Genomic DNA, 115343 nt, shown 5'->3' on the forward strand with positions numbered 1-115343 from the left:
AGGAATACCTTTGGATTTTATAAGAGAACATATGAATCATATTTATGAAGATATGACATGTCAATATATAAAAAATGAAAAAAAGATTAGTGAGATGGAAGAAAATATTGAGATATTGAATTCTATAACAGATGAAAAAGGTTATATAGATGAAAAATTAAAAAATAATTTGCTAGATAAGAACTTAGATGAAAAAATAAAGAAAATAAATAAGTTTTTAAAAAAGAGAAATATAAATATTAAAACAGATATAACAAAAATTTTGAAGATGTTAGAAAAAACAAATTCTAATATAGTTGAAAATGAGTTTGGAGCCTGTGTAAAAGCAGTAATCAGTGGAGTTTGTAAAAAAAGAAAGTATTTTAACTCAGAGGAAAAAAATTATTATATTGGATTACAACTAGAAACTTTTAAATTTATAGATTTAAATTATGAAAGGTTTTTACAGAAAAAATTAATGATAGAACACAATGAGAAAATAGTGAAAAAAAATAAAGAATTAGAGTTTGAGTTAAATAGGGAGATAAAAAACTTAAAATATTTTTTAAATAAAACATTAATAAAAGAGATAAAATTATTAGAAAATGAATTGAATATAAAAGGGATGAATAGAGTTATTGCAGAAAATAAAAAAATAGAAAATATAATTCGTAATATTGATAATATAAAAAAGGAGGTGCAAGAATGGACGAAATCCTAAGAGAATTATTCAGTGGTGAAGAAATTCCACAGAAAAGTCTTGATAGAATATTAAAGGCTGAAGAGATTATCAATAATGTTGAATTAGAAAATCAAAAATTAGTACAAAATATTGAAAAAAATGAAATTAATATAAGCTTTTTTGCAAATGATAAAAAGTTGGGGATTACTAGAAAGAGCATATATTTAGATAAGTATCTTTTAAAGTTTTTAAACTATAGAATAAAGAATAAAAAAGATTATCTGAATGTAAATAAGATTGAAAAGCTTGAAAAAAATATAGAAGATCTAAATGAAGAATATTATAAAGTTATAGATAATATCATTGATGTATTTGATCTTAGAATGCAGAGTGAAACATATCAAAAAACTATTGAAGAATTATTAGAAGAAAATAAAAAGCTAAGGAATGTTGTCAAAGAAAAGCAGATAACGATTAATAATTTGAATAATGAATTAAAATCATATAAAATAATAAAGTTAAGATAATTAATATTAAGGAGGGCTGATAATGAAAAAAGTTGTAATAGCTGAGAAACCCTCTGTTGCAAAAAATATAGCTGATGCATTTAAGATAAAAAATAGAAAAGATGGTTATTTTGAGGGAGAGGAATATATAATCACTTGGGCATTTGGACATCTTTTACAACTATATGATGCCAAGGATTATGATGAAAATATGAAGGGATGGAGAATGGAGAAATTCCCATTTATTCCTGAAGAATTTAAATATAAAGTAAAAAATGATGGAATCAATAAAAATATAGAAGATAAAGGTGCAGCAAAGCAATTAAAGATAATAAAATCATTAATGTATAGAGAAGATGTGGATGGTATTATATCAGCAACAGATTTCGATAGAGAAGGTCAAGTAATATCAGATGAAATTTTCATGCATTATAATATAAAGAAACCTATATATCGTATCCTATTAAATGAGTGGACAGAAGATGAGGTTAAAAAAGGAATGAGTAATTTAAAGCTTAATTCTGAAATGCAATCACTTCAGGACGCAGGAATAGGACGACAATGGGCTGATTGGATTATAGGAATAAATCTTACGTCAGTTGCAACGATAAGATATAATTTAAGTAAAAATGGAAAAATTTTAAATATAGGAAGAGTATTATTACCTACACTTAAAATTATTTATGACAGAGATTTAGAAATAGAAAACTTTAAATCAACAACATATTATAAGCTAATAGCTAATTTTAAAACTGAAGAAAATAAAGAATATGAAGGTATTTATTATCTAAATAATTCAGAGAAATTTGAAAATAGAAATGATTTAGCAGCTATAGGAAAGGCAATTGAAAATAAAAAGGGCAAAATAGTTTTAAAAGAAACAGAGAAGAAAAAAGATTATCCACCATTTTTATTCAATCTTTCAAATCTGCAAGGTCATGTAACTAGTAAATATAAGGGATGGACATCAGATAAAGTTTTAAAGGTTGCACAGAGTCTTTATGAAAAGAAGTTTATAACATATCCTAGAACAGGAAGTATGGCACTTGAGGAGAGTTTGGTAGATAGAACTAGGAAGGTATTAGAAAATATAAAAAAAGGACTTCCATATGGAGAACAGATAAAGTTTATTAAAAGCAAGAGAGTATTTGACAATAAGAAGGTTGAAAGCCATAGTGCTATAGTTCCAACATATATGAAGCCGAATGGATTAAGTGCAGATGAAAAGATAGTTTATGAGGCAGTTAAAAATAGATTTATAATGCAATTCATGCCTGTAGCTGAATATGAGGAAAGTAAAATAGTTACCAAAGTAGAATGTGAAGAAGTAAAAGGTGAGTTTGTGTCTAAAGGAAAAATTCAATTAGTTGAAGGATGGAGATTAGTTGAAAAAATAGAAAGTAAAGATACAATGCTTCCAAATGTACAAGAAAATGAAATCGTAGATGTAGCTAGTAGTAAAGTTTCATCAGTAACTAAAAAGCCCCCTAAAAAACATACAGAAAAAACGCTTTTAAGACTTATGGAGACTTGTGGTAAGAAACTTAAAAAAGATAGTAAAGATGAAAATGAAGATGAGTCTAAAGAAGAAAATAATAGTGAAGAGATGATGGCGTCAATATTAAGTGGATTTAGTATAGGAACTCCAGCAACAAGAGCAGAAACTATAAAAAAACTTAAAGATATAGGATATATAGAGACAAAAGGTAAAAGCCTAACATGTACTAAGCTTGGAAGAACAATGGTTGAAATATTTCCTGTTAAGGAACTTTTAGACCTTGAATATACAGGAAGACTTGAAAAGACACTTTCAGATATAGAAAAAGGAAAGTTTCAAAAAAGTGAGTTTTTAAATCTTATTAAAGAGTTTACTATAGATGGGGTAAATAAAATAAAGAATGATACATCAGCATTAAAAAATGTTAAAGTTAAGCTTGAGGAAGGTCAAGAGTCTATAGGAAAGTGTCCTGTTTGTGGAAATCCAGTTATAGAAGGAGAAAAGGGATTTGGATGTTCAAATTGGAAAAGTGGTTGTAGATATACAATTTGGAAAAATGATAAGTATATAACTTCATTTGGAAAGACTGTATCAAAAGAGATGGTAAGTTTACTTTTAAAGAATGGGAAAGTAGGATTTAGAAATTTAAAGAGCAAAAAAGGAAATACCTTTAGTGCATATTTTAGATATGAGTTAAATAAGGAAACAGGGTATTTTAATTGGAAGATTGAGTTTATATAAAAGATAGAAATTATATATTTTAGTAGATATCATGAGAAGAGCTTATGATATCTTTTTTTATATAAGGTTATTTAATAAGTTAATAGTACACCTTTCTAAAATTTAAAAAGTGTATCTATGGAGGTATTTAATGCTTTAGCAATAGCAAGAATTTCATAGTCAAATAGTGGACGTTTACAGTTCTCTATTCTTGACAGCATTGGTTCATCTAAGTGGATCTCTTGTAAGTTAAGTTTAGCAACAAGCTCTTTTTGAGATATATTTAATGATTTTCTTAATAATTTTATATTTAAACCTATTATATTTTTATTTTCCATAATTAATACTCCAATTCATTTATGTATTAATTTTAGTAAAAAGTACATAATAAAAGTTGTGTAACACACAAGTTTTTGAAAGAGGTGAAAATAATTATGGGAATATTTGTACCTGTAGTAAAAGATATATCTTTATATAGAGAAATAGTTAAAAATATGGTCAATCCTTTAGAAGTGCTACGTGAAGCTATAAGCAATTCTGTTGATGCTGAAGCTAAAAATATATTTATCAGAATATATAGAAATGAAAAGGGAAAATTCTCATTAGAAATAGAAGATGATGGAGGAGGAATGGATGAGAATGAGATTAAAACTTTCTTTAATTTAGGAGATTCTAAAAAGGGAGAAAAAAATATCGGGGAAAAAGGACTAGGAACAAAAATATTTTTTAGATGTGATAGTCTTAGTGTAGAAACTAATAAATTAAATTATAAAAGTATATTTGCATTTATGGAGAGTCCATGGAGGAGCTTAAAAGAGGAAAAATTACCTGAATATTCACTAGAATTCACAGAAGAAAAAGTTTATAAAAGTGGAACTAAAATAAAAATTGAAAATTATTTGATAAATAATCCTGAAAAACTATTTAATTTTTACGTAGTTAAAGATTATATTTTATGGTTTACTGCAGCAGGAAGTTTTAAAAATATATTTGCTAACTTTGTAGAGTTAAATAGTTATGTAAAAAATATGCAAATAGCACCAAGGATATTTATAAATGATGAGATATTAGGGATTAAAGAAGAATTAGCAGGAACACATCAATTTTTTCAACCACAAGAGAACCCAAAAGAAGATGAATCAGAAAAAGTTTATAAAAAGTCAGTTAATTACTGCAGACATTTTGGACCATATCACAGAAGCACGAATATAAATGGAGAATATGTTTCATTTCAACTGTATGGAACTATATCAGGAATAAATTGTAGAAAAGAAATATCAAGATTAAAGGCTGGAGAAAGATATAAAACTAGATTTGGTATATATTTAGCTAAAGACTTTATACCAGTTTTAAAATCAAATCTTATACAAAATAAAAATTTTCATCATTTTCATTTGTTATTGAACTCTCAAAATTTTGATTTAACAGCAGATAGAAATAATATATGTAATAGAGATAGTGAAAAAGTTAAATGGATATTTGATAATGCGAAAAAAATAATAAATGAAGATATAATTCCTTTAGCTGAAAATGGATATTTTAAGTTGAGGAAAGAGGAAGAAATACAATATTTAATAAACACCAAAACTGATAATTTAAATAAAAGACTTAAAACATATGATGAATTAGAAAATATAGATATAAATGATATAGCACTTAGAAAAATCCCAGATAATGAAGATCAAACGGCATTATTATTTGCAATATTACTTAGTAATTCAAAGTATAAGCAGAAGATTAGATACATAGATAGTATATTGCATTATGCAACAAACTCTACAACTGATTTAATATGTCTAGATAAGGAAGAAAATGTAGTTCTAGTAGAAATAGAATTTTTATTAAGTAATATATTTAAGCATGAACATCCATTTAAAACTTTTGATTACATAGTCTGTTGGAAGATAGATATTAAAGAGAAAAGTAGAAAATTCTTAATTGATGGTATTGAATTGGAACTTTGTACAGAGAATGGAGAGCATTATTTAAGGTATTTAAATAATAATAAAATTAAAATTATAGAAATTAGCAATATATTAAATAATATTTTAGAGGAAAATGGTGTGAATCACTAAAAGTATATTTAAATATAGTTATGATGAATGAATTAGTATGAAAATGTCTCAAAATGGAATTTTTAATTTCTTTGAGGCATTTTTAAAATTTATAAGGTATAATTTAAATAAGAGAAAATCATTTTAAATAATAAATTTTTATAGGGGGAATAAAGTGAATAAGAAGAGTTTGAGTGAGACAAGCATTATAACTAAATATATATTGCCAGCTATAATTGATTCGGGATGGAATCAAGAGCAAATAGCACAAGAAATAAGTTTCACAGATGGTAAAATAATTGTAAGAAAGAAAATGGTTAGTAGAGGAAGTAGAAAAAGAGCTGATATAATACTTTATTATAGAGATAATTTACCTTTAGCAATTATTGAAGCGAAAGACAATAAGCATTCTGTAAATGCTGGAATGCAACAAGGTCTAAACTATGGAAATATTTTAGATATACCATTTATTTATTCATCAAACGGAGATGGATTTATTGAACACGATAGAACTAAAACAGAAGGAACTATTGAAAGAGAGTTAACATTAGAAGAATTTCCATCACCAGAAGAGTTATGGAATCGATATAAAGAATATAAGGGCATCAATAAAGAGCAAGAAGAAATAGTAACTCATAATTATTACTATGATCAAGATACCTTTCCACCTAGATATTATCAACGTATTGCTGTAAATAGAACTGTTGAAGCGATTGCAAAGGGACAGGACAGAGTGTTACTTGTTATGGCTACTGGGACTGGAAAAACATATACTGCATTTCAAATAGTTTATAAGTTATTTAAGTCTAATAATAAGAGAAGAATATTATATTTAGCAGACAGAAATATATTAGTAGATCAAACTATAGTTGGAGATTTTAAACCATTAGTAAAAAATATAAATAAAATAAAGAATAGGACAGCAGATAAATCTAAAGAGATTCAATTTGCTCTTTATCAAAGTTTGACTGGGGATACAGAAGAAAAGAAGTTATATAAGCAATATAGTAGAGATTATTTTGATTTAATAATTATAGATGAGTGTCATAGAGGGAGTGCAAAAGAAGATTCAGCATGGAGAGAGATATTAGATTATTTTGAATCTGCAACTAAAGTAGGATTAACAGCAACGCCTAAAGAAACTAAGGATGTTTCTAATCTAGATTATTTTGGTGAACCAGTATTCACATATTCTTTAAAAGAAGGTATAGAAGATGGCTTTTTAGCTCCATATAAAGTTATAAGAGTTGCAATAGATAGGGATTTAGAAGGATATAGACCTGAAAAGGGAAAAATAGATAGGTATGGAAATGTTATTGAGGATAGGATTTATAATAGAAAAGATTATGATAGAAATCTTATCTTAACTAAGAGAACAGAAGTTGTAGCCAAATTTGTATCAGATTATTTAAAAGAAAATAATAAAAGAATGGCAAAAACAATATTCTTTTGTACAGATATAAATCATGCCGATAGAATGAGAACTGCATTGATTAATGAGAATGCAGATTTATACTCACAAAACAACAAGTATGTTATGAAAATTACTGGAGATGATGAAGAAGGAAAATCACAACTTCGAAATTTTATTACTCCAAAAGAAAAATATCCTACATTAGTTACTACAAGTAAATTATTAACAACTGGAGTAGATTGTAAAACTTGCGAGTTTATAGTTATAGATTCAGAAATAAGCTCAATGATAGAATTTAAACAAATACTCGGTAGAGGCACTAGAATAAGAGAAGATTATGGGAAAATGTATTTTACTTTGATAGATTTTAGAGATGTGTCTAGGTTATTTGTTGATAAAGACTTTGATGGGGAACCTGTAAAGATAAAAGAAACAGATACTAATACTATACCAAATGAAGATGATGAAGGGTTTGACGAGATATCAGGTAATAATGATATAGATTATCAAGAACAATATGATGATAATGGACGTGGTGGTGCAGATTTTATAAATGATCCATTTGGTAGAGATGATAAAGTAAATAAATATATTATAGATGATGTAGAAGTAAAGATAATAAATCGTAGGGCACATTATTATGGAGCAGATGGTAAACTAATAGTTGAATCTCTTGAAGATTATTCAAAAAAGAATATAAGAAAAGAGTTTAATACTCTAGATCAGTTTATAAGAACTTGGAGTGAAACTGATAAAAAGAATGAGTTGAAAAAGCATTTTGAAGATGAAGGTATATTCTTGGAAGATTTAATAGATGATGTAGGAAAAGATATGGATATATTTGATTTAGTATGTCATATCGCTTATGATATGCCCCCATTAACAAGAAGAGAAAGAGCCAACAATGTTAAAAAGAGAAATTATTTTGGGAAATATAATGAGAAGGCTAGAGTTATTTTAGATAAATTACTTGATAAGTACGCTAATGAGGGAATTGAAAATATAGAAGATATCAATGTATTAAAATTACCTGAATTTAGAGAGGTAGGAAGTCAATTAGAAATAGTCAAAAAAGTATTTGGTGGAAAAAAAGAATACGAAAAGGTGATAAAAGAATTAATTAGTGAGTTATACACTATCGCATAATAAAATAAGTTGAGGTAAATAAATGGAGTATTTAAGTTTTATACAATCTGAAGGAGTAAATGAATTAAAGCAATTAATTGAAAAGAGCTTATCAGAGATAAGTTCTTTTAAAGATGTTAGCACGTTACCAAAAGAGAAAGGGGGTATATTTTATATATGACTGTGAAAGTTTAGTGTATATTGGCGAAGCCGGTAGAGGGGAAAAGCAAACCATTAGGGAAAGATGTATGCAGTATTTGCAACAGGGAACGGGGCGAAAATTTAGAGAAAAATTAATGATGGATAAGGAATTAGACGTTCAGGAGTCAATTGAGTATATAAAAGAAAAATGTACAATAAGATATATTATTGAAAATAAACATAAAAAATTAGAGCATTTAGCAATAGGGATATTTAATACTAAATATAATGACTAAAGTTTTTTAACAAGGAGATTAGAAAATGGAAATTACAAGTGTAATAAAGAGTGTTCAAGATATAATGCGTCAGGATGCAGGAGTAGATGGAGATGCCCAAAGAATATCGCAATTAGTTTGGATGATATTTTTAAAGGTATTTGATGCTAAGGAAGAAGAATGGGAATTAGATAGTGATGATTATACATCTATTGTTCCAGAAGAGTTAAGATGGAGTAATTGGGCCGATGATGATGAAGGAATGACAGGAGATGAATTATTAGATTTTGTTAATAATAAATTATTTAAAGAATTAAAAGAAATTGAGTTAACTCAATATTCAGATTCAAAATCATTTTTAGTTAAGGCTATATTTGAGGATTCATATAACTATATGAAATCAGGAGCATTAATAAGGCAAGTAATAAATAAATTAAATGAAATAGATTTTACTGCTAGTGAGGATAGGCATTTATTTAATGATATATATGAAAATATATTAAAAGATTTACAAAGTGCAGGTAACTCAGGAGAGTTCTATACTCCTAGACCAGTTACAAAGTTCATTATAGATATGTTGAATCCTAAGTTAGGAGAAAAGGTTGCTGATTTTGCTTGTGGAACAGGTGGGTTCTTAACTTGCGCTATAGAATATATGAAAACTCAACAAACTACAGTTGAAGATATTAAGTTATTAGGTGAGTCAATTATAGGTATAGAGAAAAAACCATTGCCACACCTTTTAGCAACTACCAATTTAATACTTCATGATATAGATGTACCACAAATAAAACATGATAATTCACTTATGAAAAATATAAGTGATTTAAAACCAACAGAAATGATAGATGTTATAGCAATGAATCCTCCTTTTGGTGGAATTGAGGAAGATACAGTATTAAGTAATTTCCCACAACAATTTCAAACAAAAGAAACTGCAGATTTGTTTATGACACTTATAATGTATAGACTAAGTGATAAGGGTAGAGCAGGTGTAGTATTACCTGATGGATTCCTATTTGGTGAAGGGGTTAAAACTAAAATAAAAGAAAAACTATTAAGTGAATTTAATCTTCATACAATAGTTAGAATGCCTAATGGTGTATTTGCTCCATATACAGGAATAAATACAAACCTTTTATTCTTTGAAAAAGGAAAAGCAACAGAGGATGTATGGTACTTTGAGCATCCATTACCAGAAGGATATAAAAACTATACAAAAACAAAGCCAATAAGAAGTGAAGAATTTGAATTAGAAAAATCATGGTGGATTAATAGAGAAGAAAATGAATATGCCTGGAAGATATCTATTGAAGAAATCAAAAATAAAAATTATAACTTAGATTTTAAAAATCCAAATAAAGAAGAAGAAGATCTAGGAGATCCAGTTGCATTGATAGAGAAATATAATAATGCAAAGGCTGAAGTTGATGAAATACAAAATCAACTTATAGAAGAATTAACAAAGATTTTAGGTGGTAATTAATATGGATATGATGTTAGAACAATTTAAAACCATCTTTGATAGACCGGAAAAGGTTAAAAAGTTAAGAGAAATAATACTTGATTTGGCAGTAAGAGGAAAATTAGTGCGACAAAATTCTAATGATGAACCAGCGAGTATTTTACTGGATAGGATTAAGGAAGAGAGAGAAATATTAATCAAAGGGAAGAAAATAAAGAGAGAAAAGCCTCTATCGGATATAAGCGAAGAAGAGAAACCTTATAAATTACCAAGTGGGTGGGAATGGAGTAGATTTGCAAATTGTGTAAGAAACATTAAAGGAGTGACTTATAAAAAGCATGTTGCAATTAATGAGGAAAAGTATGGATATGAGTTAATTTTAAGAGGCGGTAATATTGATTCAAAGACAGGTAAATTAACTTGTTCAGATAATATATATATTCCTAAAGGTATAATAAAAGAAGAACAATATATTATTAAAGGTGATACGTTAATGGTTGCATCATCAGGAACAAAAAGTTCAATAGCGAAATCAACGTTTATTAGTAATAAGATTGAGGACACTAGTGTAGGAGCATTTTTATATATTATTAGACCATATCAAGGTATAAATAGTAGATATATAAATATGCTTGTACAAAAATTTAGGCAGGATATAATAGAAACTACTGAAGGTACTAATATTAGTAATGTTAACAAGTCTGTATTAGATAGGTTTATAATACCTATACCACCTATACAAGAACAAAACCGTATGGTGGAAAAAGTTGATTTAGTAATGAATTTTTGCGATAAGTTAGAAAAAGCATTAGAGAAAAAAGTTTATTATGGAGAGTTAAGTGCTAAATCCATATTTAACGCCGTAGGTAATGTTTCTACTTCTAAAGAATTAGAAGAAACCTTAAAATTTATATTATTAAACTTTAAGGATTTATCTTTAGGAGATAATGCGGTTAAAGAACTAAAAAATTGTATACTTCAATTAGCAGTACAAGGGAAATTAGTACCACAAGATTCAAATGATGAACCAGCAGAAGTTCTTTTAGCAAAGATAAGAGAAGAAAAGGAAAGATTAATTAAGGAAAAGAAAATAAAGAAAGAAAAGCCTTTAGGGGAGATAGGTGAAGAAGAAAAGCCTTTTAAATTGCCTAAAGGTTGGGCTTGGACTAGAGTGGGAAAATTGGGGATTACTCAAACAGGAACAACACCATCAACTAAAAATGAAGAGTACTTTAATGGTACAGTTCCATTTATAAAACCTGCTGATATTAGTGAAAAAGGTATTAATTATGAAAATGAAAGTTTAACAGAATTAGGATTGACAAAGGGAAGGTTGATTTTAAAAAATTCTGTAATGATGGTTTGCATTGGAGGATCTATAGGAAAAAATTATTATACTTCAATGGATTGTAGTTGTAATCAACAAATTAATGCTATTACTCCGTTGGCTAACATAGATTCTAAATTTGTACATTATTTATTATCTAATATTAACGTTTATAATAAAATATTAGAGTTATCAACTGGTTCTGCAACCCCAATAATAAATAAAAGCAAATGGGAGCAGATTATAATTCAACTTCCGCCATTAAAAGAACAAAAACGTATAGTGGAAAAAGTAGATTCATTAATGAAATTATGTGATGAATTAGAAACGAAAATTAAAAACCAAAAAGATTATAGTAATAGATTAATGGAATCAATAATAAAAGAAGTCTAACATAAGAAAAAAATAGTGAAGAGTTTAAATCTTCATTATTTTTTAAGTGAAATACAGATAATTAGTTGGAAAGAAGGTAGATTTATTAATGAAATTTAAAAGAGAAGTTTATGCTTTTATTGAAGATTATATAGAGCAATTAAAGCAAGGAAGTGCAGCAATCTTTGCAGGAGCAGGCTTATCTGCTGGTGTTGGTTTTGTAGATTGGAAGGGGCTATTAGAAAAGCCTGCCAGAAGAATAGGATTAGATGTACAAAAAGAAGATGATTTAGTAACTTTAGCACAATACATCTTTAATGAAGATGGTTCAAGGCAACCATTAACAGAGGTGATTAGAAATAATTTTATTTCAAGTAATAAGATAAATGAAAATCATAAAATATTAAGTTTATTACCTATAAAAACATATTGGACAACTAATTATGACTCTTTAATAGAAGATTCCTTAATTAAATATGGTAAGAATCCAGATGTTAAGAAGACATTAGCAGACTTATCAACAATAATTAGTATGAGAGATGCTGTTATCTATAAAATGCATGGTGATATTAATGATGCTAATAATGCTGTACTTATTAAAGATGACTATGAGGTTTATGAAACTAAAAATCACTTGTTTACATTGAACTTGAAAGCGGATCTAATATCAAAAACATTTTTATTTATAGGATTTAGTTTTGAAGATCCTAATTTAGAGTATATCTTAAGCAAAGTAAGAATTTTATTAGAGGGAAATGGGAGAAAACATTATTGTTTTCTAAAGAAGGTAAATATTAAGGATTTTGAAAAATGCCAAAATCCAGATGAAGAGTTTAAATATGCCGAATTAAAACAAAGGTTAAAGTGTGCAGATTTGAAAAGGTATTGTATTCACCCAGTATTGGTTGATGAATATGAGGATATAACAGAAATTTTAAGATATATAGATAGGATGTATAGAAGAAATAATGTATTAATATCAGGAAGTGCTGACGAATTTGAAAATTTCAATATAAAATTGAAAGGTAAAGATGAAATGATACAACCTTTAGATTTTATTCATGATTTATGTAGAGAAATTAGTAAAAGCGGATTTAAAATAGTAACTGGATATGGAAAAGGAATAGGAAGTGCTGTAATAAATGGTGTTCTAGAAAATGTATATCAAACTAATACAAGAAACTTAGATGATCATATGATAATCAGACCATTTCCTTTATATGCAACAAAGAATATTACTGATGAAGAATTTAATTTAGTTAGGGAATCGTATAGAAAAAGTCTAGTAGAGCAGGCTGGAATTACTATATTTGTATTAGGTAATAAGATTGTTAATGGTGAAGTTGTTGTAGCAGATGGAGTGTTAAAGGAATTTGAAGAATCATTATTAATTGGAAGTAAGGTTATACCAATAGGATTAACTGGATATGCAAGTAAGGAACTATGGGAAAAGGTTAATACTAACTTTGAGAAATATTATAGTGAACATAGAAATTTAAAAGCGTATTTTGAAGTATTAGGAGATGAAAATTCTAATAATGAAGATATTATAAATTCAGTTTGTAGTATTATAAAAGATTTAAGAGAGGTGTTTTAATTTATGAGGAAAGTATTTTTTAGCTTTCATTTTGGAAGAGATGCATGGAGAGCAGGACAAGTAAGAAATAGTGGAAGATTTACAGGTGATGATTCAGGGTTTATTGATAAGGCAGAATGGGAAAAAGTAAAACTAAAAGGAAAAGCACATATCTGTAATTGGATTGATGAGCAAATGAAAGGAACAAGTGTTACAGTTGTACTTATTGGAGCAGAGACATCGACTAGAGAGTATGTAGAGTATGAAATAAAGAAGAGCTTTGCAAAAGGAAATGGTGTTATAGGTATATATATACATAATGTCAAGAATCAATATGGACAAACTGACTACAAGGGGAAAAATCCTTTTGAAAATATTTATTATGAATACCAAGGTAGAAGAGTATATCTATCAGAAATATATAAAACCTATGATTGGGTTTGTGATAATGGAAGAGAAAATATGTCAAAATGGATAGAAGAAGCAGCACAAAGAGCAAGTAGATAGAAGGTGGTATAGTTATGTTTTTTAATATACAGGATTTAGAGAAGAGAGCGAATAGTAAAAGCCTTACAGAAAGTTTTGCAAGTTATGAGTTAAGTAGTTTAAATAAATCTTTTGATGCCTCAAAAACATATGATATATTTTTATCTCATAGTTATCTAGATGCCAAGCATATTAAATTGATTAGAGATGATTTAATTAGTTTAGGTTATTCGGTATATGTAGATTGGATAGAGGATAAGTCTTTAGACAGAACACAAGTTACATCAGAAACAGCAGAGCAGTTAAGAATAAGAATGAAACAGAGCAAGTGTCTATTTTATGCAACAACAGAAAATTATCAAAAGTCTAATTGGATGCCATGGGAGTTAGGGTATTTTGATGCCTTAAAAGATAAAGTTGCAATATTACCAGTAAAAAGTAGGCCGGATAGTTCAGAGCAGTATAATGGAACGGAGTATTTAGGATTGTATAGTTACATTACTCTAACAGAGGATACAAAACAAAATGAATGTTTATGGGTAAATAATAATAAAGATGAATATGTTAAATTTGATGAGTGGTTAGAGGGTAAAAAACCTTTTATTAGAAATAATTAAATAGAATCAAATGATAAAAATAAATATTTTATGATGAGTAATTTGATATATATAGAAAAAGATATCTTAAATGGAAAATTTATATGAATATCTAGGTGATTAATAAGGAAAATATAGATAATAAAATATAATAAAGGATGGATAGAGATATCTATCCTTTTTTAGATTCTAATTTAAAGAACGTGGATATAAGTAGTTATATTTTTAAAAATAATATATTTAAGTAAATGGAGGTAAAAATGAATTCTAAAAATAAAGAGCTATATCAAAATTATGAGGTTAAGTTTGATAGTAAAGAGGGAAATTATAAAGTTAAAGATAAAGAAACAGAAAAAAAGTATGTATTAAATAGTGAACAATTTAAAATATATAAAAAAATAACCAAAAAAAATAAAGAAAAACATGATAAGAAAAATGAGGAATTAGTATCATTTTATAATGATATGATTACGTTTCAACCATTTCAATATAAGCCTTATTTGAATTTAATAAGTGATGAAAACAAAGAGAAATGTATATATATTGCGGATGAGGTTGGAGTTGGAAAGACTTTTGAAACGGGTATTATTTTAAGTGAGTTACTTTATTCAGGAAGAATTGACTTAAGAAAAAGAATACTAATAATTTGCCCGAATATGTTATGTAAGAAATGGCAAGAAGTTTTAAATATGTTTTTTGGTTTAAGTTCAACGATTATTAAAGATATGAAAGAATCAAGCAATATATCAATTATTTCATTTGATAGTATATCAAATTGTAAAAATATAGAGGAGGTAGAGTTAGGGGTTTTAATTATAGATGAAGCCCATAATGTAAGTAATGCAAGACATGAGAAGATTATGAAGATTCGAGAGGAAAGTCAATATACAATATTACTTTCTGCAACACCTTTAAGTGGAAGAGATAAGGATTTAAATAAACAAATTGAATTGTTATTTGGAAAAAATAATATAAATGAAAATGATTTTACTTTTGAAATAGAAAGTTGTTATTTTAATAGGACTCTAAAAGAAGAGATGAGGAAAGAAAAAGTTAAATGGCATATTAATAATATACTTATTCAAAATGATAGATTAAAAGACTATATTAAAATTTGTGAGAAAATATTTAATGGTAGAAACACATTGCGAAAGTTTGTTGGGTTTAATATGATAGGAAGCTCAGTAGAAGCAGCAAAGAAATATTTTGACGGATTTTTAAACCTTGAACATAGCGATATCAAAAAATTAATCTTAGAATCTAAGTTAAATAAAGAAGATATTGACGAGTATGGTTTTGAAAATTGGGATGAATTTTTAGAAAATATATGTGATGAGAATATAGAGATAGAGGATATTATTAGTAATGAGGAAATTAATGATGTTTTGATAGATATTAAAAAACTAGTAAATGAAGATATATATGGGAAAGATTATAAATTTGAGGCGTTACAGAAGATAATTGAAGAAAATAAGTTGAAAAGTTTAAAAAATGAGGATAGTGAGCATGAATTTTATAAGAAAATAGTCGTATTTGTAAATTTTAATGAAACTGCACATTATCTAAATGATAATATTGATAATTCTATATTAATTAATGGAGAAATAGATATAAGTGAAAAATGGAAAAGGTTTAATGAATTTAAAAATCCTAAATCAGGAAAAGATGTATTAATAATTACTAATGTAGCTTGTGAAGGTCAAGATATGGATTTTTGCAATACTATTGTAAACTACGACTTAACATATAATCCTATTCAACTTGCTCAAAGAAAGGGGCGTATTGATAGATTCGAGGTTAAAAAGCCCGATTTATTTATTTATAACTTTTGCATAGAAAATGTAGATCCTAGTGATGAAGAAATTAAAGAATATATAGAAACTAATGATATAAATATACTAAAAAAATATAAGAATAGTATTTATTCAGTTTTGCTGAATAAATTACAAGAGATAAAAAAGAGTACAGGAATATATTATAACATCATAGATACTATTGGAAAAACAATAGAAAGTGATGAGGTGATAGCTAAAGATAAGGTTGTTGAGGTGTTTAAGAGTATGTACGGTGAGGAAATAAGTACATTTGAATCTATTGAGAAAATTTATATGGAACAAAATAAAAATAAATACAAAAGAGCGAATAAACTATTAGAAGAAAAAAAGATTTCAATAGAAGAAAAAGAGGATGGAATTTCTATCAATAGTGATAAAAACAATAGGGAATTTTTAAAGTATGTTTATGATGGTGGAACGTTAAACAGTCATTTAATATATAACAATAAGTAGGTGGATATTGTGGATAATGAAATATTAATTAATAGAGAAGAAATTAAAGGATCTTATGAAGATGCACGTAAAGATTTAGCAGAAGTACTAGATATAACTGAAATAGAATTAAATGAGATTTTAAAGGTATTAGGAGAATATGATAAAAAATTGATGAAAGATAATGAATTATCTGATGAGAAAAAAAGAGGGATATTAGAAGCTATTTGGAAATATAAGATATTATGTAACAAAAATGATGCGGAAAATCGTACTGCAAACACATTGAATCTATTTATAAAAGATATATACAAAGACTCACTTCATTTCTTTTTAGAGTTAATACAAAATGCTGATGATGCTTCTAAAGGAGGTAGTGAACATAGTTTAAAAATAACATTAGATAAAGAATCTAATATTATTTTTGAGTATGATGAAAGAGGATTTAATTTTTCAGATCTTTTTGCTATTACATCAGTAGGAAATAGCAGTAAAAAGGCTAAGGTTGAAGATAGGGATACTAGTATTGGTGAAAAAGGAATTGGATTTAAATCGATATTTGCAATAGCAAAAGAAATTAAAGTTAAAAGTAAGTATTTTTCATTTGAAATTCTAGCGGATCCTAATGATTTAATTAGTATATTGGAGCCATCAAAGGTAGGAATAGAAAACGGAAAAAATTCGAATACAAAATTAACATTAGTTTTAAAAGATGATTTAAAAGAAAAAAAAGAATTTTTAGAACAAATTAATGAGTGGTTAAAAGATAATATACTTTGTGAAGATTTTGCAAATCCATTTATATTCTTGAAAAATATAAAAAAGATTAGTTATGTAAATGAAAAAAATGGAGAAGAAGAAATAACAATAAACATACAGAAAGAAAAGATAAATGATAAATTTGCGTTAGCTAAAATTGATAAAAAAAAGTATATAATATATACAGAAAATATGGAATTTGGAAAAGAAGCAATTTTATCAAGATGGAAATATTTAGAAGGTGAGTTGGGGGAAATAGATACTATTAAAAGATCAACACAAATTGCTTTTCCACTTATTGAAGATGAAATAGAGTGTGGAAAGATATATTCATATTTGCCAACTACTATAGAAGTTAAATTTCCAGTTTTTATTAATTTAGATGTTCATTTAACAGCAAGTAGAGGAAACATTACAGCTAATGATTTTGAAAAAGACTCAAAATGGAATGAGCAGGTAAAAAATAATTTAGCGAAATTTCTATTGAATTCATATAAGGCTGTAATTGAAACACATATGAGTGAATTAAAAGATAATAACGAACTAAAACAATTAAGAGAACAGCTATATAAGTATATCCCGACAAAAGAGGAAGCAGAAAAAGAATTTTATAGTAATGAATTAAATGATTTTTATAATAAAATTCAAAATGAGGAAGTTATTTTAAGTAATAAAAATTCTTTTTTTAAAATGAAAGATATATACTTTGTTTCAGTAGAGAGCAATAATAATGATAAGATATGCCAAACAGAGTATGAAGAAAATAAATATGAAAGGATATATAAGTTTATTAATTTAGCTGGAACTGAATTTAACATACCTAAAAATACTGAATGGAATAAATTAATTTATGATTTGAAAAAAAATTCTGAGCAATTAAAATGTAATGTATATGATTTTGTAAAAGAACAAGGTGGAATAAAAAAATATTGGGAAGAAACGGAAGATAAAAATACACTAGAAATAATCATAAGTTTGTTAGATTCAAATAAAATAAAGGGAGATAATGAACATAATTTTATAGAAATTATACCTTGTGAGTGTATAAAAGATAGTAATGGATTTAAATTAGTGAGCTATTCTTATATAATAGATGAAATGAATAAAGAAGTATTTATTCATTCAAAGAAGAGAGAAATAGAGGATAAAGAGAATTCAATATATATATATGAAGGAGAGAATAAAATTGAAGGTTTAAAAGAGAAAGTGGAGGATATTTATGGGGTATCTGAATACAATTTACAAAAATATTTTAATAAATTAAGTGATGAGTTAATAGAGTGCGGGATAGATGAATCAACTATGAAAGACTTTATTGGAAGAACATTTAAATTTTATGAAAGAGATGCTACATGTTATGAATCTAAAAGTTGTCCAAAAGAGATTAAAGAATTTTTTAATAAGTATACTTTATCATTAAAAGGTTGGGAGAGTTATAAAGATAAAGATATAAATATTGAATATATTAGAAAAGTTATTAGTTTAGATACATTGAAATATTGGGAAATACCAAATGGAATAGAAAACCGAGATAAATATATAAAGTATTTATTATTTTTAGGATTAAAACATAAAATAGAGTTTAAAGATGGAAAGATAGATAAAATATCATTTGAAATTTTACAGTTAGAAGAGAAAAAATTTATAGAAATCAATAATGAGACTAGAGTAGTTGAGAATGAAAGTGAAATTAAAAGATATTTTTTAGAAGATATTAATAGTTTATTAGATGATCAAAAGATTGAAAAAGAGCATTTAGTAGAGTTATGTAGATTACTAGGTTTATTTAAAATTGTCAAAGAAAAAGAAAAAGAAATATTTGTATTAGAAAATAAAGAAATATTTGTATTAGAAAATAGTTATATTGAAAAATTAAATAACAAAATCAAAAATTATCAAAATCAAAAGCAAAATATTTATGAATTGAAAGATTGTAAGTTTTGCATAGTATCTAATAAAAAATATTCTAATATATGGGAAAATATTGAGAGCAAAAATAATAAAATAAAAAACACAACGATGTTTGAAAGTGAAAATAAAGAGATAGAAATAGAATTTATGAATTCTTTTTTAAATCAAGGGAAGGAGTTTATAAGTGCTTTACGAATGTCTAGAATTTTAAATGAATGCTTTGGAAAGTCCTATGCATGGGGAGTAAATGATAATGACAAAGCATTTGATTTAACACTTGAGAAATTTCTCTCATGCTATAAATACTTAACTGGTGACGAAAATCTTGGTAAGTTGATGAAAAAAGGGTATATAGTATTAAAGGATGGAATGAGAAATGTAAGTGAATTTTTTAAAGAGTTTGAAGATTTACAAGATTTTTTAAATAATACTATTACAGATAAAAAGGAAATAGATTTAAATCAGTTTGCTATTGTTAAAAGTAAAAATATGAAAGAAGAAATTATTAAATTTGATGAAAAAAATAATAAAACAGAAGAAATAAAATATTTACTTAAGTTTCAAGAAAATAAATCTGCTATGATAGTAAAAGCTTTAGAAGTGGAGTATGGTAAATTGGAAACTTATCAAAAGAAAGAAATACAAAACTATTTTAATGAATTAGAGGAAAAAGCAAAAAATCCAAAGGAATTAAATGAAAGTGGACATCCGAAATATTGTGAAGGAGTTTTCTTTGAATTTCATGAAGAGAATATAAAAAAAGGAGAAGGAGAATTAAAAAGTATTTGGGATAAAGAAATCTTAAAACAATTATGTGAAAAATTTGAGTTAACTGACTCAAGTTTAATGGAGGGATATGGATATAATTGCCCAGTTTGTGGAGAAAGGCATTTAACAGCATTATCAGGAATGGAATTTAATAGATTTAAAACAGATAGTGAAGAAACTCCATATATATATTTAGTATCTTGTTTAAACTGTGCAGCTATGTTTAGATATGCGAAAAAAAGAGAAATAATAAATTTTGAAAATATTATGAAAGAATTTGAAACGTGTTATTGTATTGATAGTAATCATATAAAAAGTAATTTGAAAATGAAAACAGTTAATGTTGAACTTGAGTTATATGATAATAAAGAGATAGTGATACCTATGAAGGTGTCTTATTTAAATATGATTTTATATAAAAAATTAGATAAAAAGAAATAGATAAGTTAGAATTTTAGAATAAATAGTGTGTAAAAAATAAAGGTATTTAAAATTAGAGACTTAATTTTAGTTGTGTAAATTTAACTTTTTATAAAAAATACGTGTAGGTGGCTAAAATACTTAGAAAATTTTAAAGTTACATCTTGACAAGTGAGTATAAATGAAGGACAGGTAATAGGTGATGAAATATTTCTTTATTTTAATGAAAAAAAACCTATTTATAGACTTCTTTTAAATGAGTGGACAGAAACTGAAGTTAAAAAAGGAATGAAAAATTTAAAGGATAATAGAGAAATGCAATCCCTTCAGGATGCAGGAATTGGGAGGCAATGGGCTGATTGGATAATAGGAATAAACTTAACATCTGTATCTACTATAAGATATAAATTAAATAAAGATAATAAAATTTTGAATATAGGTCGTGTCCTTCTTCCAACTTTAAAAATAATTTATGATAGAGATAAAGAAATAGAAAACTTCAAAGCAACAACTTATTATAAACTTGTAGCAAAATTTAAAACTAATGAAAATAAAGAATTTGAAGGGTTATATTATGAAAATAACTCTGAAAAATTTGAAAATAGAAATGATTTAGCAGCTATAGGAAAAAAGCTAGAAGGAAAAAGTGGAACTATAGTCTTAAAAGAAACAGAAAAGAAAAAAGATTATCCACCATTTCTTTTTAATTTATCAAATTTACAAGGGCATATAACTAGTAAATATAAAGGATGGACTTCAGATAAAGTTTTAAAAGTAGCTCAAAGTCTTTATGAAAAGAAATTTATAACATATCCTAGAACAGGAAGTATTGCGCTTGAGGAAAGTTTAGTAGATAGAACAAAAAAAGTATTAGAAAATATAAAAAAAGGATTACCTTATGAAGATCAAATAAAATTTACTAAAAGTAAAAGAGTATTTGATAATAAAAAGGTTGAAAGCCATAGTGCCATAGTTCCAACATATATGAAGCCAAATGGGTTAAGTGCAGATGAAAAAATAGTATATAATGCAGTAAAAAATAGATTCATAATGCAATTTATGCCTGTAGCTGAATATGAAGAAAGTAAAATAGTAACCAAAATAAATGATTCAGAATTAAAGGGTGAATTTATATCTAAAGGAAAAATTCAACTTGTTGAGGGTTGGAAGGTAGTAGAAAAAATAGAAAGCAAGGATACTATACTTCCTATGGTAAATGAAAAAGATATAATAGATGTAGTTTCTAGTAAAGTATCTTCAGTAACTAAAAAACCACCTAAAAAACATACTGAAAAAACCCTTCTTAGAGTTATGGAAACTTGCGGAAAAAATATTAAAAAAGATAAAGAAGAGCCAGAGGATGAAAATAAAGAAGAAAATAATAGTGATGAAATGATGGCTTCAATTTTAAGTGGATTTAGTATAGGAACTCCTGCAACTCGTGCAGAAACTATAAAAAAACTTAAAGATGTTGGATATATTACAACTAAAGGAAAAAGTCTTACATGTACAGAGCTTGGAAGGACTATGGTAGAAATATTTCCTGTTAAAGAGCTTTTAGACCTTGAATATACAGGAAGACTTGAAAAAACTCTTTCAGATATAGAAAAAGGAAAGTTTAAAAAAGAAGATTTCTTAAAACTTATAAAGGATTTTACAATAGAAGGAGTAAATAAAATAAAAAACGACAATTCTATGCTAAAACACTTTAAAGTAGATTTAGAGAAAGGTCAAGAAAGTATAGGGAATTGTCCTATATGTGGTAATCCAGTTATTGAAGGTGAAAAAGGATTTGGATGTTCAAATTGGAAAAATGGTTGTAAATATACAATTTGGAAAGATGATAAATATATTTCTTCTTTTGGAAAGACTGTTTCAAAAGAAATGGTAGCTCTTTTACTTAAAAACGGAAAAGTAGGTTTTAGAAATTTAAAAAGTAAAAAAGGAAATACTTTTTCAGCTTATTTTAGATATGAATTAAATAAAGAAACAGGGTACTTTAATTGGAAAATTGAATTTTTATAAAAAATATTAATAAAGTGAGAAAAAAGTTTTTTGTTTGATTCAAAATTAGTGGTTTTAAAAATAAATAGAATTATATAGAGAAAGAACTATAAAATCTTAAAACAATTAAAGAGTTTATAGTTCTTTTATTTTAGTATATATTTTTTATAAATTTATAGATAGTAAAAAATATAGAATTAAAAATGGACTTTTTAAGTATTATAGTGCTTAAAACCTGTGGTTTATTAATTTCTAGATAGTATAAATTTTATTTAATATAAATGTAATGGAAAGATATTCTAAAAGAAAAATATTAAAATTTGATTTAATATATAATTATAAATCAATATGTAGAGATAAAATCTAAAAAAGAGAATTAAAAAAATCTAGAGATGAATTTGAACATCTCTAGATTTTAGTTACATTTTGTTTATAAATCTTTTTTTATAAGTATCAAAGCTGGTAATCCAAGATAAGCAATAAACCAAGCTACAATACCAAGAATAAATAATGAAGTACTCATTTTTTTACCTCCTAAGTAATATTATAAAAGTCTGTTAAAACGTTTCATATAAATCTTTTTAGTAAATTGACATAACATACAGAATATTATCATTAATACAAAGATATAAACAAGATACCAAGGAGTTATATAAACCATACCCATTGCACGTCCTATAGGTAAATAAGGAAGAGCCCAACCAAATATAACTGTTACAATAATTGATAAGTTAAATATCCATGATGGATTGCTTTGGAAGAAAGGCACTTTCTCTGTTCTTAAAGCATATAGAACGAATACAGAGTTTGAGATTCCTTCTATGAACCAACCTGTTTGGAATAATGGAGCTGTAGCATTTGTTGTACAACCGAAGATAAACCACATTGTAAGGAATGTAATAAGGTCAAATAGAGAGTTGGTAGGACCAAAAACAATCATCATTTTTCCTATTTCTTTCGAATCCCATTTTCTAGGTTTAGCAATAAGTTCTTCATCAACATTATCCCAAGGGATAAAAATTTGAGTAATATCGTAAATTAAATTTTGAACTAGAAGCTCAATAGGAAGCATAGGAACAAATGGTAAGAAAATACTTGCCATAAGAACACTAAGAGAGTTTCCATAGTTTGAACTTGCAGTAAGTTTTAAGTATTTAGTTGTATTTGCAAAAACTTTTCTTCCTTCGATTATACCTTCTTTTAGAACCATAAGATCTTTTTCTAATAATATAATATCTGCAGATTCTTTAGCAATATCAACAGCAGTATCAACTGAAATTCCAATATCAGATTCTTTTAGAGCTATAGAGTCATTTATACCATCACCCATAAAAGCAACAACTTTATCAGCATTTTTTAATACTCGTACAATTCTTGCTTTTTGAATAGGATTTAATTTAGCAAAAACATTAGTTTTTAAAGCTGCATTTCTTAGTTCGTTATCAGTCATATTTTTAATATCATTACCAAGTAAAATTCCAGTGATTTCAAAACCAACTTGATTACATACTTTTTGTGTAACCACTTCATTATCACCAGTTAAAATTTTTACATCAACACCATAATTTTTTAAAGCTTCTAAAGCTTCTTTTGTACTTTCTTTAGGTGGATCTAAGAATCCTATAAATCCAATTAATGTCATTTCGGATTCATCTTTTAAAGTAAGAGATGTTTTATCTAAAGTTCTTTTAGCAACTCCAATAACTCTCATACCTTCAGAATTTAAATAATCAACTCTTTCTTTTAAATTACGTATAACCTTATTATCAATTTCTAAAATTTCACCATTGATTTCAACATATTTACAAGCTTGAAGCATTTCTTCAAAGGCACCTTTAGTAATTAGAGTATTATTATCGTTTTCATTTATAAGAACTGACATTCTTCTTCTATTAAAGTCAAAAGCAAGCTCATCTAATTTATTAATTTTATTTTTCACTGTATTATCAAAATTTCTTTCATTTGCAGCTTCTATTATTGCAAAATCTATAACATTTTGTAATCCATTTTGACTTACACTATTTATATAAGCATATTTAAGAACTCTATCTGAATGATTTCCAGAGATGTCCATACATTCTTCAACTTTAATATGATCTTCAGTTAATGTTCCTGTTTTATCTGTACAAAGTATCTCTAATGAACCAAAGTTTTGAATTGATCCAATTTTCTTTACAACAGTTTTTTTCTTTGCCATTCTAACAGCACCTTTTGCAAGGTTTTCAGAAACTATAGTAGGTAACATTTCTGGTGTTAAGCCTACTGCTAATGATGCAGCAAACATTAAAGAACTTGTAAAGCTTTTTGTTTGATACCAATCTATAACAAGAACTAAAGGAACCATTATTGCCATAAATTTTAAAAGCATTTTTGAAACTTTTTTTACGCTTTTATCGAAGTTTGTTTCAGGATCAGTTTCTTGTAGAGAATCCTGCATTGCACCAAAATATGTATTTTCGCCAGTACCAATAACAATTGCAGTTGCGGTACCACTAACAACATTAGTACCAAGGAGACAAATATTTGTGTATTCACCAATTTCAGAACTATTGCTGTGATTTAATATGTGTTTTTCTATTGGCTCAGCTTCACCAGTTAAAGTAGATTGACTAACAAAAAAGTCTTTACATTCTAGAATTTTTAAATCAGCTGGAATGATATCACCAGTTTGTAATTTTACAATATCACCTACAGCCAAATCTTTAGTATCTATCTTTGAGAAATTTTTATTATCTCTTTTAACAAAACATGTACTTTTAATGAGTTTCCTTAAAGATTCTGCTGCTTTTTCAGATCTGAACTCTTGAGTAAAAGTAATTATTCCACTAACTAAAATTAGGACAACTATAATATAGATTTGTGACCAACTTTGTTGAGATTTTGGAACAAAAGCAATGCTGGTCAAATATGTAATAATACCGATAATAACTAATACAAAAACAAATGCATTAAGAAATGACTTAAAAAATTGAATAATAACAGGTTCATTCTTATCATCTCTAGTATCATTTTTTCCGTAAGTAGAAATATTTTTATCTACTTGTTCTTTAGTTAATCCATTAGGAGAACTATTAAACTTTTTAAAAAGTTCCTCATTAGACAGCTCACTGTTACAATGAATCTCATTAGTTATTTTTTTGAAATACTCTTGATTGAACTCTTTTTTTCTCTGATTATTTTTACTAATCATTGAAATTTCACCTTCTTTTCTAACATATTAGTTAAAGTAGTTTAGCATATAATTAGTATTAAGGTGAGTTGTTACTTAAGTGCTAATTGATAAATTTATCTTTTTAAGTAATTTGTCACTTTGAGAATATTATAATAAAAAAATAAGTTCTCATGTAAAAATAATTTTTTAATATTAGTTATTTATGTGTATGTATTGATTTAACTAAGTTTAAAGCATTTTAGCATTATAAAAATCAAAGCGAATTTTACCAAATTATTAATCAAATGCCTAATATTCATATATGATTAACAAAATATATGTTAATAAAATATGTATTTTATAAAGAAAATAGCAAGAAAATTATAATATGTCAAAAATAAAAATAAAAGAAATAAAAAATAAACACACCATTAAGGTGTGTTTATTTTTGTTCAATAGTTAAATTATGAGTTAAAACTCTAACTTTTTTAATTCTATTCTTATCAACTTTTTCGACTATAAATTTTACTCCATTGATTATAATTTTATCATTTGGGCTAGGAATGCCACCAATAGTTTCTATTATTAACCCTCCTATTGAATCAAATTCATCTGATTCAATATTAATTCCTATAAATTTACTTAAATCATCTAATCGAGCACTACCATCAACTATGTATTCATTATCTTTTATAGCTGTCATCATATTATGTTCTTGATCATATTCATCTTCAATTTCTCCAACTATTTCTTCAATAAGGTCTTCTATAGTAGCAATACCAGCAGTGCCACCATATTCATCTAGTACCACTGCCATATGATTTCTAGTTTTTTTCATTTCAGAGAATAATTCAGCTATTTTTTTAAATTCAAATGTAAAAAGAACTTCTCTAATATAATTAGTAAGATTAAAATCTTTATCTATATCATCATTTATTATAAGATCTTTGACATTTAAAACTCCGATTATATTATCTATATTTTCATCATAAACTGGAATTCTTGAATACTGATCATTTTTTATAACTTTTAAAACTTCCTCATAGCTACTGTTTTTATTAATAGCAGTTATATCTAATCTTTGAATCATAACGTCTTTTACATGTAAATCAGCAAAATCAAAAACATTAAATATCATTTCTTTTTCTACATCTTCTAAAATACCTTCTTCTTCACTAACATCCATCATTGTTTTTAGTTCTTCTTGAGTTAAAAGAGATTCGGATGCTTTAGGATCAGCTCCACATAAACGAATAAAGATAGAAGAAATAAAGGTGAAGATAATAACAAAAGGCTTAAAAAGTAATACACACATATTTATAGGTTTTGAAACTCTTAAAGATATTTTTTCAGATTTTTGTTTTGCAATAGTTTTTGGTGTTATTTCACCAAAAATAAGTACTAATACAGTTGTAATAGCAGTTGATATAGCTACTGCTGTATCGCTACCGTGTAAAAGTTTCACTGATAATGATGTTGCTATAGAAGAAGTAGCAACATTTGAAATAGTATTTCCTATTAAGATAGCTCCAAGAAGTTTATTAGGATTTTCTATTAAACGTTCAACAAGCTTTGCTTTTTTTACTCCAGAATCAGCCATATGTCTAATTTTTATTTTGTTTAGAGACATTAATGATGTTTCTGCCATAGCAAAAAAAGCTGAAAGAATAAGAAATACGATTAGTAATATAATTTCTCCGGTATAACTAGAGTCCAAGTATCATCACACTCCTAAAATTTTCATTAGTATTATAAAAATTATAAGTAAATTCATCACAATATACAAGCTATAATAATTGAAATAATTTATAAGATATATCTAGATATTTATAAAATAAAATTAAATGTGTATAAGTAGTCATTAAATTTAAATACCATTTACAATAGGGGATTTAAAGATAAAAAAATAAGAAAACTTATAGAAATAAAAGATTAATATAGTGATGTATACATATATAGTAAAAATACAGTTGAGTTTTAAAATAAAAAAATGAAATTAGATTTATAAAAGTAAGTATTGAATAGAGAGTAAAATTGATCTGATAATAAATATCAAAAAAACTATATAGCTAAAATTGAAAATTATCATTATATATCATTTTTTTTGATAAATAGGTAAACCGGTTAACAATACAAAAAAATAATATGTAAGTCAAGCATTGAATACAATATCAAGTTGTTAAAAATAGCTTGGAATTTATGAATATTTTTATAGAACCTGCTAAAAAGAACTAAAAAAAAGTACAATATGTAAATAGTGTACAAAAAAAATAAAAAAAATATTAAGAAAATATCAAAAAAATGGAATAAAAATATATATGTTTTGATAAAAAATAGGATTTTATATTTATTTTAATTTTCTAAAAAATACTTTTAAAGTTAAAAAATACAATAAAAATTAAACGTAAAATTTTAAAATATAATAATTAATATTTTATTCATTATATACAAAGCTTTATATTACAACATGTTAGAAGTTTTATGGAAAAAAATGAAACTTAGAAAATTTAAAAAAATGACGAATCAGTAAAATGTGAACGTAAAATATAAAATGTTATAAATTTTATAAAAAATTTTTTGATAGTTAAATTTTAAATATTAGTGGTTTATAATCAAAGTTGTAATCAAACAATGTTAGGAGGAGATGTTCTTGAGAATTACAATGCGTGAACAAGAGAAGCTTATGATCGTTGTTGCAGCTGAAGTTGCAAGAAGAAGAATGAAAAAAGGTCTTAAGCTAAATTATCCAGAATCTGTTGCTTTAATAACAGATGAAATAATGGAAGGTGCTAGAGAAGGTAAAAGTGTTACTGATCTAATGGACGAAGGAAGAAAAATCTTAACAAGAGATCAAGTAATGGAAGGAATTCCAGAAATGATACATACAGTTCAAGTAGAAGTAACTTTCCCTGATGGAACTAAACTAGTAACAGTACATGATCCAATTCAATAATAGTAAGGAGGTTAAATTATGATACCAGGTGAAATAATTTTAGGTGAAGGAACTATAAAATATAACGAAGGTAGAGAAGCTATCAAGATAAAAGTTAAAAATGAAGCTGATAGACCGGTTCAAGTTGGTTCACATTTTCATTTTTATGAAGTTAATACAGGATTAAAATTTGATAGAGAAAAAGCTTACGGAAAGAGATTAGATATACCAGCTGGAACAGCAGTTAGATTTGAACCAGGTGATGAAAAAGAAATTAGTCTAATTGATATTGCCGGAGTTAGAAGAGTATACGGATTAAATAACCAAGTAGACGGATACTTAGATGAAGGGAGAAGAAAGTAATGAGTTTTGAAATAGATAGAAAACGCTATGCTGATTTATTTGGACCAACTAAAGGTGACAAAATAAGATTAGCAGATACTGATCTTTTTATAGAAATAGAAAAAGACTTAACTGTTTACGGAGATGAATGTAAGTTCGGTGGAGGAAAATCTCTAAGAGATGGAATGGGACAAAACTCTATTGAAACTAGAAAAAATCCTAAAGTAGTTGACTTAATAATTACAGGAGTAACAATTCTTGACTACACAGGAATTTATAAAGCTGATATCGGTATTAAAGATGGTAAAATAGCTGCTATAGGAAAAGGTGGAAACCCATTAGGAATGGATAATGTAGATTTCATAGTAGGTGTTAGTACTGAAGCTTTAGCAGGAGAAGGATTAATCTTAACTGCTGGTGGAATTGATACACACGTACACTATATTAGTCCAGATTTAGTTAGAGTTGCATTAGAAGGTGGAATAACTACTGTAATCGGTGGTGGAACTGGTCCAAATGATGGAACAAATGCTACAACTTGTACTCCAGGTGCTTGGAATATAGAAAGAATGATCCAATCAGCTGAAGCACTACCAATAAATATTGGATTCTTAGGAAAAGGTAGTGGAGCTAACGTAGAAGTTAATGGAGAACAAATCGAAGCTGGAGCTTGTGGATTAAAAATTCACGAAGACTGGGGAGCTACAAAATCAGCAATAGATTATTCACTTAGAGCTGCTGATAAATATGATGTTCAAGTTTCAATCCATACTGATACTTTAAATGAAGCTGGATTCGTTGAACATACTATAGATTCAATTGAAGGAAGAGTAATACATACATTCCATACAGAAGGAGCAGGTGGAGGACATGCGCCAGATATCTTAAAAATGGCATCATATCCAAATGTTTTACCAGCTTCAACAAATCCAACAAAACCATATACAAAAAATACTATAGCTGAGCACTTAGATATGTTAATGGTTTGTCACCATTTAGATGCTAAAGTACCAGAAGATATAGCATTTGCTGATTCAAGAATAAGAAAACAAACTATAGCTGCTGAAGATATTCTTCATGATATGGGAATATTCAGTATGATGAGTTCAGATACAATGGCTATGGGAAGAATTGGTGAAGTTGTAACTAGAACTTGGCAAACAGCTAGTAAAATGAAAGTTCAAAGAGGGGTTATGAAAGGTGACAAAGAAAATTCTGATAACAACAGAGTTAAGAGATATGTTGCTAAATATACAATAAACCCTGCTATAGCTCAAGGAATAAGTGAGTATGTAGGATCTGTTGAGGTTGGTAAAGTAGCTGACTTAGTTCTTTATGAACCAGCATTCTTCGGAGTTAAACCTAAAATGGTTATTAAAGGTGGAATGATTAACAACTCAATTATGGGAGAAGCAAATGCTTCAATTCCAACTTGTCAACCAGAACTTCCAAGATCAATGTTTGGAGCTTATGGAAAAGCAATGTCAAACACTTGTATAACATTCGTTTCTCAATATGCTTATGAACATGGAATCAAAGAAAAATTAGGATTACAAAAAGAAGTATTACCTGTTAAAGGAATAAGAAACTTAACTAAAGAGGATATGAAACTTAATGGGGAAATGCCTAAGTTAGAAGTTGATCCACAAACATATGACGTAAAAGTTGATGGTGAATTAATAACTTGTGAACCAGCAGATAAATTACCTTTAGCTCAAAGATACTTCTTATTCTAAGAGAGGAGAAGAAAAGCAATGATTTTTGAAAGAGTATTAGGAAATGTAGAAAATACTAATGTAGATGGATGCCACGTGGAAAAGGTATATCTAAATAATGAAGAAATGCTAAAAAGAATAATTAGAGTTACTTCAGATCACGGAAATGATTATGGAATTTCACTTTCACAAGGTGAAAAACTTAGAGATGGAGATATTCTAATGAATGATGGATACAATGTAGTTGTTGTAAAATTTAATTCAGAAGATGTTTTAGTAATAAAACCAAAAGATATGAATCAAATGGGAAAAATAGCTCACTATATTGGAAACAAACATTTACCTGCTCAATTTATTGATGGAGAAATGATAATCCAATATGACTATGTTGTTGAAGAAGATCTTAGATTAAGAGGAATAGATTTCTCAAGAGAAAATAAAGAATTAAAAGAGGCATTTAAGCATGTTGACTTCGCACACAAACACTAATTTAAAAGTGTTGCAGATAATGCAACTTTGTGATTCTAACTTCCCAATAGGATCATTCAATCATTCTTATGGAATGGAAACTTATCTTAGAGACAATAGAATTAAAAATACTGAAACTTTTAGATACTGGATAACAGCATTTTTTAAGAATCAGTTTATGTATAGTGATGGTCTTTCAATTAAGTTTTTATATGAATACTTAAAAAAGAAAGATACTAAAAAAATATTAGAATTAGATAGAAAAATAACAGTTCAATGTATGGCATATGAAACAAGAAACGGAAATAAACTTGTTGCTAAGAGAATGTTAAGTTTATTTTTAGATCTATATGATTCTAATTTATTAAAAAAATATTCTGAGAAAATCAATAAAGGAAAAGCTTTTGGTCATCCAGCATTAGTATTTGGAATGCTTATGTATGAGCTAGAAATAAAGTGTGAGGATGCTATACAGTACTATATGTATAGCACTGCCTCAACTTTAATACAAAATGCAGTTAGAACAATACCTTTAGGACAAAAGGATGGGCAAATACTTTTAAAAGAGTGCTCAGAAAGCTTTGATAATCTTACAAAAATTATTAATGAATTAGATGAAGACATGTTTGGAGCTAACGTACCAGGTATTGAATTAGCTCAAATACAACATGAAACATTAATATTTAGATTATTTATGTCATAAAAAAAGAAAGGTAGTGATTTTATGAAACCAGTTGTTATAGGTGTAGGAGGACCAGTTGGAAGTGGTAAAACACTTTTAATTGAGAGACTAACTAGACAAATGAGTAAAGAGTATGAATGTGCAGTAATAACTAATGACATTTATACAAAAGAAGATGCTAAATTCATGGTAAAAAATTCTGTATTACCAGAAGATAGAGTAATAGGAGTTGAAACAGGAGGATGTCCTCATACTGCTATTAGAGAAGATGCTTCAATGAACTTTGCTGCAATTGAAGAATTAAAAAATAAATTTAAAGATTTAGAAATAATATTCTTAGAAAGTGGTGGAGATAACTTAGCAGCTACTTTCAGCCCAGACTTAGTAGATTTTTCATTTTACATAATAGACGTAGCTCAAGGAGAAAAAATTCCTAGAAAAGCTGGTCAAGGAATGATAAAAAGTGACTTATTCATAATAAATAAAATAGATTTAGCACCATATGTTGGAGCAGATTTAGAAGTAATGAAACAAGATACATTACACTTCAGAAAAGAAAATACTTTCATGTTTACAAACTTAAAAACTGATGACGGATTAAATTCAGTTATTGATTGGATAAAAAGAAACTGCCTTTTAGAAGGAATGTAGTCTTATGAAGTCAATAAATACAAAACATGAAAATAAGGAAAATTATGATGCTTATATTGATTTAGTTTTAGCTAAGAGCGGAAATAAGACAATAACAACTACAAGAGCTTATGATGGAGTAATGAGAGTTTCACCAACACTTCATTTAGATAGAGAAGAAATATCAACTTATTTCTTAATTCAAATAGGTGGAGGATATGTTGAAGGTGAGAAATTCTTAAACAATATAGAAGTTAAAGAAAATGCTAGAGCTATAGTTACAACTCAAGCATCAGCTAAAATCTATAAATGTGAAAATAAGCTTGAAACATATCAAAAAACTAATATAAAACTAGATAAAAATAGTATATTAGAATTTGTAACTGATCCTGTTATTCTTTATAAAGATGCAAAATATAAGCAAGAAAATAATATATATATGGATGAAACTTCAACATTCATTTATACAGATGGTATAACTTCTGGATGGTCTCCAGATGGACAAGATTTTAAATATGATAGAGCAAAGTTACAGACTAATTTATATTACAATGGAGAACTTGTTTTATTAGATAATCTAGTTATGGAGCCAGCTAAATATGATATAAGTCATATTGGATATTTAGAAGGATATTTAAATTTTGGAACTCTATTAGTAGTAGACAAAAAGATTGATAAGAAATTCATAGAAGAAATGAGAAAAGAATTAGAAAATGTTGATCTTGATGTTAACTTTGGAGTTTCTTCATTAGAAGTTAATGGATTTATTCTTAGAGTTATTGGAAATATGACTCAGGATATAGAAAAAGTTATTAGTATTTGTCATGACTATGTGAGAAAAGAATTATTTAATTCAATTCCACTAGTTATAAGAAAATATTAGTTAAATTAAAGGTTATTATAATAACCTTTAATTTAGAAATTATATTTGGATTTTAAAATTTAATATTTAAGGAGGAATTATTATGTTAGGAGCAGTCCTTTTATACGTAGGATTCGTTTTAATGATAAATGGTATAGGTACTTTAACAAAAATACCACCAAAATCAACAGCAGTAATGAATATATTCACAGGAGCATTATCAATAGTTATGAACTTTGGTTCATTACTTATTGCACAAGCTCAAGGTGGAACTAATATGTCAGCATTTTATGCAGATGGAACAGGATTATTATTTGGATTTACATATTTATTTGTAGGAATTAATTCAATATTTGACCTTGATAATAGAACATTTGCATGGTATTCATTATTTGTTGCAATTACTACTATTCCAGCTGGTGTACTTCAATGGAGAGAAGGCGGAATTTGGAACATTCTTATGGCTATTATTTGGTGGGCATGGGGAGTCCTATGGGTTACAGCACCAATAGAAACACTTTGGGGTAAAAAGCTTGGTAAATTTACACCTTGGTTAAGTATCATTGAAGGTATATTTACTGCTTGGGTTCCAGGATTCTTAATCTTAATAAGCATTTGGAAATAAGATTTTAAAAATTAAATTACCATATCAACTGATATGGCAATTTAATTTTTACATATAGTATTAAATGCTTTTAAGCATTTAATACTAATTAACTATAGACATATAACAATGAACTTAAAAATTAGAAAATATAGAAGAAAGGATGATTTTTTTGTTTAACGAAATTATACATAGTAATGAAACATTTATGATTATTTCTACTATATTAGTATTTCTAATGACTCCTGGATTAGCATTTTTCTATGGAGGACTAGTAGAAAAGAAAAACTCACTTACAATAATGTTACAAATCTTCTTAGCTATAGGAGTTGTAGGACTTTTATGGATATTTGGAGGATTTAGTTTAGTATTTGGTAAAGATATACACGGAATTATAGGTAATCCACTTCAATATTTTGGATTTAAAAATATAACTTTTAATGTAAATGCACAATATGGTTCAACTATACCATTTTTATTATTCTTTATGTATCAATTAATGTTTGCTATAATAACTCTACCATTAATGACTGGAGCTATGGCAAACAGAATGAAAATTGGAGGATGGGTAATCTTCCTTATAGTATGGATGATATTAGTTTACTTCCCAGTTGCACACTGGGTATGGGGTGGCGGATTCTTAGCTAAAATGGGATTCGTAGATTTTGCTGGAGGAACAGTAATCCATGCTACAGCAGGATTCTCAGGACTTGCTGCAATTTTTATTCTTGGAAAAAGAAAAGTTATTTCAGGAAAAGCACCTTTTAATTTAGGACTAGTAGCAATTGGTACAGCTTTATTACTATTTGGTTGGTTTGGATTTAACTCAGGTGGAGTTTTAGCAGCTAATGGATTAGCTTCTATAGCATTCACAAATACTGGTGTTGCAGCAATAACTTCTATGATTGTTTGGACAATAATAGTTTATATAGAAACTAAAAAATTCTCTTTATTAGAATTATTTGTTGGAGCAGTAGCAGGATTAGCTACAATAACTCCTGCTTCAGGATATGTAACTCCTGATTCAGCAGTTATTATTGGAGCAGTAGCAGCTATATTCTGTTTTGCTTGTGTAAAATTTGCAAAGAAAATGAAATGGGATGACGCATTAGATGTATGGGGAACTCATGGTATGGGAGGAGTTCTAGGAACTCTTGCTGTTGGTGTATTTGCAAATAGCTTAGTTAATGGAGTACATGCAAGTGTACATCAATTCCTTATCCAATTATTTGGTGTAGTACTTGTTTCAGTTTATGCTTTTGTTGTAAGTTTCATAGTTATAAAAATAATGGACAAAGTATTAGACATAAGAACAACTGAAGAACAACAAAGAATAGGATTAGACAAAACTTTACTTGGTGAAGAGTATAGTATAGATGATTAATAAGAAACCTCAATGAATTTATATTCATTGAGGTTTCTTATTAATAAATAAATTAAATATATATTTTCATTATTTATGAATGTATTATTTATAATATAGCTTTAAATTTATCTGAACACTTTGATGGAGTAAATTGAATTATTTCAAATTCAGCTAAATCTTTCTTAAAGAACACATCTTCTTTTATTATTTCCATAACATCTTCTTTATTTTTTTTATTACAAAGTATAATTCCACCATTTCTAGGTGTTTTTCTTCCAGAGCATAAAAAATTATTTTCTTTAAAATTTTTATCTAAATATTTTATATGCTCTTCTAAATTTTTATCAATTATATCCAAATTTACTTTATAAGTTAAGTTTATAATAAACATACTTGTAAACCTCCTAAAAATATATTATCATTATATAGTGACCGCGGTCACTATATAATATACTTTTTATAAATAAATGTCAAGCAAGCTTATTAAAGGGAGAATTAAGATGGAATCTATATCTAGAAAAAGACAAGGTGAATTAACTAAAGAAAAGATTTTTAAAAATGCTGTTAGATTAATTAAACAAAAAGGATATAATGATGTAACTGTAAGTGAAATTTGTAAAGAATCTGGAGTTTCTAAAGGTGGGTTTTATGTTCATTATAAATCTAAAGAAGATATTGTAAGAGAAAGTTATTATATTAATATGAATGATTATATTAATGATAGATTTTCAAAATTAAATAAAAAAACTTTATCTATTAAAGATAAAATAAAAATATTTTTAAATTTAGAATTAGAATTTGCTGAATATATAGGATATGAATTAACATGTTTATCTTATATTATGAATTTAAATGAATGCACAAAAGGTGAAAGCAAACATTTTGAAAAAAGAGAGTTTTCATCTATATTAAAAGAGTGTATTTTAGAGGCTAAAGATCAAGATGTACTTAAAGAGGACTTAAGTATTGATGAAGCATTTTTATTTATTGAGAGCGGAATTAGAGGGTTTATGGCGTCTTGGTGTTTTTCTAATAATAAATTTAATATTTCTTTATTAGGTAAAAAATATATAGATACAATTATTGAAAGCATTTTAATATAAATTATAATTTCAAATAATATGGAAAAATTTATCTGATATTTGCAAATCTTCATTTAATATTATATAATAATTATTATTAAGAGAGATTAGGAGAGAAAATTATGGAAAACAAAATATTAGAAATTGGAAATATGGCACCCCAGTTTAAAGCTATGGGTTCAGATGAAAAAGAGCACAAATTAAGTGATTATAGAGGGAAAAGAGTTATACTTTATTTTTATCCAAAAGATAATACTCCAGGATGTTCTTTAGAGGCTCAAGATTTTAAAAAATATAATGAGCAATTTATAGATAAGAATACGGTTATAATAGGAGTAAGTAGAGACTCATTGAAATCACATAATAAATTTATAGAGAAATATGAATTACCTTTTCTTTTAATATCTGATGAAAGTGAAGAAGTATGTAATCTTTATGGAGTTATGAAAGAAAAAAATATGTTCGGAAAAAAAGTTTTTGGAATAGAAAGAAGTACTTTCATAATTGATGAAGAAGGAAAGATAGTGGATATTTATAGAAAAGTAAAAGTAAAAGGACACGTAGAAGAATTATTAAATAAATAAAACAAAAAGACTTATGAAAGGATAGTTTTTAATTAGCCTTTCATAGGTCTTTTTTATGTAATTTAAATTTTATATAATTGCAAAAATCGCCATTCCAATTGAGAAAATAATTGGAGCTAATATAACAGTTATTATACCATTAACACCAATGGCAAGGGAACTCATAGCACCTTCAGTTTCACCAATTTCTAATGCTTTTGTTGTACCAACAGCATGTGATGAAGTACCAAGGCAAAGTCCAACGGCAATTTTGTTTTTAATTCTAAATATTTTTGTGATAAAAGGTTGAATTATAGCACCTATAATACCAGTTGTAATAACAGCAAGAACAGTTACAGGAACTAAACCGTGAAGCTCTGCAGTTACTGATATTGCTATAGGAGTAGTTACTGATTTAGCCATTAATGAGGCAATCATTTTTTTATCTAATCCTACAAAGTGTGAAAGTAATAATATTGATATTATTCCTCCGCCGCTTCCACAAATAATTCCAACAAATATTGGAATAGCATTTTCCTTTAATCTATCAATTTGTTTATATAAAGGAACTGCTAATACTACAGTTGATGGTGCTAAAAATAGATTTATAAATCTTGCTCCATCATTATAAGTTTTAAAACTTATATGGAATACTAATAAAAATCCTATTACTAAAATTATGGCAATTAGCAAAGGATTGAATATTGGTAAATTTGTTTTTCTATATAATAAAACACCGATCTCATATGCTATAAGTGATATAACAATACCAAATAAAGCATTATTTATAATGATATTTGAGATAGTTGACATTTTTTACACTCCTTTTTAGTATGCCTATTTAATTTCTTTTAAATTCTTTTGTTTTTTCTTGTCCATTTTATTTGCAATAGCTTGAACTACCAATCCAGTGATTGTCATTGTTACAGCAGTAGTTACTAAACAAACTATTAGAATCTGAACAATATTAGCTTTTATTAAACCGAAAGAGTTCATTACGGCAACCCCAGCTGGTAAAAAGAAAAAAGCTAAATGGTCTAGGAAGAAATTACTTATTGTATTTATTTGCTCAAGTTTTATTATCTTTAAGCAAAGGGCTATAAATAATAAAATCATTGCAATTATATTCCCAGGGATAGGTACATGGGTTACAGCAGTAATTACTTCACCAATAATATATAATATTAAAATTATTAATGCTTCTCTAAATAGTTTCACTTGCTGTTCCTCCTTTACTATAATTTCATTAATACTGTATCACTTAAAGTTAACTAAGTAAATAAACTAAAAATGACAATAATAAAAGATTACATCATGAAAACGATGTAATCTTTTTATTGAAACTCTGAAAACCCCCATATCTAGAGGGTTATAGAGAAAAAGAGTTAAGAAAAATAATTTACTTTTTGTTCACAAAATATGCTTCTAAAATGCTAATTCCTTTATACATAAGAAAAGCGATAATTGACAAAATGACAATGCTCATCATTACCATGTCTAATTGTGATATTTGACCACCATAAACTATTAAGAAACCTAGTCCTTCTCTAGCTACTAAGAATTCTCCCATTATAACACCTACCCAAGATAATCCAAGGTTTATTTTTAATGTTGATATTATCACAGGAACAGAAGCAGGTAATATTAAATATCTTATTATCTGAAGTTTAGAAGCTTGGAATGTCTTCATTAAAAGAAGTTTTTCAGGGTCTATTTCATTAAATCCAGTTAATATACTTAAAATTGTAGTTACTATAGATATCAATAATGCCATAGCAATTATTGCTGAAGTTCCGTTACCAATCCAAAATAAAATAATAGGTGCTAGTGCAACTTTAGGCAATGCATTTAAAACAACTAAATATGGGTCTAATACTTTTGATACTTTAGGAAACCACCAAAGTAATATAGCTACTAAAGTTCCTATTAAAGTACCTAATAGAAAGCCTAAAATAGTCTCATATAAAGTGATTCCTATATGAGTTAATAATGTTCCATCTCTAAGAAATTCTAAGAATGAATTGACCATTCTAGTAGGTGAAGAGGTAAGGAAAGGATCTATGATATTTAGTCTAGCAAACAGTTCCCAAAATAAAATAATTATGACTAGAATTAAGCATCTAAAAAATGTTATTTTTCTTTTTCTTTTTTTAATATTTTGTAAATAAAGTGTATGCTCGTTGCTCATAATTTAATCCTCCATTTCAGTCCAAATATGATTGAAGTAATTCTTAAATTCAGATGAGCTTCTTCTTTGGAAAGGTGTAAGTGATTTATCAAAAGAAATATCTATAATTTCTTTAATATAAGCAGGCCTTTTACTTAGTAATATAATCTTGTCCGAAGTTGAAATGGCTTCACTTATATCATGAGTAACCATAACAGCTGTTTTTCCTTCAGATTTTATTATTTCGTGAATGTCATTACAAACATTTAGCCTAGTTTGATAATCAAGAGCTGAAAAAGGTTCATCTAAGAAAAGAATGCTAGGTTTTAAAGCTAGAGTTCTAATTAAAGCTACTCTTTGCCTCATACCTCCAGAAATTTCAGATGGTTTATGATCTTTAAATTTTTCTAAATCATATTTTTTTATTAAGCTCTCTACATAAGATATATTTTCATCATTTAATACTCCTTTAATTTTTAAACCTAAAGTAATATTATTAAATACTGATGTCCAAGGGAACAAATGATCCTTTTGAAACATATATCCTATCTTATCTAAATTATTTTTTAAAGGACTATCATTAAATAGTATAGAGCCTTCAGATGGGACTAAAAGTCCACTCATTATATTTAATAAAGTAGACTTTCCACATCCAGAAGGGCCTAATATGCATATATAATCTCCTTCATCTACAGTAAAACTAATATTTTTGATTGCCTCTATTTCGCCTTTTTCTGAATGATATCGCATTTTTATATTATCTATTTTTAATAAACTCATGTAAAACTCCGTTATTAATCAGTTTTTACATTTTCAGCAAAAGTATTATCAACGATATCAGAGAAAGCAGGTGTCTTTTTAATTAGGTTACTATCATAAGATTTTATTACATCTATAAGATTATTTAATCCTTCTTCACTTACTTTAGGATCTTTAGCTAAAGCATCAATTTTCTTATAGTTATCTATAACATTTATCATTATATCCATATCAGTACCAGGGAAAAATGAGATTATAGATTCAGCTATTTCTTTAGATGAATGAGAATGGAACCATTCTTGTCCTTTAGCTATAGCATTGGTAAATTTTTGAATTGTTTCTGGGTTATTTTCCATATAAGATTTAGAGGCAAAAAAGCAAGTATAAGTCATATTTCCTGCAGATTCACCAATTGAAGCCACTATTTTAGCATTTCCTTCTTTTTCAAGCATAGAAGCAGTTGGTTCAAAAAGTGCAACATAATCTCCAGTACCAGATTTAAAAGCACTTGCAGTAGCAGTAAAATCTAGATTTGTAAGTAACTTAACATCTGATTTAGGATTAATATTATTTTTTCTCATAACATATTCAAGAGCCATTTCAGGAACACCACCAGGTCTTCCACCAATTATTTCTTTTCCTTTTATATCAGACCATTTAAAATCTTTATCATTTCTTCCAACTAGAAATGACCCATCTTTTTGAGTAAGTTGTGCAAATAGAACAGGTAAATCTTCACGACCTTGATTATAAATATAAATTATTTGTTCAGGTCCGCAAAAACCAATATCAGCATTTTTAGAAAGGACATTTTGCATTACTTTATCAGCACCTTGTCCAGTAGAAAGATCTATATTTAATCCTTCTTCTTCAAAGAATCCTTCATTTATGGCTATATACATAGGTGAATAAAAAACAGAACGAACAACTTCATTTAATCTAACTGTTTCTTTAGAAGAAGTTTTATTATTAGAACAACCACCTATAAAAACTATAGACATTATTAAAACTAATAGAGTAGATAAAATTTTTATTTTCTTTTTCATATTACATATCCTTATTATAATAATTAATTTTAATTTATGATATGACATCAAATGACAAAATGTTAAAATAAAAAAATTAGATATGCATCAATTTATGCATATCTAATATATTATTTAGATAATTCTTTATTTTTTTCTTTTATAGTTTTACTTAAATGTTGAATTCCTATAGATATTATAATGCAAATTAATACTACTGTTACACAGGATAATATACAGCTAAATAAAGTATTAAAATTGAGATATGGTAACATAGTATTAGCTACAGTTCCATGAAATAAATACATATAAAGAGACATTTTCCCTAGTGAAGAAAGTGGTGTTCTTTTTTGTGGTATTATTGAAATTAAAAACCCACCTAGTAAAAAAGCACCAATATAGTGGAATGCTCTACAAAATAAAGGAAAAAGTCCTAAATCAATAAAATGCTCATAATTTGTATATTCAAATAGTAAATCTACAGGAATATAGTTTTGTAAGAAATAAAGTATAATTAATATGATAATAGATCCAGTTAATAAGTAATTTCTATATTTTTTTATAGTTTCTATATATTCACGCTTAAACATCATACCAGCGATAAAGAATGGAAGAAAGAAAAATGTTCTAGAAAAGCTTCCATTGCTTCCTACACTAGTATCAAAACCTATTACAAGTGAAAATATTATTGAACCTATAAGCCATAATTTTTCATTTTTTATATAATCCGAAATTATATACCAAGCGGTTAAAGATAATAAATACCAGAATGTCCATTGTGTTGCAAGTAAAGTAAAATCTAATTCTCCGTGAAGTATATAATTGTAATATGCAACATAAAGGATTTGGGCTAGTACATATATGGTAAATATGTGTTTAACTTTTTGAATTGTAGTTCGCTTACTTCTTTTTGAAAAATATCCCGAAACAAAAGTAAATACAGGCATATGAAACATATATAAAAATAATATAAAATAATGTACATTTACATTAGTAGGAGAGGCTAATTCTAAAGTGTTACCTATTATGACAGCTATAATAAGAAATCCTTTTAAAGTGTCAAAGAAATAGTCTCTTTTGTTAATAGAAATTTCCAATATAAACCCTCCTTGTTAAAAAAGTTCACAAAAACTTAATTTATTGTAAATTATATAATAAAAATAATTAATGTACAAACCTAATATTGGAAAATACATCGAAAGAAGTTTCCTATAAAATATGATATTATATATAAAAGAAAAATATTACGAGGTGATAAAATGATAAAAGCTGTTTTATTTGATTTAGATGGGACACTTTTAGATACAAATGAATTAGTGTATAGAAGTTTTAATTATATATTTAATGAGAAACTAAATTTAAATTTTGATAAAAATAAAATAGGAGAAAATTACGGAAGACCTTTAGAAGAGTCTTTTTCTAAAATAACAGAAAATAAAGAAGAAATAGAAAATCTTATTAAAGAATATCGTAAATATAATTTAGAAATTCATGATGATCTTTGCAGACCTTTTATTGGAACAGAAATACTTTTAAAATTTTTAAAAGAGAATGGAATGAAAATAGGTATAGTAACTTCTAAGAAAGAGGATGTAGCTAAAAGAGGATTAGAAATATCTAATCTTATGAAATATATAGATATTTTTGTAAGTACAGAGCACACTAAAAAGCATAAGCCAGATGGAGAACCTGTTATTTATGCTTTAGAGAAATTAGGAATAAAAAGAGAAGAGGCAATAATGGTAGGAGATAGTCCTTATGATTTATTAAGTGGTAAAAATGCTGGAGTTAAAACTTGTGGAGTAAATTATACAATGATAGATATAAATGAACTTAAAAAAGTAAATCCAGATTATTTTATTGATAATCCAACAGATTTAATAAAAATTATTGAAAAGGAAGGGTTTTAATGAACATTCAGATATTTGGAAGAAAAAAATGCTTTGATACAAAAAAGGTTGAAAGATATTTTAAAGAGAGAAGAATAAAATATTCATTAATTGATTTAGATGAAAAAGGAATATCAAAAGGTGAATTAAATAATATTAAAATATGCATAAAAATAAATGATTTAATTAATACAAATGCAAAGGACTATAAAAAATCTAATTTAGATAAAATAAGAGCAGCTGAGATGAAAGAAGAAATACTTCTTAAAAATCCAAAGCTTATAAAATCACCTATAGTTAGAAATGGGAAAGATGCAGTTTTAGGATATAATGTAGATAAGTTTAAAGAATGGGAGTCAAGTTATGAGCAAAAGAAAATTTAAGGGAAGCGTAGTTTTAAACCCAGTACCAGTTGTTATGATTTCAACTAAAAATAAAGAGGGAAAGGAAAATGTTTTTACAGTTGCTTGGACTGGAACAGTATGTACAAAGCCTCCAATGTTATCAATATCAGTAAGACCTAGTAGATTATCTTATGAATATATAAAAGAAACTATGAGTTTTGTTGTTAATATACCAAGTTCAGATATGGTTAAGAAAGTTGATTATTGTGGAGTTAGAAGTGGAAGAACAAATGATAAGATAAAAGAAATGGGATTTACTATGATACCTTGTGATGATATCGAAGGAAGTTACATAAATGAATGCCCTATATCAATTGAATGCAAAGTGAAAAGTATAGTTCCTTTAGGTACTCATGATATGATAATTGCTGATGTATTAAGTTCTCATATAGATGAGAGCCTTATGGATGAAAAAGGTAAAATACATTTTGAAAAAGGTGATTTAATTACATATTGTCATGGAGAATATTATAAAATGCCTCAAAATTCAATTGGGAAGTTTGGATATTCTGTTATGAAGAAAAAAACTCTAAAAATTAAAAATCAAGAAAAAAAATCTAAAGGTGAATTAAAAGAAAAAGATAATAAAAAAGATTCAAAGAAAAAATCTAAAGATGAAAAAAATAGTAAGAAAAAGATTAATAACTTAAAAAATAAAAGTAAAAGTTCTAGTATTTCAAAAAAGAATTCAAAGAAAAAAAGAAAAATAAAATAAGCAGCATTTTGCTGCTTATTTTAATATCTTCTTCTATAATTTGAATAAGAAGAATAACGGCTTCTTCTTGAACGTCTCTTATTTATTGTTCTAATAATAAATAAAATTATTAAAACTATTAAAGCTATACCCACAAGTACACCTAAGTAAACAAATATGTTAGCTTTAATTAAATCAAATTTAGATATACCAATTGACCCTTTAACTGTTGTTTTATATTGACCAGAAACAAGAGTTAAATCTAAACTATCCTTTGAAGATGCCTTCCAAGCACTGTCCCCGTTGCTATTGAAAGTTATGTCAGTATGGTTTTTGTTAAATTTATTATTGTACATCATAACATCTTGGTCTACAGTAACTGGTACAGTTATTTCTTTAGTAGGACCAAAGAATCCAAAAAGTTTATACTTTAAAGTTACATCTTTAATAGATTGTCCGGACTTAATAAATACTTCAGGCTTTGCAGAATAACTATAGTTCATCATAGCTTCCATATCTTTGTATCTATTATCTGGGGTATGCATATCATTAGAGAATAATATTATCCCTAAAATTTCTCTACCATCTCTATTGTAAACACTAGCTAAACAGTTTCCAGCATCATTAGTTGTACCAGTTTTTCCAGCAATATTCCCATCTTTTCCAAGAAGTTCATTTCTGTTAACTAAATCAACTCTTTTGCCATTAATCATTATGCTAGAATTTTTTGTTTCCATAGTTTCCTTTACCCATGGATTGGCAAATGCCGCTTTTAAAAGAATTGCTAAATCGTATGCTGTAGTATAATGGTCAGCATCTTGAAGACCATTAGCAGTTACGAAATGTGTATCTTTCATACCTAATTTCTTAGCTTCTTCATTCATCATATTAGCAAAGTTTTTAGAATTTCCCCCAACATAATCAGCTATCATATATGCTGCATCGTTTGCAGAAAACATAAGTAATGCTTTCATAACATCCTCACCAGACATTTTTTGACCAACAGTAATACTAACTCCAGGCCAATTTGAATGTAATGAGTAAGGTGGTTGAATTGAAGCTTCTTTAGTAAAAGTAATTTCATCTGTTTTATTAGCATGTTCTGCAAAAAGTAATGCAGTCATAAGCTTAGTTAAGCTTGCAGGATAAGCTTTTGCATCAGCATTTTTTGAATAAATAACTTCCCCTGTTTTTAAGTCCATGCTTATTGCATATTTAGCTGATAAATTTGGACCTACATCATTAGTTGTAGTTTCAGTTGATATTTTTGTAGGAGTATCAGCATTAGCAATATTAGAAAAAGGTAGGAAAAATGATAGCATAAAAATTAAAGCTATCGTTTTAATAAGCAAATTCTTTTTTGAAAAAAAATTTGTTTTCGTCAAAGCAATCTCTCCATCTCATTTAATTTTATTTGGGACATATATAAAATGAGTATAACATTTAAAAAGTACAATAACAATAACGAAAAAATAATATAATTATTACAATTTATTAATAAAATTTATCATTTTAGGCAAACTAAAGACAGAGAGGGTGGTATTTTGAAAAAATTATATAAGTTTTTATTCGTTTTGGCAATTTTGCCATTAATTTTAACATTATTTAATAATATAACTGCATTTGGAGGTGAAATAAAAAAGACAGTTTATTTAACATTTGATGATGGACCATCAAAAAATAATACAGCAAGTGTATTGAATATATTAAATAAAAATGGAGTAAAAGGAAGTTTCTTTGTTGTAGGGCAAAATGCAATTAAATATAAAGAGAATTTAAAGAATTTACAAAAGAGTGGTATGGGAATTTATCCTCATTGTAATGTTCATACTTATTCTCAAATTTATAAAAATAAAGATGCTTATTTTTATGATTTAAATTGTTGCAAAGATAATTTGAAAAATATATTAGGTAATGATTATGATTTTAAATTTGTAAGATTACCAGGTGGAGCAACAAATGAAGTTTCAAATTTTAATATTAAGAATTCCATTTTAAAAGAACTTGATTATAAAGGAATAAATTATATTGATTGGAATGTTGATTCAGGAGATGCAGAAGCTGTTAGTGTATCAACAAACAAATTAAAAAGTAATTTTAAAAAAAATTGTGGAAAATACAAAGTAGAAGTAGTACTTATGCATGATACAGATGCTAAAGATTCAACAGTTATGTCTCTTCAAGATTTAATAAATATATATAAGAGTAAAGGTTATGAATTCAAAACTTTAGACCAAATAACTGAAGATGAAATAGATTATTTAATACATACAAAAGTAGTAAATAGAGTTTATAAAGAAAAAAAGTAGATTAAAAATCTACTTTTTTTCTTTAAATCTATTTATTATATATTCTTTAGCTTTTAATTCTAAAGTATCATCAAGTTTTTCTAATTTTACTTCACCATATTTTTTTTCTAAAGCTAATGAAAGAATTTTATCTGCTAATTCAGGATTTTTTGAAAGTAATGATCCATGGAAATAAGTACAGAAAGTATTTTTATAAATACATCCTTCATACCCATCAGAACCATTATTACCATAACCTTCAACACATTTACCTAATGGTTTTAAATCATTTATATATGTTCTACCAGAATGATTTTCAAAACCTACATAAGTTTGATCAAATTCTTCGTTATATATAACTGTATTTCCAATAAATCTAGTGTCTCCACCTTCTGTGTAAATATTTAATATTCCAAGGCCTTCTAGCTTTTCACCATTAGGAGCTCTATAATAGTTTCCAAGTAATTGATATCCTCCACAAATAGCAAGAAGTACTTTTCCATTTTCAACATATCTTTTAAGCTCTTCTTTTTTTGAGGATTTTAAGTCATCAGAAACTATAGATTGTTCATAGTCTTGACCTCCTCCAAAGAACACAATATCAAAATTATCAGCGTTAAAATCATCATTGATAGAAGTGTTTATTATATTTACTTTTATTCCACGTCTTTCAGCTCTTTGTTTAAGAATAAGTATATTTCCTACATCTCCATAAACATTTAAAAGATCAGGATAAAGATGACAAATATTAATTTCCATATAATCTTCTCCTTACCAAAGTTTTTGAATGTATCCCTTTGAGTGAAGATACTTTCTATAATTTATCATAGCAGTATAAGTTGCAAGAATATAGAAGTTATTATCTTTAGAAGCTTTAATCATTTCAGTAAGTTTTTCATAATCAGCTTCAATTTTAAAGTTTTCTTCATTTAAACCAGCAATTTTAAGTCTTACTGCCATATCATACATTCTCATTCCAGAAATAAATACATCATTTATAGGTAGAGTATTAAGTTTTTCAAAGTCAACATCCCAAATCCAAGAAACATCTCTACCATCTGCATAGTTATCATTTAGCATGAAAAGACATGAGAAATCTTTTTTGTTTAAGCAAAGAGTATCAAGTGCTTGATTATATCCAGCAGGATTCTTAACAAGTATAATTTTAGCTTGTTTATCTTCAATATTTATAACTTCTTGTCTACCAAAGCTAGAATCTTGTTTACTTAAAGATTTTAGGATAGCTTCAGTTGGCATACCTAATTCTTTAGCCATAGAATATGCACAAAGCCCATTATAAATATTATAAACACCAGCTTGGCTTATTTTAACAATATCTTCGTTAATCATAACCTCTGAACTATCGGTTTCTAAGTTTAATATTTCTTTTACTGAATATTTAAGTGGACTACGTTTATATCCGCAACTAGGACAATAAAAATCTCCAAGATGGTTATAAGTTATGTAGTTATATTCATAAGGAGCTTTACAAAACTTACAGAACTTAGCATCTGCATTTACATCAAGTTTAACTCCCTCTTTTACAGGAACAGAAAATCCATAGAATGAAGTTTCGTTAGGAATATCTAAATTTCCTAAAAGAGATTCATCACCATTTAAAATAAGTTTTGTTTTTGGAGTTTTTACTATACCTTCCATTATTTTTGAAAGAGTTGTATAAACTTCACCATATCTATCTAATTGATCACGGAATAGGTTAGTGATAGTAAGAAGTTCTGGCTTTATATGTTCAGTTATGAATTTAACATTGGCTTCATCAACCTCAATTATTGCAAAAGCTCTTTTATTTGATTTACCAAATTTAAAATTGTCAACAAAACAAGCAACTATTCCGGCATACATATTAGCACCAGTATTATTAGTAATAACTCTACAACCACTTTCTTTTAATATGTTATAAATCATACTAGTTGTAGTAGTTTTTCCGTTAGTTCCTGTAATAAGTACAACTTTATAATCTTTAGCTACAGTTTTTAATATTTTTTTATCAAGTTTTAAAGCAACTCTTCCAGGAAAAGTACTTCCACCTTTTAAAAAGTTCTTTGATAGGAAAAGAACTAATTTACCTGCAAGTATGCTTATAATAGATTTTATATTAATAATATTCACCGTCCTTACTTTAATAAGTATTACCATTAATAATAAAAAAATATGTTTATTTTTTTAAAATCTAAATATATATTAACTCTTATGTATATAGATTTCAATTAAAATAAACATTAAAAACTTATTAAGTGTAGAATTATTAACAAAATTTTGATAATATGAATAATATAAGGAGAAAATAGGGGGAGTTATGAGTAATTTTATAGAGGGTTATAAAAATCTTATTAAGAAAAAGCCGTATTTAGAAAGTGTATTTACAATATCAGGAGTATGTATATTTGCATTTTTAACTGCTTATATATGTAAAGTTTATTCTACAGAGGATGTAAAGGATACAAATTTAGTATTAAATGAAGAAGAAAGAAATTATTATGAAGGAAATTACGATGAAGCAATAAAAGAATTAAAGAAGAAAGAAGAAAAAGAAGATTGGCCAATTTCACTTATGAAACAAAGTAAAATTCAAGCAGTGAAAGGAGATATATTAGAGTCTAATTCTTTAGCTGAAAAGGCGTATATTCAAAGTAGAATTTCATTAGATGAAAATAGAAAATTAAAAAACAAAGAGGAAGTAGCTAAACTGCTTAATGACATAAGCTTTACATATATTATGAATGGTGAAGTTTCAAGAGGAATAGAATTTGGAGAATTACTTTTAGATGAATATAGTGATAATGAAAATTTGAAAAAAACTCTTGCAACAGCTTATTTGGCTAATGGAGAGTATGAAAAAGCTATAGAAATTTTAAATTCAATAGATATAAATAAAAAAGATAGTTATGAATTAAGTGAACTTGGGGAATTATACTTAATTTCAGGAGATTATAAAAGGGCTATTGAATTATTAAAAATAGCATATAAAGAAGATAATACTAATGTAAATATTTTAGCTATATTAAAGGAACATAGTGAAAATAAAAATTTAAGAGATTTTTTAGAAGAAAATGAAAAGGATAGTATAAATAATATATTTTTAGCACAAATAAATTTATATGATGAAAAGCTACATGATGATTCAATAATTAGAATAAATAAAATAGAAGATGAATCTCTTTTAAAGAAAGTATTAGAGTTGCAAGTAAGTGAAAAAGATTCTGATGAAGGTAGAAGTAGTATCTTGCTAAAAGAGATAGAAGAAGAGTACAATGAAACTTATGGTGGTGCATATGTTCTTTCAAGAATGAATATAAAAAATGGAAATATAGAAGATGGAATTCATTATGGAAATAAGACAATAGAATTTAATGAAAATTTTGGAAAAGCATATGGTGTTTTATTTTCAGAGGCTCTTAAAAATAGTGATAATATAGCAGATTCTATAGGAACTTATTTAAGAGAAGGGCTAGAAAAAAGTCCGTATAGTGTTCAATTAATAAAAGAAATAGCTAATTATTATAAAGAAAAAGGAGAACTTTTAATTAGTTATAATTACTATAAAATTGCGAGTAAATTAGAACCTTATAATGCTAGTAATCACATAAATAAATCTATATTAGAAGCCAATCTTGAAGATGTTTCTGTAGCAAAAAATACAATAGAAGATGCAATAAATATAGATAAAGAAAATAGTGATTTATATAATTTCTTAGGAGTAATTTATTTAGAAACTGAAAATAGTGAGGAAGCTATAAAAAATATTAGAAAAGCATATGAATTAAATAATGATAATATAAAAGCATTAAATAATGCTGCTGTTTATTATACTAGATATGAAAAAAATATATTTAGAGCAAAAGAAAATATTGATTCAGCAAAAGATATGATAAATGACAATGTTGAATTAAAATTAAAAGAAACAATACTTAAAAATCAATCTCTTATAAATAAAACATATGAAGAAGTACAAAATTCAGATAGTGATAATTTTGAAATTGAAAATTTAGAACTATTAATATAATTTTAGCTTAAAAATAACAAAAAATATTCGAAAAAATAATATAGTTAATGGTAGAGATTGTTAAACAGTTAAAGAAGAGGAGTGTATAGTAATGTATCCAATAAGATTTGAAAACTTATACTATGATAAAATCTGGGGGGGAAGAGATTTTGAAAATTTTAGAGATAATGTTCCAGATGGACTTATAGGAGAAAGTTGGGATATTGCATGTCATAGAAACGGTACTGGTGTTATAGAAAATGGAAGACTTAAAGGAATGAAATTTGATGAGCTTATTTATAAATATGGCAAAGAAGTTTTAGGTGACAAATTAAATACAGGAAAATTTCCTTTATTAATAAAGCTTATAAATTCAAATGATAAGTTATCAGTACAAGTTCATCCAGATAATGAATACGCAGTGAAAGATAATGATTTAGGAAAAACTGAAGCATGGTATGTTGTAGATGCAAAAGAGGATGCAACATTAATTGTTGGTACTAAAGATTGTGATAAAAAAATTTTTGAACAAGCATTAAAAGATGGAAATTTAAGTCCATATCTAAATAAGATAAATGTAAAAAAAGGCGATATGTTTTATGTAAAAAGTGGATTAGTTCATGCTATATGTGAAGGTGTAGTAATAGCTGAAATTCAACAAAATAGTGATACTACTTATAGAGTATATGATTATAATAGAGGAAGAGAAATCCATGTAGAAAAAGCATTAGATGTTATAGACTTTAATTTAAAAAGTGAAAATATTAAAGGTATTACTATTCATAAAGAAGGATATGATAAAACTATTCTTTGTTTAGGAGAATTTTTCACAATTCAAAAATATGAAATAGATAAAGAAGTAATTGAAGAAAGTGATAGAAATAGATTCTTTTTATTTACATGTGTAGACGGTGCTGGAGTAGTAGAAGGAAATGGAGAAGTTTTAAATATTAAAAAAGGTGATAGTTTCTTGATACCTGCTTATTTAGGAGAGTATAAATTAAAAGGAAAATTTACTTTACTAAAAAGTTATGTACCAGATATAGAAGAAGAAAAAAATAAAATTTTAAATGAAGTTATAAAGTAAAAAATAGGGCTATTTAATAATAGCCCTATTTTTATAAAAACTTTATTGGGGGATGAGAAAATATGAGAAAAAAAATAAGGAAGATATGTTTAGTAGTAATCATTCTAGCATTAGGAGTTATATATTTTAATAGTTTTGAAGATAAGAAAGGAATTAAGGTTACTAAATTTGATAATTTATATAATGAAGAAAGCATAAAAATATTTTATGAGCATATAAGAGATAAAACAAAAATTAATGAGAAAATAACTAAATTAGAAGAAACTTATTCTGTAAAAGAGATTAGTAATAAGGAAGATGATGAATTAGATAAAATATTAAAAACAACAGATATATTAAAAAATATTGGTGATTGTGATGATATTGAGGAAACAAAATATTTAAATGGATATGATATTTTAACTAATAAGTCTGCAAATAAAAGAAAAATATCTAAAAGGGATTCAGCAATAATTCAAAGAGATTTGATTTTAGCATTAGGATATGAAAGTAGAATAGGAATATTTAAAAAAGAAAAACCTCAATTTGAAAAAAATCCAGAATATTATGTAGTCGAATATTGGAGTCCCGAGTTTAATAAATGGATACTTATTGATTTTGAGAAAAGAGGATATTTGAAAAAGGGTGATAAGCCTTTAGGAGCTATAGAGCTTTTAGAGGAAAAGGGAAAAGATTATCATTTTTATGGTAATTATAAAAGTAAAGATTATAAAAGAGATATAAAAGAATATCTTTCTTCTTATACTATTCCAATAGATAATACAGTAGAAAGAAAAGAGAGTAATTGTTTTATAACATATATTAAAAGTAATAAAGACATAGATTTACTTTCAAAAGGAGAATATTTACCACCTACAATATTTACTGAAAACGGATTTTTATATGAGAAATCACCATGGAATGAATATAAAAAAGATGACAAGAATACTTATATAATTCTTATGAAAAAAGCTTTGGATGAAGATGATAAAAATCTTACAAAAGAAGAATTAGATATAGAAAAAAATAAATTTATTCTTGGTTCATTTAAGAATGGAAAAGTGATTAAAAAATATAAATTAAAGTTAGATGATGGTGAATTTAAAGATATAAATGATTCATATACAGAAATAATTTTAAAAAAAGGATTAAATAAAATTCAAATTTCAGAAAATGGAAAAGATATAAATTCAACAATAGAAATAAATAGAGAAAAATAAATATTAAATTAATAAAAATAATTTGAAATTTTATTTAATATAGACAAGATTTTGTTCAAGAATTATAATTTAATAGTCAGATAAAAAATTAAGTAGGGGGAAAATAAGTGGGGATAAATTTTATATTAATACTTAAAGCTATTGTAATTGGGATAGTAGAGGGGATGACTGAGTTTGTTCCTGTATCATCTACTGGACATATGATATTAGCAGGAAGCCTTATAGATTTTAGAGGAGAATTTGCTGATATGTTTACAGTAGTAATACAATTAGGGGCAATACTTGCAGTTGTTGTTTTATACTGGAAAAAAATCAGTAGCAGTATAGTAGAATTCTTCAAATATATCTTTACAAAAGGTAGAGAAGGAAAAACAGGTTTTAGATTTGGAATAAATGTGATAGTTGGTTCAATACCAGCAGCATTTGTTGGATTTTTACTTCATGATGCAATAAAAGGACTTTTCAATCCACAGTCTGTTATAGTTGGATTTATAGTTGGTGGTATATTACTTTTAATAATTGAAAATATTTATAGAAAAAAGAAACCAGAAGCAAGAGATATAGATGAAATCACTCCAAAGCAAGCGCTTATAGTAGGAATAGCTCAATGTTTTGCAATGTGGCCAGGAATGTCAAGAAGTGCATCAACTATTATGGGTGGATGGATTGCAAAATTATCAACTCCAATTGCAGCAGAATTTTCATTTTTCTTAGCAATTCCAGCTATGGTTGGTTCAACAGGATTAGATTTATTTAAATTTGATTTTTCAATAATGAATACTTCTATGTGGATTGCTTTAGCAGTAGGATTTGTAGTAGCATTTATTGTTGCTTTAGTAGTTATGGATAAGTTTGTTTCTTATCTAAAGAAGAAACCAATGCAAGTATTTGCGATTTACAGAATAATAGTTGGTATATTACTTGCAGCTCTTGTATTTGCTAAGATTATAACTTTACCAGCACTTTAATTTATAAATCTAGTTAGTTTATCTAACTAGATTTATTTTTTTATAAAAAAATTAGTAATTAAAGCAATTTATATTTAAAATGAATATTTATAAAACATAAAACATATAATTTTCAAGAAAAAAAGTTATAAGTATTATTAAGAAAACTATTGGAAAATAGTTGTAAAAGTGTTTAGAAAAATAATATTTAAATATAAAGAGTAAAGTAAAAAATAACTTTTATAAAAAGGATAAATATGGTATTATAAAAAGAGAATAAAAATTAAAATTTTTCTAAAATTACCAAATTTTATATGTGGTGAATAGTTAAAATTTTTAAAAACAATTGTCAGAATATTTGAAAAACAGTTGGGTATAAGGGGGAATTGTAGAATGAATAACGGTGTAAAAAAAATTGCACTATTAACTGGAGGTGGAGATTGTCCTGGACTTAATGCGGTAATAAGGGCAGTTACTAGATCTGCTATCTTAAATCATGGATTAGAAGTAATCGGATATAAATTTGGTTATAGAGGTCTTTATAATAATGATTTTGTGAACCTTAATTTAGAAAATGTATCAGGAATACTTCATAGAGGTGGAACTATACTTTATAGTTCAAATAAAGATAATTTATTTGATTATCAAGTTGAAGAAAATGGAGTTAAAGTTAAAAAAGATGTTTCAGATGTCGCAGTTGAAAATCTTAAAAAAGAAGGTGTAGATGTATTAGTAGTAATAGGTGGAGATGGAACACTTACATCAGCTAGAGATTTTTCAAGAAAAGGAATAAAAGTTATAGGAGTTCCTAAAACTATTGATAACGATTTAGCATCAACTGATGTTACATTTGGATTTAATACTGCAATAGATGTTGCAACTGAAGCTTTAGATAGGCTACATACAACTGCAGAATCTCATCATAGAATAATGATATGTGAAGTTATGGGAAGAGGAGCAGGATGGATAGCATTAGAATCAGGTATAGCTGGTTCATCTGACGTAATATTACTTCCGGAAATACCATATGATATTAATAAAATTGTAGATAAAATAAATGAAAGAAAAGAAGAGGGAAAACCATTTACTATAATTACCGTAGCAGAAGGAGCAAAGCCTAAGGATGGAGAAGTAGTGGTATCTAAAATTGTAGAAGATAGCCCAGATCCAATAAGATTAGGTGGAATAGGAAATAAACTTGCAGAAGATTTAGAGAAAATAATAAAAGAAAATGAAGTTAGATGTACAGTTTTAGGACATGTCCAAAGAGGTGGAAATACTTCAACTTATGATAGAATACTTTCAACAAGATATGGAGTTGGAGCAGTAGAATTAATTGAAAAAGGGCTATTTGGAAATATGGTTTGCTTAAAAGGGGATAAATTATCTTATGATAGTTTAGAAAATGTAATTGGTCAAAAAACTAAAAATGTAGAAAAAGATTGTGAACTTGTAAAAACTGCAAAAGCAATAGGAATTTCTTTTGGAGATTAATATCATAATATATAAAAAAGGCAAGATTAAAACTCTTGCCTTTATATAACAAATTTTTTAAATAGTTCAAAATTTCTGAAAATATGTTATAATAAATATAGGACAGATAATTTTTAGAGCTGGAGGGTATTATGAAGGAGATAAAAAAATATTTAGAATCAAGAATTGGTATGTATTCATTCTATTTTGAAGATTTATCTAGTGGCTTCACATATGGATACAATGAAAACGTTCAAATGGTAAGTGCAGGTTGTATGAAATTACCTATTGCAGTTTCACTTATAAAAGATGTTGAAGATGGCAATGTAACTTTTTTAGATAAAGTAAATATAGATGTAGATGATAAAGTTTATGGTACTGGAATTATTCATGAATTTAATTCAAGAGATTATACTATATTTGAATTGTTAGTTGCAATGCTTATACAGAGTGATAATACAGCAGCTAATAAAATAATAGATATAGTAGGTATAGATAAAATAAATAAAGATATAAAAGAAATGGGATTAAAAAATACTGTCTTAAATAGAAAGACGGCTGATGAGCGTAGTAAAGTAGAAATTGAAAACTTTACGTCATCTAAAGATTTAGGAATCATTTGGAAACATCTTTATAATGGAACATTCTTAAATGAGAAAAATAGTACTATGCTTATAGATATATTAAGAAGACAACAAATAAAAAATAAACTTGCTTTATATATTCCAGATGATCTAAAATATGAAATTTCTAGTAAGACTGGAGATAAAAAAGGAGTCGAGAATGATACAGCTTTAATACAATTATCTAAAGGAAATTTTGTATTTACAGTATTGTCCCAAGATATTCCAAACAGCGTATATGGGACAGTTACCTTAGCTAAATGTGGAAAGATGGCTTGGGATAGTATAATGAATAATTGGAATTAAAATATATTTAATTTAAAATAGATACAGATAAAATTATCTGTATCTATTTTTTTTAATAAAAATGTTCTTTAAAAAATTATAATAATAGTTTAAAATAATTAACAGATAGGAGGTAACAAATGAGAAGTTTATTAAGAAAAATAGAAAACTATCCAATAGGTATGTGTGGAACAGCTTTAGGATTCATAACTTTAAGCAATTGTTATGATAATTTAGGATTTACATATATAAAATCAGTAGCATTAATTTTTGCTATAATAGCAATTTATTTAATGGTTTTAAGAGGAATATTTTATCCAAACAAAATTGTAGAAGAACTTAAAAATCCTATAGCAGGAAGCTTCTATCCAACTTTTGATATGACATTGTTTTTAATATCTGCATCTACATATAGTATTTCACCTTTATTAGGAAAAGTACTTTGGATTATATCTGTAGTAGTACATGCAGCCATTTTCCTAATATTCTTAGGTTTTAGAGCAAGAAATTTTAAATTAGAATATTTATTTCCAAGTTGGTTTATTATTTTAGTTGGAATGATAACAGGAACTATTGCAGGAAAAGATATGGGATATCCTACTGTATCAAAAATATTATTTTTAGTAGGACTAGTGCTGTATTTTGTGGCTTGGCCATTTGTACTTTATAGATTATTTAAAAGAAGAGATATTAAAGAAAATGACATGGCTACAATTGGAGTTTTAGCAGCTCCAGCAAGCCTTTGCATATTAGGATATTTTGCTTTAACAGATAATCCTAATATTTATTTATTAGGTGTATTATTTGTAACATCAATTTTTAATTTAATATGTGTATATGTAAAAATGCCACGATGTTTCAATAAAAAATTTGATGGTATATTAGCTGCATTTACTTTCCCTCTTGCAATAAGTAATTTAGCTATTTTAAGAGTAGCGAACTTTGCAGATTTTATGGGATATAGTACATGGGGTGTAATTCTTAGAGGAGCAGGAATTGCAGAATTAGTAATATCAACTGTTGTTATAGCTTATTTAATAATCAATTTTTTAATATTATTTATAAAAGCTATAATTAATAGTAAAAATAATAAAGAAAATTTAAAAACTGAAAATTAATATATAAACAAAATATTGACATATTATGTTTAACATGGTATCCTACAGAAAAGATAAAAAACCTTTAAGTTCATCCGAGAGATGAGTAAGGAAGTTAGATAGAATCTTTTAATGTGGAATTACTACGCCTTCCTTACAAAAGGAAGGCGTTTTTTAATAAAATAAATACCTTTAATTTTAACACTGAGAGGTTAAAAAGGAGTGATAGAAATGTTAATAAACAGACACTTAATTGATCCAATGGATTTTAAAGTGGAAGAACTAGATGAAATATTTAGTTTAGCAGAAAAAATAATAAAAAATCCTAAGAAATATTCTAAAATATGTGATGGCAAAATCTTAGCCACACTTTTCTATGAACCTAGTACAAGAACAAGATTTAGCTTTGAATCAGCTATGATGAGACTTGGAGGAAATGTATTAGGCTTTTCAGAACCAAATTCAAGTTCAGCATCAAAAGGAGAGACTTTAGCAGATACTATAAAGATGGTTTCAATTTACTCAGATGTTATCGCAATGAGACATCCAAAAGAAGGAGCTGCTAGAGTAGCAAGTCTTTATTCAAAAGTTCCAGTAATAAATGCAGGAGATGGAGGGCATCAACATCCCACTCAAACATTAACAGACCTTTTAACTATAAAAAATCTAAAAGGAAATTTAAAAAATAAAACTATAGGATTATGTGGAGATTTAAAATTTGGTAGAACTGTACATTCTCTTATAAAAGCAATGTCTAGATATGAAGGAAATGAATTTATTCTTATATCACCAAAAGAGCTTAAAGTTCCAGATTATATTAAAGAACAAGTTTTAGAAAAAAATAATATAAAATTTAGAGAAGTAGAAGCTTTAGAAGATGTTATAGAAGAATTGGACATACTTTATATGACTAGAATACAAAAAGAAAGATTTTTTAATGAGGAAGAATATTTAAGACTTAAAGATAGTTATATATTAAATATGGAAAAAATGGATAAAGCAAAAAATGACATGATAGTAATGCACCCACTTCCAAGAGTTAATGAAATAGATATGGAAGTAGATAATGATAGTAGAGCTTCATACTTTAAGCAAGCCGAGTTTGGAATGTATGTAAGAATGGCTCTTATATGTAAGCTTTTGGGGGTGGAAGAATGTTAAAAATAACAACTATAAAGAATGGAATTGTAATTGATCACATAAAAGCTGGATGTGGAATGAAAATATTTAATGAATTAGAACTTGAAAAAACAAATCTTAATGTAGCTTTAATAATGAATGTTGAAAGTCTTAGAATGGGTAAAAAAGATATTATAAAAATGGAATTAAAAGAAGGAATAGACTATGACATTCTAGCTATGATATCACCTAATATAACAATAAATGAAATAGAGAATGGAAAGATAAAAAATAAATTCAGACCAGAATTACCTACAAAAGTTATAAATAAAATGAAATGTACAAATATAAATTGCATAACTGTAGATGAGAGATATGTTCCTCAAAGCTTTATATTAGTAGATAAAGAAAAAGGAAATTACAGATGTGAATATTGTGACCATATAAATAGATTATAAGGGGGATTCTTAGGATGAATATATTAATAAAAAATGCTCACTTAATTGATTGCAATCAAAACTTTATTGGAGATTTATATATAGAGAATGGAAAAATAAAAGAGCTTGGAATAGATATAGAAAAAGAAGATGTAAAAACTATAGATGTAAATGGATTAGTTGTAATGCCAAGCTTTATAGATAGTCATGCACATTTTAGGGATCCAGGTTTTACTTATAAAGAAGATATAGAAACAGGATCATTAGCAGCCTTAAAAGGTGGATATACTGGAGTTTGTTTAATGGGAAATACAAAACCTATTTGTTCAAGCAAAGAAGTATTAGATTATGTAAATGAAAAAGCATCAGAATTAGGATTAGTAGATATTCATCAATGTGTAACTATAACTAAGAATTTTGATGGACAAACTATTGAGCATTTAGAATCTTTTGAAAATGATAAGAGAATAAAAGCAATTTCTGATGATGGAGTTGGTGTAGCGGATTCAAAAATAATGATGGATGCTATGAAAATTGCAAAGAAAAATGATTGGGTTGTAATGTCTCATGCGGAAACAAAAGAATTTTCAGGAGTTGATATGAGACTTGCAGAAAATATGATGACATGGAGAGATATAACTCTTGCAAAAGTTACAGGAGCAAAACTTCATATGTGTCATGTAAGTACAAAAGAAGCAATGAAATATATAATAGATGGAAAATGTGATGGGGTAAATGTAACTTGCGAAGTAACACCACATCACATAGCTTTAACAAAAGATATAAATGATTATAGAGTTAATCCACCTATAAGAGAGAGAGAAGATGTAGACTTTCTTTTAAAAGCAATTAAACATGGTGATGTTTATTGTATAGGAACAGATCATGCTCCTCATACAGAAGAAGATAAGAAAAAAGGTGCACCAGGCATGGTTGGACTAGAAACAGCTTTTCCTATATGTTATACAAAGTTAGTTAAAGACGGAGTTATAAGAATTAATAAGTTATCAGAATTAATGTCTAAGAATCCAGCAGAATTACTTAAAATGAATAAAGGAATGCTTAGCATAGGAATGGATGGAGATGTAGTTGTTCTAGATTTAAATAAAAAAGTGAAAATAAATTCAGAAAATTTTAAGTCAAAAGGAAAAAATACACCTTTTGAAGGTATGGAGTTTTTTGGTGAAGTAAAAATGACAATAAAAAATGGTGAAATTTTATATAAAGGATAGGGTTATATATGAGAAGTAGAATTATTGATAAATTATATAAAAGAGTAGAAGAAAGAGGAGTAGTATGTGTAGGACTTGATACTTCGCTAGATTATATTCCAAAATTTATAAAGAATAGTAAATCAGCTAGAGAAGCTATTTTTGAATTTAATAAAGGAATTATAGATGCAACTGAAGATGTTGCAAGCTGTTTTAAAGTGCAAATAGCTTATTATGAAGCATTAGGAATTGAAGGATTATTAGCTTATAGAGATACATTAAAATATCTTAAAGAAAAAGATTTAATAACAATAGCAGATATAAAAAGAGGAGATATTGCTGCAACAGCTAAAATGTATGCAAAAGCTCACTTTGAAGGAGATTTTGAAGCAGACTTTATAACATTAAATCCATATATGGGAATGGATAGTATAGAGCCTTATATATCATATATAGAAAAAGGTGATAAAGGAATATTCAGTCTTGTAAGAACATCTAATGAAGGTGCAAAAGATATTGAATATATAAAAGATAAAGATGGGAAAAATGTATATGATGTTGTAGGAAAAAAAGTTTTAGATTTAGGAATGAAATTTATAGGTGGATGCGGATATACACCAATGGGAGGAGTAATTGGATGTACTCATATAGAAGAAGGAGCAAAAATAAGAGAATATTTAAAAGAAATGTTTTTTTTAATACCTGGGTATGGAGCTCAAGGAGGAAAAGCAGAAGATGTAGCGATGTATCTTAATAATGGAAATGGAGGAGTAGTAAATTCTTCAAGAGGAATACTTCTTGCATATAGAAAAAATGGGGCTGATGAAAAAGACTATGCAAAATGTGCTAGGCAAGAGGCAATAAGAATGAGAGATGAAATAAAAATGGCTGTATTAAACAGGGGGAATTTATAATGAAATTCAAAGAAGTAGAAATATTAAGTAACGAAGAAATACAAAATGGAATATATAAAATGGTTGTAAAAGAAGAAGAAAATATAAAAGCAGGACAATTTTATATGCTTAAATGTAAAAATAAACTTCTTCAAAGACCAATAAGTATATGTGAAAAAGAAGGAGAAAACTTAATATTTTTATATGCAGTGGTAGGAGAAGGAACACGAGATTTCTCAATTATGAAAAAAGGAGAAAAAATTACTTTAACAGGACCTTTAGGAAATGGATTTGATTTAGAATTTAATTTAGATAAAGTTGCTTTAGTTGGAGGAGGAATTGGGATAGCTCCAATGCTTCAAGTTGCAAAAGAGATAAAAAATAAAAATGGTGCTAAACAATTAGATTTATATGCTGGATTTAGAGATGAAGTTTATCTTCTAGATGAATTTAAGGAATATGTAGATGAAATTAATATTTCAACAAATACAGGTAGTGTAGGACATAAAGGATTTGTGACAGATCTTTTAAAACCAGAAGAATATGATTTAGTTTTATGTTGTGGGCCAGAAATAATGATGAAAAAAGTAGTTGAAATATGCAAAGAAAAAGATACTAAAGTTTTTATTTCTATGGAAAAGCATATGGCATGTGGAGTGGGTGCATGTCTAGTATGTACATGTAAAACTAAAGAAGGATTTAAAAGGACTTGTAAAGATGGGCCAGTATTTGATGGAAATTATGTAGAATTTTAAAAGGAGTGGTTAAATGTTAAAGGTAAACATAAATGGAGTAGATTTTAAAAATCCATTAATAGGTGCATCAGGAACTTTTGGATTTGGACAAGAGTACAATAATTTCTATGATGTAAAAATACTTGGAGGAATTTCATCAAAAGGATTAACTATTAATCCTAAAGAAGGAAATGCAGGGATAAGAGTATATGAAACTCCAAGTGGAATGATGAACTCTGTTGGATTACAAAATCCAGGAATAGACCACTTTATAAAATATGAATTGCCAGAAATGAAGAAGTTAGGAACTAATATAATTGCAAATGTTGGTGGAGGAACTATAGAAGATTATGAAATGGCAATTGAAAAATTAAGAGGAACTGATATAGATATGATTGAATTAAACATATCATGTCCAAATGTAAAATCAGGTGGAATGGCTTTTGGAATAAAAAGTGAAGTAGCTTATGAAGTAGTAAGTAAAATAAAAAAAATAGCAGACAAGCCTCTTATGGTAAAACTTTCACCAAATGCAGAAGATATTGTACAAATGGCTATTAAATGTAGAGAAGCAGGAGCAGATTCTTTATCCCTTATAAATACATTAAAAGGAATGGCAATAGATATAAAAAATAGAAAGCCAGTATTTAATAATGTTTATGCAGGACTTTCAGGGCCAGCTATAAAGCCAATAGCATTAAGAATGGTACATGAAGTGTCTAAAGCAGTAGATATACCAGTAATAGGTCTAGGCGGAATTGAAAAATGGGAAGATGCAATAGAATTTATGATGGCTGGAGCTACTGGAATACAAATAGGGACAGTAAATTTTACTAATCCTATGGCTGGTAAAGAAATAATTGAAGGAATTGAAAACTTCTTAATAAAAGAAGGAATAAAAGATATAAATGAAATAATAGGAATTATTTAATAAATAAAATAATTGGAGGGAGCTAAGATGGAAAATTATAAAAAAGAGTTTATAGATTTTATGATTGAGTGTGGAGTATTAACATTTGGAGATTTTGTTACAAAAAGCGGAAGAAAAACTCCATTCTTTGTAAACACGGGAAATTATAAAAAAGGAAGTCAATTAAAAAGACTTGGAGAGTTTTATGCAAAAGCGATAAAAGAAAATTTTGGAGACCAATATGATTTACTTTTTGGACCAGCATATAAAGGAATTCCATTAACAGTAACAACAGCAATAGCTCTTTCAAATCTTTATGATATAGATGTTGATTATTGTTCAAATAGAAAAGAAATAAAAGATCATGGAGATAAAGGAATACTTTTAGGTGGAAAAATAAATGATGGAGATAAAGTTATTATTGTTGAAGATGTAACTACAGCAGGAACTTCAATATATGAGACGATGCCAATTTTAAAAGAACAAGGAGATGTATATGTTAAAGGTCTTATAATCTCTGTGGATAGAATGGAGAGAGGAAAAGGAGAAAAATCTGCTTTATCTGAAATAAGAGAAAAATTTGGATTTAAAACTTGTGCAATAGTTACAATGAAAGAAGTAATAAAGTATCTTTCAGAAAAAGAAATTGATGGTAAGAAAGTATTAGATGAAGAAATATTAAAAAGAATAGATGCCTATTATAAAGAATATGGATCAAAATAAATAGGAATGTTGAAAAAAAATAACAAATTGTAAAAATAAATTTACAATTTGTTATTTTTGTTTTAAAATTGATTTGTGGGACAAAGTGTTTGTTAATGAAAAAAGTTTATGGAAAATAATTCTTTGAATTGAAATTTTTATCAGACACGTTTACTCATAGACTTATTTGTAATATATGGGAGGCGACAATTAATGTTTAAACAATGGGATGGATTTAAGTCAGGTAGCTGGCAAGAAAAAATTGATGTAAGAAACTTTATTCAAAAGAACTATAAAGAATATAAAGGGGACTCAAGTTTCTTAGCACCTATATCAGAAAAAACTTCAAAGGTATGGAAAATTTCAAGCGATTTAATCGTTGAAGAAATAAAAAAAGGTATAATAGATGTTGCTACTGATAAAGTGTCAGGAATCAATAACTATGAACCAGGATACATTGATAAAGATAATGAAGTAATAGTTGGTTTACAAACAGATGCTCCATTAAAAAGAATAGTAAATCCATTTGGTGGAATGAGAATGGTTCATACTTCATTAAAAGAATATGGATATGAATTAGATGAAAATATAGATAAATATTTTAATGCTTATAGAAAAACTCATAACCAAGGAGTTTTTGATGCTTATACTAAAGAAACTAGAGCTGCAAGAAGCGCAGGTCTTTTAACAGGACTTCCAGACGCTTATGGTAGAGGAAGAATCATAGGAGATTATAGAAGAATAGCTCTTTATGGTATAGATTTCTTAGTAGAAGAAAAGAAAAAAGATTTAGATAACTTAACTGGGGATATGCTAGATGAGTTAATAAGATCAAGAGAAGAAGTTAGTGAGCAAATTAGAGCTTTAGCTGAAATTAAAGCCATGGCATTAACTTATGGAATAGATATATCAAAACCGGCTAAAGATGCAAGAGAAGCAGTACAATTTGTTTATTTAGGATATTTAGCAGCAGTAAAAGAAAATAATGGTGCTGCAATGTCATTTGGTAGAACAAGTACTTTCTTAGATATATTCATAGAAAGAGACTTAGAAGCTGGAACTTTAACTGAAAGTGAAGCACAAGAATTAATTGATCAATTAATAATTAAATTAAGACTTGTAAGACATTTAAGAACTCCAGAATATAATGATTTATTTGCAGGAGATCCAACTTGGGTAACTGAATCAATTGGAGGAATGGGGGTTAATGGTAAATCATTAGTTACTAAAAACTCATTTAGATATCTTCATACATTAATTAATTTAGGACCAGCTCCAGAACCAAATATGACAATTCTTTGGTCTCCAAATTTACCAGAAGGATTTAAAACATATTGTGCAGAAATTTCAATTAAGACAGATGCAATCCAATATGAAAATGATGAAGTTATGAGGCCAATATATGGAGATGATTATGCTATAGCTTGTTGTGTTTCAGCAATGCAAGTTGGTAAGCAAATGCAATTCTTTGGAGCTAGAGCAAATCTTGCTAAAGCATTATTATATGCTATAAATGGTGGAGTAGATGAAAAGAAAGGAACTCTTGTTGTTCCAGGAATTGAAAAAATTCAAGATGAAGTTTTAGACTTTGAATCAGTTAGAGCTAACTACAATAAAGTTTTAGAATATGTTGCTAAGCTATATGTAGATACAATGAATGTAATTCACTATATGCATGATAAATATGCTTACGAAGCAGGACAAATGGCTTTACATGATACTAATGTAGGTAGATTAATGGCATTTGGTATTGCTGGACTTTCAGTAGCAGCAGACTCTTTAAGTGCAATCAAGTATGCAAAAGTAACTCCTATAAGAAATGAAGAAGGAATAGCTGTTGATTTTAATATTGAAGGAGATTTCCCTAAATATGGAAATGATGATGATAGAGCAGATGATTTAGCAGTATATTTAACTGAAAAGTTCTCAACAGAGCTTAAAAAACATCCATTATATAGAAATGCTAAACACACATTATCAATATTAACTATAACTTCAAATGTTGTTTATGGTAAGAAAACAGGTTCAACTCCAGATGGTAGAAAAGCAGGAGAACCATTAGCACCAGGTGCTAACCCAATGCATGGAAGAGATGAAAATGGAGCTTTAGCATCATTAAACTCAGTTGCTAAAATTAGATACAATCCAACTTGTGAAGATGGAGTATCAAATACTTTCTCAATTGTTCCAGGAGCTTTAGGTAAAGAAGAAGAAGGAAGAAAAAATAACTTAGTTTCAATTTTAGATGGTTATTTTGTACAAGGTGCACATCACTTAAATGTTAATGTATTTGATAGAGAAACTTTAATTGATGCTATGGATCACCCAGAAAAATATCCACAATTAACTATTAGAGTTTCAGGATATGCAGTTAACTTTAATAGATTAACTAGAAATCAACAATTAGAAGTAATAAGCAGAACTTTCCACGAAAGCTTATAATTATATAAATATCCTCTACCATAAGGTAGAGGATATTTTTAAAATATAGAATTAGGAGGATTTTAAATGTTAAAAGGTAAAATACACTCAATTGAATCAATGGGACTTGTAGATGGACCAGGAATAAGAGTTATAGTGTTTATGCAAGGTTGTGCATTAAGATGTAAATATTGCCATAATCCAGATACATGGGTAACTGAAGGAGGAAAAGAATATACTCCAGAAGAAATAGTAAATAAGATAAAGAGATTTAAAACTTATTTTGAAAGATCTGGTGGAGGAGTTACTTTTTCAGGTGGAGATCCATTAAGACAACCAGAATTTTTAATAGAAGCTTTAAAAAGATGTAAAGAAGAAGGAATACATACATGTTTAGATACTTCAGGTGTTGGTCTTGGAGAGTATGATGAAATTTTAAAATATACAGATTTAGTTCTTTTTGATATAAAACATGTAACTAGAGAAGGATATAAAAATGTAACTTTAATGGAAATGGATGAATCATTGAAATTTATTGAAGCTTTAAATAGAAATAATACAAAAGTTTGGATAAGGCATGTTGTTGTACCTAATCTTACAGATGGAGAAGAACATATATTAGAACTTAAAGAATTTATTAAAAAAATAAATAATGTAGAAAAGATAGAGCTTTTACCATATCATTTACTTGGTGTAAATAAATATACTACTATGGGAATAAAATATCCATTAGAAGGTGTTAAAGGTATGGATAAAGAAAAGATAAAAGAATACGAAGAATTATTAAAATAGGGATTAAGAAAATAAACTTAATCCCTTTAAATTATACTAATATTATATTTCATTTGCTTCTTTTTCTCTTTTTTCTTTTATTTTCTTCGGATCATAGAAGAGAAATATAGAAACAAAAGTTGATATGACTAATCCAGCTAAAATACTATTAGTAAAGCAGTAAAAAACATATGTTAAACATATTATACTAATAATAAAAAACATTGCAGTTTTTTTTTGATAATTCATAAAATTACCTCCCTGTAAACCCTCTTTAATTTAATTATAATTTACTTAAGTGGATATTACAAGAAATAGAAAGTATGAATTACTACTTATAATTTAATTTTTTAGTAAAGTATCCATGAGGAATTATTTTTTTCTTTAACCCTTCTATAACCAAAAGATAAGTAGCAGCTGTATCGAATCTAGCATCATGATAATTTCCACTACCTTCAAATAGTTCATTTGCTTTTTTAGTTATTTGTTCATCAGTTATTCCTAAAAATTTAACTACTTCTTCAAGTTTAGGATTTTTAAAAGTTCCATTTGGTTTTAAAATCTTACATATATCTTTATAGTATCCCATTGTACAGAATGTATCTTTAGGAACATAATCAGCACCCATAGGAAGAAGTTCGCTTTGCATAAATTTTATATCAAAATTTACATTGTGGCCTATTACAAAATCAGCTTCAAAGAAGTCATCCACAAATTCTTGTACTAAATCATCAAAATACATTCCATTTGAAAGCTCATAAAGTTTTTCAAGAGAAAAGCCGTGAACTGCTTCAGCTCCTTCATCCATTTCATCAACTGTAAAAAAGAAATTTTTCCCTTTTGTAGTTTGTGGTTTAGTAGATGTATCTACAGTTATGTAGCTTAATTGACATATATGTCCTGGTCTAATACTAGTTGTTTCTGTATCGAAAAAAAGTAATTTCATTTTATGCCTCCAAAAAAATTTATATTATAATTATACATTAAAATCTACATAATAACAGTAAGAAGATTAATTCTTATTAAATCTGATTAAACTAATAAGAATTAAAGTTGAAAATTAACATTAGAGAGGGTATAATCTAAATACTACAAAAGATAGCAATTGAGGAGGAAAAATCATGTTAGTAGAAGGAAAAAGAAAAGTATCAATAATAGGAGCAGGATTCGTAGGAGCTACTACAGCTTTCGCACTTATGAATAGTGGAATAGCAACAGAAATTTGTATCTATGATATAAATATGGATAAAGCAATGGGAGAGGTAATGGACTTAGTTCATGGAACTTCATTTGTAAAACCAGTAAATGTATATGCCGGATCATTAGAAGAAACTAAAGATTCAGATATAGTTATAATAACAGCAGGAGCAGGACAAAAAGAAGGAGAAACTAGACTAGACTTAATAGAAAAAAATTACAATATATTTAAAGGGTTTGTTCCAGAAATAGCAAAACTTAGCCCAAATTCAATTCTTCTAGTAGTTTCAAATCCTGTAGATGTTTTAGCTCATATAACTTATAAATTATCAGGATTCCCAAAAGAAAGAGTTATAGGTTCAGGAACTGTTTTAGATACATCAAGACTTAAATATGTTCTAGGTAAATATCTAAATGTAAATAATGGTAATATACACTCATATGTTATAGGAGAACATGGAGATAGTGAAGTTGTAACTTGGAGTAATGCAAGAGTGGCAGGAGAGGAAATAGACCTTTATGCTGAGCATGCTGAAGTTGATTGGGATGACGAAATAAAGAGAGTTATTGAAAATGATGTTAAAAATGCAGCATATGAAATAATTAGTAGAAAGAAAGCAACTTATTTTGCAGTTGCACTTGCTGTAAATAATATAGTTGAAGCTATATTTAGAAATTCAAATAGTATATTAACTGTTTCAACACTTTTTGAAGGTCAATATGGAATAAGTGATATGTATTTAGCTATACCAACTGTTGTAAGTAGCAAAGGTGCAACTAGATTAATAGATATTCCATTATCAAAAGATGAAGAAGAAAAGTTAAGAAAATCAGCAGAAATTTTAAAAGGGCATTTAGATAAATGCAATATATAATTTGGAAAAACAAATATTTTTGTAGTGAAAAAACTTTCTCGTTTTGAGAAAGTTTTTTTATTAATATTTAAAATATAGTATTTATATTAATATTATATTTTTAAATAAATTATAAGTAGGAAAAATATCAAGAAAAGTTCATTGAAATGATATTTTATTAAAAGTAAATGTTTTAAATTAAAAATATGAAATATATTAAATATAGTGAATATAATTTTTGAAAAAAGTTTTAGAGTTATATATAATAATATAAAAGATTAAGGAGGCAATTTTATGATTATAGATGGAATAATAATACCAGAAGGATATAAAAGTACATCACTAATAGAAACAGAAAAAAATATAAAAGCAATAAAAGATTTTTTTGAAAGAAAGCTATCAGAAGAATTAAATCTTCTTCGTGTTTCAGCACCTCTTTTTGTTTATAAAGATTCAGGATTAAATGATGATTTAAATGGAATAGAAAGACCTGTTAGTTTCGATGTTTTAAGTACAGGAAAAGAAGTTGAAATAATTCATTCTCTTGCGAAATGGAAAAGAAATAGTCTTTCAAGATATGGATTTAAAGAAGGATATGGACTTTATACAGATATGAATGCAATAAGAAGAGACGAAGAACTTGATAATCTGCATTCTATTTATGTTGACCAATGGGATTGGGAAAGAATAATAAAAAAAGAAGATAGAAACATAGAAACTTTAAAAGATATAGTAAAAAAAATCTATAAAGTATTTAAAGAAACAGAAGCTTTTGTAAATGAAAATTTAATAAAGATAGAAAATCTTTTACCAGAGGAAATACATTTTGTAACATCACAAGAGCTTGAGGATATGTATAGTGAATTAACTCCAAAAGAAAGAGAAGATTCTATTTGTAAAAAGTATAAAGCTGTATTTATAATTGGAATTGGTGGAGAGCTTAAATCAGGAGAAAAACATGATGGAAGAGCACCAGACTATGATGATTGGTCATTAAACGGAGATATTTTATTTTGGAATGATATATTAGACAGAGCTGTTGAATTATCATCAATGGGAGTTAGAGTTGATGAAGAGGCTTTAGAGAGACAATTAAAAATTGCTGGAGCTGAAGAAAGAAAAAAATTAAAATTCCACAAAGATCTTTTAGAAGGAAAGCTTCCATATACAATTGGTGGAGGAATAGGTCAATCAAGAATTTGTATGTATTTCTTAAGAAAAGCGCATATAGGAGAAGTTCAATCATCTGTATGGGATGAAAAAAATATAAATGCATGTTGTGAAAATGGAATAGTTTTATTATAAAAAAATGTATATCTCAGTTTTTGAGATATACATTTTTTTATAAGTTTTTAAAAGTAACCTCACCGCTTAAAACAGGTCTAATTACTCCTTTTGAGTTTTTTATTATAAGTTCACCATTATCATTTATATCAATACAGGTTATTTCTTCACGAGAATTTAATGATACTAGAAAGCCTTTTTTATTTTTTATAATAGAATTATTTTTGCATATAGATACAACTTCTTTTAAATCATATGTTTTTTCAAAATTCTTATAATATTTTTCGAAAATATTATAGAAAGTTCCAATAATTTCACTTCTATTAAAGGTTTTGTTAAATTCAATTTTTAAAGAAGTTCCTGTTGTAAGAGTATTTTCTTCAAAATATGATTTATCTATATTAACGTTTAATCCTAAACCTATAATTAAATAATTTATTTTATCCATATCACAATTCATAGTTGAGAGGATTCCACAGATTTTTTTATTATTTAAATAAAGGTCATTAGGCCATTTTATTTGAGTATTTATATTAAATTTTTTTAGAGTTAAATACATAGATACTACAGCTATTAAAGTTATTTTGTGAGCATGAATAGGTTCAAGATTAGGTGAGAGTATAATTGAATTCCAAATCCCACCTTTAGGAGAAATCCAAACTCTATTAAATCTACCATGACCTGAATTTTGGGTTTCAGATATAACTACAGCTCCATTAATTACTTCGTTTTTACATAATTTTTTTGCATAAGTATTTGTTGAAGATATTTCATTGAAAGAATAAATAGTTTTTCCAATGAATTCAGTTTCTAAATAAGGGGTTATAGTAGTAGTATCTAATATATCAGGAGATGATATAAGCTTGTATCCTTTATTTCTTACACTATCTATTATATATCCACTAGACCTAAGTGAACTTATATGCTTCCAAACAGCATTTCTACTTATATTTAAATTTTTACTAATAGATTCACCAGAAATATAATTATCACTATTTTTTAAATAGGAAAGTACCTTATTTTTCATTTAATAATTTCCTCCAGCTTGTAAAATACTAATTTTATTATATGACAAAAAAAATATATTTTAAACAAAATGCGTAAATATATAATATAAAAAAACCATAAATAGAGGGTATAATAAATAAATTTTAAAAAATATACTGGTTTTATTAAAAATAATTTATTATAATTAAAATATGAATAATATGTATAAATTTTAAATAATATGTATAACTGAAGATTAGGAGGATGGGATGAGTAGGAAAGAAAAAAAAGAAAAAATAAAAAAGACTAAATTGAAAAAAATATTAATAATAGTAGGGATAGTAATAGGAATTATAATAACTTTAGTAGGGGGAGGATATTTATATATAAGAAATAAAATATATAGTAATGATAATATACCTAAAGGTAGTAATGTTGATTTTAAAGAGGTAAATGGAATAACTAATATATTATTAATAGGAACAGATGCTAGAAGTTTAGACGAGCCAGCAAGATCTGATTCAATAATGATATTAACTATTGATAATAATATAAAAAAGATAAAGTTAACTTCTATAATGAGAGATACATTTGTGGATATACCAGGTCACGGAGAAAATAAAATAAATGCAGCTTTATCAATTGGAGGAGTACCACTTTTAATAGATACAATAAATCAGAATTTTTCTATGAATTTAGATAAATATTTAATGGTTAATTTCTGGGGATTTGAATCAATTATAGATATTTTAGGTGGAATAGAAGTAGATATAAAAGATTACGAAATTGATCAATTAAATAAATATATAGGAGAACAGCATGATTCTAAAGAAAAATCTCCTAAAATAGTTCATCCAGGAGTTCAATTATTAGATGGGCAACAAGCATTATCTTATGCGAGAATAAGAAAAACTGGTAATGGAGATTATGAAAGAACAGATAGACAAAGAAGAGTATTAAGTATAATAGCAGAGAAGTTTAAAGATGTAAGTCCACTTAAATATCCTTCTTTTATGACAGAAATGTTACCTCATATAAAAACTAATATAGAACCATTTGCTTTATTAAATTATGCATATACAGCATCTAAATTCCCAAGCTTAGATTTTGAACAACTAAGATTACCTTTAGAAGATTTATCTAAATCTTCACCAAGTTATAAAAGTTTTGGTTGGGTACTTTTAATTGATAAAGAGCAAAATAGTAAAGTTTTAAATGATTTTATTTATAAAGATATAAAACCAAGTTCAGAAAATTATAGTATTCAAGAGTGGAAAGATAAAATTAATACAGAATATTATGGACATAATTTTGATAGTAATTCAGGAGGAGCAAATCAAGTTAATAGCCCTTATGAACCTATGGATGAATATAATAGTTATGGAAGTAGTACTGGAGGATCTACAGGAGGAAGTCATAATGGAACAGGAAGTACTGGGGGATCTACAGAAGGAAGTCATAATGGAACAGGAAATACTGGAGGATCTACAGGAGGAAGCCATACTGGCACAGGAAATACTGGAGAATCCTCAGGAGGAAGTCATGCTGGAACAGGAAGCAATGGAGGATCTACAGGAGGAAATCATACTGGAACAGAAAATACTGGAGGATCCTCAGGAGGAAATCATACTGGAACAGGAAATAATGGGGGATCTACGGGAGGAAGCCAAAATGGCACAGGAAATACTGGAGGATCCTCAGGAGGAAGCCAAAATGGAACAGGAAATACTGGAGGATCTACAGGAGGAAGTCAAAATGGAACAGGAAATACTGGGGGATCCTCAGGAGGAAGCCAAAATGGAACAGGAGGAAGTTCTAATGAAAATAATTCTGGGACATCAGCAAAACCTAGTTCAGGAAATTCTCAAAATCAAGAACATTTAAATGCAGCATAATAAAATTAAAGCACCTTAAAAGGTGCTTTATATTTTCTTACAAAGTAATTAATACTATATACAATGATATATTTATTATGATATAATAGTGAAAATAATATAAGATAAAAGGAGAATTTTGAATGATAAGAAGTATACAAGAAATAATATATTCAATACCAGCTATACTTTTAGCATTTACTTTCCATTCATATGCAAAAGCTAGAGTGGCGGATAAATTAGGAGATAGAACACCAAGGATGCAAGGACGATTAAATTTAAATCCTTTAACACATATAGATCCAATAGGAACATTATTAATATTAGTTTTTGGAATTGGATGGGCAAAACCTGTTGAAACAGATCCAAGAGCATATAAAAATTTTTATAAAGATGATTTAAAGGTAAGTTTATCAGGACCACTTGCAACTTTAGGGGTTGCATTTGTAGCATCTATTGTATTAGCTATTCTTAATATAATAGCTTTTAAATTTAATATAGTTGGAACAATAATGTTTGTTATTATGCAAATGACAAAATATGTTATAACTATAAATGTTAGTCTTTTTGTATTTTATTTATTACCTTTACCAGGATTAGATGGTTTTAATATTTTTAGAGATTTAAGTCCAAAAAACTTTTATAAATATGCAGAACCTATGCTTAGGAATCAATTTCTTATTTTAATAGCAATAATTCTTTTAGCAGGACCTATTATAAGAATACCAGCTAGTTTAATATTAGACTTATTAAATTGGTTTATACATTTAATATTAACTATAGTATTATAAAATAAAAGCTACCAATTAAATTTGGTAGCTTTTTATTTTAAAATTTTTGAATTACTAATTCTTTTTTATAAAGATTTTTAAAGTATTTTGCAGCTCTCATTGCCTGATTTATTTCAAATTCTAAATCAACTCTAGAGTTTAAGTAAATTAAAACTTTATCTGAATTAATTATTACAGAAAAGTCTTTTACTGCTCCTTCAAGGCTTCTATCTAAACCTTCAGCTATTTTTAAAATAGTTCCTATATAATCTATATGCTTAAGATCTGTTTTATTAAGAATTGAATTGTATTGAGATAAAGGAAGTTTAAATTGGTTATTTCTATGATATGCTGCAATAGCTGCACTCATAAGCATTTGTTTATGAGTTAATCCTTTTATTTCAGAGCTTAAAATTATATAAAAACTATGTCTATGATGGTTGTAATAGTCAATACTAGTACCACAATCATGTAAAAGAGCAGCAGTTTTTAAAATATCATCAAATTCATTTCCAAGTTTATGAATAGGCTTTAATTCCTTAAATAACTTTTTAGCAATAAAATAAACTTGATGAGCGTGGGATTTATTTAAATTAAGTTTATCCATTATTCCATTAATAGAATAATCAAGCATATTTTTTTCAGTAATATTAAAGTTATTAAGTATATAATCATACATTAATCCACCACTTAAACCATTTGAAGAAGCAATTACAGATTTTATATTTGATAGCTTTAATATATTTTTTAATATAAGAGTACCACCTACGATTATATTAGCTTCTCTTGTTTTTATTCCATCAATTGTTTTACGTGATTTTAAGTCTTTTCCTATTAAAAAATCAAAATGATTAAAAACATCTACATCATACATTTCGTAATTATGAGCTACATCAAGAGGATATTTCTTTTTAGGTCTATCTATTCTACCTAAAGAACGAACTATAATATCACTAGAGATTATAGAATCAAATGAATTTTCCTTAATCCAAGCACATTCTCTTAATGTTTGAAGAGTTTCTTCTTCAGCACGCTGAATATCTTCTAATGAAATTTCATCAGCTAAATTATAATTTGATGTTATATTTAAATAACCAATAGGAAGGGAAAGACTTTCTTTAATTTTTCCATCCTTTACCCAAGAGATATGTGTTGAGCAACCCTCAATATTTACCAAAAGAGAATTATCAAAATAAATACTATGTGATACTGCTAAGAAATTATAATTTATTTCTTCTTTAACAGTAAGAATCTTAATATCTATTGAAAGTAAATCTTTTATAAGGTCTGCTAAAAGATAGCTGTTAGTGGCTTCACGGAATGTTTCAGTTGCTACTGCAATTATTGTTTTAACACCAGATACTTGGCACATTGCTTTAAATGATTTAAGATTAGCAATGGTTACATTTAATTCTTCTTCAGATAATTTAGTATTATCTAATAAACTTGTGGTTAGTTTAGCAGAAGAATGAATTTCATTTAATATTTTAAAATAGCCATTATCATCAACTTCAGTAAGAGTTAAATTGAAAATGTCTACGCCTATTTCAATAATTCCTATTCTATTCATAACACTACTCCTTTTATTACATAAATTACTATAAATCTCAAAAGGTTTTTTTATTTCGATTTATATTATTATACACCTTTTAAGATAATAAACATTTAAATTAAAGAATATTTAAGGGTTTATTGACACTATGATAATAAATTGTGTATAATTAACAAAAGAAATTTAAATAAATCCTTTGACGAGAAGAGTAACTTTATTAAAATTCTTTTAGCGAATTGGGAATTTGGTGTAAGCCCATAAGAAAGATAAAGTGAAGAGAGCCTCTGAGGAGCACCTGAAATGAGTAAGGATAGCCGCAAAGCAAAGATCTTTGCGTTAACAAAAAGAGAGGCACAAATTTTGTGCAATTAGAGTGGTACCGCGGAACTTATCCGTCTCTTAATTAATTTTAAGAGGCGGTTTTTTTATTATAAAAATACAGGAGGATATAAAATGGATTATAAACAAAAAATAGCTGAGCTTATAAAAACTCAAGTTGATTTAGAATTAGAAGATATTAAAAAACTTATAGAAATTCCACCAAAATCAGATATGGGAGATTATGCATTTCCTTGTTTCCAATTAGCAAAGGTAATGAGAAAAGCTCCAAATATGATTTCAGCTGAATTAAGTGAAAAATTAAGCAAAGAAGGATTTGAAGAAATAAAAGCTTTAGGTCCATATTTAAATTTCTTTGTTGATAAAAGCTCTTTTGCTAAAACTACAATAGAAACAGTTTTAAATGAAGGAGATAAATATGGTTCTTCAAATATAGGTGAAGGTAAAACTGTTTGTGTTGAATATTCATCACCAAATATTGCAAAGCCTTTCCATGTAGGACACCTTTTCACAACTGCTATTGGAAATTCTCTTTATAAATTATTTAAAGAAGAAGGATATAATGTAGTTGGGATAAACCATTTAGGAGATTGGGGAACTCAATTTGGTAAGCTTATATCAGCATATAAAAGATGGGCTGATTTAGATGCTTTAGAAAAAAGTCCTATAGATGAGCTTTTAAGAATATATGTTAAATTCCATAAAGAAGCAGAAAAAGATGAAAGTCTTGTTGATGAAGGAAGAATGTATTTTAAAAAGCTTGAAGATGGAGATAAAGAAGCTACAGAATTATGGCAGAGATTCAGAGAACTTAGCTTAAAAGAGTTTAACAGAGTTTATGACCTTTTAGGAGTTAAATTTGACTCATTAGCTGGGGAAGCTTTTTATAATGATAAAATGGATAAAGTTGTAGAAGGTCTTAAAGAAAAAAATCTTCTTGTTGAAAGTAATGGGGCACAAGTTGTAATGCTTGATGATTATAATATGCCACCTTGTATAGTATTAAAAGGTGATGGAGCTACTATTTATGCTACAAGAGATCTTGCAGCAGCAAATTATAGAAAAGAAAATTATAATTTTGATAAGAGTATATATGTAGTTGGAACTCCTCAAGCACTTCATTTTAAACAAGTATTTAAAGTTTTAGAACTTGAAGGAAAAGAATGGGCTAAAGATTGTGTTCACGTTGGATTTGGATTAGTTAAATTCCCAGATGGAGGAATGTCAACTAGAAAAGGAAATGTAGTATTATTAGATGATCTTTTAAGAGAAGCTGTAGAAAAAACTCTTGAAGTTATAAATGAAAAGAATCCAGAGCTTGAAAATAAAGAAGAAGTTGCTAAGAAAATAGGAATAGGTGCTGTTGTATTCACATATCTTAAAAACTCAAGAGAAAAAGATATTATCTTTGATTGGAAAGAAATACTTTCATTTGAAGGAGAAACAGGACCATATGTTCAATATTCATATGCTAGAGCAAATTCAATTTTAACTAGAGCTGGAGAAATAGACTATTCAAAAGTTGATTATTCAAAATTAAATTCAAAAGAAGAATTTGAATTAATAAAAACATTAGAAAGCTTTAAAAAGAATATTCATAGTGCAATTGAAAAACTTGAACCATGTGTAGTAACTAGATATTCAATAGAAGTAGCTAAAGCATTTAATAAATTCTATAATGCACATTCAGTATTAAACTTAGAAGATGAAAGTTTAAAACAATCAAGACTTGCACTTGTTAAGGCTAGTTGCCAAGTAATTAAAAATGCACTAGCATTAATAGGAATAGAAGTAGTAGAAAAAATGTAATAAAAATATTCAAAAATCACACTATAAATTTATAGTGTGATTTTTTTTAATAAAGCATTTATGATATTAATTATTATAAATTAAAAAATAGATTAAATTATTTTTTTTACTATTTCAATATAGTCTTTTGCATATTTGGATAGGTAGAAACCTTTTCTATAAGCAACTACTAATTTAATTTTAGAATTTTTATTGCCTATAGAAAAATAGGAAGGTTTATTTTCTATTGACATATGTTTAAGGTGATTTTCTAAAACGAAACAAACTCCAAAATTAGAAGTTGCTAGCCTAACAGAAGCTTCTAAATTTCGTGTTTGAAAAATTTCGGAAGGTTTAAATTTATAATAACTAAATATTTTTTCTGATATTTGGCGTGTTCTTTGACCAGGAAATTGTAGAATAAATCTTTCATTAAAAAATTTTCTTATATCAATCCAAGGAAATTTAAAACCTTCAATTGCTTTGCCTTCTTTACATAATGGATGATTACAACTTGTTACTAAAACTATCTCCTCATCTCTTAAAATTTCATAATCTAAATCTTTACTATTAATAGGGGTGTTTAAAATAGCTATATCAGCTTCACCATTTAGCAATAGACTTTCTAAATCAGATGAATAATCTTCAATTAAATTTATTTCTACATTAGGATATTTTTCTTTAAATTTTGGTATAGTAGATGGAATCATATATGAACCTCTTGTGTATGGAAAAGCTATGTTAAGTCTTCCTTTTTGGAGATCATTAATATCTTGTATTTGAGAATCTAATTTATCTTTCAATATTAAAATTTCTTTAGCATTTTTTACATAACATTCTCCAGCATAAGTTAATACAAATCTATTACCCAATCTATTAAATAATTTTATATTTAAAGTATCTTCTAAATTTTTTATATATTTACTTAATGAGGGTTGAGATATGTATAAAGCTTGAGCTGCTTTAGTTATATTTTTATATTTACTTACTGCAATGACATAACGAAGTTCTTTAAAATCCATTAAGATCATCAACTCCTAAAATATTTATTTAAGATTATCATACATTAAAGAATAAAACTTAACAATACAATTAGATAATACATTATAGCTTTAATGAATGAAAAATATTCAAATAATGTATTGGACGAATATTTTTAGCTGTAATAGTATTAAATTAAATAAGAAAGTGGAAATGTTTGGAGTGATGAAATGGTTACTTTAATAAAAGATAAGGTTTGGATTTTAAATAATGAAATTATAGAATTTGATAAAAATAATATTAATTATGAAATTTCTGATGAAGAAGGAAAAAACAATACAATAGCATGGCAAATAATTAGTTCTCATAATACATCAGGAGATAATAAACATTTGAAATTAAAGTTTGATTCACTTACTTCACATGATATTACTTATGTTGGGGTAATTCAAACTGCAAAAGCAAGTGGACTTAAGAAATTTCCAATTCCATATGTTTTAACTAATTGTCATAATTCTTTATGTGCAGTTGGGGGAACTTTAAATGATGATGATCATTTATTTGGATTAACAGCAGCAAAAAAGTATGGAGGAATTTATGTGCCTCCAAATCAAGCAGTAATTCATCAATATATGAGAGAAGTAATGGCAGGCTGTGGGAAGATGATACTAGGAACAGATAGTCATACTAGATATGGAGCACTTGGGACAATGGGAATTGGAGAAGGTGGAGGAGAAATAGTAAAGCAACTTCTTCAAAATACTTATGATATATATAGACCAGAAGTAATAGCAATTTATTTACAAGGAAAACCTAAAAGAGGAATTGGGCCACAAGATATTGCTTTAGCTATAATAAGAGAGGTTTTTAGCTGTTCTTTTGTAAAAAATAAAATAGTTGAATTTATAGGACCGGGAATTAAAAATCTTTCAATGGATTTTAGAAATGGAATAGATGTAATGACAACTGAAACAGCTTGTTTAAGTTCAATTTGGTGTACTGATGAAAAGGTAAATGAATATTTTAAAATTCATAAAAGACCAGAAGATTATAAAGAATTAAGACCAAAGGATTTAGCTTTATATGATGGTTTAGTAAAGGTTGAACTTGATAAAATAGAATCTATGATAGCATTGCCTTTTCATCCAAGCAATGCTTATACAATAAAAGAGTTAAATGACAATTTAGAAGAAATATTAAAGGAAACAGAAAGAAAAGCTAACCTACAAATAATGAATTCTAATATAAAAGTAAATTTAAGAAATAAAATTATAGATGGAAGATTGAAAGTAGATCAAGGTGAAATAGCAGGATGTGCAGGTGGAATGTATGAGAATATTAAGGCTGCTATGGAAATTTTAAAAGGGCATCAACTTACTAATGATTATTATTCTTTAAATATATATCCAGCAAGCACTCCAATTTATACAAAAATTATGGAGGATGGAAGTGCTATAGAACTTATAAAAAGTGGAGCAATAATAAAGACAGCTTTTTGTGGACCATGCTTTGGAGCAGGAGATGTGCCAGCAAATGGCTCTTTATCAATAAGGCATACAACAAGAAATTTCCCTAATAGGGAAGGTTCAAAACCTAGTGAAGGACAGATAGCTACAGTTGCTCTTATGGATGCGCGTTCAATTGCAGCTACATCATTAAATGGGGGTTTTTTAACTGCTGCTACTGATTTAGATTTTGATGAATTTGAAAAAAAATATACATTTGATGATTCTTCTTATAGCAGAGTATATAATGGGTTTAGAAAAGAAAAAAAAGATGAGAAATTAATAGTAGGACCTAATATATCAGAATGGCCAGAAATGACAAGGTTAAATGAAAATATTTTATTAAAGGTAGCTTCAGTAATAGAAGATCCAGTTACAACTACAGATGAATTGATTCCTTCAGGGGAAGCTTCAACATATAGATCAAATCCAATTAAAATGGCTGAATTTACTCTTTCAAGAAGAGATCCAGGGTATTTACCAATTGCAAAAGAAATGAAAAATTTAGAAAAAGAAAGAATTGAATTCATTAAAGAAGGAAAAATAACTGATAATTTAAGAAAAGTTATAAATATAGTTAATAAAGAAAATGTAGAAGATTTTCTTTATAATACTTCATTTGGTAGTGTTATTTATGCTGTAAAACCAGGTGATGGTTCAGCAAGAGAACAAGCTGCTTCTTGCCAAAAAGTTTTAGGTGGACTTGCAAATATATGTGTGGAGTATGCTACAAAAAGATATAGATCAAATTTAATAAATTGGGGCATAATTCCATTTACTGCTGATAAAAATTTAATATCCGAACTTTCAAAAGAAGATTATATTTATATAGAGAATATTAAGTCTAAACTTTTAAATGGAGATAAAACTGTTATTGCGAAATTAATAAAAAGTACAGAGCAAAAAGATATAGAATTAAGTATAAAAGATATTTCAAAAGAAGAAAAAGAAATATTATTAGAAGGATGCTTAATTAATTATTATAAAAATATAAAATAATATATGTAAAATATATGGGATTAAATAAAAATTTTTAGTTTAAATATAATTTAATATTGAGAGAACTTCTATAATATTTTTAAAAATATATAGAAGTTCTTTTTATATTAAATTATAAATAAATTAATTTTAAGTTATTTATAAATAGTTTAATGTTATGTAAATGAGGTTAAAATGAAAATTTATTTTTAAATTTTTACAAAATATTGAAAAAAGCTTTGGAAACGTATAAAATTATTTATAATATATAAATTTAGAAAAGTAAACAAAATTTATTATAAATTATAGAAAATATATTTGATGTATCTATATATAGGGAGGAGAAATGATGTTTGATAAAAGTGTAAAGTTGAAAAATGGTGTTTATATGCCAGTATTAGGCTTTGGGACATATAAGATTGAAGATGGAGAAAAAACTGTACAGGCTGTTAAAAATGCATTAAAAATTGGATATAGACATATTGATTGTGCATCATTTTACGGAAATGAAGCAAGTGTAGGAAAAGCAATTAGAGAAAGTGGCGTAAAAAGAGAAGATATTTTTATAACAAGTAAAGTTTGGAATACTGAACAAGGATATGAAAATACATTATTTGCTTTTGAAAAAACAATAAGTAAACTAGGCACAGATTATTTAGATTTATATCTTATTCACTGGCCAAAAGAATTAAATGAAGAGACTTGGAGGGCTTTAGAAACTCTTTATAAAGAAGGAAGAGTTAGAGCAATTGGAGTTTCAAATTTTAAAGAACATCATTTAGAAGAAATAATAGCTGGAGCAGAGATAGTTCCAATGGTAAATCAAGTAGAATTTCATCCAAGATTTCCTCAAGATGGATTATTAGAATTTTGTAAAAAAAATAAAATACAAGTTGAAGCATGGGGACCATTAATGAGAGGAAATGTATTTGAAATAGACCTTTTAAAAGAATTAGCAGAAAAATATAATAAAACTATATCTCAGATAGTTTTAAGATGGGATTTACAAATGGGAGTTGTGACTATTCCAAAGTCAGTAAATAAGAAAAGAATAAAAGAAAATTCAAATATATTTGATTTTGAGCTTAGTGAAGCAGATATGGAAAAAATAAAACAATTAAATACTAGTGAAAGAATTGGGCCAGATCCTGATAACATAACATTTTAAATATAAAATTTTAATTATTATATAAGTTAAAATAATAGACTGTAGATTAAAATTTTGATAAAATTGTTTTAACAAGGTATGGTATATATTATTTAAAAAGGAAAATCCTACAGTTTTACTCTGTAGGATTTATTTTTTAGGGGGAGATTATGAGAAAAAGTAAAGAGTTACTTTTATTAAGATATTTATCTTTTTTTATTTTAATAATTCAAATGTTTAGTAATGAAGTAAAAGTAAAAGGATTAGTTTTTATATTACTATTTTTAATAAATAATAATATAAGGTTATTTTATTTAAAAAGTGATTTAAAAATATCTTTATCAATTATTATAGAATTTTTATGTATTCCTATAGCTTGCTTAAATTTAGGTGGTAATATTATTTTTTGTCTAATTGGAATAGTTATAGATTTATTTTCTTTGAAAAATAAAATAATAAAAAATATTTTTATATTTATTATTTTAGTAATGTCTATATCACCAATATTAGCAAAAGGAACTGAAAATGGAATAATTAATTTATTAGTTATAGGTGTATTATTTATTCTTTTAAATTACATACAAAAACTTTACGATACAAAGTTAAAGTCACAAAAGCTTTATGATAAATTAAGAATATCAGAAGAAAAACTTATAGAAGCTAATAAAGAATTAGAAGGATATTTAATTTCAATTGAAGAGTTAACTTTATTAAAAGAAAGAAATAGAATTTCTAGAGAAATTCATGATAGTGTTGGACATGCTTTATCTACTGCTATGATTCAGCTTTCAGCTATGGAAGCTGTTGCTAAAAAAGAAAATAGTACATTAGAAATAATGGCAAAAAATTTAAGAGATTTTATAAATGAAAGTTTTCAAGATGTTAAAAGAGCTGTAAGAGAAATTAAGCCAGAAGAATATCATTCTTATGAAGGAATTTTTAGAATTCAAGAAGTGTGTAGGAATTTTGAAAAGATGACTGGAGTAAAAATAAAAGAAACTATATCTAAAGGTGAATGGGGACTTAATTCAAAGCAAACATCACACTTATATAGAATAACACAAGAGATATTATCAAATTCTTTAAGGCATGGAAAAGCTGATAGAATAAGAGTTATTATGAATTTTACAGAAGATGAATTTATAATTTCATTTAAAGATAATGGAATTGGAATAGAAAATATAGAAGAAAAGGGATTAGGTCTTAAAAATATAAGGGAAAGAATTGAGGAACTTGGCGGAAGTGTATTTATGGAATCAAAATTAAACGAAGGATTTTTTGTTAAAATTATTGTGCCAAGAGAGAGGGAGGTTTAAAGTGAATAAAATTAAACTTTTAATTGTAGATGATGAAAAATTAATTAGAGAAGGACTTAAGGTAATGTTATCATTGTTTGATGATATAGAAGTAGTTGGAACTTTAGAAAATGGATATAAGGCTTTAGAATTTTGTAAGGCAAATGAAGTAGATGTAGTTCTTATGGATATAAGAATGAAAGATTGTGATGGAGTTATGGGAACAAGACTTATAAAAGAACAATTTTCAAAAATAAAAGTTCTTATTTTAACAACTTTTAAGGATAAAGAATATATAAATGAAGCATTAAAGTACGGTGCTTTTGGATATCTTTTAAAAGATAGTTCTCATGATGTTATTTATGAAGGAATAAAGGCAGCCTATAAAGGAAATATGGTTGTGCATCCTGATGTGGCAACTGAAATGTTAAAAGGAAAAGATATAGTTAAAAATAATATAGAAAAATTTTCTCTTTCAGAGAAAGAAATAAAAATAATTGAGAATATAGGAAATGGATTAACAAATAAAGAAATTTCAGAAGTATTATTTTTATCAGAAGGAACAATAAAAAATAACATAACAAGCATATTATCAAAATTAGAACTTAGAGATAGAACTCAAATTGCAATTTTCGCATTTAAAAATGGAATAGTGACTTAAGTCATTCAATTTATGACTTTAATATATATTTAACCTTCAAAATTTATCTTATTATAATATCAAGATGAATTTATGGAGGTTTTTTTATGAGTATAGTAAAAATAAAAAATGTAACAAAAAGATTTGATGATAAATTAGTTTTAGATAATATTAGTTTTGAGGTATATGAAGGAGAAATATTCGGATTTATTGGTCCAAATGGTGCTGGAAAATCTACTTTAATAAATATAATTACATCTCTTTTATCTCCTGATAGTGGAGAAATAAAAATATGTGGTTATGATATTGTAAATGAAAGTATAAGAGCAAAAGAAAATATAGGATATGTTCCTCAAGACTTAGCTTTATTAGAGGGACTTACAGCTTTTGATAATTTAGAGTTTTTTGGAGCTTTATATGGATTAAAAGGAAAATTATTAAAAGAAAGAATAAACGAAGCTTTAGAAATATCTGGACTTACAGAAAAGAAAAAAGAAAAAGTAAAAAAGTTTTCAGGAGGAATGAAAAGAAGATTAAATATAGCTATTGGAATATTAAATCATCCTAAAGTTTTAATTTTAGATGAGCCAACAGTTGGGATTGACCCTCAATCTAGAAATCATATATTTACATTTATAAAAAGAATAAGTAAAGAATGGGGGACAACTGTTATTTATACATCTCACTATATGGAAGAAGTAGAGGAACTTTGTAATAGAGTTTTTATTATAGATTTAGGACAAGAAATAGCTTATGGAACAAAAAATGAAATTAAAAATTCAGTTTCTTCAAATAATAAAATTTCTATAGAATTAGAAAAAGTAAGTGGAGAAGTTATTTTGGATTTAAGAGAAATTAAAGGAATATTAAATGTCTTAGATAAAGAAAATGAAATTATATTAACTATAGATAAAGATTTTAAAATAGGAAATGCTCTTTCAGTATTAGAAAATAGAAATATAGATATAAAGAAGATAAGTTATGAGGAAGTTAAGCTTGAAGATATATTCTTAACTTTAACAGGAAAATCTTTGAGAGATTAGGAGGAAATAAAATGAGGTTATTATATTATATAAAAACTACATTAAAGGGACTAGCATCTAATATTATCGTAACATCCTCATATTTTATTATTTTTCCAGTAATATTATCTTTAGTAATGGGGTTTACAAAAGAAATTAGTCATAGTAATCCAATGGACATAAAGAGATTGGAGATAAATATAATTGATGAAGATAATAGTAAGATGTCTAAGAAATTAATAAAATTCTTAGAAAGTGATAATTTAAAAGAATTTTTAAAAATAGATTCTGAAGCTAAATCAAGTCTTACTATAAAAAAAGGATATGAAAATGAACTTTTATCATTAAAGAGTGGAGATTTAATTTTAAATCAAAAAGATAATAAAAATAGTTATGGAATAAATATTTTAAAGTCTGTATTAGATAAATATCATGAAAATATTTATGCATCTTTAAAAAATAATAAAGCTTTAGAAATAACTAATATAAACAATTCTTCTGTTATAAAAACGAATATTATAGAAAAACAAGAAAGTAAAAATTTTTATAAAGAAACAATAGCTTCTATGATTGGATTTATAATTAGTTCACTTATCTATATGACAAATAAATCTAATAAAGAAGAGATGGGTGAAAATTTATATAGAAGATTGATTTCTCTTCCAATAACAAGAACTAAAATCTATCTATATGAAGGAGTATCAACAGGAATACACACATTCATAATAATTTTTATTTATATATTTTTCTTTAGATTATCAGGCATTGCATTTGATGGAAATTTAATAGATTTATTAATATTAATTTTGACAGGAATATTTTTAGTAGTAGGTGTAGTTTCAGCATTACAATCTTTATTTGGTAAGAAATTTTCTAATATATTTGGAATAGGAATTTTCCTTTTATTTATCTTTGCAGGAAAAGCATTTGGTGGAATTGGAAGAGGCTTAGGATTAGTTTCACCAATGGAATTTTTAGAAAGAGCATTTGAATATTATGTTTTAAATGGAAGCATACAAGGGTGTGAAAATTTGATAGGAATTACATTCTTAATATCAATTGTATTATTTTTAATAGGATTATTGAAAGTAAAGTTTATCAGGGAGAGAAGTATATGAAATTATTAAATCTTATTTTAGTAAATATAAAAAGGCAATTAAAGAATCCAGCAATACTACTTATGTTGATTTTATTTCCTTTAGGAATGTTGTTATTCTTAAATGGTTCAGATAATGAAAAAATAGACAAGATAGGAATAATAAATAATGAAAATTCTATTCAATCAGAAAAGTTAATAAATAATCTAAAAGAACGATATGAAATAAGAGAATTAACGGGAAAAATAAATGATAATTTAGAATTAATTGAGAATAATGAGCTTACAGGTATATATGTTATTCCAAATGATTTTGAAAATAAATTAAATAAAGGAGAAATTCCGAATATAGAGGTTTATAAGAAAGAAGATTCTTTAGGTACTTTAATGTCAGATAGTATAATAGAAAGTTTTATTAAAGATAGCTTAAAAGAAAGGAATAGTAATGGAATAAACGATAATTATATAAAAACAGAAATTGAAAAAAAAGAAATAAATGATAAACAAAATGAAGGATTTAATGTAATAATGATATGTTATTTTATGTTCATGGGTGGTTCTATAATATCAGAAGAGATTATTAATTTAAAAAATCAAAATGTATTAAAAAGAATGATTACTACTTCAAATACAGATAAAGAAATTTTAGGAAGTCTTTTCATATCTAGTTTTTTAATACAAGGAATATTAAGTTCACTAGTATATGTAACAGTAGTTAAATTATTAAAAATTGAGAATTCAAATATACCTTTAGGAATATTAACTATATTTTTAAGTAGTATTGTTTCAACATCAATTATAATTGCAGTTACAAGATGGATAAGAAATATAACTTTAGCAAGTCTTGCGATGGTGATTTTTTCTCTAATAATGTTTTGCTTAGGTACATTTAATTCAAATATAGACGTTCTGAAAAATCCTCCAGCTATTTTTAAAGTTGGTATAGTATCACCTTTTTATTGGATGTTAAAAATAATTGAAACAGAAAATTTAATAATTCCAGTTATAATTTTAATTTTAATGTCTTTAGTATTCTTTACATTAGGTAGTTTTAAATTAAGAGATTTTGTAAAAGAATAAATTAAATTTGAAATTTATATAAAGTCTTTCTATGAATTAATTTTGTAGAAAGACTTATTTTTATAGTAATAAATGCTTCTTTAAAAATATTTACGTTTAATTATAAATAAATCTTAAAATAAAAAAATTTAATATATTAAAAAAATAGTAAAATAATGTATAATTATAAATGAGGTTAGGTTTTGGGAGGAAAAAAATGAAGAAGCATATTTTAATTGTAGATAATAATATTCTCAATTTAAAGCTATTAGAAAATTTTTTAGAGGGGATTTATAAAATAACTTTAATGAATTCTGGAATAGAAGCTATAAAGTTTTTAATTAATAATAAAGTGGATTTAATATTAGTTGATATAAATATGCCCAATATGAATGGATACGAAACTGTAAAAAAAATAAAAGGTAATGTTAATTTAAAAGATATTCCAGTAATATTTTTAACGTCAAAAGTAAACTATGAAATTGAAGCTAAAATAATAGAACTTGGAGCAGTAGATTTTGTAAGAAAACCATTTGTAAAACAAATGCTAAGAAATAAAATTAAAATATACTTAGAAGTGGAAAGCTGTAGAAAAAATTTAGATGAAAAAATAAATCGATTACAAGATGTAATAATTATATCTCTTGCAGAACTTGTTGAATGTAGAGATGAGAATACAGGAGGGCATGTAAAGCGAACAGCGAAATATGTAAAAATCTTAACAGAAGCTTTACTTGAAGAAAAAGTATATGAAAATATTTTAACAAAAGAATATGCATATGATTTAATTAAATCAGCACCATTGCATGATATAGGGAAAATAGGAATAAGTGATGCCACTTTACTTAAGAATGGTTCTTTAGATGATGAAGAATTTGAATTTATGAAACAACATACTACTTTAGGAGCATTAGCACTTCAAAAGATGATTGATGAATCAAATGGAGAAAGTTTTTTATATTTAGCAAAAGATATGGCTAAATATCATCATGAAAAATGGGATGGGACAGGTTATCCAGATAGACTAAAAGGAGAAGAAATTCCACTTTGTGCAAGAATAATGGCAATTGGAGATGTTTATGATGCATTAACAACTAAAAGACCTTATAAAAAAGCATTTAGTCATGATGAATCAATTAAGATTATTTTAAAGGGAAAAGGAAGTAGCTTTGACCCAAAAATAATAGAAGTTTTTGAAAAAATAAGTTATAAATTTAAAATAGAAAAAGAAGCTTTATAATAAAATAATATAAGAGGACTATCAAATATTGATAGTCCTCTTATATTATCTCTGAGTTATTTCATCTAATTCAAGACCTTTTAAAAGATATGTTGCTGTAGATTCATTTGTAGCAAGTGGAATTTTATATACATCACAAAGTCTTAAAAGAGCACTTATATCTGGTTCATGTGGTTGAGCAGTTAATGGATCTCTAAAGAAAATAATCATATCAATTTTTCCTTCAGGAATTAAGGCGCCTATTTGTTGGTCACCACCAAGAGGGCCACTTTTAAAAAGTTTTATTTTAAGATTTGTATTTTCCATTATTCTAGTACCTGTAGTTCCAGTTGCAACTAAACGAAAATCAGATAATATTTTTTCATTTTTTTTAGCAAACTCTATCATTTCAGGCTTCTTCTTATCATGAGATATTAAAGCAATTTGCATTTTGAAAACCTCCTTATAGTTGTTAATTATATTATACAGTAGATATTAAAATATAGAATTTAAATTTATAAAAACAAAAAATAATTATTTAAAATTTTTTTATAATTGTTGTGTATGAATTTATTATCTAAATTATAAAAAAATTATATGATTGTCAATCCTTGTTAAAGATGTATTAATTGATATAATATAATTATGGTTTAAATGCCAAAAGATAAATAAGGTGGGAAAAAATGCAAAATATATTTAAAATGCTACTAGAAAATATTGATTTTCCTGTGTGGATAAAAGATTTAAATTTAAAATTTATTTTTGCAAATGAAAAATATGCTGATTTTATAAATAAAGATAAAGAAGAAATAGTAGGCTTAAAAAACGAAGATTTATTTGATAAAGATAGTTGTAGTAGAATTAATGAACATTGTTATGATGTTATAAAAACAGGGAAATTTATAATTAGAAGTAGAGATTATAAAGGTGTTTATAGGCAATGCTTAGTAACGCCTATTAAGGATGATAATGGAAAGCTTATTGCTATAGCAGGAATTATTGGAATATTTAATGGAATTGGACAAATAAAAGAAAAAGAATGTGAAATAGAGCATCAAAGAACTTTAACTAAAAATATTATAGATATACTTCCTGGAATAATTTTTTATAAAGATATAGATGGAAAATATATTTATGCAAATAAAGAATGTATAGAATTTTATAAAAAAAGAGGAATTGAAGATATTATTGGAAAAACTGATTTAGAGATAATTGAAAATAAAGAGCAAGCTATAAATTTTATTGAAATTGATAAAAATGTACTAAAATCAAAGCAGCATTTTTATGATGAAGAGGCTTTTATTCAGGAAGATGGAAGTAAAAGTTATAAAGAGATAGTAAAAATACCTTTTTTAGATAGTCATGGCAATCCATTAGGAGTAATAGGAAGAGCTTTAGATGTTACAAAAGATAGAGTATATAGAGAAAAATTAGAATATTTGAGTTATACAGATGTCTTAACAGGTGCAAAAAATAGAGCAAGATTTGAAGCTTATGAAAAAAAACTTTCAAATGAAAATAAATTTCCTATAGGAATTATAATGGGAGATGCAAATGGATTAAAGTTAGTAAATGATACTTTTGGGCATAAAGAAGGCGATGAACTTTTAATTCAAATAACAAGAGTTTTAAAAGAAGCTAGTGAATTAGAAGTTTTTAGAATTGGTGGAGATGAATTTGCAATTTTACTTCCTAATACAGATTTAAAAAGTTGTGAAAAAGTAATAAAAAAAATATCAAAACGTTGTGACGAATACGAAAATAAATTATTTAATATAAGCATTTCTTTAGGTTCAGCAGTTAAAAATAAAAAAGAAGAAGATATTTATGAAGTATTAAAAATTGCAGAAGATAAAGTTTATAGAAAAAAATTACTTCAAAATAAAAGTATAAAAAGTTCAATATTAAATTCTTTAAAAATAGCACTTAAAGTATCCTATGAAGAAACAGATAATCATACTGAAAGAGTAGCTATAAATGCAGTTAAAATAGGAGAAAAATTAGGATTAGATTTATCTCAAATAGATGAATTAAAAATTGCTGCAGAACTTCATGATATAGGAAAGATAGGAATTCCAGAAGATATTTTAATGAAAAAAGGAAAATTAACAGAAAAAGAGTTTGAGATAATAAAAACTCATCCAGAGAAAAGTTATAGAATTATAAAAGCATCTAGTGAATTAAAAGGAGTAGCAGAAGCTACATTATATCATCATGAAAGATGGGATGGAAAAGGATATCCTCTAGGATTAAAAGGAGAAGAAATTCCACTTTTATCAAGAATAATAAGTGTATGTGATGCTTATGATATTATGACTAGAGGAAGAGTTTATAAAAGTGCGATTAGTAAATATGAGGCACTTAAAGAATTAGTGAAGTGCGCAGGCACTCAGTTTGATCCTAAAGTAGTAGATGAATTTGTTAAAATAAATATAAAATAAATATAAGTAAAGGTGAATATAAAAATTGTTTAAAAAATAATTTTTTTTCACCTTTTTTAGTTTATTATAGAACAATGAGTAAATTAAAAAAATTGTATTTATATCTAAACATAATATTTAAGTAAGTAATTTATTTTAAGATATAGATATACAATATGTATGTAGATTTGGATGGTTTATATTATAATTATTTGATTTATTTACTCAAATTATTAAAGATAAAAGTATAGACAAACTTTTGAGAAAATATATAATTAAAGTATAAAAGGGAAAATTAGTAAAAGTTTGGGGGAGAAAAATATGATCATTAAAAACAAATTTCCAAAAGGATTTTGGTGGGGATCTGCAACTTCAGGACCACAATCAGAAGGAAGATTTAATAAAATACATGATAATGTTTTCGATTATTGGTTTGATAGAGAACCAGAAATTTTCTTTAATAAAGTGGGCCCTAACATAGCATCAAATTTTTATAATAGTTATAAAGAAGATTTAAATATGCTAAAAGAGATAGGATTAAATTCTTTTAGGACTTCAATACAATGGACAAGACTTATAAAAGATTTTGAAACTGGTGAACCTGATGAAGATGGAATAAGATTTTATGATGAAGTAATAGATGAGTGTATAAAAAATAATATAATTCCAGTAATGAATTTACATCATTTTGATCTTCCAGTTGAACTTTATGATAAATATGGGGGATGGGAATCAAAACATGTTGTAGAACTATTTAAAAAGTTTGCAGGAACGGCTTTTAGACTTTTTGGAGATAGAGTTAAATATTGGGCTACATTTAATGAACCAATAGTAGTTGTGGAAGGACAATATTTATATAAATTTCACTATCCACAAATTGTAGATGGAAAAAAAGCAGTTCAAGTTTTATTTAATTTAAATTTAGCTTCTGCAAAAGCTATTGAAGAATATAGAAGACAAGATTTAGATGGGAAAATTGGAATTATATTAAATCTAACACCTTCTTATCCAAGAGATCCAGAAAATAAAGAAGATGTAGAGGCATCTAAATTTGCAGATAACTTTTTTAATAATTCATTTTTAAATCCAGCTGTAAAAGGAGAATTTCCAAAAGAATTAGTTGAGATTTTAGAAAAAGATAAAGTTTTATGGGAAGCTACTGAAAAGGAAATGGAAATTATAAAAAATAATACAATAGATTTTTTAGGAGTTAATTATTATCAACCAAGAAGAGCTAAGATGAGGGAAATTCCATTTAATAATGAAGAAGGATGGATGCCAGATAAGTATTTTGAAAATTATGAGATGCCAGGAAGAAGAATGAATCCTTATAGAGGATGGGAAATTTATCCTGAATGTATGTATGATATATCAATAAATATAAAAGAAAATTATAATAATATACCTTGGTTTATTTCAGAAAATGGAATGGGTGTAGAGGGAGAAGAAAGATATGTAAATGAAGAAGGAATAATTGAAGATGATTACAGAATAGAATTCTTTAAAGAACATTTAGAATATCTTTATGAAGGAATAAAAGAAGGATCAAATTGTTTTGGATTTCATTCATGGACTCCAATAGATTGTTGGTCTTGGTGCAATGCATACAAAAATAGATATGGATTTATATCACTAGATTTAGAAACTCAAAAGAAAACTATAAAAAAATCAGGAAAATGGATTTGTGAAGTTTCTAAAAATAATGGATTTTAAATATAGACACGTATAAAGACTTTAGGAGTTATATCTTAAAGTCTTTAATTTTTTTAGTATAAAAGTAATAGATTGCTTAAATATAAATTTAAAAATAAAAGAATATTTAATACGATTGATAATAATATATAAAGATTAAGTTTTAAATTGTATTTTTATATGGAAGGGGTGAAGAAAATAAAAGAGTTAAAAGTAGTTAGAAATGAAAAAAAATATTATATAGATATTGATAAAGCATTTAGATTAAAAAACTTATTGCCTAATATTTTAAAAGAAGACAAATTTAATTGTAATGATGGATATATAATAAGATCTTTATACTTTGATACTATTTATAATAATGATTTTTTAGATAAAGAGAATGGCTTAGAAAACAGAAGAAAAATAAGAATAAGGACATATAATTTAGATACTGAAACTATAAAATTAGAGATAAAAGAAAAAAAAGGAGATCTTCAATGTAAAAGTTCATTATTGATAAGTAAAGAGGTAGGAGAAAGTCTAATAAAAGGCAAATATGAAGTTTTAAAGGAGTATGATAATGATTTAGCTAAAGAATTATATGCAATTATGTCTTTAGAATGTTATAGACCTAAATGCATTATTGAGTATAAGAGAAATGCTTATATACTTTTAGAAAACAATATAAGAATAACTATTGACGAGAATATAAGAGGAACAGAAGAGTCATTTGATATATTTTCAGATAATTTAAATTTGAATAATATATTAGATTCAACTGTTTTAGAGGTAAAATACAATAATTTTTTATTTAGTTATATAAAAGATCTACTTTGTTTAGTAGATTCTGATGAAAGTGCTATAAGTAAATATTGGAATTGTAGAAATACTATGTATTAAAGGGGGATATAATATGAAAAGTACAATTTTGAAATATTTGTCTGATGGAAATAAACCAGAGGACTTATCAGTCATAATTTTAAGTTTTGTTGTTGCATTAATTTTAGGAATGATTATATATATTTCATATAAATTTTCACATTCAAGAGCAGTATATAGTGCTAAATTTAATATATCACTAGTAATGTTGGTCTTAGTGTGTACTATGGTTATGAAGGTTATAGGAAATAATCTATCATTATCATTAGGAATGGTTGGAGCTCTATCAATAGTTAGATTTAGAACAGCCATAAAAGATTCTAGAGATACAGTATATATTTTTTGGTGTATAGTTTGTGGAATATGCTGTGGAGTTTCAGAATATGTAGTTGCATTTATAGGCAGTGGTGTAATATTTGGATTCTTAATTATTTTTGGATGTATTAAAACTAATGAAAGGTTTTTACTTATAATACATGGAGATAATTCTATAGAAGAAGAAGTAGAAAAATTAATGTTAGTTTTTTTCAGTGGACAATCAAAAATTAAAGTTAAAAATACTAGTAAAACAAGAACAGAGTATATTTATGAGCTAACTCAAAAGATGATAGATAAATCTAAAAATAATGATAAAACAATAAATGATGGTTTATATGCTATAGAAGGTGTAGAATCTGTTAATTTGGTTTGTCAAAATGAGGATGTAAGTAGATGATAAAAAGAAATATATCTACGAAATGGATAAGTATAATAATAGCAATTTTATCTATTATTATTGGAGTAATATTTAATGAATTAGAAAATTCAAGTAAATCAAATAGAATCCATAGTCATAAAGATTATAAACATTTAAGTAATATTGAATACAATAAAATTAATTCAGATAATATAGATATAGAAAAATTTTCAACTAATATGCCTATAGTAGTTATAGATACAAAAGGAGAGAAAATAAAAAATCATATTAAGTGGAGTATAGAAGAAGAAAGATATGTAGAAGAAGATATAGATCCATATACACTTGGTGATATAAGCATTATCTATGAAGAAGGAAAAGAAAATACATTATCAGACAAAGAAAATGTTAAATCTAATATGAAAATAAAGATGAGAGGAAATACATCTAGTGGATTTGATAAAAAGCAATATTTGATTAAACTTTTAGATGAAGAAAGTAAAGAAAAGAAAAGAGAAATTTTGGGGATGGGGAAAGAAAGCGAATGGATACTTAATATATCTGGAGCAGATCAATCTTTAATAAGAAATTATATGGCTCTTAATATAGCAGGAGAAATTATGGAATATAGTCCTAATATTAGATTCTGTGAAGTTTTCTTCAAAGAAGATAATGACTATATTTATAATGGAGTATATCTTATTATGGAAAGTATAAAAAGAAGTGAAGAAAGAGTAAATATTTCTAAATATGATAGTAAATTTGAAGAGTCATCTTTTTTATTAAGAAGAGATAGATTTGATGAGAAGGCTGTTATTTTAAATAATTATGGAAGAGAAAATAAATTAACAACAGGATATTTAGAAGTTAAATATCCAAATAAAAATGACATTACAGATAGGACTAAAAATTATATAGAAGAGTATATAAATAATTTGGAAAAATCTTTATTTTCAAATGATAAAAAAGAATTTAAAAAATATAAAGAATATATAGATGAAAAAAGTTTTATAGATTATTTTATAATAAATGAATTTTTCGCAAATTACGATTCTGGATATCATTCTACTTATATGTATAAAGAAGTTAATGAAAAAATTAAAATGGGTCCAGTTTGGGATTTTGATATGGCAATAGATAATAATAAAATAACAAAATTAAAAATTGATTCTACTGCAATGCATGATGCACCATGGTTTAGACAATTGCTTAGAGATTCAAGCTTTGTTGAAAAATTAATTAATAGGTATAAAGAGCTTAGGAAAGGGATTTTATCTGAAAAAAATATAAATAATTATATAGATGAAACTGTTAAATATATTGGAAACGCTCAGAAAAGAGATAAAGATAAATGGGGAGATTTTTATGAAAAATTAAATAAAAAATATGACCTTAATGAAAAATATTTAACTTATAAAGAAGAAATAGATAAAGTTAAATTTACTTTATCAGAACATGGAAAGTGGTTAGATGAAAATTTAGATTCACTATATCAATTTTCAGAATTTGATACGAATGAACAAGAGGAAGGCTTAAAAAGTGTATTATTAGGAAGAGATGATTCAGTTAAAATTGGAAATATTGTAGCTATTGTATTTATAATTGGTTTCATTTTATCTATAATTATTGTTCAAAGAGAGTAATTTAATGGAGAATTTTTATGAGAAATATTAAAGTAATAAAAGAAAAAATATTATTTTTTTTAGCGACCATATCGGCTGGAATATATATATTATGGCGTATATTTTTTACTTTGCCAATTGAATATGGGCTAGTAGCATTAATAGTTGCGATTTTATTAGTTGTTTCAGAGGTAGTTGGATTTTTTGAAGCATTTTCCCATTGTAAAAGTTTAAGCAAAAAAAAAGAGCCTAAACTTCCTATTATAAAAAAAGAAGATTATCCACATGTAGATGTATTTATAGCAACTCATAGTGAAGATAAAAATATAATTTATAAAGTTGTAAATGGATGTGTACACATGGATTATCCAGATAAGAATAAAGTTCATATTTATATTTGTGATGATACTAATAGAAAAGAGATGGAAGAATTAGCAAAAGAATTTAATGTTGGATATTTTGGATTAATTGATAATAAGACTGCAAAAGCAGGAAATATAAATAATGCTTTAGGTAAAACTAAATCACCTCTTATAGTTACATTTGATGCTGATATGATACCAAGAAAAAAATTTTTAATGGAAACAGTTCCTTACTTTTTTTTACCTAAAATGAAAGAAGAAAATGGACAGTGGATATATAGAAATAAAGATGAAATAGATGAAAATTATAAGATAGGATTTATACAAACTCCTCAAAGTTTTTATAATGCTGATCTTTTTCAGTACAATTTATATTTGGAAAAAGATATTCCAAATGAGCAAGATTATTTTTTTAGAGAAGTTAATGTAGGAAGAAATAGAACTAATACTCCTATATATGCTGGATCTAATACAGTTATATCTAGAGAGGCATTAGAAGAAGTTGGTGGAATTGTAGAAGGAAATATAACAGAAGATTTTGCAACAGGAATTCAGATACAAAGTAAAGGATATACATGTTTTGCTATAAAAAAAGCTTTAGCAAATGGACTTGCTCCAATAGATTTTAAAAATTTGATAAAACAAAGACAAAGATGGGCTAGAGGATGTATACAAACAATAAGAAGTTTTAAATTTTTTAAGAGTAAATTAAATATAAAAGCGAAATTGAGTTATATAACATGTTTTTTATATTGGTGGACATTTTTTAGAAGATTTATATATATATTATCTCCGATATTATATACAGTATTTGGGTTAGTAATAGTGAAATGCACATTAAAAGAATTACTATTTATATGGCTTCCATCATATATACTATACAATATAACTATACGAAGTTTATCTAATAATATAAGAAACCAAAAATGGAGCAATATTATAGATACAATAATATTTCCTTATCTAATAATTCCTGTTTTTATTGAAACAATAGGATTTAAATTGAAAAAGTTCAATGTTACAAGTAAGAAAAAAGTTGATAATAAAAATACACAATTTAAATATGCTATTCCTCATATAATTCTATTAACAGGCACATTAATTGGATTAATATATTGTATAGAAGATATGATAATTCATAAGTCATTAGGCTCAATAGTTTTAGTCTATTGGTTAGTTTTAAATAGTTATTTCCTTTTAATGGCAGTGGCATTTATGTTAAGTCGTGTAAATTACAGAGATCAAGAGAGATATTATGCTAAATTAGACGTTAATTTGAATTTAGATAAAGAAGTTATAAAAGGGAAAACTGTAGATATATCAGAGGGGGGAATGGCTATTGAACTTGAATATCCTTTTTATATTCCTTATAAAGAAGATATAAAAGTTGAAATATATAATGATGATTATAAAGCACAACTTTTTGGTAAAGTAGTTCATGTGAATAAATGTAACGAATTATGGAGATATAGTATTAAAATTTCAAATATGACAGAGGAAAATAAAAGAGAATATTGTTGTATAGTATATGACAGACAGCCAACCTTAGCTAAGGAGATAAAATCTAATACAATAAAAGAGGTTTATAATAATATATTTAACAGAGTAAAAAGAAATAAATTATCTAATAGAAAGTTACCAAGGATATATATAAATAAATATTTAAAAGATATAGAAGGAAATACTTTTAAAATTGAAAATTTTAATTATGAATATTTAGCTATTTCACAAGGACCGATAAAAGATCATATAGAATTAGATTTAGATGATAATTTAATTTTAAAGTGTGAACTTCAAAATATAAAAAATAAAAATTCTATATATAAAATAATTAATTTTGAAGATATAAGAGATGAAGTAAAGCTAAAAGAAAAAATTAATAATTGGATAGTATAAAGTTTAATTAATAATATAATAATTTTAAATTATAACCGTATGTTATAATTTATATTAAATATAAAAAGTGAATTTAATCCTTAGAAAAGGATAAAATATAAAAAAATAAAAGTAAAACTCTTAGATTTTTAATAATATATATTTTATAAATATATTGGATAATTAGGGGAAATAAAATTCTATCAGCTTACTTTATAGTGGAAAATTTAGTTTAAAAGGAAGTTGATTTATTATGGATATAAAAATTATTAGTTTTTTGGAAGAGGAACGTATTGTTTTTAATAATTCAAAAGTTAATTTTAAATGTTTAGAACAAGGGGTTATAAAGTATTATTATAAAATAGATAATTCTAAAATTGAAATAATCTATCTAGATAAATCAAAATTAGATTATATAGAAGAAATTTTTAATTATTTAAGTATAAAGTCAACTATAAAAAATATAATTTTATTAGAAGATAATACTTTTATAGATAAATATATAAAAAATAGGCTTATAAAGAATAATTGTATAATTATATCTAAAGATAAAATACAAGAATATTTTATATTAAACGAAAAAATAAAAATTTTAGGATTAGAAAAAGGCGGAGTTATTGATATAAGCCTTATTTTATTTGGACTATTAAAAAATGAAGAATTAGATTTTAGTTTAAATATAGATACTATAATTTTAGGAAGAGAAAAAGATAATTTAATAGGAAATTTAGTTTTAAGTATATTAAAAAGATTATCATATATAAATAAAGCTAAAGAGCTAGATTTATTTTTATATTTAAGGAATGAATTTAATCTTCAAGATTTAACATTTATAGAGGACCCTTTAAAAGAATATATAAATAACAAAGTTTGTCTTAATATAAAACAAAGAAATGGTGAAATAATTGACAATGAATTATATTTTTCATTAATTAAAATGAATTAGAGAAAATAAAGCCTTTTGGCTAGCTTACAAGTTGAAATAACTTAGCTGGTCAAAAGGCTTTTTTTTAAATATTCACTTAAATAACTTAAATAACTATTTAAAAACTTAAATAAATTGTTAAATAAAAGACAAGCTTGTAGAATTGAATTGTAGTCAGGGGGACTAATATAACAAAAGAATGTTAAAAAAAATACAAAAGGAGAGACTTTTAATGCTAGAAATTATCAAAAGCACATTAACAGATCAAGCAATATTAGGAGCGATATTTTCTTCAATTGCAATTATAGCACTAGGTTTTTATTTAAGAAAAAAAGAAATTATCAATTCATTAGCTTCAAAAGTTTTAACAAAAGTAGTACTTTCAGTTTCATTGCCAGCGTTAGCATTTACTTCATTTATGAGTAACATTGATGGTAATCAACTTAAACAAGGACTAAATATTTTAATTTGGGGATTTGTAATATATATAATATTAATACCGATTTCTAAAATAATTTACATAAAAGTAAAGGGAGACAAGCAAGACGTTTATAGAGTATTAACAATATTCGGTTCAACAACTTTCTTCGGAACACCAATTGTAGCAGCAGTTTATGGTGCAATAGGAACAATGTATGCAAATATATTTAACATAGCTTACAGAGTTTTTTTATATTCATATGCATTTATAAAAATGTCTGGAGCAAAAATGGACAAAGAAAGCTTAAAGAAAAACATGAAAGAAGTTTTCTTAAATCCAATTATATTAGCAACACTTATTGGTTTATTAATTTGGTTATTCCAAGATTCAATGCCACAAGTTAATGTTGTAGTAAAAGGAAAAGTTCAACATTTCGGATTTTTAAGAATTGACCAAACTCTTCCATGGCTTTATAAACCACTTACATACTTAAAAGCATTAGCATCACCACTTGCATGGTTATCAATTGGAGCAACTTTAGCTGAAGTTCCATTTAAGAAAGCAGTAGTTCAAAAAGATGCTTGGGGATATAGTTTAATAAAAGTTATATTAATACCAGTTATAAATATAGTTTTATTATTAATATTAAACCAAACAGGAATATTACCAGTTGCATTTGAAGCAATGGCAACAACAGTAATAATGATGGCAGCTCCAACTGCAACAGTTGCAGCAGCTTATGCCATAAGTTATGACAGAGAAGCATTATTTACTTCAAACTGTTCACTTTTATCAACAGTAGTTGCAGTAATAGCAATGCCAATTTGGATAGTAATATTACAAATAATTAGCAATATGCATATATTTTAATAAATAAATTTAGGCAAGGAGAGGAAAACATATGATTAAATTAGTTTGTTATGGAGTTAGAGAAACAGAAGTTCCTTATTTTAAAGAAATAAATAAAAAATTTGGTTATGATATAAAGTTAGTAACATTAGGATTAAATGATGAAAATGTTCAAGAATCAATTGGAGCAGAAGCAATAATGGTTAGAGGAAATTGCAAAGCTACAAGAAGAAATTTAGAGTTACTAAAAAATAATGGATTAAAATATGTTTTAACTAGAACTGTAGGATTTGATCATGTTGATTTAGAAGCAGTTAAAGATTTAGATTTAAAATGTGCTAGAGTTCCAGGTTACTCTCCAAATGCTATAGGGGAATTAGCATTATCATTAGCTATGATGTTATTAAGACATACAGCTTATACAGTTAATAACACAAGAGAAAAGAATTTTGTTGTAGATCCATTTATGTTTAGTAAAGAAGTAAGAAATGGTACTGTTGCAGTTTTAGGAGCAGGTAGAATAGGACTTACAACAGCTAAGCTTTTTAAAGGATTAGGAGCAAGAGTAATAGCTTATGATGTATTCCAAAGTGAAGAAGCAAAAAAAGTTGTAGAGTTTATGGAACTTGATGATGTTTTAAGAGAAGCAGATATAATATCAGTTCATATGCCTTACATAAAAGGTGTAAACTATCATATGATAAATGATGAGTTTATAGGAAAAATGAAAGATGGAGCTATATTAATAAATACAGCTAGAGGAGAGATTCAAGATATTGAAGCAATAATCAAAGGAATTGAATCAGGAAAATTAGGTGGATTTGGAACAGATGTATTAGAAGGTGAATCAGGAGTATTCTTTAAAGATTTAAAAGGACAAACTTTAGAAAATCCTTTATATGAAAAATTAGTAGATCTTTATCCAAAAGTATTAATAACTCCTCACATGGGTTCATATACAGATGAAGCTTTAACAAATATGATAGAATTTTCATATGAAAACTTACAAGAATACTTAGAAAAGGGAACTTGTAAAAATAGTATAGCGTAATTATAATAAGTAAAGAGTATATTATAAGAGAGTATCTTGTAATATACTCTTTCTTTGTCTATAAAATAAATTTTTATTATTAAATATAGAGGTGAAAATGAAAAGGAAAATAGACTTTGAAAAAAAAATAATAATTTGGGCAGTGGTAATTACTTTAATACCATTAGTTCTTTCATATGGAATATTTATAAAATCAAAATTATCTGATATGAATGATGAAATAAAAGTTACTTTACAAAATGTTGGAAATTCTATTGCACAGAATCCTATAGTTCAAGACAGATTAGAAGATGGAAAAATTACTGGAAGTATACAAAACTTAACGAAATTATATATACATGATATTAAAAATGTAAATATAATAGTTGTGGCAGATATGAAAGGAATAAAATTTTCGCATTTAGATCCAAAGCAAATTGGAGATGTATTTATTGGGCAAGATAAAGCAAATGTTTTAAAACATGGTGATAGTTATTTTTCTATAATGGAAGGCTCAATGGGAGAAACTCTTAGATGGTTCCAACCAATATATAAAAATGGGAAACAAGTAGGCTTTGTTATGGTGGGAAAATATTATGATCAAATAACTCTTATGAATAATAAAACTAAGCTTAATTATTTGCTGTTATTTATAGGAGCAGTTTCTATATCTATAATAATATCTAAATTCTTTGCAAAGAAAGTTAAAAAAGAAATTTTAAATATGGAACCAGATGAAATAGCTAAGCTTTATAATGAGAAAAATATAATATTAAATTCCGTAGAAGAGGGGATAATAGGATTAGATAAAGATAATAACATAACAGAAATAAATAATAGTTGCTATAAAATAATAGAAAATTTTAATGAAAAAAAATTCATTGAAAAATTAAAAAAATACATAGAAAATAAAGAAGATTTTGAAATGAAAGAGTTTATAATTCAAGGTAAAAGAGTCTTTGTATCAATTAAATACATAAGTCAAGGCAACTATCATTTAGGAGCTGTAATAACTCTTTTTGATAATAATAATATAAATAAAATAGCAAAAGAAATAACTGGTGTAGACCAAATAATAAAAAATTTAAGAGCAAATGTACATGAATATAAAAATAATATGCATGTTATATTAGGGCTAATTCATATAGGAGAATATGAAGAAGCTAAAAAATTTATAATGAAAATTCAAGAAATTCAAGAGAATAATACAAATAAATTTTCTAATATAGGAGATTATTATGTTCGTGCATTACTTTTAAGTAGAGAACTAGTAGCTAAAGAGAGAAGAGTTAATTTAGTTCTTGAAGAAGAGGCGTTTTTATACTCTAAACATGGAATAATAAATTCTTATGATATAGTAACCATTTTAGGTAATCTTATAGAAAATGCTTTTGAAGCAATGTCTACAGAAGTTTTTGTAAATCTTTTTGAGGATGAAAATTTAGTAATAGTAGAGGTTTCTGATAATGGAAAACCTATAAAAAAAGAAATTAGAGATAAGATATTTAAATCAGGGGTATCATCTAAAGGAGAAGGAAGAGGTACAGGACTTAACTTAGTTCAGAGTAGAGTTGAACTTTATAATGGTGATATAGAAATAAGTGAGTTTGAAGATAAAAAAATATTTACAATAACAATGTGCAAAGGAGAATAATAAGTGATAAACGTATTAATAGTTGAAGATGATCCAATGGTTGCACTTATAAATAAAAAATATTTAGAAGAAATAGGTGAGATAAAAACTTTTGGGCCTTTAATAACGAAAAACGAAATTTTTGATATTATAGAAAAAGAAAATATTGATTTAATAATAATGGACGTTTTTCTTCCTAAGGAAAATGGATTAGATATATTAAAAGCTTTAAGAGAAAATGGAAAAGTAATAGATGTTATTATGGTTACTGCTGCAAATACTGTTGATGAATTAAAAAAGGCATTTTCATTAGGAATAGTAGATTATTTAGTTAAACCATTTGAATTTGATAGATTTAAAGATTCAATAATAAAATATAAAAAGAAAAGAGAAGTATTTTTAAAAGATAAATCCTTAAATCAAGAAGATTTAGATTATATTTTAAATCAAAACAATAATTTAAATGGAAAAGAAAATAATTTACCTAAAGGATTAAATAAAAGAACTCTAGAAAAAATAATAGAATTTTTAGAAAGTAATAAAGATGAGATTTGGACTTTAAGAGAGTTAGCTGAAAAAATAAAAATAAGTAATGTAACAATAAAGAAGTATATGGATTACTTAGAAAATGAAAATAAATTAGAAGTTAAAATGACTTGTGGAAATATAGGAAGACCAGAATTAAAATATAAATTAAAATAATTTTTTTTGGAGGAAAACAGGAGATGAATAAAAATTTAGTTTCTACAATATTTGAAATTCCAGGTTATAACATTACAGAAAGTTTAGGGCTATGTAGAGGAATAAATGTTAGATCAAGAAGCATAGTTGGAAATTTAGGAGCTTCTCTTCAGACCCTTGTTGGTGGAAATATAACTATATACAGAAAATTATGTGAAGAGTCAAGAGAACTTGCATTTGAAGATATGATAAAACACGGAGAAGAAATGGGAGCAGATGGCATAATAGGAGTAAGATATGAATCAAATGAATTAGGGCAAGGATTATCAGAAATTTTATGTTATGGAACTGCTGTAAAATTAGAAAAGAAATAATAAATAAAACTCAGTTAAATAGAATTTAACTGAGCTTTATTTATAGAAAATATACTTTGTAATGGTATAATATAGAAAAGGGGGATTGTTATTATGAATAATGAGAGAAAAGATGAGTTAGAAAAAGAGTATTTATTTAATGAAGATATTACTTTAAATAATTTAAAAGAATTAGAAATACAAGAAATAATTTATTTAATATTTACTACTCAAGATTTTAAAAAAGAAAATAAATTTACTGATATCAATTTAGATAATAAATTAAAGCTATTTTTTGAAGGCATAATTGATAAGATTAGAGAATCAGAAGAACTATATATAGCTTATAATGTTTATACAAGATATCCACATGTAGATTATGATAAAAGAAGTTGGATTTTTTCTAAAGAAGAATATGCACAGAATGCAAAAGATTATTTTATGAAAAATGGATTAGAACTTAAAATAAAAAAATTAGAAAAATATGATGTTTTAAATGAATTTGCAGAATTCCATAGATTAGGTATAGAAGCTGCTGTAATTGATAATGGACAATATACCGTAGATATAAAAACAGGTAGTATATTAAAGCCTATAAATTATGATAGAGTAGAAAAAATTAATATACCTGTAACAAATCCAGAACTTAATTATTCTATGATGAAATTTTTCCAAGAAATTAATTTAAAAGCTAATTATGAAGGTAAAGGACGAGTTATAAGAATTTTAGAGGAAAAAATGATGGAGGAAATATCTAAAGGTGAATATTTAGTACCTATGAAATTTGAAGAAAATAATATAGGGGTTGGAAAAGTAGAATTAAAAGAAGATACTAAAGTTAATTTTGCAATTTTAGAAGATTCTAAAGGAGCTTTATGGATTCCAGCATTTACAGACTGGGTTGAATTTAAAAAGTTTTATGATAAAGAAAAGTGGAATGGAAGCGTTTTAAATTATGATACATTAATAAATATGGTTCAAGATGTTAAAGGTGTAAATATAAATCCATTTGGATTAAAAGTAGAGCTAACTGAGCAAAATATAAAAATAATAGAGAACTATAAAAAGAAAAAGAAGAGTAATTAGAAAAAGAATATAAAAAGTGGCTTTTGCCACTTTTATTTTTTATTATATATATATATATTAAATACAATTATTTTTAAAATAATCAGTAGTAAAGATATAAAAATACAAAATGATTATTATAAAAGTTTTAAAAGTGAGAGATTAACTTTAATTTAGGGTAATTATTATTAAAATAAAAAAATAAAAATTAATAGTAAAAAATTTTAAAAAAAGTATTGATGAAAACATCGTTTTATGGTAATATTTAGAAGAAGAAAGAAATAGGCAAATTTAGAGAAATCTAAGGACGCAAAACTATAGGGACTAAAGTTTTTACTATGTCAGCCAGTTGCCAAAGAGTATTATTACTTTTTGTAAATAAATGTATTAAACAGGATTATTATACGTTTATGTTGAAAGTTACTCTATGGAGGGTAGCTTTTTTGTGGTTAGAATATAAAGGGTAAAAATTAGTCGATTTAAATTATACCCCATATACCAAAGGTCTACAGAGAATCTGTAGGCCTTCCCCATTTTATGAGCAGTTTATGTATAAATGAGAAATAATTGAAAAAACTACTGGTATAAAGCTAGGAGGAGTTTCAATGAAAAAATATTTTCTTATTTTAAGTATTATAGTATCATTTTGCTTTATTGGATGCGGAAAAATAAATGTATCAACTAGAACAAATATAAATGAAAAAGGTGAAGCAAAATTTATTTTAAAAGCTGTATATGATGATGAAACTAAAAATCAAATTAATAATGATCTTATAGAAAAAAATATAAAAATGAATAATGTTGATGTAAATAAATATACTAGCAATGGATTGAATGTTGAAGAAATAACTATTAATTTTGATAATGCTGGAAAGTTAGTAGGAGATGAAAATATTTATAAAGTGCTAGATTATAAAGTTGTAAAGAAAGATTATTTTTATGAATCTATCTATGATATTTCTATAACTATTAGTAAAAATATTTTTAATTTAAGAAACAAATATAATGAAAAATATCAAAGAAATTACATAGATAATATTCCATATAGTAATACAATAATGTTCCCAGGAGAACTAATTAGCACTAATGCTACTGAGCATGTTAGTCCAAATGAAGTTAAATGGAATTATAAATTAGGACAATTAAATGATACTACTACTATGACACTTACATATAAAGTTGTTACTATCTGGAAGCTTATATTTATTTCAATAATAATTGTATTTATTATTTTAGTAATTGTAATGAGTTTACATTTTAAAAATAAAAGAAAAAGAAATAAAAGAGCTTTAGGTTAGATAAAAAAATCAGTTTAATATTTATATTAAACTGATTTTTATTTTATTTGAGTTAAGTTTAAAGATGAATGTTGAAATGGTAAATAAACTTTATTAAAAACTATTGGAAACTCTTTATGTTTAAATATACCTTCTTCTATTAAATAAAATTTTTTATCGCAAGTTATAGGATGATTATTAGCAGTAAAATTTCCAGAAGTTGAAAACTTAATTCTAGTATTAGTAAATGAACAATCCATATAAATTTTTGTTTCTAAAAATTCTAAAATTTCATCTTTATTATTTAAATCAAGATTAAAATCTACAATTGTTTCAATAGGAATTATAGTGAAAGTATAAGATATATACTCTTCTTTTGCTTTATACCATCTGTCTACACAAACTACAGCTACTGTTTTTTGTCCAAGTATATTTAAATAATAATCTGATGGAGGTTCTATTCTAATTTCTAATTCAACAGAATCAATAGATAAATCTATACATTTGTATGTAGGATTACCTACTTTTTCTAATCCATTAGATTTTTTAGATTCTTTTCTTATAATATAATTTCCTTTTCCATGAATGTTTTTAACTAATCCATCATCTATTAATAAAGAAAGGGCTTGTCTTAAAGTAGTCCTACTTACACCTAACATTTCAGCTAATTTTGGTTCAGATGGAAGACGGCTATTTTCAGGAAAAGTTTTTTCGTTTATCATTTTGAAAAGTTTATCATATACTACAACATATCTAGGTTCTTTTTTATCTGTAATTAAATTTATATTATCCATTTATATTCACCTTTCTAAAATAAACAAGTTATATACAAGTTTTATTATAATTCTATAAGTTGATTATAATCTATTGGTAACACATAAAACAATAAAAATATAAAAAATATCTGAAAACGATTGCTAGTTTGAGTAAAAAATGTTATAATAAATTAAAAATAAACAAGTTAGTAGACAGGTTCTAAACTTGTTTTATTATATTTTAGGAGGTAATGGAATGATTTATTCAGAAGGGGCGAAAGAATATCATATAGACGTAGCTAAAGGAGAAGTTGGAAGATATGTAATACTTCCAGGAGACCCAAAAAGATGTGCTAAAATTGCAAAATATTTTGATAATGCAGAACTAGTTGCAGATAATAGAGAATATGTTACTTATACAGGGTACTTAGATGGAGTTAAAGTAAGTGTTACATCTACAGGAATTGGAGGACCTTCAGCTGCTATTGCTTTAGAAGAGTTAGTTAACTGTGGAGCTGATACATTTATAAGAGTTGGAACTTGTGGTGGAATGCAAATGGAAGTTAAAGGTGGAGATATTGTAGTTGCTACAGGATCTATAAGAGCTGAAGGAACTTCAAGAGAATATGCACCTATAGAATATCCAGCTGTTGCAAACTTACAAATAGTAAATGCATTAGTAAAAGCAGCAGAAAATTTAAATGAAAATTATCATGTAGGAGTTGCTCAATCAAAAGATTCATTCTACGGACAACATTCACCAGAAACTAAGCCTGTAAATTATGAATTAGAAAATAAGTGGAATGCATGGATAAGATGTGGATGTTTAGCTTCAGAAATGGAAGGTGCAGCATTATTTATAGTAGGAAGTTACTTAAGAGTAAGAGTTGGAGCGGCATTCTTAGTAGTAGGTAACCAAGAAAGACAAAAAGCTGGACTTGAAAATCCAATAGTACATGATACTGAAAGTGCAATTAAAGTTGTAATAGAAGGTATTAGAAATTTAATTAAAGAAGATAAAGAAAAAGAAAATAAACAAAAATAAATTTTACAAAAGATTTGGAGGGGAATATGATGAGTAAATATAAAAGAATATTCACTATAGTAATAGACTCACTAGGAATTGGAGAGCTAGAAGATGCAAAACAATATGGAGATGTAAATGTTGATACATTAGGACATATTGCAGAATCAGTAGATAGTTTTAAAATCCCTAACTTACAAAAATTAGGATTAGCTAACTTACACAAGATAAAGCATGTTGATGCAATTGATAAACCATTAGGATATCAAATGAAAATGAAAGAAGCAAGTACTGGAAAAGATACAATGACTGGACATTGGGAAATGATGGGGTTACATATTACTACACCATTCCAAACATTTACTGATACAGGTTTCCCTAAAGAACTTTTAGATGAATTAGAAAAAAGAACAGGTCATAAAATAGTAGGAAATAAAAGTGCAAGTGGAACAGCTATCTTAGATGAACTTGGAGAACATCAAATGAAAACTGGAGATATGATAGTTTATACTTCAGCAGATTCAGTTCTTCAAATTTGTGGACATGAAGAAACTTTTGGATTAGAAGAGTTATATAGATGCTGTAAAATTGCAAGAGAATTAACTCTTAAACCAGAATGGATGGTAGGAAGAATAATTGCAAGACCATATGTTGGTGAAAGAAAAGGCGAATTTAAAAGAACAAGTAATAGACATGACTATGCTTTAAAACCTTATGGAAGAACAGCATTAAATGTTTTAAAGGATAATGGATACCAAGTTATTTCAGTTGGTAAAATAAAAGATATATTTGATGGAGAAGGTATAACAGAAGGAAATAGTTCAAAAAGCTCTGTACATGGAATGGAACAAACTATAGAAATTCAAAATAGAGATTTTGAAGGATTATGCTTTGTTAATTTAGTTGATTTTGATGCTCTTTGGGGACATAGAAGAAATCCACAAGGATATGCTGAATAATTAGAGAGATTTGATGTTAAACTTGGAGAATTCTTAAAAGGAATGAGAGAAGATGATTTAGTTATAATAACTGCAGATCATGGAAATGATCCAACTTATACAGGAACAGATCATACAAGAGAACATGTACCATTCTTAGCTTATTCACCATCAATGAAAGAAAATGGAATTTTAGAAACTGTTCCTACATTTGCAACTATAGGATCTACTATAGCTGATAACTTTGGATTAGAAATGCCAGAAGGAACTATAGGTTCATCAATTCTTGAAAAGCTTAAATAAAATTTTTTAATATAAAGGGCACTTTAAAACTATTAAAGTGCTCTTATATTTTATAATTAAAAATATAATTTATATTGAAAAAAATTAAATAAAAAATCTATAAAATTATTAATTTTAAAAAAAACTTGCGTATTTATATAAAAAATGTTATACTAATATAGTAGCCAATAAGGCACATAAAAATGAAGATTGTTTTGGAATATATTTCTTTTAAAAAAAGGATTTATCATCAAAATTAAAATCTTTAAATTTAGGAGGAATATATTATGACAGATAAGACTATAGTATGTAAAGATTGTGGAAGTGAATTCGTATTTACAGTAGGAGAACAAGAATTCTACAAAGAAAAAGGATTCGATAATGATCCAGTTAGATGTGCTGATTGCAGAAGAGCAAGAAAACAACAAAACAATAGAAGATAATTAAGATTTATATATAATTTTATATTATTAAGAAGTTTAGCGGATTCAGTTTGAATCCGTTTTTTTTATATTAAAAATAAATAAAATAAGGTAATATAATATTGTATAATATAATAAAAATTATTTTAAATTGGAGAAAAGATATGGATATAAATAAACTAAGTGCAGAAGAACTTTTAAGAGAGAGTTATGGAAAACAATTAAATACAAAGAAAAATATTTTAGAATATATAGAACTAAGTAAAATTCTTAAAAATGAAGAAGTTTTAGAAGAAAAAGTACAGGAAACTTATAATTTAATTTATAATAGTATTGAAAATTTAGAAGTAAAACCGAATACAAAAATGTATTTAAAAAATGCTTTAAAAAGTATGCTTGGAAAAAAAGTTAAAAATAAAGATCCTAAAGAAGAAAATAAATTTATTAAATTTTTTAAAAAGGCTTATCCAAAAGGAGAGAGAAGAAAAGATTTTACTTGGGTTTTAATGGACATAAATAAGATAACAGATGAGCAAATATGGACTACGTTAACATATATAAATAAAGAAATAATAAATAGAACTACTATAATAAAAAGAGATGATAAAGAAGAAATAATAAAAATGATACAAAAAGTTGCAGATAGAAAAAATATTAAGTATATAAATAGTATAAGAAGTCTAGAGAAACTAGTATCTTTATTAAAAATAAAGATTTTAGAAAAGGATGGAAAATTTAAAGTAGTTAGATACGAAGATAATCAAAAAAATATTGGGGGAAAATATGATAACTAAAAAGAAATTAAAAGAAGAAATAATAACATATGATGTAATAAATTATATTGAAGAGGATGGAACACATATAGAATATGTTGAAGTAACTTTAGCAGACAGAATTATAGATGTTTATATGGATACTAGAGAAGTAAATATAGGACTTCTAGTAAACAAAATATTAGAAGATAATTTATATATAGAAGAATAGAAATTTTAATATACATAAACTTTAAAATAACTAGAGATTTTAAAGTTAAAAGAGTTAATATAGAGAGTAAAAAAGTTACTGAACAAATTAAATAGAAATGTAAAATGAGGAAACTTAAAAGAAGTATAATACCTTATGATGGAGAATAAGATATTATACTATCTAAAATTAAGTTTCCTCCTAATTTATAATCATAATCTGATTTTGCTGTTAACGATTTTTTTAAACTCCAAGAAGCATTCCAAAGTTTAACTATATATAAATAATCGTATAATTTTGATAAATGAAAACCATCTACTTCTCCAAAGTAGCTTTTTAATAAAAACATTCTTTCATCTGTATTTAAAAACCATGAAATAGTAGCTAAATCAAAATAAATATCACAAATACCTGAAAATTCAAAATCTATAAAATAAACTTTATTATCTTTATAAAGAATATTTGATATATTTAAGTCGTTATGGCAAAGTCCTAAACTTTTATTATCTAAATATTTTTTTTCTATTAAATCAACTTTATTTAAAAAAATATCTATATCATAATCAAATTTAAAATCTAATTTTTTAAGATTATTTATATTACTTCGTATCTCTAAAAAAGGATTAAAAGTTTTTATATTATCATTTTTTATGTTATGAAATTTTTTAAGTTCTTTTGTAAGAGCTTTTAAAAATTTTTTTGATTTAAAATCATTAAATGTTAAATTGCTAGAATTTAAATATGTACTTAATAAAATTCCACTTTCGGGGTTATGATATATTTTTTTAGGAGAAAGATTTTCATTATTTAATAATTCTAATATTAAATTTTCATTTGAAAAGTCATTTTTATTTTCTTTACATGGAATCCTTAAAACATATTTTTTCCCAAAATAGTTTATTAAATAGTTATTGTTATTTAATCCACCCAGCTTTTTATATTCATGATTTTTAAAAAATATATCTATCATAATAATCTCCTTAAATTTATGATAAGGGTATTATATCATATATAATAAAAGTTTTTGTAATATAAATTTTTAGCTTGGGTAATATAGGTTTAGAAATAAATTTATATTTAAGGAGTTGGATTAAATGAAAGAGAAAAAACTAAAGAGATTTATTTTTCTTACGATAATTTTAGAAATTTTAATTAGTAATTCTTTTAGTGCTTTTTTCTCTACGACTATTATTGCTAAAGCAGATGAAATAAATAGCATTAATATAAAAAAAGAAAATATTTTAGATGATAAAAGTCCTGAAAAAGACGAGAGTTATACTGTTTTTAATGAAAATGAAAAGTTATTTAAAGATTCTGTTGTTCCAAAAGAGGTTGCAAGAATAGAAGGGGGAACAGATTTATTAGTTGAAGTAAAACTCCATTATAAAGAAAAAGCAAATGTATTTTTTAATGGGAAGAAGTATCCTTTAATTCAAGTAGATACAAAAGAATTTTTAACTGGTAGACAAACTAAATATTCTAAATTTAGAGCCTTTGTACATATAGATAAATCTAAATATACAAAAAGTCTTGGTAACTTTTATATAGAGCTTGAAGATAAAACACAAAGAGCTAATGGAGGGGAAATAATAGTAATAGGAGAGGAGGATAAGATAAGTGAACATTTAGTTGTAGATAATTATTCTGCTAAATTATATGATGGAAAAAATACTTCATATGTGCCTTTAGAGTATATGGGTTCTATTCCTAAAGATACAATAGTACGTGCTACTAATAAAGTAAAAATAGATAATAAAGAGTATTATATTCTAGAATCAGGATATAGAGTAAGAATTGAAGATTTAAAGAGTATTGAAGAAAATGATTTATTTAATACTATGAAAGAAAAAAATGAGATAAAATCTATAGAAATTTTAGAAAGTGAAAAATATTCAACAATAAAAATAAAAGAAGATTACAAGGGAGAATATGATTTAATAACTAGCTGTAATATTTATAAAGATGAAAAAAATAGTGACTTTAATGTTGAAGTTCCTATATTAAATTCTGTATATATAAGATTTGTAAATGGAAAGATAAATTCAAAAATAAAAGAAAACTTAAAAATAGATAAAGAATCAATTTTTGAAGATATGAAAAAATCAGGAGAAAATGAAATAAAATTAGGTCTTAAAAATAAATATTATGGGCATTATGGGTTTTATGATAAAGACGGATATTTAAATATAAGATTCAGAAAAAAAATAATGGATATAAAAAATTCGACTATTGTTATAGACCCAGGACACGGAATGAATAAACTAGGATTTTTAGATTCAGGAGCATTAGGATTTTCTAAAATAAATGAACATGATTTAAATAGAATGATAGCAAAAAGTGTAAGTAAACATCTGAAAAAATTAGGAGCAAATGTTATATTATTAAATACAACCAAAAAGGCATATAGTCTTCAAGAGAGACCAAGAGAGGCATATATAAATGATGCAGATATGTTTATTTCAATACATAATAATTCAGGTGGGGGAGGAAAATTAAATGCCACAGAGGATTATTATTATACATCATTTTCAAAAAATTTAGCTTTAGAAATAAATAAAGAACTTACAAAAACTTATGAAAACTGTTTATTTAATGGAATTGAAGGTGATTATAACAGAGGTGCTAAATGGGATTATTACACAGTAATTCTAGAAAAACATTGTCCTTCTGTACTGATAGAGGTAGGATATGTTGACAATAAAAAATCTTTTGAAAAACTAACAAACGAATACTATAGAGAGAAGCTTTCAAAATCAATAGTTAAAGGAATAGAGAATTATGTAAAGAATACATATTAATTTGAGATTATGATTATATAAAATCCGTAAGAATAGATTCTTACTTTATTTATGAAGAAAAAAAGAAAACGTTTTTCAATAAATATTAACTAATTAACATAAAAATGAATAATAAATTAATAAAACGAATAATAGATAATAAATTAAAAAATAAATGTAAAATTTAATCCTAAAAATTTCCGTTTTAGTAATTTAAATGTTGGGATAAAATGTTAAAAAATTATATTAAATGAGAGAAAATAGAAAAAAAAGTATAATTGATCAAAAATTAAAATATTTATAGTAAAAAAAGGAAAATATATGGAAAAAATAAAAATATAAAAATACAAGTAAATAACTCACATTTAATATAAGATAATAGCTTTATACCGTAAAAATTTAAAAATAGATAAGAAAAGAAATTTTGGAAATTTTGATATGAAATGAACAAATGAGGTAAAAATTAACCAAAAATTAGAAAACTTAATTGAATAGTAAAAAACATATGTGAAAATTTAAACAATATGAATAAATATTAGCTTATAATATATATAAAGATATTTTATATACATTAGGAGGACTATTCATGGAAACACCAAATATTTTTAGATTTGCAAGAGGCTCAGCATTAAATACTGCAATTATTGGTTGGATATTAGATTTTGTAAGCTATGGGGGAGAATTAAAAGGGTTAGGAATAGAAATCATAAAAAAAATATCAAGAAACGAGATACAAAAAATAGATAATATACAAATACTAAGTATGTATAAAAATATCTCATTAGTAATAGAGATAAATGATGATTATTTGATAACTATAGATGATATCACATTTGCTAAAAATCAAAGTAATATCTTAAAAAAGCGTAGAGATATTATTTCAAAGGATACAAAATATTTAGATAGAAAAAAATTATTTGCATACGTTCATATTGGAAATAAACATGAATATGGAGTAGGATGCGATAATTGTTACGTTTTAAGCAGAGATGAACTTTTAGAGATGATTAAGCCTTATGAAGAAAAGAATAAAGAATTGTTAGGAGAATATGTAGATTACCTTAACTTTTTAAATGAATTTACATTAAAATATAAAACAGAGCAAGACTTCTGTAATTGGCATAGACTTTCTTGGGAAGGGTATTTTAATGAAATGCAAGATAGCTTAAATGAATCTGATTCTAAATGGGAAACATTCACAAGTAAAGAAGGAGATTCTATAAGCTTTGAATGGAATAGAAAATCAAAAAAATATAAATTGTCTACAGGAGAAGAAATAGAATATTTTGTATATCTTATGATAGAAACAAAATTACCATGTAGATATAAATATAATTATAATGAAAATAAACCCTACTTACTTTTTAAAGTAGAAGTGTCAGAAACAAAATATAAATCTGAAATAAGGAATTATGTTTGGAATATAATAAATGATATAAAAGATAAATATGAAACAGATGAGTTATTTATAGAAAAGACAAGTCATGCTATAGGTACACATATGACTCTTGGAAGAATAGAAGAAATTAAGACAAAAGAAAAATTAGAAGCATGTGTAGACATTGCGGAAAAAATAATATCAGATTTAGATAAATTAATATAATAATATAAAAAGTGAAACGAAAGGAATTTTTAGTTTCACTTTTTTGTAAACAAAGTATTAATTAATATAAATGACATAAAAGCTATAAAAATAATAAGATAATTGTATATGAATATGTAATTATTTTTAAAAAGTAGGTGGATTAATGATAAGTAAAAGGAAATTGGCAGGTGGAATTATTATTATAGTTTTATGTATTATTTTATCAATATTAATTATAAATCATAATATAAATAAACATAATAGAGAAATAGAAAATGCAAAAATATTAAGTAATGAATAGAAGCAAAAAGTTATAATAAAATATAGATAAAAAGTCATTACAGGTAGAAACTATAATGACTTTAATATAAATTATTTAGAAAGATTGTTTAAAATATTTTTAAGTTTTAAATTAATCTTTTTTTTAGTATATCGACATTTATGATAAGGAATGTTATAAATTTCAGAATATCTTTTTAATGGACATTTTAAATCTGTAGAAATAAGAAATTTACAAAGTCTTTTTTCTTCAAAATCTAAATATTCAATTGCACTTAATATTGTATTCTCAGAAAATTCTTGTATAAATAAATCTTCAATTAAAATATTATCGTCAGGTATCAAATCTATGATCTCACAATCACAATCTTTTGCATAAGAATTTAAACTTACAGGAGCATTATCAGAGGGATTTTTCTTACATAATAAAGCTAAATTATTAGAAAGAGTTTTTTTTATATAGAGAGGAAAACAACCATCAAGTCTAAACTTATAAATAGCATTTAAAATACTAAGATTGCAATGCTGCAATAAATCTTCATCTGTATGACTATAAATATTATGATATTTTCTTATGAGAGAAATACAAAGAGGATAGTATGCATTAATAATTAGTTCTCTACAATATTTATCTCCTTCTTTAGCTTTCTTTATAATTTCTGTAGTAATTAAATTTTTGTTGTAAATAGAATTATTTCTTTTAACCATATGAACCTCCTAAAAATATAAATAAATTACATAAAATGTAAATATGTTAATAACATTTTATAATATAAAAAGTACGTAGTCAACGTATAAAATGTTTTATTTAAAAGAAAATTTAAACTGAGATTAAGTGAATTAAATAGAGAAAAATACATTAATTATTAATAGATTGGATAACAAATAAATATGTAATGATAATTTAATTTGAAAGTATATAAACTAAGTTTATAAGTTTCTTACAACTTATAGAGACATAAAGAAATATAAAATGCTAAAATAAAAATGTATTTATATGAAAAGAGGGAGAATTTAGAATATTTATTTTGTATTTATAATAAAAAAATTATATTTTAAAAAATAAAATAGCCTCTGAAATTTATGTATAAATCGGAAAAAATAAAATT

The 115343-nt window shown here is 26.0% G+C and carries 102 protein-coding genes, 1 pseudogene, 1 riboswitch and 1 other annotated feature (1 of these 105 only partly in view); of the genes and pseudogenes, 81 read left to right on the plus strand and 22 right to left on the minus strand.

Annotation, left to right across the window (positions count from 1 at the left end):
* The 3 genes in view from HMPREF1092_RS02975 to HMPREF1092_RS02985 are tightly spaced (at most 22 nt apart) and all read left to right on the plus strand, a layout consistent with a single transcriptional unit that may run on beyond the window.
* On the plus strand, positions 1-700 hold the 3' end of the coding sequence (locus HMPREF1092_RS02975) for a tyrosine-type recombinase/integrase (protein ID WP_002597117.1). Its footprint begins 1316 nt before the window's first position; 700 of the gene's 2016 nt are visible here — the last part of the coding sequence; its start codon lies off the left edge, out of view; its stop codon occupies positions 698-700.
* A complete protein-coding gene (locus tag HMPREF1092_RS02980) occupies positions 685-1188 on the plus strand; it encodes a hypothetical protein (protein ID WP_002597118.1) in 504 nt (167 codons plus the stop codon). The genes HMPREF1092_RS02975 and HMPREF1092_RS02980 overlap by 16 nt, the downstream gene beginning before the upstream one ends.
* 22 nt (positions 1189-1210) lie before the next feature.
* Positions 1211-3406, plus strand: a complete 2196-nt coding sequence (locus HMPREF1092_RS02985) for a type IA DNA topoisomerase (protein WP_002597119.1) — start codon at positions 1211-1213, stop codon at positions 3404-3406.
* A 95-nt stretch (positions 3407-3501) separates the two neighbouring features.
* Here the strand turns inward: HMPREF1092_RS02985 and HMPREF1092_RS02990 are convergent, their stop codons facing one another.
* The gene (locus HMPREF1092_RS02990; protein WP_002597120.1) at positions 3502-3723 is read right to left on the minus strand and encodes a helix-turn-helix domain-containing protein; all 222 of its coding nucleotides are present in this window, start codon (positions 3721-3723) and stop codon (positions 3502-3504) included.
* A 96-nt stretch (positions 3724-3819) separates the two neighbouring features.
* On the opposite strand from HMPREF1092_RS02990, the gene HMPREF1092_RS02995 reads away from it, so the two are divergent.
* The 12 genes from HMPREF1092_RS02995 (at position 3820) to HMPREF1092_RS03045 (ending at position 22366) form a co-directional block, all read left to right on the plus strand.
* Positions 3820-5460: an ATP-binding protein gene (locus HMPREF1092_RS02995; protein ID WP_002597121.1), complete on the plus strand. Its 1641-nt coding sequence runs from the start codon at positions 3820-3822 to the stop codon at positions 5458-5460.
* A 154-nt stretch (positions 5461-5614) separates the two neighbouring features.
* Positions 5615-7999: an EcoAI/FtnUII family type I restriction enzme subunit R gene (hsdR, locus tag HMPREF1092_RS03000; protein ID WP_002597122.1), complete on the plus strand. Its 2385-nt coding sequence runs from the start codon at positions 5615-5617 to the stop codon at positions 7997-7999.
* A 22-nt stretch (positions 8000-8021) separates the two neighbouring features.
* Positions 8022-8159, plus strand: coding sequence for a hypothetical protein (locus HMPREF1092_RS17070; protein WP_002597123.1), 138 nt, complete (start codon positions 8022-8024; stop codon positions 8157-8159).
* A gap of 67 nt (positions 8160-8226) precedes the next feature.
* On the plus strand, positions 8227-8415 hold the full coding sequence (locus HMPREF1092_RS03005) for a hypothetical protein (RefSeq protein ID WP_144054922.1): 189 nt from the start codon (positions 8227-8229) through the stop codon (positions 8413-8415).
* Between the two features lie 25 nt (positions 8416-8440).
* Positions 8441-9880: a type I restriction-modification system subunit M gene (locus tag HMPREF1092_RS03010; RefSeq protein ID WP_002597125.1), complete on the plus strand. Its 1440-nt coding sequence runs from the start codon at positions 8441-8443 to the stop codon at positions 9878-9880.
* 1 nt (position 9881) lies between these two features.
* Entirely contained in the window at positions 9882-11579 is a 1698-nt protein-coding gene (locus HMPREF1092_RS03015) for a restriction endonuclease subunit S (RefSeq protein ID WP_002597126.1), read from the plus strand.
* A gap of 88 nt (positions 11580-11667) precedes the next feature.
* Positions 11668-13155 (plus strand): SIR2 family protein, encoded by a 1488-nt coding sequence (locus tag HMPREF1092_RS03020; RefSeq protein WP_002597127.1) that lies wholly within the window; start codon positions 11668-11670, stop codon positions 13153-13155.
* 3 nt (positions 13156-13158) lie between these two features.
* Entirely contained in the window at positions 13159-13641 is a 483-nt protein-coding gene (locus tag HMPREF1092_RS03025) for a TIR domain-containing protein (protein ID WP_002597128.1), read from the plus strand.
* 14 nt (positions 13642-13655) lie between these two features.
* Positions 13656-14237 carry a TIR domain-containing protein gene (locus HMPREF1092_RS03030; RefSeq protein WP_002597129.1) on the plus strand — a complete coding sequence of 194 codons (582 nt, stop codon included), beginning with the start codon at positions 13656-13658 and terminating at the stop codon, positions 14235-14237.
* 239 nt (positions 14238-14476) lie between these two features.
* A complete protein-coding gene (locus tag HMPREF1092_RS03035; RefSeq protein WP_002597130.1) occupies positions 14477-16504 on the plus strand; it encodes a helicase-related protein in 2028 nt (675 codons plus the stop codon).
* A gap of 9 nt (positions 16505-16513) precedes the next feature.
* The gene (locus tag HMPREF1092_RS03040; protein ID WP_002597131.1) at positions 16514-20362 is read left to right on the plus strand and encodes a sacsin N-terminal ATP-binding-like domain-containing protein; all 3849 of its coding nucleotides are present in this window, start codon (positions 16514-16516) and stop codon (positions 20360-20362) included.
* A gap of 150 nt (positions 20363-20512) precedes the next feature.
* Complete coding sequence (locus HMPREF1092_RS03045; RefSeq protein ID WP_002597132.1) at positions 20513-22366, plus strand: type IA DNA topoisomerase; 1854 nt, start codon at positions 20513-20515, stop codon at positions 22364-22366.
* Positions 22367-22889: 523 nt separating this feature from the next.
* Here HMPREF1092_RS03045 and mgtA read toward each other — a convergent pair.
* Both mgtA and HMPREF1092_RS03055 read right to left on the minus strand, forming a co-directional pair.
* Complete coding sequence (gene mgtA / locus HMPREF1092_RS03050) at positions 22890-25535, minus strand: magnesium-translocating P-type ATPase (protein WP_002597134.1); 2646 nt, start codon at positions 25533-25535, stop codon at positions 22890-22892.
* Positions 25536-25938: 403 nt separating this feature from the next.
* The gene (locus HMPREF1092_RS03055) at positions 25939-27213 is read right to left on the minus strand and encodes a hemolysin family protein (protein ID WP_002597135.1); all 1275 of its coding nucleotides are present in this window, start codon (positions 27211-27213) and stop codon (positions 25939-25941) included.
* Between the two features lie 933 nt (positions 27214-28146).
* Here HMPREF1092_RS03055 and HMPREF1092_RS03060 point away from each other — a divergent pair.
* From HMPREF1092_RS03060 to HMPREF1092_RS03100, 9 genes are all read left to right on the plus strand, one after another.
* A complete protein-coding gene (locus HMPREF1092_RS03060; RefSeq protein ID WP_002596961.1) occupies positions 28147-28449 on the plus strand; it encodes an urease subunit gamma in 303 nt (100 codons plus the stop codon).
* Positions 28450-28467: 18 nt separating this feature from the next.
* On the plus strand, positions 28468-28791 hold the full coding sequence (locus HMPREF1092_RS03065) for an urease subunit beta (RefSeq protein ID WP_002597136.1): 324 nt from the start codon (positions 28468-28470) through the stop codon (positions 28789-28791).
* Positions 28791-30506 (plus strand): urease subunit alpha, encoded by a 1716-nt coding sequence (ureC, locus tag HMPREF1092_RS03070; RefSeq protein ID WP_002597137.1) that lies wholly within the window; start codon positions 28791-28793, stop codon positions 30504-30506. The genes HMPREF1092_RS03065 and ureC overlap by 1 nt, the downstream gene beginning before the upstream one ends.
* 18 nt (positions 30507-30524) lie before the next feature.
* Positions 30525-30974, plus strand: a complete 450-nt coding sequence (locus HMPREF1092_RS03075; RefSeq protein WP_002597138.1) for an urease accessory protein UreE — start codon at positions 30525-30527, stop codon at positions 30972-30974.
* Positions 30949-31656: an urease accessory protein UreF gene (locus HMPREF1092_RS03080; protein WP_002597139.1), complete on the plus strand. Its 708-nt coding sequence runs from the start codon at positions 30949-30951 to the stop codon at positions 31654-31656. Before HMPREF1092_RS03075 ends, HMPREF1092_RS03080 begins: the two co-directional genes overlap by 26 nt.
* A gap of 21 nt (positions 31657-31677) precedes the next feature.
* Positions 31678-32286 (plus strand): urease accessory protein UreG, encoded by a 609-nt coding sequence (ureG, locus tag HMPREF1092_RS03085; protein WP_002597140.1) that lies wholly within the window; start codon positions 31678-31680, stop codon positions 32284-32286.
* Positions 32287-32290: 4 nt separating this feature from the next.
* Positions 32291-33148 carry an urease accessory protein UreD gene (locus HMPREF1092_RS03090; RefSeq protein WP_002597141.1) on the plus strand — a complete coding sequence of 286 codons (858 nt, stop codon included), beginning with the start codon at positions 32291-32293 and terminating at the stop codon, positions 33146-33148.
* A gap of 82 nt (positions 33149-33230) precedes the next feature.
* A complete protein-coding gene (locus HMPREF1092_RS03095) occupies positions 33231-33752 on the plus strand; it encodes an AmiS/UreI family transporter (RefSeq protein WP_002597142.1) in 522 nt (173 codons plus the stop codon).
* Between the two features lie 151 nt (positions 33753-33903).
* Positions 33904-35115 carry an ammonium transporter gene (locus HMPREF1092_RS03100; protein ID WP_002597143.1) on the plus strand — a complete coding sequence of 404 codons (1212 nt, stop codon included), beginning with the start codon at positions 33904-33906 and terminating at the stop codon, positions 35113-35115.
* An 88-nt stretch (positions 35116-35203) separates the two neighbouring features.
* Here HMPREF1092_RS03100 and HMPREF1092_RS03105 read toward each other — a convergent pair whose 3' ends face one another.
* On the minus strand, positions 35204-35488 hold the full coding sequence (locus HMPREF1092_RS03105; protein ID WP_002597144.1) for a YciI family protein: 285 nt from the start codon (positions 35486-35488) through the stop codon (positions 35204-35206).
* Between the two features lie 109 nt (positions 35489-35597).
* Here HMPREF1092_RS03105 and HMPREF1092_RS03110 point away from each other — a divergent pair, with 109 nt between their 5' ends.
* A complete protein-coding gene (locus HMPREF1092_RS03110; RefSeq protein ID WP_002597145.1) occupies positions 35598-36200 on the plus strand; it encodes a TetR/AcrR family transcriptional regulator in 603 nt (200 codons plus the stop codon).
* Positions 36201-36301: 101 nt separating this feature from the next.
* Complete coding sequence (locus HMPREF1092_RS03115; protein WP_002597146.1) at positions 36302-36763, plus strand: peroxiredoxin; 462 nt, start codon at positions 36302-36304, stop codon at positions 36761-36763.
* 69 nt (positions 36764-36832) lie between these two features.
* Here HMPREF1092_RS03115 and HMPREF1092_RS03120 read toward each other — a convergent pair whose 3' ends face one another.
* From HMPREF1092_RS03120 to HMPREF1092_RS03145, 6 genes are all read right to left on the minus strand, one after another.
* A complete protein-coding gene (locus HMPREF1092_RS03120) occupies positions 36833-37555 on the minus strand; it encodes an LrgB family protein (protein ID WP_002597147.1) in 723 nt (240 codons plus the stop codon).
* Positions 37556-37579: 24 nt separating this feature from the next.
* On the minus strand, positions 37580-37960 hold the full coding sequence (locus tag HMPREF1092_RS03125; RefSeq protein ID WP_002597148.1) for a CidA/LrgA family protein: 381 nt from the start codon (positions 37958-37960) through the stop codon (positions 37580-37582).
* Positions 37961-38141: 181 nt separating this feature from the next.
* Positions 38142-38930 carry an ABC transporter permease gene (locus HMPREF1092_RS17075; protein ID WP_002597149.1) on the minus strand — a complete coding sequence of 263 codons (789 nt, stop codon included), beginning with the start codon at positions 38928-38930 and terminating at the stop codon, positions 38142-38144.
* Positions 38931-38933: 3 nt separating this feature from the next.
* Entirely contained in the window at positions 38934-39689 is a 756-nt protein-coding gene (locus tag HMPREF1092_RS17080) for an ABC transporter ATP-binding protein (RefSeq protein ID WP_002597150.1), read from the minus strand.
* Between the two features lie 14 nt (positions 39690-39703).
* Complete coding sequence (locus HMPREF1092_RS03140; protein ID WP_002597151.1) at positions 39704-40714, minus strand: ABC transporter substrate-binding protein; 1011 nt, start codon at positions 40712-40714, stop codon at positions 39704-39706.
* A gap of 110 nt (positions 40715-40824) precedes the next feature.
* On the minus strand, positions 40825-41790 hold the full coding sequence (locus HMPREF1092_RS03145; protein ID WP_002597152.1) for an acyltransferase family protein: 966 nt from the start codon (positions 41788-41790) through the stop codon (positions 40825-40827).
* A gap of 162 nt (positions 41791-41952) precedes the next feature.
* On the opposite strand from HMPREF1092_RS03145, the gene ppaX reads away from it, so the two are divergent.
* From ppaX to HMPREF1092_RS03160, 3 genes are read left to right on the plus strand one after another with little or no spacing between them, the layout of a single operon-like run.
* Positions 41953-42603, plus strand: coding sequence for a pyrophosphatase PpaX (gene ppaX / locus HMPREF1092_RS03150; RefSeq protein WP_002597153.1), 651 nt, complete (start codon positions 41953-41955; stop codon positions 42601-42603).
* Entirely contained in the window at positions 42603-42965 is a 363-nt protein-coding gene (locus HMPREF1092_RS03155; RefSeq protein WP_002597154.1) for an arsenate reductase family protein, read from the plus strand. Before ppaX ends, HMPREF1092_RS03155 begins: the two co-directional genes overlap by 1 nt.
* Positions 42946-43701 carry a flavin reductase family protein gene (locus tag HMPREF1092_RS03160; RefSeq protein WP_002597155.1) on the plus strand — a complete coding sequence of 252 codons (756 nt, stop codon included), beginning with the start codon at positions 42946-42948 and terminating at the stop codon, positions 43699-43701. The genes HMPREF1092_RS03155 and HMPREF1092_RS03160 overlap by 20 nt, the downstream gene beginning before the upstream one ends.
* 20 nt (positions 43702-43721) lie before the next feature.
* Here the strand turns inward: HMPREF1092_RS03160 and HMPREF1092_RS03165 are convergent, their stop codons facing one another.
* Positions 43722-45065 (minus strand): D-alanyl-D-alanine carboxypeptidase family protein, encoded by a 1344-nt coding sequence (locus tag HMPREF1092_RS03165; RefSeq protein WP_002597156.1) that lies wholly within the window; start codon positions 45063-45065, stop codon positions 43722-43724.
* Positions 45066-45224: 159 nt separating this feature from the next.
* On the opposite strand from HMPREF1092_RS03165, the gene HMPREF1092_RS03170 reads away from it, so the two are divergent.
* A complete protein-coding gene (locus HMPREF1092_RS03170) occupies positions 45225-45989 on the plus strand; it encodes a polysaccharide deacetylase family protein (protein ID WP_002597157.1) in 765 nt (254 codons plus the stop codon).
* A gap of 9 nt (positions 45990-45998) precedes the next feature.
* Here HMPREF1092_RS03170 and HMPREF1092_RS03175 read toward each other — a convergent pair whose 3' ends face one another.
* A complete protein-coding gene (locus HMPREF1092_RS03175) occupies positions 45999-46727 on the minus strand; it encodes a type 1 glutamine amidotransferase (protein ID WP_002597158.1) in 729 nt (242 codons plus the stop codon).
* Between the two features lie 12 nt (positions 46728-46739).
* A complete protein-coding gene (locus HMPREF1092_RS03180) occupies positions 46740-48098 on the minus strand; it encodes a Mur ligase family protein (RefSeq protein WP_040413606.1) in 1359 nt (452 codons plus the stop codon).
* A gap of 187 nt (positions 48099-48285) precedes the next feature.
* Here HMPREF1092_RS03180 and HMPREF1092_RS03185 point away from each other — a divergent pair, with 187 nt between their 5' ends.
* The 16 genes from HMPREF1092_RS03185 to pflA all read left to right on the plus strand — a co-directional run bounded on the left by HMPREF1092_RS03185 (position 48286) and on the right by pflA (position 65901).
* Positions 48286-49992: a tetratricopeptide repeat protein gene (locus HMPREF1092_RS03185; protein ID WP_002597160.1), complete on the plus strand. Its 1707-nt coding sequence runs from the start codon at positions 48286-48288 to the stop codon at positions 49990-49992.
* Between the two features lie 91 nt (positions 49993-50083).
* Positions 50084-51058 (plus strand): type I phosphomannose isomerase catalytic subunit, encoded by a 975-nt coding sequence (locus HMPREF1092_RS03190; protein WP_002597161.1) that lies wholly within the window; start codon positions 50084-50086, stop codon positions 51056-51058.
* 62 nt (positions 51059-51120) lie between these two features.
* Positions 51121-52257, plus strand: a complete 1137-nt coding sequence (locus HMPREF1092_RS03195) for a hypothetical protein (protein ID WP_002597162.1) — start codon at positions 51121-51123, stop codon at positions 52255-52257.
* A 107-nt stretch (positions 52258-52364) separates the two neighbouring features.
* On the plus strand, positions 52365-53225 hold the full coding sequence (locus tag HMPREF1092_RS03200; RefSeq protein ID WP_002597163.1) for an undecaprenyl-diphosphate phosphatase: 861 nt from the start codon (positions 52365-52367) through the stop codon (positions 53223-53225).
* Between the two features lie 372 nt (positions 53226-53597).
* Entirely contained in the window at positions 53598-54698 is a 1101-nt protein-coding gene (locus HMPREF1092_RS03205; protein ID WP_002597164.1) for a 6-phosphofructokinase, read from the plus strand.
* 131 nt (positions 54699-54829) lie between these two features.
* Positions 54830-55606, plus strand: a complete 777-nt coding sequence (locus HMPREF1092_RS03210; RefSeq protein WP_002597165.1) for a serine hydrolase — start codon at positions 54830-54832, stop codon at positions 55604-55606.
* 119 nt (positions 55607-55725) lie between these two features.
* Positions 55726-56703, plus strand: coding sequence for a TDT family transporter (locus tag HMPREF1092_RS03215; protein ID WP_002597166.1), 978 nt, complete (start codon positions 55726-55728; stop codon positions 56701-56703).
* Between the two features lie 210 nt (positions 56704-56913).
* Positions 56914-57843, plus strand: coding sequence for an aspartate carbamoyltransferase (gene pyrB, locus HMPREF1092_RS03220; protein WP_002597167.1), 930 nt, complete (start codon positions 56914-56916; stop codon positions 57841-57843).
* Positions 57837-58259, plus strand: coding sequence for an aspartate carbamoyltransferase regulatory subunit (locus tag HMPREF1092_RS03225; protein WP_002597168.1), 423 nt, complete (start codon positions 57837-57839; stop codon positions 58257-58259). Before pyrB ends, HMPREF1092_RS03225 begins: the two co-directional genes overlap by 7 nt.
* Before the next feature lie 14 nt (positions 58260-58273).
* Positions 58274-59470, plus strand: coding sequence for a dihydroorotase (locus tag HMPREF1092_RS03230; RefSeq protein WP_002597169.1), 1197 nt, complete (start codon positions 58274-58276; stop codon positions 59468-59470).
* An 8-nt stretch (positions 59471-59478) separates the two neighbouring features.
* Complete coding sequence (pyrF, locus tag HMPREF1092_RS03235) at positions 59479-60363, plus strand: orotidine-5'-phosphate decarboxylase (protein WP_002597170.1); 885 nt, start codon at positions 59479-59481, stop codon at positions 60361-60363.
* Positions 60363-61097, plus strand: coding sequence for a dihydroorotate dehydrogenase electron transfer subunit (locus tag HMPREF1092_RS03240; RefSeq protein WP_002597171.1), 735 nt, complete (start codon positions 60363-60365; stop codon positions 61095-61097). The genes pyrF and HMPREF1092_RS03240 overlap by 1 nt, the downstream gene beginning before the upstream one ends.
* 13 nt (positions 61098-61110) lie before the next feature.
* Complete coding sequence (locus HMPREF1092_RS03245) at positions 61111-62007, plus strand: dihydroorotate dehydrogenase (RefSeq protein ID WP_002597172.1); 897 nt, start codon at positions 61111-61113, stop codon at positions 62005-62007.
* A 27-nt stretch (positions 62008-62034) separates the two neighbouring features.
* A complete protein-coding gene (gene pyrE, locus HMPREF1092_RS03250) occupies positions 62035-62709 on the plus strand; it encodes an orotate phosphoribosyltransferase (RefSeq protein ID WP_002597173.1) in 675 nt (224 codons plus the stop codon).
* A 192-nt stretch (positions 62710-62901) separates the two neighbouring features.
* Positions 62902-65130 (plus strand): formate C-acetyltransferase, encoded by a 2229-nt coding sequence (gene pflB / locus HMPREF1092_RS03255; RefSeq protein WP_002597174.1) that lies wholly within the window; start codon positions 62902-62904, stop codon positions 65128-65130.
* A gap of 66 nt (positions 65131-65196) precedes the next feature.
* The gene (gene pflA / locus HMPREF1092_RS03260; RefSeq protein ID WP_002597175.1) at positions 65197-65901 is read left to right on the plus strand and encodes a pyruvate formate-lyase-activating protein; all 705 of its coding nucleotides are present in this window, start codon (positions 65197-65199) and stop codon (positions 65899-65901) included.
* Between the two features lie 42 nt (positions 65902-65943).
* Here pflA and HMPREF1092_RS03265 read toward each other — a convergent pair whose 3' ends face one another.
* Together HMPREF1092_RS03265 and HMPREF1092_RS03270 are read right to left on the minus strand one after the other, a co-directional pair.
* Positions 65944-66129, minus strand: coding sequence for a hypothetical protein (locus HMPREF1092_RS03265; protein ID WP_002597176.1), 186 nt, complete (start codon positions 66127-66129; stop codon positions 65944-65946).
* 82 nt (positions 66130-66211) lie between these two features.
* A complete protein-coding gene (locus tag HMPREF1092_RS03270) occupies positions 66212-66826 on the minus strand; it encodes a 3'-5' exonuclease (protein ID WP_002597177.1) in 615 nt (204 codons plus the stop codon).
* Positions 66827-67001: 175 nt separating this feature from the next.
* Here HMPREF1092_RS03270 and HMPREF1092_RS03275 point away from each other — a divergent pair, with 175 nt between their 5' ends.
* A complete protein-coding gene (locus HMPREF1092_RS03275; protein WP_002597178.1) occupies positions 67002-67952 on the plus strand; it encodes an L-lactate dehydrogenase in 951 nt (316 codons plus the stop codon).
* Positions 67953-68225: 273 nt separating this feature from the next.
* The gene (gene asnA, locus HMPREF1092_RS03280; RefSeq protein ID WP_002597179.1) at positions 68226-69236 is read left to right on the plus strand and encodes an aspartate--ammonia ligase; all 1011 of its coding nucleotides are present in this window, start codon (positions 68226-68228) and stop codon (positions 69234-69236) included.
* 37 nt (positions 69237-69273) lie between these two features.
* Here the strand turns inward: asnA and HMPREF1092_RS03285 are convergent, their stop codons facing one another.
* On the minus strand, positions 69274-70242 hold the full coding sequence (locus HMPREF1092_RS03285; RefSeq protein ID WP_002597180.1) for a biotin--[acetyl-CoA-carboxylase] ligase: 969 nt from the start codon (positions 70240-70242) through the stop codon (positions 69274-69276).
* A gap of 229 nt (positions 70243-70471) precedes the next feature.
* On the opposite strand from HMPREF1092_RS03285, the gene HMPREF1092_RS16420 reads away from it, so the two are divergent.
* Together HMPREF1092_RS16420 and HMPREF1092_RS03300 are read left to right on the plus strand one after the other, a co-directional pair.
* Positions 70472-72097 carry an LCP family protein gene (locus tag HMPREF1092_RS16420; protein WP_002597181.1) on the plus strand — a complete coding sequence of 542 codons (1626 nt, stop codon included), beginning with the start codon at positions 70472-70474 and terminating at the stop codon, positions 72095-72097.
* A gap of 122 nt (positions 72098-72219) precedes the next feature.
* A complete protein-coding gene (locus HMPREF1092_RS03300; protein WP_002597182.1) occupies positions 72220-72867 on the plus strand; it encodes a site-2 protease family protein in 648 nt (215 codons plus the stop codon).
* 37 nt (positions 72868-72904) lie between these two features.
* On the opposite strand, the gene HMPREF1092_RS03305 is transcribed toward HMPREF1092_RS03300, so the two are convergent.
* Positions 72905-74416 carry a Ppx/GppA phosphatase family protein gene (locus HMPREF1092_RS03305; RefSeq protein WP_002597183.1) on the minus strand — a complete coding sequence of 504 codons (1512 nt, stop codon included), beginning with the start codon at positions 74414-74416 and terminating at the stop codon, positions 72905-72907.
* A 169-nt stretch (positions 74417-74585) separates the two neighbouring features.
* Positions 74586-74801, plus strand: a binding site (T-box leader).
* A gap of 50 nt (positions 74802-74851) precedes the next feature.
* Here HMPREF1092_RS03305 and argS point away from each other — a divergent pair.
* Entirely contained in the window at positions 74852-76546 is a 1695-nt protein-coding gene (argS, locus tag HMPREF1092_RS03310) for an arginine--tRNA ligase (protein WP_002597184.1), read from the plus strand.
* Between the two features lie 92 nt (positions 76547-76638).
* Here the strand turns inward: argS and HMPREF1092_RS03315 are convergent, their stop codons facing one another.
* On the minus strand, positions 76639-77547 hold the full coding sequence (locus tag HMPREF1092_RS03315) for a LysR family transcriptional regulator (protein WP_002597185.1): 909 nt from the start codon (positions 77545-77547) through the stop codon (positions 76639-76641).
* Between the two features lie 189 nt (positions 77548-77736).
* Between HMPREF1092_RS03315 and HMPREF1092_RS03320 the strand changes: the two genes are divergently transcribed.
* The 8 genes from HMPREF1092_RS03320 (at position 77737) to HMPREF1092_RS03355 (ending at position 87488) form a co-directional block, all read left to right on the plus strand.
* The gene (locus tag HMPREF1092_RS03320; protein ID WP_002597186.1) at positions 77737-80010 is read left to right on the plus strand and encodes a hydratase; all 2274 of its coding nucleotides are present in this window, start codon (positions 77737-77739) and stop codon (positions 80008-80010) included.
* 328 nt (positions 80011-80338) lie between these two features.
* Complete coding sequence (locus HMPREF1092_RS03325) at positions 80339-81157, plus strand: aldo/keto reductase (protein ID WP_002597187.1); 819 nt, start codon at positions 80339-80341, stop codon at positions 81155-81157.
* A gap of 149 nt (positions 81158-81306) precedes the next feature.
* The gene (locus HMPREF1092_RS03330) at positions 81307-82452 is read left to right on the plus strand and encodes a sensor histidine kinase (protein WP_002597188.1); all 1146 of its coding nucleotides are present in this window, start codon (positions 81307-81309) and stop codon (positions 82450-82452) included.
* 1 nt (position 82453) lies between these two features.
* Positions 82454-83092, plus strand: coding sequence for a response regulator transcription factor (locus tag HMPREF1092_RS03335; RefSeq protein ID WP_002597189.1), 639 nt, complete (start codon positions 82454-82456; stop codon positions 83090-83092).
* A gap of 86 nt (positions 83093-83178) precedes the next feature.
* The gene (locus HMPREF1092_RS03340; RefSeq protein WP_002597190.1) at positions 83179-84114 is read left to right on the plus strand and encodes an ABC transporter ATP-binding protein; all 936 of its coding nucleotides are present in this window, start codon (positions 83179-83181) and stop codon (positions 84112-84114) included.
* A gap of 11 nt (positions 84115-84125) precedes the next feature.
* Complete coding sequence (locus HMPREF1092_RS03345; RefSeq protein WP_002597191.1) at positions 84126-85211, plus strand: ABC transporter permease; 1086 nt, start codon at positions 84126-84128, stop codon at positions 85209-85211.
* Positions 85208-86269, plus strand: coding sequence for an ABC transporter permease (locus tag HMPREF1092_RS03350; protein ID WP_002597192.1), 1062 nt, complete (start codon positions 85208-85210; stop codon positions 86267-86269). Before HMPREF1092_RS03345 ends, HMPREF1092_RS03350 begins: the two co-directional genes overlap by 4 nt.
* 196 nt (positions 86270-86465) lie before the next feature.
* The gene (locus HMPREF1092_RS03355; protein WP_002597193.1) at positions 86466-87488 is read left to right on the plus strand and encodes an HD domain-containing phosphohydrolase; all 1023 of its coding nucleotides are present in this window, start codon (positions 86466-86468) and stop codon (positions 87486-87488) included.
* A 45-nt stretch (positions 87489-87533) separates the two neighbouring features.
* Here HMPREF1092_RS03355 and HMPREF1092_RS03360 read toward each other — a convergent pair whose 3' ends face one another.
* Positions 87534-87917 (minus strand): methylglyoxal synthase, encoded by a 384-nt coding sequence (locus tag HMPREF1092_RS03360; protein WP_002597194.1) that lies wholly within the window; start codon positions 87915-87917, stop codon positions 87534-87536.
* Positions 87918-88150: 233 nt separating this feature from the next.
* Between HMPREF1092_RS03360 and HMPREF1092_RS03365 the strand changes: the two genes are divergently transcribed.
* The 14 genes from HMPREF1092_RS03365 to HMPREF1092_RS03430 all read left to right on the plus strand — a co-directional run bounded on the left by HMPREF1092_RS03365 (position 88151) and on the right by HMPREF1092_RS03430 (position 105230).
* Entirely contained in the window at positions 88151-89908 is a 1758-nt protein-coding gene (locus HMPREF1092_RS03365) for an HD domain-containing phosphohydrolase (RefSeq protein WP_002597195.1), read from the plus strand.
* 300 nt (positions 89909-90208) lie between these two features.
* Complete coding sequence (locus HMPREF1092_RS03370; protein ID WP_002597196.1) at positions 90209-91600, plus strand: glycoside hydrolase family 1 protein; 1392 nt, start codon at positions 90209-90211, stop codon at positions 91598-91600.
* Positions 91601-91759: 159 nt separating this feature from the next.
* Positions 91760-92461, plus strand: a complete 702-nt coding sequence (locus HMPREF1092_RS03375; RefSeq protein WP_002597197.1) for a polyphosphate polymerase domain-containing protein — start codon at positions 91760-91762, stop codon at positions 92459-92461.
* Between the two features lie 13 nt (positions 92462-92474).
* On the plus strand, positions 92475-93155 hold the full coding sequence (locus HMPREF1092_RS03380) for a DUF4956 domain-containing protein (RefSeq protein WP_002597198.1): 681 nt from the start codon (positions 92475-92477) through the stop codon (positions 93153-93155).
* Positions 93152-94759 carry a CotH kinase family protein gene (locus tag HMPREF1092_RS03385; protein ID WP_002597199.1) on the plus strand — a complete coding sequence of 536 codons (1608 nt, stop codon included), beginning with the start codon at positions 93152-93154 and terminating at the stop codon, positions 94757-94759. The genes HMPREF1092_RS03380 and HMPREF1092_RS03385 overlap by 4 nt, the downstream gene beginning before the upstream one ends.
* A gap of 17 nt (positions 94760-94776) precedes the next feature.
* Entirely contained in the window at positions 94777-96996 is a 2220-nt protein-coding gene (locus HMPREF1092_RS03390; protein ID WP_002597200.1) for a glycosyltransferase family 2 protein, read from the plus strand.
* Positions 96997-97228: 232 nt separating this feature from the next.
* Complete coding sequence (locus tag HMPREF1092_RS03395) at positions 97229-97921, plus strand: hypothetical protein (RefSeq protein ID WP_002597201.1); 693 nt, start codon at positions 97229-97231, stop codon at positions 97919-97921.
* Positions 97922-98132: 211 nt separating this feature from the next.
* A complete protein-coding gene (locus tag HMPREF1092_RS03400) occupies positions 98133-99191 on the plus strand; it encodes an AEC family transporter (RefSeq protein ID WP_002597202.1) in 1059 nt (352 codons plus the stop codon).
* Between the two features lie 31 nt (positions 99192-99222).
* Positions 99223-100221: a 2-hydroxyacid dehydrogenase gene (locus HMPREF1092_RS03405; protein ID WP_002597203.1), complete on the plus strand. Its 999-nt coding sequence runs from the start codon at positions 99223-99225 to the stop codon at positions 100219-100221.
* 97 nt (positions 100222-100318) lie between these two features.
* Complete coding sequence (locus tag HMPREF1092_RS03410) at positions 100319-101854, plus strand: ATP-binding protein (protein ID WP_002597204.1); 1536 nt, start codon at positions 100319-100321, stop codon at positions 101852-101854.
* A 3-nt stretch (positions 101855-101857) separates the two neighbouring features.
* Positions 101858-102535 carry a response regulator gene (locus HMPREF1092_RS03415; protein WP_002597205.1) on the plus strand — a complete coding sequence of 226 codons (678 nt, stop codon included), beginning with the start codon at positions 101858-101860 and terminating at the stop codon, positions 102533-102535.
* 23 nt (positions 102536-102558) lie between these two features.
* Positions 102559-102888, plus strand: a complete 330-nt coding sequence (locus tag HMPREF1092_RS03420) for a YbjQ family protein (protein ID WP_002597206.1) — start codon at positions 102559-102561, stop codon at positions 102886-102888.
* 93 nt (positions 102889-102981) lie between these two features.
* Positions 102982-103953 (plus strand): SseB family protein, encoded by a 972-nt coding sequence (locus tag HMPREF1092_RS03425; protein ID WP_002597207.1) that lies wholly within the window; start codon positions 102982-102984, stop codon positions 103951-103953.
* A gap of 253 nt (positions 103954-104206) precedes the next feature.
* Positions 104207-104289: riboswitch (cyclic di-GMP riboswitch) on the plus strand.
* Positions 104290-104537: 248 nt separating this feature from the next.
* On the plus strand, positions 104538-105230 hold the full coding sequence (locus HMPREF1092_RS03430) for a hypothetical protein (protein ID WP_002597208.1): 693 nt from the start codon (positions 104538-104540) through the stop codon (positions 105228-105230).
* 38 nt (positions 105231-105268) lie between these two features.
* Here HMPREF1092_RS03430 and HMPREF1092_RS03435 read toward each other — a convergent pair whose 3' ends face one another.
* Complete coding sequence (locus HMPREF1092_RS03435; RefSeq protein WP_002597209.1) at positions 105269-106003, minus strand: GntR family transcriptional regulator; 735 nt, start codon at positions 106001-106003, stop codon at positions 105269-105271.
* Between the two features lie 217 nt (positions 106004-106220).
* Between HMPREF1092_RS03435 and udp the strand changes: the two genes are divergently transcribed.
* The 5 genes and pseudogenes from udp (at position 106221) to HMPREF1092_RS03460 (ending at position 109614) form a co-directional block, all read left to right on the plus strand.
* Positions 106221-107009 (plus strand): uridine phosphorylase, encoded by a 789-nt coding sequence (udp, locus tag HMPREF1092_RS03440; protein WP_002597210.1) that lies wholly within the window; start codon positions 106221-106223, stop codon positions 107007-107009.
* Positions 107010-107038: 29 nt separating this feature from the next.
* Positions 107039-108229 (plus strand): annotated as a pseudogene (gene deoB, locus HMPREF1092_RS03445) (phosphopentomutase).
* A 266-nt stretch (positions 108230-108495) separates the two neighbouring features.
* The gene (locus tag HMPREF1092_RS03450; RefSeq protein ID WP_002597213.1) at positions 108496-108651 is read left to right on the plus strand and encodes a zinc-ribbon domain-containing protein; all 156 of its coding nucleotides are present in this window, start codon (positions 108496-108498) and stop codon (positions 108649-108651) included.
* 143 nt (positions 108652-108794) lie between these two features.
* Positions 108795-109424 carry a hypothetical protein gene (locus HMPREF1092_RS03455; protein WP_002597214.1) on the plus strand — a complete coding sequence of 210 codons (630 nt, stop codon included), beginning with the start codon at positions 108795-108797 and terminating at the stop codon, positions 109422-109424.
* On the plus strand, positions 109414-109614 hold the full coding sequence (locus HMPREF1092_RS03460; RefSeq protein WP_002597215.1) for a hypothetical protein: 201 nt from the start codon (positions 109414-109416) through the stop codon (positions 109612-109614). The genes HMPREF1092_RS03455 and HMPREF1092_RS03460 overlap by 11 nt, the downstream gene beginning before the upstream one ends.
* A 133-nt stretch (positions 109615-109747) precedes the next feature.
* Here the strand turns inward: HMPREF1092_RS03460 and HMPREF1092_RS03465 are convergent, their stop codons facing one another.
* Entirely contained in the window at positions 109748-110563 is an 816-nt protein-coding gene (locus HMPREF1092_RS03465) for a choline/ethanolamine kinase family protein (RefSeq protein WP_002597216.1), read from the minus strand.
* A gap of 124 nt (positions 110564-110687) precedes the next feature.
* Here HMPREF1092_RS03465 and HMPREF1092_RS16425 point away from each other — a divergent pair, with 124 nt between their 5' ends.
* From HMPREF1092_RS16425 to HMPREF1092_RS17085, 3 genes are all read left to right on the plus strand, one after another.
* Positions 110688-112391 carry an N-acetylmuramoyl-L-alanine amidase gene (locus tag HMPREF1092_RS16425; protein ID WP_002597217.1) on the plus strand — a complete coding sequence of 568 codons (1704 nt, stop codon included), beginning with the start codon at positions 110688-110690 and terminating at the stop codon, positions 112389-112391.
* A 565-nt stretch (positions 112392-112956) separates the two neighbouring features.
* On the plus strand, positions 112957-113973 hold the full coding sequence (locus HMPREF1092_RS03475; protein ID WP_002597218.1) for a hypothetical protein: 1017 nt from the start codon (positions 112957-112959) through the stop codon (positions 113971-113973).
* 145 nt (positions 113974-114118) lie between these two features.
* Positions 114119-114256, plus strand: coding sequence for a hypothetical protein (locus tag HMPREF1092_RS17085; RefSeq protein WP_002597219.1), 138 nt, complete (start codon positions 114119-114121; stop codon positions 114254-114256).
* Positions 114257-114327: 71 nt separating this feature from the next.
* On the opposite strand, the gene HMPREF1092_RS03480 is transcribed toward HMPREF1092_RS17085, so the two are convergent.
* Complete coding sequence (locus HMPREF1092_RS03480; RefSeq protein ID WP_002597220.1) at positions 114328-114942, minus strand: helix-turn-helix domain-containing protein; 615 nt, start codon at positions 114940-114942, stop codon at positions 114328-114330.
* Between the last annotated feature and the right edge of the window lie 401 nt (positions 114943-115343).

Origin of the sequence: Clostridium thermobutyricum, assembly GCF_000371465.1 — a bacterium.
GTDB classification, from domain to species: domain Bacteria; phylum Bacillota; class Clostridia; order Clostridiales; family Clostridiaceae; genus Clostridium; species Clostridium thermobutyricum.

Coding starts and splice junctions, on each gene's coding strand:
- HMPREF1092_RS02980 (WP_002597118.1), top strand. CDS start 685: ATGGACGAAATCCTAAGAGAATTATTCAGTGGTGAAGAAATTCCACAG.
- HMPREF1092_RS02985 (WP_002597119.1), top strand. CDS start 1,211: ATGAAAAAAGTTGTAATAGCTGAGAAACCCTCTGTTGCAAAAAATATA.
- HMPREF1092_RS02990 (WP_002597120.1), bottom strand. CDS start 3,723: ATGGAAAATAAAAATATAATAGGTTTAAATATAAAATTATTAAGAAAA.
- HMPREF1092_RS02995 (WP_002597121.1), top strand. CDS start 3,820: ATGGGAATATTTGTACCTGTAGTAAAAGATATATCTTTATATAGAGAA.
- HMPREF1092_RS17070 (WP_002597123.1), top strand. CDS start 8,022: ATGGAGTATTTAAGTTTTATACAATCTGAAGGAGTAAATGAATTAAAG.
- HMPREF1092_RS03005 (WP_144054922.1), top strand. CDS start 8,227: ATGCAGTATTTGCAACAGGGAACGGGGCGAAAATTTAGAGAAAAATTA.
- HMPREF1092_RS03010 (WP_002597125.1), top strand. CDS start 8,441: ATGGAAATTACAAGTGTAATAAAGAGTGTTCAAGATATAATGCGTCAG.
- HMPREF1092_RS03015 (WP_002597126.1), top strand. CDS start 9,882: ATGGATATGATGTTAGAACAATTTAAAACCATCTTTGATAGACCGGAA.
- HMPREF1092_RS03020 (WP_002597127.1), top strand. CDS start 11,668: ATGAAATTTAAAAGAGAAGTTTATGCTTTTATTGAAGATTATATAGAG.
- HMPREF1092_RS03025 (WP_002597128.1), top strand. CDS start 13,159: ATGAGGAAAGTATTTTTTAGCTTTCATTTTGGAAGAGATGCATGGAGA.
- HMPREF1092_RS03030 (WP_002597129.1), top strand. CDS start 13,656: ATGTTTTTTAATATACAGGATTTAGAGAAGAGAGCGAATAGTAAAAGC.
- HMPREF1092_RS03035 (WP_002597130.1), top strand. CDS start 14,477: ATGAATTCTAAAAATAAAGAGCTATATCAAAATTATGAGGTTAAGTTT.
- mgtA (WP_002597134.1), bottom strand. CDS start 25,535: ATGATTAGTAAAAATAATCAGAGAAAAAAAGAGTTCAATCAAGAGTAT.
- HMPREF1092_RS03065 (WP_002597136.1), top strand. CDS start 28,468: ATGATACCAGGTGAAATAATTTTAGGTGAAGGAACTATAAAATATAAC.
- ureC (WP_002597137.1), top strand. CDS start 28,791: ATGAGTTTTGAAATAGATAGAAAACGCTATGCTGATTTATTTGGACCA.
- HMPREF1092_RS03075 (WP_002597138.1), top strand. CDS start 30,525: ATGATTTTTGAAAGAGTATTAGGAAATGTAGAAAATACTAATGTAGAT.
- HMPREF1092_RS03080 (WP_002597139.1), top strand. CDS start 30,949: ATGTTGACTTCGCACACAAACACTAATTTAAAAGTGTTGCAGATAATG.
- ureG (WP_002597140.1), top strand. CDS start 31,678: ATGAAACCAGTTGTTATAGGTGTAGGAGGACCAGTTGGAAGTGGTAAA.
- HMPREF1092_RS03090 (WP_002597141.1), top strand. CDS start 32,291: ATGAAGTCAATAAATACAAAACATGAAAATAAGGAAAATTATGATGCT.
- HMPREF1092_RS03095 (WP_002597142.1), top strand. CDS start 33,231: ATGTTAGGAGCAGTCCTTTTATACGTAGGATTCGTTTTAATGATAAAT.
- HMPREF1092_RS03105 (WP_002597144.1), bottom strand. CDS start 35,488: ATGTTTATTATAAACTTAACTTATAAAGTAAATTTGGATATAATTGAT.
- HMPREF1092_RS03110 (WP_002597145.1), top strand. CDS start 35,598: ATGGAATCTATATCTAGAAAAAGACAAGGTGAATTAACTAAAGAAAAG.
- HMPREF1092_RS03115 (WP_002597146.1), top strand. CDS start 36,302: ATGGAAAACAAAATATTAGAAATTGGAAATATGGCACCCCAGTTTAAA.
- HMPREF1092_RS03120 (WP_002597147.1), bottom strand. CDS start 37,555: ATGTCAACTATCTCAAATATCATTATAAATAATGCTTTATTTGGTATT.
- HMPREF1092_RS17075 (WP_002597149.1), bottom strand. CDS start 38,930: ATGAGCAACGAGCATACACTTTATTTACAAAATATTAAAAAAAGAAAA.
- HMPREF1092_RS17080 (WP_002597150.1), bottom strand. CDS start 39,689: ATGAGTTTATTAAAAATAGATAATATAAAAATGCGATATCATTCAGAA.
- HMPREF1092_RS03140 (WP_002597151.1), bottom strand. CDS start 40,714: ATGAAAAAGAAAATAAAAATTTTATCTACTCTATTAGTTTTAATAATG.
- ppaX (WP_002597153.1), top strand. CDS start 41,953: ATGATAAAAGCTGTTTTATTTGATTTAGATGGGACACTTTTAGATACA.
- HMPREF1092_RS03155 (WP_002597154.1), top strand. CDS start 42,603: ATGAACATTCAGATATTTGGAAGAAAAAAATGCTTTGATACAAAAAAG.
- HMPREF1092_RS03160 (WP_002597155.1), top strand. CDS start 42,946: ATGAGCAAAAGAAAATTTAAGGGAAGCGTAGTTTTAAACCCAGTACCA.
- HMPREF1092_RS03175 (WP_002597158.1), bottom strand. CDS start 46,727: ATGGAAATTAATATTTGTCATCTTTATCCTGATCTTTTAAATGTTTAT.
- HMPREF1092_RS03185 (WP_002597160.1), top strand. CDS start 48,286: ATGAGTAATTTTATAGAGGGTTATAAAAATCTTATTAAGAAAAAGCCG.
- HMPREF1092_RS03190 (WP_002597161.1), top strand. CDS start 50,084: ATGTATCCAATAAGATTTGAAAACTTATACTATGATAAAATCTGGGGG.
- HMPREF1092_RS03195 (WP_002597162.1), top strand. CDS start 51,121: ATGAGAAAAAAAATAAGGAAGATATGTTTAGTAGTAATCATTCTAGCA.
- HMPREF1092_RS03205 (WP_002597164.1), top strand. CDS start 53,598: ATGAATAACGGTGTAAAAAAAATTGCACTATTAACTGGAGGTGGAGAT.
- HMPREF1092_RS03210 (WP_002597165.1), top strand. CDS start 54,830: ATGAAGGAGATAAAAAAATATTTAGAATCAAGAATTGGTATGTATTCA.
- HMPREF1092_RS03215 (WP_002597166.1), top strand. CDS start 55,726: ATGAGAAGTTTATTAAGAAAAATAGAAAACTATCCAATAGGTATGTGT.
- pyrB (WP_002597167.1), top strand. CDS start 56,914: ATGTTAATAAACAGACACTTAATTGATCCAATGGATTTTAAAGTGGAA.
- HMPREF1092_RS03225 (WP_002597168.1), top strand. CDS start 57,837: ATGTTAAAAATAACAACTATAAAGAATGGAATTGTAATTGATCACATA.
- HMPREF1092_RS03230 (WP_002597169.1), top strand. CDS start 58,274: ATGAATATATTAATAAAAAATGCTCACTTAATTGATTGCAATCAAAAC.
- pyrF (WP_002597170.1), top strand. CDS start 59,479: ATGAGAAGTAGAATTATTGATAAATTATATAAAAGAGTAGAAGAAAGA.
- HMPREF1092_RS03240 (WP_002597171.1), top strand. CDS start 60,363: ATGAAATTCAAAGAAGTAGAAATATTAAGTAACGAAGAAATACAAAAT.
- HMPREF1092_RS03245 (WP_002597172.1), top strand. CDS start 61,111: ATGTTAAAGGTAAACATAAATGGAGTAGATTTTAAAAATCCATTAATA.
- pyrE (WP_002597173.1), top strand. CDS start 62,035: ATGGAAAATTATAAAAAAGAGTTTATAGATTTTATGATTGAGTGTGGA.
- pflB (WP_002597174.1), top strand. CDS start 62,902: ATGTTTAAACAATGGGATGGATTTAAGTCAGGTAGCTGGCAAGAAAAA.
- pflA (WP_002597175.1), top strand. CDS start 65,197: ATGTTAAAAGGTAAAATACACTCAATTGAATCAATGGGACTTGTAGAT.
- HMPREF1092_RS03265 (WP_002597176.1), bottom strand. CDS start 66,129: ATGAATTATCAAAAAAAAACTGCAATGTTTTTTATTATTAGTATAATA.
- HMPREF1092_RS03270 (WP_002597177.1), bottom strand. CDS start 66,826: ATGAAATTACTTTTTTTCGATACAGAAACAACTAGTATTAGACCAGGA.
- HMPREF1092_RS03275 (WP_002597178.1), top strand. CDS start 67,002: ATGTTAGTAGAAGGAAAAAGAAAAGTATCAATAATAGGAGCAGGATTC.
- asnA (WP_002597179.1), top strand. CDS start 68,226: ATGATTATAGATGGAATAATAATACCAGAAGGATATAAAAGTACATCA.
- HMPREF1092_RS03285 (WP_002597180.1), bottom strand. CDS start 70,242: ATGAAAAATAAGGTACTTTCCTATTTAAAAAATAGTGATAATTATATT.
- HMPREF1092_RS16420 (WP_002597181.1), top strand. CDS start 70,472: ATGAGTAGGAAAGAAAAAAAAGAAAAAATAAAAAAGACTAAATTGAAA.
- HMPREF1092_RS03300 (WP_002597182.1), top strand. CDS start 72,220: ATGATAAGAAGTATACAAGAAATAATATATTCAATACCAGCTATACTT.
- HMPREF1092_RS03305 (WP_002597183.1), bottom strand. CDS start 74,416: ATGAATAGAATAGGAATTATTGAAATAGGCGTAGACATTTTCAATTTA.
- argS (WP_002597184.1), top strand. CDS start 74,852: ATGGATTATAAACAAAAAATAGCTGAGCTTATAAAAACTCAAGTTGAT.
- HMPREF1092_RS03315 (WP_002597185.1), bottom strand. CDS start 77,547: ATGGATTTTAAAGAACTTCGTTATGTCATTGCAGTAAGTAAATATAAA.
- HMPREF1092_RS03320 (WP_002597186.1), top strand. CDS start 77,737: ATGGTTACTTTAATAAAAGATAAGGTTTGGATTTTAAATAATGAAATT.
- HMPREF1092_RS03325 (WP_002597187.1), top strand. CDS start 80,339: ATGTTTGATAAAAGTGTAAAGTTGAAAAATGGTGTTTATATGCCAGTA.
- HMPREF1092_RS03330 (WP_002597188.1), top strand. CDS start 81,307: ATGAGAAAAAGTAAAGAGTTACTTTTATTAAGATATTTATCTTTTTTT.
- HMPREF1092_RS03340 (WP_002597190.1), top strand. CDS start 83,179: ATGAGTATAGTAAAAATAAAAAATGTAACAAAAAGATTTGATGATAAA.
- HMPREF1092_RS03345 (WP_002597191.1), top strand. CDS start 84,126: ATGAGGTTATTATATTATATAAAAACTACATTAAAGGGACTAGCATCT.
- HMPREF1092_RS03350 (WP_002597192.1), top strand. CDS start 85,208: ATGAAATTATTAAATCTTATTTTAGTAAATATAAAAAGGCAATTAAAG.
- HMPREF1092_RS03355 (WP_002597193.1), top strand. CDS start 86,466: ATGAAGAAGCATATTTTAATTGTAGATAATAATATTCTCAATTTAAAG.
- HMPREF1092_RS03360 (WP_002597194.1), bottom strand. CDS start 87,917: ATGCAAATTGCTTTAATATCTCATGATAAGAAGAAGCCTGAAATGATA.
- HMPREF1092_RS03365 (WP_002597195.1), top strand. CDS start 88,151: ATGCAAAATATATTTAAAATGCTACTAGAAAATATTGATTTTCCTGTG.
- HMPREF1092_RS03370 (WP_002597196.1), top strand. CDS start 90,209: ATGATCATTAAAAACAAATTTCCAAAAGGATTTTGGTGGGGATCTGCA.
- HMPREF1092_RS03375 (WP_002597197.1), top strand. CDS start 91,760: ATGGAAGGGGTGAAGAAAATAAAAGAGTTAAAAGTAGTTAGAAATGAA.
- HMPREF1092_RS03380 (WP_002597198.1), top strand. CDS start 92,475: ATGAAAAGTACAATTTTGAAATATTTGTCTGATGGAAATAAACCAGAG.
- HMPREF1092_RS03385 (WP_002597199.1), top strand. CDS start 93,152: ATGATAAAAAGAAATATATCTACGAAATGGATAAGTATAATAATAGCA.
- HMPREF1092_RS03390 (WP_002597200.1), top strand. CDS start 94,777: ATGAGAAATATTAAAGTAATAAAAGAAAAAATATTATTTTTTTTAGCG.
- HMPREF1092_RS03395 (WP_002597201.1), top strand. CDS start 97,229: ATGGATATAAAAATTATTAGTTTTTTGGAAGAGGAACGTATTGTTTTT.
- HMPREF1092_RS03400 (WP_002597202.1), top strand. CDS start 98,133: ATGCTAGAAATTATCAAAAGCACATTAACAGATCAAGCAATATTAGGA.
- HMPREF1092_RS03405 (WP_002597203.1), top strand. CDS start 99,223: ATGATTAAATTAGTTTGTTATGGAGTTAGAGAAACAGAAGTTCCTTAT.
- HMPREF1092_RS03410 (WP_002597204.1), top strand. CDS start 100,319: ATGAAAAGGAAAATAGACTTTGAAAAAAAAATAATAATTTGGGCAGTG.
- HMPREF1092_RS03420 (WP_002597206.1), top strand. CDS start 102,559: ATGAATAAAAATTTAGTTTCTACAATATTTGAAATTCCAGGTTATAAC.
- HMPREF1092_RS03425 (WP_002597207.1), top strand. CDS start 102,982: ATGAATAATGAGAGAAAAGATGAGTTAGAAAAAGAGTATTTATTTAAT.
- HMPREF1092_RS03430 (WP_002597208.1), top strand. CDS start 104,538: ATGAAAAAATATTTTCTTATTTTAAGTATTATAGTATCATTTTGCTTT.
- HMPREF1092_RS03435 (WP_002597209.1), bottom strand. CDS start 106,003: ATGGATAATATAAATTTAATTACAGATAAAAAAGAACCTAGATATGTT.
- udp (WP_002597210.1), top strand. CDS start 106,221: ATGATTTATTCAGAAGGGGCGAAAGAATATCATATAGACGTAGCTAAA.
- HMPREF1092_RS03450 (WP_002597213.1), top strand. CDS start 108,496: ATGACAGATAAGACTATAGTATGTAAAGATTGTGGAAGTGAATTCGTA.
- HMPREF1092_RS03455 (WP_002597214.1), top strand. CDS start 108,795: ATGGATATAAATAAACTAAGTGCAGAAGAACTTTTAAGAGAGAGTTAT.
- HMPREF1092_RS03460 (WP_002597215.1), top strand. CDS start 109,414: ATGATAACTAAAAAGAAATTAAAAGAAGAAATAATAACATATGATGTA.
- HMPREF1092_RS03465 (WP_002597216.1), bottom strand. CDS start 110,563: ATGATAGATATATTTTTTAAAAATCATGAATATAAAAAGCTGGGTGGA.
- HMPREF1092_RS16425 (WP_002597217.1), top strand. CDS start 110,688: ATGAAAGAGAAAAAACTAAAGAGATTTATTTTTCTTACGATAATTTTA.
- HMPREF1092_RS03475 (WP_002597218.1), top strand. CDS start 112,957: ATGGAAACACCAAATATTTTTAGATTTGCAAGAGGCTCAGCATTAAAT.
- HMPREF1092_RS17085 (WP_002597219.1), top strand. CDS start 114,119: ATGATAAGTAAAAGGAAATTGGCAGGTGGAATTATTATTATAGTTTTA.
- HMPREF1092_RS03480 (WP_002597220.1), bottom strand. CDS start 114,942: ATGGTTAAAAGAAATAATTCTATTTACAACAAAAATTTAATTACTACA.